At 26.8% G+C, this 115,343-nt stretch carries 101 protein-coding genes, 1 tRNA gene and 3 rRNA genes (2 of these 105 cut by a window edge); 16 read left to right on the plus strand and 89 right to left on the minus strand.

The features are described 5' to 3' along the window. The 4 genes in view from oppF to oppB are tightly spaced (at most 14 nt apart) and all read right to left on the minus strand, a layout consistent with a single transcriptional unit that may run on beyond the window. Positions 1-162, minus strand: the 5' portion of a protein-coding gene (oppF, locus tag AACL15_RS04220) for an oligopeptide ABC transporter ATP-binding protein OppF (RefSeq protein ID WP_339033754.1). The gene continues 2,001 nt to the left of window position 1, outside the view; only the first 162 of its 2,163 coding nucleotides appear in the window; it begins with the start codon at positions 160-162; its stop codon lies off the left edge, out of view. Between the two features lie 4 nt (positions 163-166). Further along, positions 167-2,056: an oligopeptide ABC transporter ATP-binding protein OppD gene (oppD, locus tag AACL15_RS04225; RefSeq protein ID WP_339033756.1), complete on the minus strand. Its 1,890-nt coding sequence runs from the start codon at positions 2,054-2,056 to the stop codon at positions 167-169. 10 nt (positions 2,057-2,066) lie between these two features. Continuing rightward, positions 2,067-3,029, minus strand: coding sequence for an oligopeptide ABC transporter permease OppC (gene oppC, locus AACL15_RS04230; protein ID WP_339030398.1), 963 nt, complete (start codon positions 3,027-3,029; stop codon positions 2,067-2,069). Positions 3,030-3,043: 14 nt separating this feature from the next. Continuing rightward, entirely contained in the window at positions 3,044-4,276 is a 1,233-nt protein-coding gene (gene oppB, locus AACL15_RS04235) for an oligopeptide ABC transporter permease OppB (protein WP_339033758.1), read from the minus strand. 68 nt (positions 4,277-4,344) lie between these two features. On the opposite strand from oppB, the gene AACL15_RS04240 reads away from it, so the two are divergent. Then, entirely contained in the window at positions 4,345-4,827 is a 483-nt protein-coding gene (locus AACL15_RS04240; RefSeq protein WP_339033760.1) for a hypothetical protein, read from the plus strand. 173 nt (positions 4,828-5,000) lie between these two features. On the opposite strand, the gene AACL15_RS04245 is transcribed toward AACL15_RS04240, so the two are convergent. From AACL15_RS04245 to AACL15_RS04345, 21 genes are all read right to left on the minus strand, one after another. Further along, positions 5,001-5,162, minus strand: a complete 162-nt coding sequence (locus AACL15_RS04245) for a hypothetical protein (protein WP_339030392.1) — start codon at positions 5,160-5,162, stop codon at positions 5,001-5,003. A 201-nt stretch (positions 5,163-5,363) separates the two neighbouring features. Continuing rightward, on the minus strand, positions 5,364-6,644 hold the full coding sequence (gene ftsZ, locus AACL15_RS04250) for a cell division protein FtsZ (RefSeq protein WP_339033762.1): 1,281 nt from the start codon (positions 6,642-6,644) through the stop codon (positions 5,364-5,366). 16 nt (positions 6,645-6,660) lie between these two features. Continuing rightward, on the minus strand, positions 6,661-8,160 hold the full coding sequence (locus AACL15_RS04255) for a hypothetical protein (RefSeq protein WP_339033763.1): 1,500 nt from the start codon (positions 8,158-8,160) through the stop codon (positions 6,661-6,663). Continuing rightward, entirely contained in the window at positions 8,161-9,105 is a 945-nt protein-coding gene (gene rsmH / locus AACL15_RS04260) for a 16S rRNA (cytosine(1402)-N(4))-methyltransferase RsmH (RefSeq protein ID WP_339033765.1), read from the minus strand. A gap of 1 nt (position 9,106) precedes the next feature. Then, the gene (gene mraZ / locus AACL15_RS04265) at positions 9,107-9,550 is read right to left on the minus strand and encodes a division/cell wall cluster transcriptional repressor MraZ (RefSeq protein WP_339030384.1); all 444 of its coding nucleotides are present in this window, start codon (positions 9,548-9,550) and stop codon (positions 9,107-9,109) included. A gap of 107 nt (positions 9,551-9,657) precedes the next feature. After that, positions 9,658-9,984, minus strand: coding sequence for a hypothetical protein (locus AACL15_RS04270; protein WP_339033767.1), 327 nt, complete (start codon positions 9,982-9,984; stop codon positions 9,658-9,660). Positions 9,985-10,073: 89 nt separating this feature from the next. Then, positions 10,074-10,250 (minus strand): 50S ribosomal protein L32, encoded by a 177-nt coding sequence (rpmF, locus tag AACL15_RS04275; protein WP_053946439.1) that lies wholly within the window; start codon positions 10,248-10,250, stop codon positions 10,074-10,076. An 18-nt stretch (positions 10,251-10,268) separates the two neighbouring features. Further along, positions 10,269-10,769 (minus strand): YceD family protein, encoded by a 501-nt coding sequence (locus AACL15_RS04280; protein WP_339033769.1) that lies wholly within the window; start codon positions 10,767-10,769, stop codon positions 10,269-10,271. Then, positions 10,769-13,177 (minus strand): phenylalanine--tRNA ligase subunit beta, encoded by a 2,409-nt coding sequence (gene pheT, locus AACL15_RS04285; RefSeq protein WP_339033771.1) that lies wholly within the window; start codon positions 13,175-13,177, stop codon positions 10,769-10,771. The genes AACL15_RS04280 and pheT overlap by 1 nt, the downstream gene beginning before the upstream one ends. Positions 13,178-13,191: 14 nt before the next feature. Then, positions 13,192-14,238 (minus strand): phenylalanine--tRNA ligase subunit alpha, encoded by a 1,047-nt coding sequence (pheS, locus tag AACL15_RS04290; RefSeq protein ID WP_339033773.1) that lies wholly within the window; start codon positions 14,236-14,238, stop codon positions 13,192-13,194. Between the two features lie 125 nt (positions 14,239-14,363). Continuing rightward, the gene (locus tag AACL15_RS04295; RefSeq protein WP_339033774.1) at positions 14,364-14,873 is read right to left on the minus strand and encodes a hypothetical protein; all 510 of its coding nucleotides are present in this window, start codon (positions 14,871-14,873) and stop codon (positions 14,364-14,366) included. A 64-nt stretch (positions 14,874-14,937) separates the two neighbouring features. After that, positions 14,938-15,043 (minus strand): 5S ribosomal RNA (gene rrf / locus AACL15_RS04300). 115 nt (positions 15,044-15,158) lie between these two features. Further along, a 23S ribosomal RNA gene (locus tag AACL15_RS04305) occupies positions 15,159-18,070 on the minus strand. A gap of 300 nt (positions 18,071-18,370) precedes the next feature. Continuing rightward, positions 18,371-19,891: ribosomal RNA gene (locus AACL15_RS04310) — 16S ribosomal RNA — on the minus strand. The 16S, 23S and 5S rRNA genes sit together here, the layout of an rRNA operon. Before the next feature lie 360 nt (positions 19,892-20,251). Then, positions 20,252-21,556, minus strand: a complete 1,305-nt coding sequence (locus AACL15_RS04315) for a hypothetical protein (RefSeq protein WP_339033775.1) — start codon at positions 21,554-21,556, stop codon at positions 20,252-20,254. Between the two features lie 249 nt (positions 21,557-21,805). Continuing rightward, entirely contained in the window at positions 21,806-23,221 is a 1,416-nt protein-coding gene (locus AACL15_RS04320) for an NADP-dependent glyceraldehyde-3-phosphate dehydrogenase (RefSeq protein ID WP_339033776.1), read from the minus strand. Positions 23,222-23,239: 18 nt separating this feature from the next. Continuing rightward, complete coding sequence (locus AACL15_RS04325; protein ID WP_339033778.1) at positions 23,240-23,974, minus strand: RNA methyltransferase; 735 nt, start codon at positions 23,972-23,974, stop codon at positions 23,240-23,242. Between the two features lie 3 nt (positions 23,975-23,977). Further along, positions 23,978-25,102, minus strand: a complete 1,125-nt coding sequence (locus AACL15_RS04330) for a hypothetical protein (protein ID WP_339033780.1) — start codon at positions 25,100-25,102, stop codon at positions 23,978-23,980. Between the two features lie 31 nt (positions 25,103-25,133). Beyond that, a complete protein-coding gene (locus tag AACL15_RS04335; protein WP_339033783.1) occupies positions 25,134-25,637 on the minus strand; it encodes a dUTP diphosphatase in 504 nt (167 codons plus the stop codon). A 68-nt stretch (positions 25,638-25,705) separates the two neighbouring features. Beyond that, on the minus strand, positions 25,706-26,986 hold the full coding sequence (locus AACL15_RS04340) for a glucose-6-phosphate isomerase (protein ID WP_339033785.1): 1,281 nt from the start codon (positions 26,984-26,986) through the stop codon (positions 25,706-25,708). A gap of 22 nt (positions 26,987-27,008) precedes the next feature. Then, positions 27,009-27,335 (minus strand): S1 RNA-binding domain-containing protein, encoded by a 327-nt coding sequence (locus AACL15_RS04345; protein WP_339033787.1) that lies wholly within the window; start codon positions 27,333-27,335, stop codon positions 27,009-27,011. Between the two features lie 88 nt (positions 27,336-27,423). On the opposite strand from AACL15_RS04345, the gene AACL15_RS04350 reads away from it, so the two are divergent. Further along, positions 27,424-27,663 (plus strand): NifU family protein, encoded by a 240-nt coding sequence (locus AACL15_RS04350; protein WP_053946452.1) that lies wholly within the window; start codon positions 27,424-27,426, stop codon positions 27,661-27,663. 23 nt (positions 27,664-27,686) lie between these two features. Beyond that, entirely contained in the window at positions 27,687-28,142 is a 456-nt protein-coding gene (locus AACL15_RS04355) for a hypothetical protein (RefSeq protein ID WP_339033789.1), read from the plus strand. A gap of 60 nt (positions 28,143-28,202) precedes the next feature. Here AACL15_RS04355 and AACL15_RS04360 read toward each other — a convergent pair whose 3' ends face one another. From AACL15_RS04360 to sufC, 6 genes are read right to left on the minus strand one after another with little or no spacing between them, the layout of a single operon-like run. Further along, positions 28,203-28,961: a hypothetical protein gene (locus AACL15_RS04360; RefSeq protein WP_339033791.1), complete on the minus strand. Its 759-nt coding sequence runs from the start codon at positions 28,959-28,961 to the stop codon at positions 28,203-28,205. Positions 28,962-28,985: 24 nt separating this feature from the next. Beyond that, positions 28,986-30,398 carry a Fe-S cluster assembly protein SufB gene (sufB, locus tag AACL15_RS04365; protein ID WP_339033793.1) on the minus strand — a complete coding sequence of 471 codons (1,413 nt, stop codon included), beginning with the start codon at positions 30,396-30,398 and terminating at the stop codon, positions 28,986-28,988. Positions 30,399-30,401: 3 nt separating this feature from the next. Continuing rightward, on the minus strand, positions 30,402-30,836 hold the full coding sequence (gene sufU, locus AACL15_RS04370; RefSeq protein ID WP_339033795.1) for a Fe-S cluster assembly sulfur transfer protein SufU: 435 nt from the start codon (positions 30,834-30,836) through the stop codon (positions 30,402-30,404). 15 nt (positions 30,837-30,851) lie between these two features. Further along, positions 30,852-32,066: a cysteine desulfurase gene (locus tag AACL15_RS04375; protein ID WP_339033797.1), complete on the minus strand. Its 1,215-nt coding sequence runs from the start codon at positions 32,064-32,066 to the stop codon at positions 30,852-30,854. Continuing rightward, positions 32,066-32,836 (minus strand): SufD family Fe-S cluster assembly protein, encoded by a 771-nt coding sequence (locus AACL15_RS04380; protein WP_339033799.1) that lies wholly within the window; start codon positions 32,834-32,836, stop codon positions 32,066-32,068. The genes AACL15_RS04375 and AACL15_RS04380 overlap by 1 nt, the downstream gene beginning before the upstream one ends. Then, positions 32,836-33,579 carry a Fe-S cluster assembly ATPase SufC gene (sufC, locus tag AACL15_RS04385; protein WP_339033801.1) on the minus strand — a complete coding sequence of 248 codons (744 nt, stop codon included), beginning with the start codon at positions 33,577-33,579 and terminating at the stop codon, positions 32,836-32,838. Before sufC ends, AACL15_RS04380 begins: the two co-directional genes overlap by 1 nt. 163 nt (positions 33,580-33,742) lie before the next feature. On the opposite strand from sufC, the gene AACL15_RS04390 reads away from it, so the two are divergent. The 3 genes from AACL15_RS04390 (at position 33,743) to AACL15_RS04400 (ending at position 38,243) form a co-directional block, all read left to right on the plus strand. Beyond that, a complete protein-coding gene (locus AACL15_RS04390; RefSeq protein WP_339033803.1) occupies positions 33,743-36,034 on the plus strand; it encodes a lipoprotein in 2,292 nt (763 codons plus the stop codon). Beyond that, positions 36,034-37,770: a lipoprotein gene (locus tag AACL15_RS04395; RefSeq protein WP_339033805.1), complete on the plus strand. Its 1,737-nt coding sequence runs from the start codon at positions 36,034-36,036 to the stop codon at positions 37,768-37,770. The genes AACL15_RS04390 and AACL15_RS04395 overlap by 1 nt, the downstream gene beginning before the upstream one ends. Positions 37,771-37,838: 68 nt before the next feature. Further along, positions 37,839-38,243, plus strand: a complete 405-nt coding sequence (locus AACL15_RS04400) for an HIT family protein (RefSeq protein WP_339033807.1) — start codon at positions 37,839-37,841, stop codon at positions 38,241-38,243. 52 nt (positions 38,244-38,295) lie between these two features. Here the strand turns inward: AACL15_RS04400 and AACL15_RS04405 are convergent, their stop codons facing one another. From AACL15_RS04405 to ftsY, 16 genes are all read right to left on the minus strand, one after another. Beyond that, complete coding sequence (locus AACL15_RS04405) at positions 38,296-39,750, minus strand: glycoside hydrolase family 1 protein (protein ID WP_339033809.1); 1,455 nt, start codon at positions 39,748-39,750, stop codon at positions 38,296-38,298. Next, positions 39,750-41,144: a glycoside hydrolase family 1 protein gene (locus AACL15_RS04410; RefSeq protein WP_339033810.1), complete on the minus strand. Its 1,395-nt coding sequence runs from the start codon at positions 41,142-41,144 to the stop codon at positions 39,750-39,752. Before AACL15_RS04410 ends, AACL15_RS04405 begins: the two co-directional genes overlap by 1 nt. Then, positions 41,137-42,078: an ROK family protein gene (locus AACL15_RS04415; protein ID WP_339033812.1), complete on the minus strand. Its 942-nt coding sequence runs from the start codon at positions 42,076-42,078 to the stop codon at positions 41,137-41,139. Before AACL15_RS04415 ends, AACL15_RS04410 begins: the two co-directional genes overlap by 8 nt. 3 nt (positions 42,079-42,081) lie before the next feature. Further along, on the minus strand, positions 42,082-44,676 hold the full coding sequence (locus AACL15_RS04420; RefSeq protein WP_339033814.1) for a glucose PTS transporter subunit IIA: 2,595 nt from the start codon (positions 44,674-44,676) through the stop codon (positions 42,082-42,084). A 75-nt stretch (positions 44,677-44,751) separates the two neighbouring features. Beyond that, the gene (locus AACL15_RS04425) at positions 44,752-45,483 is read right to left on the minus strand and encodes a hypothetical protein (RefSeq protein ID WP_339033816.1); all 732 of its coding nucleotides are present in this window, start codon (positions 45,481-45,483) and stop codon (positions 44,752-44,754) included. A gap of 64 nt (positions 45,484-45,547) precedes the next feature. Then, on the minus strand, positions 45,548-46,507 hold the full coding sequence (locus AACL15_RS04430; RefSeq protein ID WP_339033818.1) for a 3'-5' exoribonuclease YhaM family protein: 960 nt from the start codon (positions 46,505-46,507) through the stop codon (positions 45,548-45,550). 130 nt (positions 46,508-46,637) lie between these two features. Further along, the gene (locus AACL15_RS04435) at positions 46,638-48,263 is read right to left on the minus strand and encodes a biotin/lipoyl-binding protein (RefSeq protein ID WP_339033820.1); all 1,626 of its coding nucleotides are present in this window, start codon (positions 48,261-48,263) and stop codon (positions 46,638-46,640) included. Between the two features lie 77 nt (positions 48,264-48,340). Further along, the gene (locus tag AACL15_RS04440; protein ID WP_339033821.1) at positions 48,341-49,048 is read right to left on the minus strand and encodes a hypothetical protein; all 708 of its coding nucleotides are present in this window, start codon (positions 49,046-49,048) and stop codon (positions 48,341-48,343) included. Between the two features lie 35 nt (positions 49,049-49,083). Beyond that, positions 49,084-50,373: a methylenetetrahydrofolate--tRNA-(uracil(54)-C(5))-methyltransferase (FADH(2)-oxidizing) TrmFO gene (trmFO, locus tag AACL15_RS04445; RefSeq protein ID WP_339033822.1), complete on the minus strand. Its 1,290-nt coding sequence runs from the start codon at positions 50,371-50,373 to the stop codon at positions 49,084-49,086. Beyond that, positions 50,373-51,035: a copper homeostasis protein CutC gene (locus AACL15_RS04450; RefSeq protein WP_339033825.1), complete on the minus strand. Its 663-nt coding sequence runs from the start codon at positions 51,033-51,035 to the stop codon at positions 50,373-50,375. The genes trmFO and AACL15_RS04450 overlap by 1 nt, the downstream gene beginning before the upstream one ends. Before the next feature lies 1 nt (position 51,036). Further along, positions 51,037-52,170, minus strand: a complete 1,134-nt coding sequence (gene metK, locus AACL15_RS04455) for a methionine adenosyltransferase (RefSeq protein ID WP_339033827.1) — start codon at positions 52,168-52,170, stop codon at positions 51,037-51,039. Positions 52,171-52,363: 193 nt separating this feature from the next. Continuing rightward, a complete protein-coding gene (locus tag AACL15_RS04460; protein WP_339033829.1) occupies positions 52,364-53,329 on the minus strand; it encodes a serine aminopeptidase domain-containing protein in 966 nt (321 codons plus the stop codon). 60 nt (positions 53,330-53,389) lie between these two features. Continuing rightward, the gene (locus AACL15_RS04465; protein WP_339033830.1) at positions 53,390-53,755 is read right to left on the minus strand and encodes a hypothetical protein; all 366 of its coding nucleotides are present in this window, start codon (positions 53,753-53,755) and stop codon (positions 53,390-53,392) included. A gap of 103 nt (positions 53,756-53,858) precedes the next feature. After that, positions 53,859-54,623 (minus strand): TIGR00282 family metallophosphoesterase, encoded by a 765-nt coding sequence (locus AACL15_RS04470; protein WP_339033831.1) that lies wholly within the window; start codon positions 54,621-54,623, stop codon positions 53,859-53,861. Then, positions 54,623-54,946 carry a YlxM family DNA-binding protein gene (ylxM, locus tag AACL15_RS04475; protein ID WP_339033833.1) on the minus strand — a complete coding sequence of 108 codons (324 nt, stop codon included), beginning with the start codon at positions 54,944-54,946 and terminating at the stop codon, positions 54,623-54,625. The genes AACL15_RS04470 and ylxM overlap by 1 nt, the downstream gene beginning before the upstream one ends. After that, positions 54,939-55,925, minus strand: a complete 987-nt coding sequence (gene ftsY, locus AACL15_RS04480) for a signal recognition particle-docking protein FtsY (RefSeq protein ID WP_339033835.1) — start codon at positions 55,923-55,925, stop codon at positions 54,939-54,941. The genes ylxM and ftsY overlap by 8 nt, the downstream gene beginning before the upstream one ends. A gap of 78 nt (positions 55,926-56,003) precedes the next feature. On the opposite strand from ftsY, the gene AACL15_RS04485 reads away from it, so the two are divergent. Further along, positions 56,004-56,891, plus strand: coding sequence for a hypothetical protein (locus AACL15_RS04485; protein WP_339033837.1), 888 nt, complete (start codon positions 56,004-56,006; stop codon positions 56,889-56,891). A 12-nt stretch (positions 56,892-56,903) separates the two neighbouring features. On the opposite strand, the gene phoU is transcribed toward AACL15_RS04485, so the two are convergent. The 12 genes from phoU to AACL15_RS04545 form a co-directional block, all read right to left on the minus strand. Beyond that, the gene (gene phoU / locus AACL15_RS04490) at positions 56,904-57,593 is read right to left on the minus strand and encodes a phosphate signaling complex protein PhoU (protein ID WP_339033839.1); all 690 of its coding nucleotides are present in this window, start codon (positions 57,591-57,593) and stop codon (positions 56,904-56,906) included. A 12-nt stretch (positions 57,594-57,605) separates the two neighbouring features. Continuing rightward, on the minus strand, positions 57,606-58,475 hold the full coding sequence (gene pstB, locus AACL15_RS04495; protein WP_339033841.1) for a phosphate ABC transporter ATP-binding protein PstB: 870 nt from the start codon (positions 58,473-58,475) through the stop codon (positions 57,606-57,608). Positions 58,476-58,478: 3 nt separating this feature from the next. Further along, positions 58,479-60,605: a phosphate ABC transporter permease PstA gene (gene pstA, locus AACL15_RS04500; RefSeq protein WP_339033843.1), complete on the minus strand. Its 2,127-nt coding sequence runs from the start codon at positions 60,603-60,605 to the stop codon at positions 58,479-58,481. Continuing rightward, positions 60,598-61,788: a phosphate ABC transporter substrate-binding protein gene (ptsS, locus tag AACL15_RS04505; RefSeq protein ID WP_339033845.1), complete on the minus strand. Its 1,191-nt coding sequence runs from the start codon at positions 61,786-61,788 to the stop codon at positions 60,598-60,600. Before ptsS ends, pstA begins: the two co-directional genes overlap by 8 nt. A 24-nt stretch (positions 61,789-61,812) precedes the next feature. Next, the gene (locus tag AACL15_RS04510; protein ID WP_339033847.1) at positions 61,813-64,764 is read right to left on the minus strand and encodes a chromosome segregation protein SMC; all 2,952 of its coding nucleotides are present in this window, start codon (positions 64,762-64,764) and stop codon (positions 61,813-61,815) included. 132 nt (positions 64,765-64,896) lie between these two features. Continuing rightward, entirely contained in the window at positions 64,897-65,589 is a 693-nt protein-coding gene (gene rnc, locus AACL15_RS04515; protein ID WP_339033849.1) for a ribonuclease III, read from the minus strand. Further along, positions 65,589-66,593: a phosphate acyltransferase PlsX gene (gene plsX, locus AACL15_RS04520; RefSeq protein WP_339033851.1), complete on the minus strand. Its 1,005-nt coding sequence runs from the start codon at positions 66,591-66,593 to the stop codon at positions 65,589-65,591. The genes rnc and plsX overlap by 1 nt, the downstream gene beginning before the upstream one ends. A gap of 74 nt (positions 66,594-66,667) precedes the next feature. Next, complete coding sequence (locus tag AACL15_RS04525; RefSeq protein WP_339030298.1) at positions 66,668-66,886, minus strand: hypothetical protein; 219 nt, start codon at positions 66,884-66,886, stop codon at positions 66,668-66,670. Positions 66,887-66,930: 44 nt separating this feature from the next. Then, a complete protein-coding gene (locus tag AACL15_RS04530) occupies positions 66,931-70,662 on the minus strand; it encodes an FtsX-like permease family protein (RefSeq protein ID WP_339033853.1) in 3,732 nt (1,243 codons plus the stop codon). A gap of 28 nt (positions 70,663-70,690) precedes the next feature. Continuing rightward, the gene (locus AACL15_RS04535; RefSeq protein ID WP_339033855.1) at positions 70,691-71,440 is read right to left on the minus strand and encodes a hypothetical protein; all 750 of its coding nucleotides are present in this window, start codon (positions 71,438-71,440) and stop codon (positions 70,691-70,693) included. Positions 71,441-71,512: 72 nt separating this feature from the next. After that, positions 71,513-73,153: a DAK2 domain-containing protein gene (locus AACL15_RS04540; RefSeq protein WP_339033857.1), complete on the minus strand. Its 1,641-nt coding sequence runs from the start codon at positions 73,151-73,153 to the stop codon at positions 71,513-71,515. Between the two features lie 128 nt (positions 73,154-73,281). After that, positions 73,282-73,593, minus strand: a complete 312-nt coding sequence (locus AACL15_RS04545; RefSeq protein ID WP_339033858.1) for an Asp23/Gls24 family envelope stress response protein — start codon at positions 73,591-73,593, stop codon at positions 73,282-73,284. A 219-nt stretch (positions 73,594-73,812) separates the two neighbouring features. Here AACL15_RS04545 and rpmB point away from each other — a divergent pair, with 219 nt between their 5' ends. Both rpmB and AACL15_RS04555 read left to right on the plus strand, forming a co-directional pair. Further along, positions 73,813-74,013, plus strand: coding sequence for a 50S ribosomal protein L28 (gene rpmB, locus AACL15_RS04550; protein ID WP_339030291.1), 201 nt, complete (start codon positions 73,813-73,815; stop codon positions 74,011-74,013). Between the two features lie 66 nt (positions 74,014-74,079). Then, positions 74,080-74,162: transfer RNA gene (locus tag AACL15_RS04555), tRNA-Leu, on the plus strand. Between the two features lie 36 nt (positions 74,163-74,198). On the opposite strand, the gene AACL15_RS04560 is transcribed toward AACL15_RS04555, so the two are convergent. From AACL15_RS04560 to rsmD, 10 genes are read right to left on the minus strand one after another with little or no spacing between them, the layout of a single operon-like run. Beyond that, positions 74,199-74,816, minus strand: coding sequence for a thiamine diphosphokinase (locus AACL15_RS04560; RefSeq protein ID WP_339033860.1), 618 nt, complete (start codon positions 74,814-74,816; stop codon positions 74,199-74,201). Next, the gene (locus AACL15_RS04565) at positions 74,806-75,480 is read right to left on the minus strand and encodes a ribulose-phosphate 3-epimerase (RefSeq protein ID WP_339033862.1); all 675 of its coding nucleotides are present in this window, start codon (positions 75,478-75,480) and stop codon (positions 74,806-74,808) included. The genes AACL15_RS04560 and AACL15_RS04565 overlap by 11 nt, the downstream gene beginning before the upstream one ends. After that, positions 75,480-76,364: a ribosome small subunit-dependent GTPase A gene (gene rsgA, locus AACL15_RS04570; protein ID WP_339033864.1), complete on the minus strand. Its 885-nt coding sequence runs from the start codon at positions 76,362-76,364 to the stop codon at positions 75,480-75,482. Before rsgA ends, AACL15_RS04565 begins: the two co-directional genes overlap by 1 nt. Before the next feature lies 1 nt (position 76,365). Then, positions 76,366-77,376: a serine/threonine-protein kinase gene (locus tag AACL15_RS04575; RefSeq protein WP_339033865.1), complete on the minus strand. Its 1,011-nt coding sequence runs from the start codon at positions 77,374-77,376 to the stop codon at positions 76,366-76,368. A gap of 50 nt (positions 77,377-77,426) precedes the next feature. Then, complete coding sequence (locus AACL15_RS04580) at positions 77,427-78,185, minus strand: PP2C family protein-serine/threonine phosphatase (protein ID WP_339033866.1); 759 nt, start codon at positions 78,183-78,185, stop codon at positions 77,427-77,429. Further along, positions 78,175-79,248, minus strand: a complete 1,074-nt coding sequence (rlmN, locus tag AACL15_RS04585; RefSeq protein ID WP_339033868.1) for a 23S rRNA (adenine(2503)-C(2))-methyltransferase RlmN — start codon at positions 79,246-79,248, stop codon at positions 78,175-78,177. The genes AACL15_RS04580 and rlmN overlap by 11 nt, the downstream gene beginning before the upstream one ends. A 48-nt stretch (positions 79,249-79,296) precedes the next feature. Then, positions 79,297-81,729 carry a hypothetical protein gene (locus AACL15_RS04590; RefSeq protein ID WP_339033870.1) on the minus strand — a complete coding sequence of 811 codons (2,433 nt, stop codon included), beginning with the start codon at positions 81,727-81,729 and terminating at the stop codon, positions 79,297-79,299. A 57-nt stretch (positions 81,730-81,786) separates the two neighbouring features. After that, the gene (gene rsmB / locus AACL15_RS04595) at positions 81,787-83,040 is read right to left on the minus strand and encodes a 16S rRNA (cytosine(967)-C(5))-methyltransferase RsmB (RefSeq protein WP_339033872.1); all 1,254 of its coding nucleotides are present in this window, start codon (positions 83,038-83,040) and stop codon (positions 81,787-81,789) included. A 5-nt stretch (positions 83,041-83,045) separates the two neighbouring features. Further along, positions 83,046-83,927, minus strand: coding sequence for a guanylate kinase (gmk, locus tag AACL15_RS04600; RefSeq protein WP_339033874.1), 882 nt, complete (start codon positions 83,925-83,927; stop codon positions 83,046-83,048). After that, complete coding sequence (gene rsmD, locus AACL15_RS04605; protein WP_339033876.1) at positions 83,927-84,526, minus strand: 16S rRNA (guanine(966)-N(2))-methyltransferase RsmD; 600 nt, start codon at positions 84,524-84,526, stop codon at positions 83,927-83,929. The genes gmk and rsmD overlap by 1 nt, the downstream gene beginning before the upstream one ends. Positions 84,527-84,567: 41 nt before the next feature. Here rsmD and def point away from each other — a divergent pair, with 41 nt between their 5' ends. The 5 genes from def to AACL15_RS04630 all read left to right on the plus strand — a co-directional run bounded on the left by def (position 84,568) and on the right by AACL15_RS04630 (position 90,830). Continuing rightward, entirely contained in the window at positions 84,568-85,176 is a 609-nt protein-coding gene (def, locus tag AACL15_RS04610; RefSeq protein WP_339033877.1) for a peptide deformylase, read from the plus strand. A gap of 259 nt (positions 85,177-85,435) precedes the next feature. Continuing rightward, positions 85,436-87,157, plus strand: a complete 1,722-nt coding sequence (locus AACL15_RS04615; RefSeq protein WP_422398409.1) for a ribonuclease J — start codon at positions 85,436-85,438, stop codon at positions 87,155-87,157. Further along, positions 87,157-88,842 carry an APC family permease gene (locus tag AACL15_RS04620; RefSeq protein WP_339033881.1) on the plus strand — a complete coding sequence of 562 codons (1,686 nt, stop codon included), beginning with the start codon at positions 87,157-87,159 and terminating at the stop codon, positions 88,840-88,842. The genes AACL15_RS04615 and AACL15_RS04620 overlap by 1 nt, the downstream gene beginning before the upstream one ends. Positions 88,843-88,895: 53 nt before the next feature. Continuing rightward, the gene (locus AACL15_RS04625) at positions 88,896-89,852 is read left to right on the plus strand and encodes a hypothetical protein (protein WP_339033883.1); all 957 of its coding nucleotides are present in this window, start codon (positions 88,896-88,898) and stop codon (positions 89,850-89,852) included. A 54-nt stretch (positions 89,853-89,906) separates the two neighbouring features. After that, positions 89,907-90,830 (plus strand): hypothetical protein, encoded by a 924-nt coding sequence (locus AACL15_RS04630; RefSeq protein WP_339033885.1) that lies wholly within the window; start codon positions 89,907-89,909, stop codon positions 90,828-90,830. Between the two features lie 122 nt (positions 90,831-90,952). On the opposite strand, the gene AACL15_RS04635 is transcribed toward AACL15_RS04630, so the two are convergent. From AACL15_RS04635 to AACL15_RS04695, 13 genes are all read right to left on the minus strand, one after another. Next, positions 90,953-91,747, minus strand: a complete 795-nt coding sequence (locus AACL15_RS04635; RefSeq protein WP_339033887.1) for a hypothetical protein — start codon at positions 91,745-91,747, stop codon at positions 90,953-90,955. Positions 91,748-91,806: 59 nt separating this feature from the next. Continuing rightward, the gene (locus tag AACL15_RS04640) at positions 91,807-93,003 is read right to left on the minus strand and encodes a phosphoglycerate kinase (protein ID WP_339033889.1); all 1,197 of its coding nucleotides are present in this window, start codon (positions 93,001-93,003) and stop codon (positions 91,807-91,809) included. A 22-nt stretch (positions 93,004-93,025) separates the two neighbouring features. Then, the gene (locus AACL15_RS04645; RefSeq protein ID WP_339033891.1) at positions 93,026-93,538 is read right to left on the minus strand and encodes a type II toxin-antitoxin system antitoxin SocA domain-containing protein; all 513 of its coding nucleotides are present in this window, start codon (positions 93,536-93,538) and stop codon (positions 93,026-93,028) included. Positions 93,539-93,595: 57 nt separating this feature from the next. Next, positions 93,596-94,609, minus strand: a complete 1,014-nt coding sequence (gap, locus tag AACL15_RS04650; protein ID WP_339030260.1) for a type I glyceraldehyde-3-phosphate dehydrogenase — start codon at positions 94,607-94,609, stop codon at positions 93,596-93,598. Positions 94,610-94,728: 119 nt separating this feature from the next. Then, the gene (locus tag AACL15_RS04655) at positions 94,729-95,628 is read right to left on the minus strand and encodes a DnaA ATPase domain-containing protein (RefSeq protein ID WP_339033893.1); all 900 of its coding nucleotides are present in this window, start codon (positions 95,626-95,628) and stop codon (positions 94,729-94,731) included. Beyond that, positions 95,629-96,897, minus strand: coding sequence for a DnaD domain protein (locus AACL15_RS04660; RefSeq protein WP_339033895.1), 1,269 nt, complete (start codon positions 96,895-96,897; stop codon positions 95,629-95,631). Between the two features lie 152 nt (positions 96,898-97,049). After that, positions 97,050-97,883: a DNA-formamidopyrimidine glycosylase gene (gene mutM, locus AACL15_RS04665; RefSeq protein ID WP_339033897.1), complete on the minus strand. Its 834-nt coding sequence runs from the start codon at positions 97,881-97,883 to the stop codon at positions 97,050-97,052. Positions 97,884-97,897: 14 nt separating this feature from the next. After that, the gene (gene polA / locus AACL15_RS04670) at positions 97,898-100,594 is read right to left on the minus strand and encodes a DNA polymerase I (RefSeq protein WP_339033899.1); all 2,697 of its coding nucleotides are present in this window, start codon (positions 100,592-100,594) and stop codon (positions 97,898-97,900) included. A 51-nt stretch (positions 100,595-100,645) separates the two neighbouring features. Next, on the minus strand, positions 100,646-103,642 hold the full coding sequence (gene dnaE, locus AACL15_RS04675; RefSeq protein ID WP_339033901.1) for a DNA polymerase III subunit alpha: 2,997 nt from the start codon (positions 103,640-103,642) through the stop codon (positions 100,646-100,648). Positions 103,643-103,709: 67 nt separating this feature from the next. Next, a complete protein-coding gene (locus tag AACL15_RS04680; RefSeq protein ID WP_339033903.1) occupies positions 103,710-104,117 on the minus strand; it encodes a J domain-containing protein in 408 nt (135 codons plus the stop codon). Between the two features lie 15 nt (positions 104,118-104,132). After that, the gene (locus tag AACL15_RS04685; protein ID WP_339033905.1) at positions 104,133-104,426 is read right to left on the minus strand and encodes a hypothetical protein; all 294 of its coding nucleotides are present in this window, start codon (positions 104,424-104,426) and stop codon (positions 104,133-104,135) included. After that, the gene (gene thiI / locus AACL15_RS04690; RefSeq protein ID WP_339033907.1) at positions 104,407-105,600 is read right to left on the minus strand and encodes a tRNA uracil 4-sulfurtransferase ThiI; all 1,194 of its coding nucleotides are present in this window, start codon (positions 105,598-105,600) and stop codon (positions 104,407-104,409) included. The genes AACL15_RS04685 and thiI overlap by 20 nt, the downstream gene beginning before the upstream one ends. 16 nt (positions 105,601-105,616) lie before the next feature. Continuing rightward, positions 105,617-107,371, minus strand: a complete 1,755-nt coding sequence (locus AACL15_RS04695; protein ID WP_339033909.1) for a septation ring formation regulator EzrA — start codon at positions 107,369-107,371, stop codon at positions 105,617-105,619. Between the two features lie 278 nt (positions 107,372-107,649). Between AACL15_RS04695 and rpsD the strand changes: the two genes are divergently transcribed. Continuing rightward, entirely contained in the window at positions 107,650-108,267 is a 618-nt protein-coding gene (gene rpsD / locus AACL15_RS04700; RefSeq protein WP_339033911.1) for a 30S ribosomal protein S4, read from the plus strand. Between the two features lie 108 nt (positions 108,268-108,375). Here the strand turns inward: rpsD and AACL15_RS04705 are convergent, their stop codons facing one another. The 4 genes from AACL15_RS04705 to pgsA form a co-directional block, all read right to left on the minus strand. Further along, positions 108,376-109,542, minus strand: a complete 1,167-nt coding sequence (locus AACL15_RS04705; protein ID WP_339033913.1) for a hypothetical protein — start codon at positions 109,540-109,542, stop codon at positions 108,376-108,378. 141 nt (positions 109,543-109,683) lie between these two features. After that, positions 109,684-110,190 carry a Sua5/YciO/YrdC/YwlC family protein gene (locus AACL15_RS04710; protein ID WP_339033915.1) on the minus strand — a complete coding sequence of 169 codons (507 nt, stop codon included), beginning with the start codon at positions 110,188-110,190 and terminating at the stop codon, positions 109,684-109,686. Then, on the minus strand, positions 110,190-110,990 hold the full coding sequence (locus AACL15_RS04715) for an SDR family NAD(P)-dependent oxidoreductase (RefSeq protein ID WP_339033917.1): 801 nt from the start codon (positions 110,988-110,990) through the stop codon (positions 110,190-110,192). Before AACL15_RS04715 ends, AACL15_RS04710 begins: the two co-directional genes overlap by 1 nt. Next, on the minus strand, positions 110,971-111,630 hold the full coding sequence (pgsA, locus tag AACL15_RS04720) for a CDP-diacylglycerol--glycerol-3-phosphate 3-phosphatidyltransferase (RefSeq protein ID WP_339033918.1): 660 nt from the start codon (positions 111,628-111,630) through the stop codon (positions 110,971-110,973). Before pgsA ends, AACL15_RS04715 begins: the two co-directional genes overlap by 20 nt. Before the next feature lie 112 nt (positions 111,631-111,742). Between pgsA and AACL15_RS04725 the strand changes: the two genes are divergently transcribed. Next, entirely contained in the window at positions 111,743-112,486 is a 744-nt protein-coding gene (locus tag AACL15_RS04725; protein ID WP_339033920.1) for a DUF3800 domain-containing protein, read from the plus strand. Positions 112,487-112,929: 443 nt separating this feature from the next. Here the strand turns inward: AACL15_RS04725 and AACL15_RS04730 are convergent, their stop codons facing one another. The 3 genes in view from AACL15_RS04730 to AACL15_RS04740 are tightly spaced (at most 12 nt apart) and all read right to left on the minus strand, a layout consistent with a single transcriptional unit that may run on beyond the window. Continuing rightward, positions 112,930-113,661 (minus strand): hypothetical protein, encoded by a 732-nt coding sequence (locus AACL15_RS04730; RefSeq protein ID WP_339033921.1) that lies wholly within the window; start codon positions 113,659-113,661, stop codon positions 112,930-112,932. A 12-nt stretch (positions 113,662-113,673) separates the two neighbouring features. Further along, positions 113,674-114,918, minus strand: a complete 1,245-nt coding sequence (gene tyrS, locus AACL15_RS04735) for a tyrosine--tRNA ligase (protein ID WP_339033923.1) — start codon at positions 114,916-114,918, stop codon at positions 113,674-113,676. Position 114,919: 1 nt separating this feature from the next. After that, positions 114,920-115,343, minus strand: partial view of a hypothetical protein gene (locus tag AACL15_RS04740; protein WP_339033925.1) — the 3' portion only. It continues 83 nt past the right edge of the window; 424 of the gene's 507 nt are visible here — the last part of the coding sequence; its start codon lies beyond the right edge, outside the window; the stop codon is at positions 114,920-114,922.

A 115,343-nucleotide genomic window follows, 5' to 3' on the forward strand; every position in this document is an offset into this window, starting at 1 on the left:
AATTGTGGTTTTTCCACTTCCTGATTCTCCTACTAAACCAAATATTTCACCTTTATAGATATCAAAACTAGTTTCTTTAACAGCTCTAAATTTTTTACCTTTAACACGGAATTCAATTACTAAATCCCTAATATTTAAGAGTACTTCTTTATTTGTTGACATAGTTTTAGCCTACCTTTTCTGATTCTTTTATTGTTTTGCGTAAGTTGTTTAAGACATTTGGTTTTTTAACTTTTGGAGAACGTGGATCTAATAATCAAGTTTTTGCAAAATGAGTTTCACTAACCTTAAACATTGGAGGTTGCTTAATATAATCAAGTTCTAATGCAAATTTATTTCTTGGAGCAAATGCATCTCCAATAATTTCATTGAATAATGATGGTGGAGTTCCTTCAATTGAGAATAAGTCATCTCCCTTTTTACCTAATTGAGGTAATGAAGATAATAATGCTCAAGTATATGGATGTTTTGAATCTTCAAAAATTTCTTTTGTTGTTCCCACTTCCACAATTTGTCCAGCATACATAACAGCAACTCTATCGGCTATTTTAGCAACTACTCCTAAGTCATGAGTAATGAATACAACTGAGAATTTATATTCTTGTTGCAATTCTTTAATTAAATCTAATATTTGAGCTTGAATTGTTACATCAAGCGCAGTTGTTGGTTCATCACAAATTAATATTTTTGGTCTTGATGCAAGAGCAATTGCTATAACAACTCTTTGACGCATTCCACCAGAATATCTACCTGGAATATCTTTAAAACGTTTTTCTGGATTTGGAATTCCTACTTTTCGTAAAAGTTCTATCGCCTCAACTTTTGCTTCACTTCTACTCAAACCAACTTGCTTTCTTAAAACCTCAGTAATTTGAAAACCTACTGGTAATAATGGGTTTAATGAAGTCATTGGATCTTGAAAAATTGTAGAAATTGTTTTTCCTCTTAATTGTCTAATTTCTTTCAATGCTTTTAATTTATTCACTAAATCTGAGTTTTTAATTCTTTTTCAGTCAACTAAAATATTATGAAAATGATCTTTATCCAAAGTTTTTGTTTCAATAATTGATAAACAAATATCTCTTAATTCATTTTCAAATCTTTTTAAATGCTCTTTTGAGTGGAAGTAATTTAAAATAAATTGTTTTTCTACTTCATCTCATTCAGTATTATTTTCAATAAAGTTTTCTATCATTGAAGCTATTTTTGAGACTTGATGTCTACTTTTCATATTAAGTGGTTTTACCTTATTAATATCAATTTCTAATTTTAAAATAGATTCAAGTTTTGAGTTTATTAACTCATCTCTTACTAAATTATCATTAATAATTTTTAATGTTTCTTCTGCAGCTTTGATTTTTAGCTCTAATTTTATTATTTTATTAGCTGTTCTATTATTTCCACTAAAACCAATATTTTCTTGAACTGCATTTAAATGAGTTTTTAAAGTTTCTAACAGTTCATTTTGTTTAGTAATATTATTTTGCTTAATTAGTGAAATTTCATTATCTTCTAACAAGCGAGAATTTAAATCCTCTGTTAAATCTTGTAATTCTTGCTTAGTTCTTAATAAGACTAATTCATTTTCTTCTGATTCAATTTTATTTTCTAATCTTAGTTTTTTTAATTCTTGTTTTTCTAAATTTTCTCTATATTTAGGGTTTAATTTGTATAAATGTTTAATTTCTTTAAACAATTCTTTTATTTTTTCATTATTTATTTTTGTAACATTTTTAATTACATCTTTTGATATTAAAGGACTTTGTAAGTTAACAATATCAATTGGTTCTTTAAAATATGCTCCTTGATCATCAATTGATCCTTGAGTTGGTCGATAAACAATTGAACCTTTACTTACTCATCCATTAGCTTCTAACATTCCTGTAAAAGTTTTTGTAATAACTGATTTACCACTTCCAGATTCACCAACAATTGCTAAAATTTCTTGATCATAAACATCTAAATCAACAGTTCTAATAGCAGTTAAAAAATTACCTCTAACTTGAAATTTAACTTCCATGTCACGAACAGATATAATTCTATTTTCTTTATTCATAATTTTTTTCCTATCTATGTGTTTTAGGATCTAATGAATCGGCAAATACTTTTCCTGCTAAGAAGAATAATAATGATATTCCCCCAACAAAAGCTACTGGAATAATTAATAAGTGAGGAAACACTTCTCAATCTGATCCAGATAATAATTCATTTAGAATTGAACCTAAAGATGCTTGATCTAATGTATTTGTTACAAATCCAAAGTTATAATATGCCAACAATGAATCGATGGCAATTGCTGATGGAATTGCAAATGTTGATGTTTGAATAACTATTGGTAAAATTTTTGGCATTACATTTTTTCTAATAATTTTTGAGCTAGGTGTTCCTAAAACTCTTGAAGCTATATTATATTCTGCATTTCTTACAAGCATTATTTGTACTCTAATAACTGAAGCCAAAGCAATTCAACTAGTTATTGAAATACCAAATATTAAAACTGGAATTGTTGTAGTTCCTCCAAATAAGAAGATAACAATTAGTCATAAAATTAATGATGGTATTAGTGTTAAAAATCTAGTAACTTCAATAAATACTAAATCCAATTTTGAAAAAAATCCTCAAATTGATCCTAATAAAATTCCTAATAAAATTTGAATTGATGCAACAAAGAATGTAAATATTAATGTTGTACGTGTACCAATTCACATTTTAGTTCATAAATCTTCACCAAATTTTCCTAATCCAAATACATGTTGTCAGCTTGGTGCTTCAATATCAATTCCTGGTCTTTCAGTTGGAACCGGGTCTTTTCCTATTCCAATTGAGAAAGCCAATAAAATAATTGCTACTAATAAAAATAATGATATGATAAAAGTTTTTGATTTAAAAACTCTTGCAAATACTGATTTTCAGTAACTGTAAGGTTTATTTGTGATTCTTTCTGATTCTTCGTGCTTAGCACCGATTACTTTGAAGAGAGAATTATCTATAGATTTCATTTCTTCAATAGTATATTGTTTTTGTTCCATAAAAAAATTCCTCTCTATTTTGTTAATTTAATTCTTGGATCTAATGTCGCAAGTAATAAATCTCCAATTAAACTTGAAAATACTCCAGCTGATGCTGATACGAAAATATATCCTAAAACAACGAATGTATCTTTATTAGCTACACCATTTAAAATAAATTTACTCATACCATCAATTGACCAGTGTCTTTCAACCAAAATACTTGAACCAAACAATGTTAATACAAATACTTCTGGTAATGTTTTGATTAATCTAATTCCTGCATTTCTAAAGATGTGAACATAAAATACATATTTTTCACTTAATCCTTTTGAAAGTGCAAATTTTGCATAATCTGCTGTCATTTCATCTAAAACGAATCGCCTTGTGTTTACAATAATCATTGGCATAATCAGTAACATTATTCCAATTATTGGTCATATTTTTGTTCCAAACGATGAACCTTCATAAGTTCCATTCGCTCCAAAGACATAAATCGACATTTTATATAAAAGTGAAATTACTACTAATGCTGGAATAGCACTAATTAATAAGCTCGAACCATTAATTGCATTATCTGCTGCCTTTTCTTTATTTTTAGCAGCAAGAATACCTAATGGTACTCCAATTAAATAAGATAATATAACTGCTATACTTCCTATTTTAAAAGAAGTTGGAATTGATCTTTTAAATGCATCTTGAACTAGTGATAAAACTTGTCCCCCACTAGCTTTATTCATAAATACACCTAAATAAAATCACATTACTGTTGGAGTTCCTGCAATATCTCCATTATCTTGAACAATTGGATTAATTATGATTGTTTTTGGAATAAATGGAGTTATGTTTCTCAAATAAATAAACATTTGATTTAACATTGGTCCAGCAACTCCAAATAATTTCATTCTATTATTTAATAATTTTTCATAACCTGGTGTTCCATATTGAAAATCTGGTCCCAGTTTATCAAGGTTTACATCTGATAAATAAACACCATCAGTTGTAACAAGTCTTAACATTACAAATACAACAGCTACTGCTACATATAATGTAATGAAAGCATATAAAATTCTTTTAAGAGAATATGTGAATAATGGATTTCTTTGCATGAATTCACTAAATGTAGAATTTGAACGTCTAAATCCATTTATAATTTTCTCTTTATGGCTTGTTTTTGTTAACTTTACTTCCTCAGTTAAACTAATTTCCTCAAGTAATTCAAGAATCGAGGAGTTAACTTTTTCAGAGCCATTTGCTTTTTTTTCCATAAATTTATATTATCCTTTCTAAATTTTTACTATTTAAAACCTATATAATCTTTATAAAGGTGTTAAATATGAGAGATAAAAATAAAACAAGTAATTTTAAAAAACTAAAAGATTTACGTGAGCAAGAAAAAATTGCTCACAAACAACAAGTAAAAGATAAAATTAATGAAATTTCTAAGGAACCAATTGGTACTCAAACCAGATACATTGATTCTAAGAAACTTAGATGATATGACTATCTTATAGTATTAATTATAAGTTTTGCTTTAATAGGGTTAAGTTTCATTCTTGGTATTTTTGCACTAAAAAGTACAGAGAAATCAGAATGAGTAGTAACCGCTTTTGCATTAATTACTCTTTTAGCTTTTTTAATTACTAATTGAATAAAAAATAGAAAAGTTGCAAAATACTATAATGATATTACAAGAAGATATCAAAGTACTTTATCAGAAGAAGAAGGATTTTTAAGAAGACTTTCTAAAATAATCCTTTTAATCTGCTTGGTATTGTCTATAACTTCAATAATATTGGCTATTACACTTTGAGTGTAATTTTTTTTATATTTCATAAAAAAAAGAGTGTTTTATTAAATAAATAGTTTAGATTTAATCTTCATCCTAACTGTTTATAAAATAAAATCACTCTTTTAAATATTAAATGCTCTTAATAAAATTGAATTTTTATCTAACAATATCATTTAAAATCTGTTTAATTCTATAAACCTTTACGATCACTCTGCCATGTTTTGTTTTGTAATATTATACATAGCCATTTTAATAATTAGATTCGCATTGTCTTTAAAAAACATATTTTTAAATGACAATGTAGAAAACGCAAAAAAGGCAGTTGGTTTATTGAATTTTTTATAAGTCAATAATTGATGCATTTTTTGATCTCCTTCATCGCCTATTTACATAGTAGCAAAGTGTTATTAAAAATGCAACTGTATGGGCTATTAAATTAAAAAAAATAGATATGTAAATATCTATTAGTAAGTAACTATTTATATTTCTTAAAAAATTAATTGAAAGTGAGTTTATTAAAATTAATTAATTTTAAATTTATTTATTAGAAAATTTTAATTAAATTATCATTTTTTTCTCAAAAATGTTGGAAAATCTCCATCCTCTTCATCGCCAGTTTCTTCAATTTTTTGAGCAACTCTTTCATCACGATTTTCGTAATTATTATTTTGATTTCACTGCCCAACTCCTTCTTGTACCATTCTTCTTTCTTCTTCAGTTTGTTTTACAAAATCAGGTCTTTTATCATGATTTGTCATAAATGAAGTTCTTTGATCATAAGCAGTCTCTAAAGGTTGAGGTTCTGGATCATAATTTGAATATAATTCTTGTTGCATAGAAGAATATTGTTCATTTGATAATGAAGGTTTCTTATTAGAAATATTTGGAGCTTTATAATCGTCATCAAATCCAGTAGCAATAACTGTAACTATTAGGTCATCATCTAAATGTTCATTAATTGCTATACCAAAAATAATATTTACATCTTCTCCACTTGCTTGTTGAACAATATCAACAGCATCATATGCATCATTTAAAGAAACAGTTTTTCCACCAGTAACGTTAATAATAGCATCCTTTGCACCACGAATTGAAGTTTCTAATAATGAAGAAGTTATAGCTTTATTTGCAGCTTCAATTGCTTTATCTTCTCCAGAACCAATTCCAATTCCAAATAAAGCATTACCTTTACCTTTCATTACAGTTCTAACATCAGCAAAATCTAGGTTAATTACTGCAGGAACTGCAATTAAATCAGTAATTGTTTGTACTCCTTGTTTTAAAATGTTGTCAGCTTCTCTAAATGAATCTTTTACTGGGATTCCACCAATAATTTCTAACAATCTATCATTTGAAATTATAATAATTGAATCAACAAATTTTCTTAATTCATTTAAGCCTTGAACAGCATAAGAATTTCTTAATCTTCCTTCAAATCTGAATGGTTTAGTAACAATTGCAATTACTAATGCTCCAGTTTCCATAGCAATTCTAGCTATTTCTGGAGCAGCTCCTGTTCCTGTTCCTCCACCCATTCCAGCAGCAACAAAAATTAAATCTGATCCTTTTAATGATTTTCTAATTTCTTCTTCTGATTCTATAGCTGCTTGTTTACCTATTTCTGGATTTGCTCCAGCTCCCAGCCCTTTTGATACTTCTTGCCCTAAAACAATTTTTGTTGTAGCAGAACTTGCAGCTAAAACTTGTGCATCAGTATTTGCTACAATAAATTCAACTCCTTGAACATTATCGTCAACCATTCTGTTAACAGCGTTACAGCCACCTCCACCAACTCCAATTACCTTAATTTTGGCATTTTGATTTAAATCTAATTTTGTAGACATATTATTTCCCTCACTTTTAATATTTATTTCTTTGCGTATTTATAATACCATTTTTTAAATAGTTTTCATTATTTTGTTGTCCCACAAAACTTTGTGGAATTTGATTATTTTGTTGAACTAATTGTGTATTCATCAAAGGTGGAATAAAATCTCCATGTTGCGAACGCAATTGTTCTGTACGTAACTGTTGAGCACGTAACTGTTGAGCAAGTGCCAACTGAGCTTGTTGTGCTTGTATTTGAGCTTTTTGAGCACGTAACTGTTGGTCGAATGCTTTTTGACCCAAAACTTGTTGTGCATGTTGCATTTGAGCTAAAGCTAACATATTTGGATTCTCATAAGTTTCTGTACTTGTTTTTACTTCTCTTAGGTTTTTATTTATTAGATGAGATTGTCTCATCATTCCGCATAATGAATTAGTTCAAATTTCACTTGCTCCAGTAATTAATGAATAATATATTTCTGAAATATTTTTGTAAGTACTTCTTAGCAATAGTTTTTCAAAGCCTGCAATCTCAGTACTTTTTCCAGTGTGATAAATTTTAAAGTTTTTTATGCTTCCCATTTCTCTTGAAATTAAGAGATCTGCCTTATCAATTACACCGTTTATTTCTTCCAATAACATATATTTAATATCAATTGCTTTTAGTTGGTAAGATCTTTTTTCAGATGCTATATATTTTCTATACATCACAGTGTTATCTAATGTATTAGATGAAAAATCTAATAATTTAAATATATATTTATTAGCTATATCAAATTTAGCACTCATTTTTTTAGCTAAATTTTCAATAATATCTTTTAAACCAAATTTAATTACATCCTTTTTTACAAGTGTCTCACGTGAAAAATAACCAATATCAATACTTTCTCAATCTCAGTTAATTAGAGCAAATGTTTCTCTAAAATTCAATCCTTCACTGCATTGCTTTGCCAATGAGAATAATTGACTTGTTGCTGATAATCTCTCAATTTTTAGTATTTTTAATACACCTTCAAAAGAATCAACAACATGTTTCTCGGCAGTATATACCTTAGCACTCATTGCTAACATATTTGCCTTAGAGTTTATTGGTGGTTTTGCAAAACTTTGCATACCGTTTAATTTAAAAGCATACGGTTTTATATTTGTAACAATTAAGTTATCTTCATAAACAACTCTTTTTGCATCTTTATATAAATTTTTTATATGTTCTTCTCTAACAATTTTGTCAGCACTGTCGATAAAAATACTTGGATTAGCATCTTTTATTTGTAGTGTTGCTGTTGGATAGACAATTGATGCTCTTCTAATTTTTTCTTTAAAAATTGATTCATATCGATTAATCATTTTTATTAATCGATGAGCAACAATATTTGTATCAACAATATCATTTTTATCAGTTAATCAATTACTTTTAGATTTTTCTCTTTCTTTAAAGACAACTTTTAAACCAGTACTTTTCTTATATTTTCCAACAGCAAATTTTATATACTTTTTAGTTATTTCAATAACTGCATATGTTTCATTTTGCATTTAACCACCAACCTTTCTAATTGCTCATAATTTTGCACTATGAGCTCTTCTATTTTTTTCAAGTTCATCTTCACCTGCTACTACAGGTCTTTTAACTACCAATTCATAATCCTTTTTATTTTCAACTAAGATTGGTAATTTACTCAAAAATTTATCTTCTTTTGATGTAGTTTTAGATTTAAAAATATCTTTAATTATCTTTTCTTCTAATGAATGAAAAGATATAACTACAATAACTCCCCCAATATTTAATAGGTCAAGTGAGTTACTTAAAGACCTTTTTAAAACTTCAAGCTCATTGTTTACATATATTCTTAAAGCCTGAAACACTTTCTTTGCTGGATGTTTTTTTTGCTTCAAAATTTTTTGTGGTAAACATTCTTTGATAATATCTACTAACTCAAAAGTCATAGAAATACTTTTAATCTGTCTTTTTGCAATTATTTTTTTAGCAATTTCTCATGAAAATTTTTCATCTCCATATTGATAAAAAATGTCTGCCAATTGTTTTTCATTAAATGTATTTATAATTTCTTTTGCAGTGATTTTATTATTTTTTTGATCCATTCTCATATCTAATTCAGAATCAAAACGATAACTAAATCCCCTATCTGCTTTATCAAATTGTGGACTTGAAACTCCCAAATCATATAAGATACCATCCACTTTTTTAACATTATTTAATGAAAGTAGGACTTTTATATTTGCAAAATTGCCTTCTAAAATAGTAAAATTACTTGAGATATCTTCAAGTTTTTTTCTACTTATAGTAATTGCTTCTTGATCTTGGTCAATTGCATATAAATGTCCGCTATCAATTTTTTTTAAAATTTCAACACTATGTCCTGCTCGCCCAAGAGTACAGTCAACATATATTCCGTTGCCTTTTATATTTAATAAATCTATTGATTCATTAAGCAAAACAGATGTATGTTCATGTGCCATTTTAATTTACTCCGCCCAATTTCTCTGCAGCTTCTACAAGCTTATTTTTTGCATCTTTATCATATACTTGATGTTTATTTTTATCTCAAATTTCAACTCATTCACCAGCCCCGGTGATTTGCACAGTTTTAGAAATTCCTACTTCCTCTAATAAATTTGAAGGTAGTTTAATTCTTCCTGATCCATCAATTGAAATTTCATCTGTATTTGAAAAAATGGTTCTAACAACAGTACGTGTAGATGATGAAAGTGCACTTTGTGACTTTAACTCGTTATATCATTCTTTAAAGTTCTCTGGAGTTCTTATTTCTAAACATAAACCATCAATACTTCTTGTTACATAAACTAATTCACCCAATTTGTTTCGTAATTTTGAAGGGATTGTTAATCTAAATTTATCATCCAAATTATGTTCAAATGTCCCAAATAACACAAAGTCACCCACTTTCTCCCACACATAAACAATTATATACCACTTTCTTACATAATCAACTATTTTTTAAGTTTTTTACCCACTTTTTTATAACAAAAAAAGTACTTATAAAAGCACTTTTAATGAGTTATTTTTCTTTCCAAAGACTTAATGATTCGATCAAGTTTTTGTTTTAAGTTCATTTCATTTGTTAAAACTTCATCTAAAGACGGACTATTGCTTATTTTTAAAGGTCTTATAAAGTATTTATTTAAGTATATTCTATAATACATATAAAAGCTTCTTAATAAATTCACTGAAGTTAAAGGGTCTGATTTTTCTACAATCTCATAAAAAGTCTTTTCATCAACTTCATTGATAAAAAAGTAATAACCATTTTCATTTAAGGAATTTAAAGCCGATAAGGGTATTATTTTCTTAGAAATTTCATTAATATTATTTAACATAAAAGTTCCTCCATACATACATTAATCGATACTTTTTTTATTTTTTTTTACAAAATACAAAAAAAAGTGCTTATAAAGCACTCTATTTATTAATCAACTTTTTTAACTTCTTTATTTTTGTAAAAACCACATTCACGACAAACTCTATGTGGTTTAATCATACTTCCACAGTTTGGACATGAAATAATTGCTGAGCTAACTAAAGCCAAGTGACTTCTTCTTTTGTTTTTAGCAGCTTTACTGGTCTTTCTAAATGGTACAGCCATGTTGACACCTCCGTTGTTTTATTTTTCAAAGTTAAATTCTTTTAATTTATCTCATCTTGAATCTACTTGATTTTCTTGTTCTTGTTGGTATTCATCTTCAGACATAAGTATGTAATCTTTACCGACAAATGAAATTTTATCATAATTATTACTTAAATTCATAGGAATATTTAAAACAATTTGCTCAATTGCATATTCTAATATATTAAATTTATCACCAAAAACAATGTTATGTTGATCATCATTTATATCTTCAAAGTAATACTCGTCACTTCAATCGTAAAATTGATTCTCCAACTTAATTATTGTTCCATCCCTTGCATCAATTGCTGTCAATGACGCTGTGATTTTGGCATAAACTATTACAGATTTCATTGCATCTTGATAGTTTAAAATCCCCTTAATATGAACTTTATCAATTGATTTGATTAAGTCATGACTTATTTTTAATTCATTATTGATTTCAAATTCATTATCTAAATTTACAATTCCCTTTAGTTCAATATCCTTTTTAAGCATTATCTTACCTCTATTTTAAGTTTTGCAAGATTATTTAGCACCTTATTCCATTCATTTTGAACTTCTTGATCTGTTAATTGATTTGAGGCACTATTAAATTCAAACGAAATTGAAACTGATTTAGAGTTATTTTCTTTCATTTTACTATCTTGATAGATATCAATCAGTTCAATTTTTACTAAATAATTAACTTTTTTAATAATTTTATTAATAACTTCTGAGTATTTATCTGATGCTTTTAATATAATTGAAACAGCTCTTGTAGTTTTTTGAAATTTTGATATTTCTTGAGCTCTAATTATAGAGTTTTTAGTATTTTGGATTTCACTAATATTCATTTCCAAAATGAAAGTCGCATCTAGTTTTTGAGATTGTTCAAATCTAGGGTTTAGTTTATAAATAAATCCTAATGTTTTACCTTTTAAACTAATTTTGGCATTAATGTAAGGATGAATCTCATTAATAATATCTTCATTTAAGTCAAATGATACATCATTTAAATCAATATTATAAGCTTCTATAATTGAGTCACAAATCCCTTTAATATACGCATAACTTGCTTTTATTGAAATGTCATAACCTTTTTGATTTAAAATATCTCCACTAATAAGAATAGATAAGTGTCTTTGTCTTAAATTATTCATATTATAAATATCACCAAATTCATATAGTTTGACATTTTTATTACCTTTTGAATAATTAAAGGCAGCAGTTTCTACAATTGATCTTGATAAACTTAATCTAAATGTCTCTCTAAACTTACTTAAAGGGCTCATTAGGTTTATTGGATTTTCGATATTAAATAAATTTCATTTTAGTACTTCTTCATTAGATAATAATGAATAAGTCTTAATATTTGTAAATCCTAAACCCAGTAAATAGTTTTCACTTTGCTTTTGTAAACGTAGATCTAATTTTTTAGATTTATTATCTGAAAGAATTTTAGGAGCAATTGAAGTTACATTATTATAACCATAAATTCTTGTGATTTCTTCAACAATATCTGCCTTATGAACAATATCTGTTCTAAACTGATCAATTATAAATAATATTTCATCTTTATTATCAATTACTTCAAAATCCAAAACCCTAAATAAGGCTTTAATTTCTTTTATAGATAATTTAATACCCATTAACTTATGAATATATTCTAATTTAACACTAACCTGAGTTTGTTTTTCATTTGATTCTTTTATAATTTCAAATTGGCTATTTGATTCATAAATATTATATTGGTCTAATCAATACATTACTCTATTTTGAGCCAAAGTATATAACTTAGAACTTACAGGTTTCATATATCTTTGTAAATCAACAGTTGAAGTATTAAATTCCTTTTGTTGTTTTCTCATAAAAATTGGGTCTAAAGATAAATACACTACTAAAATTTCTTTTGAATCAACATTTGGTAAAAAATCTAAATTAGTTTCTACTCCAAGAGTTGAAATAACTTTTTTATCACATGATAACTGTAAATTAACTTCATGTTCGCTATTCTTATTATTTTTAATTTCTAATTGTGAATTCAATTTTTTTGGATCTAAGAACATCACTGGTTGACCTGTTTCAATAGCAATGGCATTTGCTAAATCTAATCAAAAATTATGAGTTGTTTTTGAATCATTAAATTTAAGTCACAAGTCTTGACTAGAATAAATTTTATATTCTTTATCTCCAATACTAATAACATCTTTTACTTTTACTGTTTGTACTACAGCACTTCTCACCAATTTATCTACTTCTTTATGAATTTTTATTGATACAGGTGCTTTTAAACTATTTACTTTTAGCTTATACTCCTTTGATATATCTTCTAATTTCCTATTAAAATAATTAGCTATTTCCTTAGCTAATTGCATTGCACCAAGTGCATCACTTCGATTAAGAGTTAAATCAACTTCTCATACAGCATCTAAAAAACCTATTTCATCTAATGCATTTTCACTACCTATCATTGAATAAGTGTCTTCTTTTGTAACAATTGAATAAATTCAATCTTTTTCCTTATCTGAAATAACCTTTGGGTTTAAACCTATCTCTGGTAATGCACACAACATTCCTTCAGACATTTTGCCCTTAATTTCTTTATTTGTTAATGTAATTCCATTTGCAAGTTTTTTGCCAGCTTCAGCTAAAATAACATATTGGCCTTCTTTAACATTACTTGCTCCACAAACAATTGGAGATACTAAATCCTCTCCCTTGTCTACAAAACAAAAATTTAAATGGGTTCCCTCAATAGGTGCTACATTTCCTAAATGTGCTATTTTTAGTTTGTCATTTAAAGTTGAATAATCTTTAAATGAATCTACTTCAAATCCAAGTGAGTTTAATGCAACTGTTATTTGTTCATTTTTAACACCTTTTAAATCAATTAACTTTTCTAATCATTTCCTTGTTAAATACATATTAATCTCACTTTCTAATCTCCAAAAAATTTAAATTGATCTAAAAATCTAATATCATTTTCATATAAATCTCTTATGTTTTTTAAACCATATTTTAACATTGCCAATCTTTCAATCCCTACTCCAAAAGCTAACCCAGTAACTTTTTCTGGATCTAATCCATTTGATTCTAATACTTCTGGTGCTAACATACCTGATCCCAAAATTTCAATAAAGCCAGTATATTTACAAATTGTGCAACCTTTACCACTACAATTAATACATCTAACATCTACTTCGGCAGAAGGTTCGGTAAAAGGAAAAAAACTTGGTCGCATTCTAATTATTGTATCTTCAGAAAATAAGCGCTTACACATATATTCTAGAACTCATTTCAAATTTGCAAAACTAATTTTTTCTCCAATTGCAAATACATCCATTTGCATAAACTGATGTGAATGTGTAGCATCATCATCGTCTCGACGATAAACATTACCATAACTTACAGCTGCCATATTAATATTTCCTGTTTTAGATGCTTGTGTAAGCATTCTAGCTGTCATGTTAGTTGCATGTGTTCTTAAAACAGTATGTTTATCTATATAAAATGTATCTTGCATATCTCTTGCTGGATGACCAATAGGCATATTTAGTTTTTGAAAACAATATTCATCAGTTTCAAATTCAGTTCCATCAATCATTTCATAACCTAATTCAGTAAAAATGGAAGATACCTCATCTATAACTAAATTAAGTGGGTGTTTTGTTCCAATTTTTAAATTAACTCCTGCTAAAGATAAATCTATTTTTTCATTCTGTAATGTCTTTTTTAATATTTCATTTTCAAATTTTTCATTTAGATTATTTAATTTGTCAAAAATTAAAAGCTTAATTTCGTTAGCTTTCATTCCTGCTTCTTTTTTTTCTTCAGCTGAAGCTAATTTCAAATTCTTAAGAATATCTATTAATGGAGATTCTTTACCTGCAAATTCCTTCTTCAAAATTTCCAATTCTTCTTTTGTTTTAATTTTATTAAATTGTTTATTAAAACTATTTAATATTTCATCTATTTTTTTTAACATAAATACACCTTTTCTAAATTTAAAGCAATTTAATTATACTAAATAAATTAATTAAATTATTATTTGATAAAATTTTTGTTTAAGATATCACTATTTTTAATACCTCTTTGCAAAAAATAATATAATTAAAAAGAAAAATTATCCTTATTTACTCAATTTTTGAATGATTTAATAAAAATTTCAAAATGATTATCAATATTTTCCATAAACTCCAAAAATTTTAGTTTAAAGTAATCATCTGTATCATAAAATTTTTGATTATATTCAATAGAACAATGAATTTTTTCATAAAAGAGGTATTTAATTAAGCCATCATTAATAATATCTTTAATTTCCATATAAATCATATGCATAAGATTATCCAATATTGTTATTCGATTTAAGTTTATTTTATAATCTTTAATTTCTTCAACCATTTTTGCTAGTAACTCTCTAATACTCATTATTTTTTGTTTGATATCTTCTTCTTGTTGAAAATTATATTTAACTTTCAACTGATGTTGCATCATTGTTAGGAAATTATTAATATTTAAAATATGAAAAAAATCCTCAAATTCTCACTTAAAATTTATTTCTTCTAAATTTGTTTGCATAATTTTCTTTTTAAATCTTTTAGAAATTTGTTCAACTATCATAATTACCTCTTTTAACTATATTTTACAAAAAAAACCCACTCTTTTGAGTGGGTTTTAAACTTTAAACTGGCAGCGTCCTATTTTTGCATTATACTATCGTCGGCGTTGCTGATCTTAACTTCTGTGTTCGACATGGGAACAGGTGTGACCTCAGCGCTATGACCACCAGATCTTAAGTTTTATTGTGTCTGAGAGACAAAGTTTTTTTTCAAAAACTAAATCGTACTCTCAAAACTGAATACTAGATGATTTTATATATCTATACAAGCAATTTTGTTAGGTTTTTCTTTGAAAGTCCTCGATCTATTAGTATTGGTAAGCTAAACACGTCACCGTGCTTACACACCCAACCTATCAACCATGTGGTCTACATGGGATCTTACTTCCGAAGAATGGGAAAACTCATCTTGAAGGAGGCTTCTCGCTTAGATGCCTTCAGCGATTATCCTTTCCGCACATAGCTACCCTGCTGTGCCACTGGCGTGACAACAGGAGCACCAGGGGTGCGTCCATTCCGGTCCTCTCGTACTAGGAACAGCTCTTCTCAATTTTCCTACGCCCACAACAGATAGGGACCAAACTGTCTCACGACGTTCTGAACCCAGCTCGCGTACCGCTTTAATGGGCGAACAGCCCAACCCTTGGAACCGACTACAGCTCCAGGATGCGATGAGCCGACATCGAGGTGCCAAACCTCCCCGTCGATGTGAACTCTTGGGGGAGATCAGCCTGTTATCCCCGGGGTAACTTTTATCCGTTGAGCGACGGCCCTTCCACACGGGACCGCCGGATCACTAAGTCCTGCTTTCGCATCTGTTCGACTTGTAAGTCTCGCAGTTAAGCACCCTTATACCTTTGCGCTCTTCGTACGATTTCCAACCGTACTGAGGGTACCTTTGAGCGCCTCCGTTACATTTTAGGAGGCGACCGCCCCAGTCAAACTACCCACCAAACACTGTCCCTGGCCCGGATAACGGGTCTAGGTTAGAACCTCAATGTAACAAGGGTGGTATTCCAAGGATGACTCCACGATCACTAGCGTGACCGCTTCAAAGTCTCCCACCTATCCTCTACATGTTACACCAAGATTCAATATTAAGTTATAGTAAAGCTCCACGGGGTCTTTCCGTCTAGTTGCGGGTAACCAGCATCTTCACTGGTACTAAAATTTCACCGAGTCTATAGCCGAGACAGCGAAGGGATCATTACGCCTTTCGTGCGGGTCAGAACTTACCTGACAAGGAATTTCGCTACCTTAGGACCGTTATAGTTACGGCCGCCGTTCACCGGGGCTTCAATTCGATGCTTCACCGAAGCTAACATCTCCTCTTAACCTTCCGGCACTGGGCAGGCGTCACCCCCTATACTTCGTCTTACGACTTTGCAGAGAGCTGTGTTTTTGCTAAACAGTTGCCCCTTCCTCTTCACTGCGGCTCACGTAAAGTGAGCACCCCTTCTCGCTAACTTACGGGGTGATTTTGCAGAGTTCCTTAGCTATAGTTATCTCGCTTGCCTTAGGATTCTCTCCTTGACCACGTGTGTTCGTTCTAGGTACAGGCACCTAATAAATTAACGCTAGAAGCTTTTCTTGGAAGCGTGGAGTCATGGACTTCGCTACTTGCCGAAGCGTTCACTCCCCATAACACTTCAAGGTTATAGTACGCGGATTTGCCAACGTACACCTCTTTGTGCTTAGACCGGCATAACCAACAGCCGGCATCCACTATCCTTCTCCGTCACTCCATCACTTTATTAGGTGGTACAGGAATATCAACCTGTTGTCCATCGACTACGCCTTTCGGCCTCGCCTTAGGTCCTGACTAACCCTGGGTGGACGAACCTTGCCCAGGAAACCTTGGTCAAACGGCATGGGAGATTCTCACTCCCAAACGTTACTCATGCCGGCATAATCACTTCTAATCGCTCCACCCGTCCTCACGGTCGAACTTCATCGCAATTAGAACGCTCCCCTACCACTTGCATTGCTGCAAATCCAAAACTTCGGTACTACGCTTAAGCCCCGGTACATTTTCGGCGCAGAAGCACTCGACTAGTGAGCTGTTACGCACTCTTTAAATGATGGCTGCTTCTAAGCCAACATCCTAGCTGTCTGTGCACTTCCACATCCTTACACACTTAGCGTAAATTTAGGGACCTTAGTTGTTGATCTGGGCTGTTTCCCTCACGAGCATGGACCTTATCACCCATGTTCTGACTGCCGAGTATGAAATTATGGCATTCGAAGTTTAATTGTGATCAGTACCCCTAGGTGGGGCCATCACACATTCAGAGCTCTACCTCCATAATCCTTTACCTCGACGCTAGCCTTAAAGCTATATCGGGGAGAACTAGCTATCTCCAGGTTCGATTGGAATTTCACCCCTAGCCACAAGTCATCCACGGTCTTTTCAACGAACGTTGGTTCGGTCCTCCATTAGGTTTTACCCTAACTTCAACCTGCTCATGGCTAGATCACCTGGTTTCGTGTCTACGACATCGTACTAAACGCCCTATTAAGGCTCGCTTTCACTACGGCTCCGTGTATTCCACTTAACCTTGCACGATATCGTAACTCGCCGGCTCTTTCTACAAAAAGCACGCCATCACCCATTAACGGGCTCTGACTTCTTGTAAGCATATGGTTTCAGGTACTATTTCACTCCCCTCACGGGGTACTTTTCACCTTTCCCTCACGGTACTGGTTCACTATCGGTAAAATGGTAGTATTTAGGCTTACCCAGTGGTCTGGGTAGATTCCGACAGGGTTTCTCGTGCCCCGCCGTACTCAGGATACTCTCTCGAGATTAGTGCATTTCGCATACGGGACTATCACCCTCTGCGGTGCTGCTTCCCAACAGCTTCTGCTATACACTAACTTTGTAACTCTAACAAGAGTCCTACAACCCCGGCCCGAAGACCGGTTTGGCCTGTTCCGCTTTCGCTCGCCGCTACTGACAGAATCACATTCGTTTTCTTTTCCTCTTGGTACTAAGATGTTTCAGTTCCCAAGGTTCCCTTCACATAACCTATGTATTCAGTTATGGATAACACGAGATTAATCGTGCTGGGTTTCCCCATTCGGACATCGTCGGATCAAAGCTTACTTCCAGCTCCCCGGCGCTTTTCGCAGGTAGTCACGTCCTTCATCGGCTCCATTTTCCAAGGCATTCACCATACGCCCTTACTATACTTTCTAAAGAAAAACCTATTGCATATATAGATAATCTATAAAATTAATGAAATTTTAGTTTTCTTAGTATTAATCTAAATTAAGTTACTAAATACGTTTTATATTGTATATAAACGTAAGAAAAATAAAATGTCTATTTTCATCTAATATTCAGTTTTCAAAGAACGATTTTCTTTTCAGAAATTGCTTTCGGGCCTAAATGACCCTAAAAAACAATCTCTGAAAACTAGATAGAACGAGATATAATCAAAAGCTGTTTTATCGTTTCACTCAGCTTATTTTTTCTTAATCTACGAATACTCCATAGAAAGGAGGTGATCCATCCGCACGTTCCCGTACGGATACCTTGTTACGACTTCACCCTAATCGCTAATCCTACCTTGGTACGCTCCCTCCTTACGGTTAGGATACGTGCTTCTGGTATTACCAACTCTCATGGTGTGACGGGCGGTGTGTACAAGACCCGAGAACGTATTCACCGCGACATTGCTGATTCGCGATTACTAGTGATTCCGGCTTCATGAAGTCGAGTTGCAGACTTCAATCCGAACTGAGACTGACTTTTTGAGATTAGCTCCCCCTCGCAGGATTGCGACTCTTTGTATCAGCCATTGTAGCACGTGTGTAGCCCAGGACATAAGGGGCATGATGATTTGACGTCATCCCCACCTTCCTCTAGCTTACACTAGCAGTCTCATTAGAGTCCTCAACTTAATGTTAGTAACTAATAATAGGGGTTGCGCTCGTTGCGGGACTTAACCCAACACCTCACGGCACGAGCTGACGACAACCATGCACCACCTGTCTCAATGTTAGCCTCCACTACATCTCTGTAGCTTTGCACTGGATGTCAAGCCCTGGTAAGGTTCTTCGCGTTGCTTCGAATTAAACCACATGCTCCACCACTTGTGCGGGTCCCCGTCAATTCCTTTGAGTTTCACTCTTGCGAGCATACTACTCAGGCGGAGTACTTAATGCGTTAGCTGCAGCACCGACTTAAAGCCGACACTTAGTACTCAACGTTTACGGCGTGGACTACTAGGGTATCTAATCCTATTTGCTCCCCACGCTTTCGTGCCTCAGAGTCAATCACAGGCCAGTAGACCGCCTTCGCCACTGGTGTTCCTTCATATATCTACGCATTCCACCGCTACACATGAAATTCCATCTACCTCTCCTGCATTCTAGTTAGCCAGTTTTCAAGGCGAACCGGAGTTGAGCTCCGGGCTTTAACCTCAAACTTAACTAACCTCCTACGCACCCTATACGCCCAATAAATCCGGATAACGCTTGCCACCTATGTATTACCGCGGCTGCTGGCACATAGTTAGCCGTGGCTTTCTGGTAAGGTACCGTCAAACTAAAAGCATTTCCTCTTCTAGCTGTTCTTCCCTTACAACAGAGCTTTACAATCCGAAGACCGTCATCACTCACGCGGCATTGCTTCATCAGACTTTCGTCCATTGTGAAAAATTCCCTACTGCTGCCTCCCGTAGGAGTCTGGGCCGTATCTCAGTCCCAATGTGGCCGATCAACCTCTCAGTTCGGCTACGTATCATCGCCTAGGTGGGCCTTTACCCCACCTACTAGCTAATACGCCGCATCCTCATCTTCTAGCGACCCATACGGGCCTTTTAACATCTTCTCATGCGATAATGATGTCGTATGCGGTATTAGCAGTCGTTTCCAACTGTTATCCCCCACTAAAAGGTAGATTAGATACGTGTTACTCACCCGTTCGCCACTGGGTGCAAGCACCCCGTTCGACTTGCATGTATTAGGCATGCCGCCAGCGTTCATCCTGAGCCAGGATCAAACTCTCATTAAATTTAATTAATGTGAAAATTTTGATTCTTGACTATATCTTTATTCTCAAATAATTGAACTTGTATAAATTGTACAAATTAATTGGTTGTTGTTGTTCTATCTAGTTTTCAAAGATCGTTTCACGTCAGTTTTTCAAAACCAACGACATATAAGAATATATATGATTTGAAACCAATAAGCAATACTTTTTAAAAATTATTTTAAAATTAATTATTTTTATTTCAATAAAATATTTTTATGAATAAAATCTCAAAATTTCTTAATAACCCTTTAAAATAGGCATTCTTATTGACAAGAAATATAATAACATATTAAATTTTAAAAAGCATAAAAAAAATAAAAAAGTTTTAACTTTTTTATTTTACTCATCTCAATCAATTGTTGGTCTTAAATCAACACTTTTTTGTTCATTGACTGGATCTAAAATCTTATCAAGATCTACTTCCATACTCTTTGATTTACTCTTTTTTGGAGCGCTTGTTGTATTTCATTTAGTACTTAAAGGAGCTGTTTTAGATACCTTTTGAGGTAATCTACGTTCTTGATTTTTCATAGCCTCTCAGATTTTATCTGAGTCTCCTAAGAATACTTTTCCTCGATAATTTTCATCCAATTTTGGTGTTCTTCTAACATTTCTATCAACATATAATGGTTTTGCCACATTTCCAATAGGATTGTTAAATTCTTTTTCTCTTTTTGCAGATCTTCTAGGAACAATTGTTTGTTTATAAGGGTCCTTAGGTTCACCAATTGGTGGTAAATCCTCAACCTTAGGTAGATTATTAGCTGGTGCTATTTTTTGATTTGGTCGCTTTAATAGCTTATTAAATGAGTTGTTTGGGTCTTGAATTTGTTCTACAAATTGCTCATTTTCAACTAATTTAGGTTGACTATTTTCAAATTGAATTTCTTCTCTTTCAATTGGATAAATATTATCAACTGTTTCTTTTTTTTGAACATTTATTTGTTCTTCACTTTTAATAGGTTGATTATTTACTTCTTCTAAAGGAGTTTCAGTTAAAGTATGTCTAAAATTATTATTGCTAATATCTTCTTTCAAACGCGCCAATTTATCTGACATATTATAAGTTTTTTCATTTGGTGTAGAAGTAAATTCAGAATTAAATTCTTTAATTGCTGATGGACTTTCTTTTGAAATTATAGATTCTACTCTATTTGCAGGTGAAGAAACCTGCGAATAATTTGAATTTACAGTCTGGTTTGTTTTTGCTTTGTTAACTGTTTGTAATTTAAAAATAAACATAGTTATTATAGAACTCAGTGCACAAAATGCAGCTATTGTAAGCAAGATTGCATTCGAAACAACACTTGTAATTTGTATGTCACTATTTATTATAGTGATCGGTGTAATTATTTTTGACATTAAAACAGATAAATAAGCAACATTAACTACACTTAAAATAACTGCTGAAATTGCATATATAATTGGTGTTATTTTATTTGGTTTTGTAATAAAGTTAACTATTCCAATTAAAAGCAATGCTCCTATTGATAATAATCCCAAAATTTGTATTGTATTAAAAATTGCAAATTCTGCTTCAAATGTAAACGTTACAAAATTAGTTCATTGCATTAAAAAAATTCCCAAAAAACTTGTTATTAAAGCTGTTAATCAAATAAACAAGCTTAAAAATATACTTTTCATAATAGATACCCCTATCTTATATAGCCCTAAAATATACTTTTATTTTAGCACCATTAAATTGTAAAGACAAGTGTTAAAAAAAATAAAAATATTAAAAATTTTTTTATAAACATTTCTAAAAAACTTAATATAACTTATTAAAATATTTCATAATAATTCTAACAGGAATTTTTGAGGTCTTTTTTTATTTCAAATCATGGTAATACAAATAAAAAAAGAACAACAAATGTTCTTTTATTTAATTAAATATTAATAGTTAATGACTAATCCCATATATCTTGTCATACTCAATAATGACTCTCTAATTCCTTGAACTCCTTCACCAGAGTCTTTAATTCCTAAAAAAGGAAAACTATCTGGTCCTCTTTGAGGTCTTGAATTAATGTTAACTGTTCCTGTTTTTATTTTTTTTGCAGTACTAATAGCTTTTGAAATATCTTGACAAAAGATACTTGCTTGTAAACCAAATTGTGAGTTATTTGAAACCTCAATCATTTCTTCAATTGAATCAATTCTTATGATTGGTAAAACTGGTCCAAAAGGTTCTTCTCAAGCAACTTTCATATCTAATGAGACTTTATCTATTAATGTGGGTCACATAAGATTTTTAATTTTCTTATCTCCTGTAATTATTTTTGCCCCTTTTTGCTTTGCATCATCAATTAGTGTTTGAATAAAATCTGCTGATTTTTCATCAATTACAGGTGTAATAAATGCATTGTCTTTTGGCATACCAACACTTAGTGATTCTAATTTAACTTTTAATAGCGGAACTAGCTTATCTGCAATTTTATTGCTTACTAAAACTCTTTTTACTGCAGTACATCTTTGACCTGAGTAACCAAAGGCTCCATTAATTATTTCTTCACAATATTTATCAAGTTGTAAATCATCTAAAACTAAAGCGGGATCTTTCCCACCCAATTCTAAAACTAAATCAGTTGTACTACCATTTTTTCTAATTTGATTTCCTATACCAACACTTCCGGTAAAAGAAATCATATCAATTTCAGGATTTGAAGTTATGATATCTCCAATTTCTCTCCCTCGTCCTGTAACAATATTAAAAATACCTTTTGGTAAATTAGCTTCAATGACTAATTTAGATAAAAATGTTCCTACTAAACTTCCTGCTGTTGCTGGTTTAAAAACAACAGTATTTCCCATTACTAAAGCTGGAATTATTTTTGCAAGTGCTAAATTAAAAGGATAGTTAAAAGGTGAAATGGCTAAAACTACTCCCTTTGCAACCCTTGAAAATATTCCAAGTTTATTTTGAGCACCCATACCCTCACCTGTAAAAGCTGAAGGTTCTATTCTTTTTGCTTCCTCAAAAGTATAATCAATAATTTCAATTGTTCTAACAACTTCTGCTAATGATTCCTTTAAGTTTTTTGCAATTTCCTCAGATATTATTTTAGAAATTTCTTGTTTGTTTTGGTCAATTAAGTCTCTAAATTTCTTTAAAATACTTATTCTTTCTAATAATTTTGTCTCTTCTCAACTTTTTTGCGCTTTTCTTGCAACTAAAAATGCTTCATTTATATTTTCAACATTCAAAGCACTTACTTTGCCTGCGACTTTTAAAGTTGCAGGATTCATTATTTCTAGTCATTGTCCGTTATCAATTAACTTATTATTAATTAATGCATTATATTGTCTCATTTAAATATCTTTCCTTTTCTAAAGTGAATAAATAATATTCATTAATATTGAACCTGCAACACCTACATTTAAACTTTCAAGTTCTTTATTAGTCTTAATTATTATATTCTTATCAATCTTTTGAGAAATTTCCTTTGAAATTCCCTGACCCTCATTGCCAAGAACTAAAGCCACTCTTTTATTCTTCATATTTTCTAGTAAGTCACTTTTTTGCTTTAATAAAGTTCCTAAAACTATTATATTCTTTTGCTTTAAATTATCTATAAAATTATTTAAATCTTCATTTAAAAGATTTAAATCAAAGTGATTGGATTGAGTTGCTCTTAATACTTTGGGGTGATAAAAACTAACACAATCATTTGAACAGATAATGTTTCTAAAGTCAAAAGCAAAAGCACTTCTAATTAGAGTTCCTAAATTTCCTGGATCTTGTATACCATCAATAATAAGATAATTACCATCAAGCTCTTGCTTTTTTACAATACGACAAATTGCATAAATTCCTTGACTTGTTTTTAGATCACTTAATTTTTTTGAAACATTATCTGAAATTTCAACAACATTTTTAAAATTTTTATAATTATCAAACAGTTTGCTTTCAACCAACAGTAGTTCAACTACCTCCTTTTGAATAGCCAAATCAACCATTTTGATACCTTCAATGATGTATTTTTTTTGTTCTTTTTGAACTTTAGTTTCTTTATAAGATAGAACTTCTTCAATTAAAGAATTATTTACAGATGTTATCTTCATTTTTTATTCACTAAAAGCAAAACCAATTTGATATAATTTATTTTCTGGTTTTACATAGTCCTTTCCTTTATAACTTGGATTATCAACTGGATAACCATAAACTAATGAGGCTCTACGTGGTGGTTGTAATAATTTGGCTTGAATTGTTGCAATTGGAGCAATTGCTTCGCCCTTTCTTCTTTTATCTTTATTCTCTTCCATTAAATCTTCAATATCTTTAACTTTTTCTTGTTTTACTAAAATTCAAATTTTATTCTCTTTATATCACTTAACAATTTTTTTATATTCATCATAAGTAAATTGTTTTGGTTCACTACCAGAATAAAAACGATTAGTGTCTTTATTTCAATCAATTACATGATCTCTTCACATTATTCAACCAGTTTTTCCCTTTGTCATCATAGTTTCAGTTTGCTCCAAGGTTTCATTAAAGTCATGAAAACCATAACCAGTAAAAGCATTTCCACTTCAAACATTCATATAATTATTTGATTTCGGATCTCATATTTCTTCAAAATTTGTTGCAGCTACTCAATAACGTTTATCAGAAGAATTTCGATAAATTTCAAAACCATATTTACTGTTTTTTAAAACAACTTCCTTTGAAGTAACTTTAATAACTTTTGCTTTAAATTTATTTAATATTAACTGTATTTCATTTTCAGTTAATTTCATTCTAACTTCACCACGAGACATTTTTATTCTTGCTTTTGTTTCATTTAATTGGTTATAAGATGTCATTCTTTTATGTGCAAAAGAATTAAGAATATTTAAATCTGATTTGGGGTCAGGAAAGACAAAATCATGAGTAAGTAACTCTTCATCTAATTCACTTGTTTTAGTGATTTCATTTTCTCTTTTTAGTTTTGAAATAATGCTTGCAGCACTCTTCTTATTATCCTCTAACCCTTCAATGATAGTTTGACTTTCCACTTTTATTTTTTTTGGTCTTTCTGATTCAAAAATAAGTTCTTGTGTTGGATCTTTACTAGCTATTTCTTTCTCTTCAATATTAATAGTTTCATAATTATCATCAATTGATTTAGTTTTTGTTAAAGAAGGCATTTTTGGGTTATGTGGGTCTAAAGGCTGATAATTATATATATTTTTAAGATCTTTATTTGACATTATTAATCCCTCTTCTTTTTTTTGTTTAAAACTAATAACCAGTATCTTGTCTATTAAAATTTATTTCATTTTTTTTGTTATAAATATTAATAATTTCATCAGTTGTAATTTGTAAAATGTACATAACTGATAAGAACTCATCTAATAAGTCGCTATAAGATTCACTATTAAATTTTTCTTCAAATATTAAAGCTTTCCTATAAACATTAATACTTCATGAATCAACATCGCTAGCCTTTATAATTTTATTATTAAATTTTAAAAAGTCAAAATTTATATCAATTCCTAAACTTATAATAAAATGTACACAATCAATTAATTCTTCTAATATTATTGATCTTTCACTTGCTGGCTTATTTGATCAATATTTAAAGGCTCTATATTCATTAATAAATTCTGATACCTCTACTAAAAAAGCAATTATTTTCTTTTTAATTATTTTCTCATCTACAACTATTTTTTTTGTATCGATTATATATTTATCCAAGATTATTTGTTTCTCTTTTAAATAAATTAAATTTTCTTTTGTTAACATTTTTTTCACTCCTATATAAAGTAATTTTAGTTTAAAAAAATGATAGTAACCTATCATTTTTCATTTTTTTAAAATCCTGGTTTTTTTAGCAATTTAAACATATTTGCTTTATAGACTTCAACTCCTGGTTGATTAAAAGGATTAATACCCAATAAATATCCGCTCATCGCACATGCTTTCATAAATCAATAAGCTGCATAACCAAACATTTCAGCATCCATCTTATCAAATTCTAATACAATATTTGGAACTTCTCCAGTATTCGCATGGGCATCAATAACACCTTCAAGTGCTATCTTATTAATTTCATGAAATGATTTAGTTGTTAAATAGTTTAAACCATCTAAATCGTCACTATTTTTTGGAACCTTTAAGTCAAAATTAGGTTTCTTAACATCTATTATTGTTTCAAATAATATGTTTTTTGTACCCTCTTGAATAAATTGTCCTAATGAATGTAAATCTGTTGAAAAAATACAACTTGTAGGAAATAAACCTTTTCCTTCTTTACCCTCTGATTCTCCAAATAATTGCTTTCATCATTCTGTAAATGTTTGCATTTGAAGTTCATAACCTACTAAAGTTTCTGCTTTATAACCTTTTTCAATATGCAAAATATATCTTGCTATTGCATACTTATAAGCCTCATTATTAATGTTTTTTGTATCTTCCATAGCTTTTCTAGCTCCCTTAAAGATTTCATCAACATTAACTCCTGCTACTAATAAAGGAAAAATTCCTACTGGTGTAAATACTGAAAATCTTCCACCGATATCATCTGGAATAGTAAATGTTTCATAGCCTTCAGCTGTTGCAAGTTCTTTTAAAGCTCCCTTGGCATTATCAGTTACTGCTACAATTCTTTCTTTTGCAATTTGCTTTCCTTTTATATCAACTAAAAGTTTTTCCAATACTCTAAATGCTATTCCAGGTTCTGTTGTAGTTCCTGATTTTGATATATTTACAATACCAAATTCTTTATCCTTAATATAGTCAACTACCTGTTGAGTATATGTAGAAGATATAGTATTTCCTATATAGATTAATTCTACTTTATCTTTTGTGTATAAACCTCTGATCATTTCATCGGCTGCACGCGCTCCTAAATAACTTCCTCCAATTCCTACAACTAGAAGAATGTCAATTTTATTTCTAAGCTCTTGTGCTACTTTTTTCATTTTTTTTAATTCATCTTTGTTAAACTCCACTGGTCAGTTATTTCACCCTAAAAAATCACTACCTATACCAGTTTTATTTTCAATCATATCATGTACTTCTTTAATTTTTGCTTCCCTAAATTTATTAATTTCACCTTTAATTTTTGAGTCTCTAAAACTTACTTTTATCATATTGCTAATACTCTCCTTATGACTACTTTGATTCTACGCTATTTTTTAAATTATCAAAACCACTTTTTGTCTCTGGTATTTTGGCTTCTGATGACTTTAATAAATGCGGTCTATTTGCTTTGTAACTCAATTTAACTTGTTTTTTGTCTTCTAAATACTCAATAACTTCAACTTCATATGATTCATTTATCATTAAGAATTCATCAATATTTTTAACAAAAAAATCCGATATTTCAGAAATATGAATTAGTCCTTTAACTAATTCATTTTCATCGTGAATTTCACAAAAAGCACCGTAGTTAACAATTGCTGTAATCTTTGCTTCTACTTTTTGTCCTTTATTCAACATACTCTTGCTCTCCTTACAAAATAATTATAAACTTAAATTATAATAGAAATAATTATTTTGAAAAAAATTTTTAAAAGTAGGTGATTTTTTGGAAAAAAATAATTTAGAAGAGAAAGTAAAGGCTACACTTGAGCAATTAAGAATGTATATTACACAAGATGGTGGAGATATGGAATTTGTTGCTATAAAAGATAGACTTGTTTATATCCGCCTAAAGGGTAACTGTGTTGGGTGTGGACTTACTGAATTAACTTTTAAAGAAGGCGTTGAGGGAGTTTTAATTGAAGAATTCCCCTATGATATTGATGGTGTAGAACTTGTAATGTAAATTGAAACTAGGAGACTAATTTAATGATTTTTTTAACATATGAAACAGAGATAATAAATACTATTTTAACTGCAATTTCAACAATAACTGTATTTACAGCTTCTCTATTGATACCTTTTTTAGTAAAGAAATATAATGATAAGAAGCAAAAATTTGATGCAGCTGAGAGAGCATTATTAGATGCCTTTAATAAATACTTCTCAGATGAATATTCAAAAAATGATTTTGAATGATATCTAGCAGAAATAAGAGCTGTTTTAAAGCGTTATGAAGTAAATTCAGTTTTATGTACAAATTGCAAGAAAAAATGCAACTCAAAAAAATATATGGAATGGTTTGAAACAGTAGACAAAACAATTCCTGAAATAAATAATTTTTCTTTTAAAACTGGAAAAATGAGTTTCAAAATCGAATTAACTGCCCTATTTTGCTATAAATGTACTAACAAAAAAGTAACAAAAAAAGCACTAAATACATAAGGTTATTTGAATAAGTGATATATTTAAAGTTAAAAAAACGTTGGTTTAACCAACGTTTTTTTAACTAATCTTTTTCTTTGCTTCATTTGCCATCAAATTCTTTTGGATTGCTGAGTAATTAAGATTTGACATCTTATTAAAAAAGACTGATATAAAAACAGTTCCAAAAATACCACATAATGTCCCAGTTATAAATATAGGATAACCCACAATTGTTGGATCAATTTGCGGATATGGAATTAATGGTAATGTTTCAGTTGTTTCAATCTCTAATTTTAATAACATAATCATTCTTAAAATAATATAAAAAGAATAAATAGTTATAAAAATTAAATTAAATCAACAATATTTTTTGATAAATATTTTATCTTCTACTTTTTCATTTTGATAAATAAAATAAAAAGTTAATACCATAATTGGAGTCATAAAGTGTTCAATTATTGATTTAATTTTTCCATATCAAGTATCAAAACCAATTATGTCTCCTTTTTGAGCTATAAATGTAACATTAAATAATATAAAAATTAAGACATTTAATGTTGTAATTGAAGTATGAATATTTTTGCCAACCATTCATCTTGCCATGCTTTTATTATGTAAATGAATTCAATTTATCAAACCAAAAATCGAAGTTATAACCGCAACTCAAACTGAAAAATAAATTGATTGTTCTATAATAGCAACATTAAAATCACTTTTCTTTGGATCATATAATGTTCCACAAATAATATCTAATAAAAGTGCAAAAGCTAAAGCTAATGTACACCATACATAAAAAAAATAGTTAAACCATTTTTTAATCTTATCTTTTTTAAGCATAACTTATCTCCTTACTAAGTTTTTTTAACCTACAGAACCTTCCATATCCATTTTTATAAGTTGATTTAGTTCAACTGCATATTCTAGAGGTAATTCTTTTGTAAATGGTTCTAAGAACCCCATAACAATTATTTCCAAAGCTTCTTGCTCATCAAGTCCTCTACTCATTAAATAGAATAATTGCTCTTCACTAACTTTTGAAACAGTTGCTTCATGTTCAATTTGAGATTGATTATTATGAACTTTATTTTGAGGAATTGTATCTGAGTGTGATTGATTATCTAAAATTAATGTATCACATTCAACTCTTGCCTTTGAATTTATAGCTTCTGGACCAATATACGCAAGTCCTCTATAATTCGCAGTTCCTCCTTGGAAAGTAATTGATTTTGATATTATTTTTGATTTAGTTTCTTTACCTAAATGAATCATTTTACTTCCTGCGTCTTGATATACTCCTTTTTTAGCAACAGCAATTGAGATAGTATCTCCTTGTGCTCTGTCACCTTTTAAAATACATGATGGGTATTTCATATTGACTTTTGAGCCAATATTTCCATCAATTCATTCCATTCTTCCGTCTTCTTCAACAATACTTCTTTTTGTAACTAAATTTAAAACATTGTCACTTCAGTTTTGTACTGTTGTGTATCTTACACTTGATCTTTTTCCAACAAATATTTCAACAATAGCAGCATGTAAATTATTTTCTGAATAAACTGGTGCAGTGCATCCTTCAATGTAATGTAACTCTGCATCATCTTCTACAATAATCAAAGTTCTTTCAAATTGTCCTGAAGATTGATAATTAATTCTGAAATAAGCTTGTAAAGGCTTTTCTAATTTAACTCCTTTTGGGATGTAAATAAAAGTTCCCCCTGATCAAACAGCTGCGTTTAAAGAAGCATATTTATTATCATCATTTTTAACTAATTGACCAAAATACTTTTTAAAGATTTCAGGATATTTTCTTAAAGCTGTATCACAGTCAGTAAAAAGAACTCCTTGTTTTACTAATTCTTCATTCATTCTTTCATAAACTGGACGTGCATCTCATTGTGCATTAATTCCTGCTAAAAAGTTTTTCTCTGCTTCTGGAATTCCAAGACGATCAAAAGTTCTTTTAATATTATCTGGAATATCATCTCAAGACCTTACAGTTTTACCTGCTCCTTCAGTATAATAATAATAATCATTAAAATCGATTCAATTTAAATCAGGACCAAAACTTGGTTGAGTTTTTTTATCAAAAACCTTTAAACTTTCTAATCTGTAATCAAGCATTCATTGTGGTTCATTTTTATGTTTTGATATTTCTCTTACAACATTTTCATTTAAACCTTTTTGAACTTTATATGTTGAAACTTCACCTTCATTAAATCCATATTTATAATCAGATATTTGTTTAATTTCTTCTTCTTGTTTTAATTTTTTCATATCCTACACCTCCTTATTTAAAATTCACTTCAAACCATCTGCTCCTAAAAGAGCACAATTAATTCTATTCCCTTGCTTATTAATTTCTCAAAAAGCAATTAATTCATCTAATATTTCTTCATCATAATCATTGCCAGCTATCATATTAAAGTAATTAAAAAGCTGTTTTTGAGCTTCTTGATGAGTCAAATTTATTAATTTTGAACATAATATATCCGTTGAAGCAGTTGATATTGCACAAGCATTACCATCAAATCTTGCATCTACAATTTTTTCACCTTCTATTAGTAATTGAACATTAATTTCATCTGCACAAGTTGGTGAATCTTGAAATTTAATAATTGCTTTTTTATTTTCAATAAGACCTTTAAAATCTGGTTGCGTATAGTGCTCCATAATTATTTGCCTTAATTGAATCTTATCATTTTTATCAAACATTACATAATCACTCCTTTATAAAATCTCATTAATTCAGTTATCACAATCTTTTAAAGCTTCAATAAATTTATCAATATCTTCTTTAGTATTATAAATTGAAAAACTAGCTCTAATAGTTGAACTTACTTTAAAAAGTTCATTTGCCAATCTTGAGCAATGTTTCCCAACTCTTACAGAGATATTATATTTTTTATTTAAAAAGGACCCAAAGTCTTGTGAGTTTACATTTTTCATATTAAATAGCACAATTGGTTGATCATTTTCTAGATTATAGAATTCGAATTTCTTATGATCAATATCTTTAACTTTAGCTCTAAAATATTTTTTTAATTCTTCTTCGTAAGCAATCATTTTTTCAAGTGTTAACTCTTCTAATATATCTAAACATACATTAAAAGCATAAATAGCTGATAAGTTAAGAGTTCCTGCTTCAAATTTATCAGGAATTGATGCTAATTTATAAGTATTTGTACTAATACTTATATTATTACCCCCACCATAAAAAATTGGTTTTAAAAACTCTAAAACTTCTTTTCTCGCCCATAAGATACCTAATCCAAAAGGACCATAAATCTTATGTGTTGAAAAAGCAATGCAATCAACTTCTAATTCTTTAATATTAATTTTATTATGTTTGATTGACTGTGCTAAATCTAAAATGATTATAATTTTCTTATTAAGTTTTCTAATTTCTTTAACTATTGCTACAACATCATTTAAACCTGCAGTTGTATTGGAATTCATTGCAAAAGAAATAATTTTAGTTTTAGTAGTTATTTTATTTTTAAGTTTTGAGATATCAATTAAAAAATTTTCATCCAAATCTAAATAATCAATTTTCAAACTTTCTTCTTGTGCTAATACCATTCAAGGCAATAAATTTGATGAGTGCTCCAACTTAGTTAATAAAATCTCATCATTTTTTTTAAGATAATTTCTCATACCAAAAGCTAATTGATTTAATGAGTGAGTAGTTCCACTTGTGAAAATAATTTCATTTTTATCATCAATACCAATAAACTTTGCTATTTTAGACCTAGTCTCACTAACCATTTGATTTGCTTTATAAGCATTATCAAATAGATTATTGTGTGTATTAGCTCCAATCTTTAAATCATAGTAGCTTTGAGCTTTTATAACTTTATCAAATTTAATTGCGGTTGCAGCTGAATCAAAATAAATTTCCTTACTATTGTTTTTAAAATATGAAAAATTATCTTTAAAATTCATTAAATCATTCCCTTTAGTTCTTCTTTTAAGTATTTTAGTAGCTGTTCATCATCAATATCTTGAAATATTGGTTCAAAATAACCATTTATGATTAATTCTTGTGCCTGAGTTTTATTTAAACCTCTTGAAAGCAAGTAAAATACTTGATCAGGGTCAAGCATACCAATTGCATTAGCATGACTTGCTACAATATCATTTTCATCAATTAATAAAACTGGGTCAGAATCTGCTTTTGCCATTTTATCTAGAACCAATAATCTTAATTCTTGATGTGCTTCTGCTTGATTTGAACCCTTTTTAATATCACTAATACATCTAATAAAACCTTTTGATGTATCTTTTAGCACTTCATAGGTTCTAATATTTGAATATGAGTTTCTAGCTTTATGTACTGAGTTTATAATTGAGTTTTTCTTAAAACTTTTATTTATTATTGTGGCATTATAAAATTCCACTGCTGTATTTTCTCCATTTAAGTTAATAGTAAAATTATCATTACAATCATAATTTGCAATATTTGATATTTTTAAATTTAATGAAGAGTTTTTACTTAAATTAAAATTTATATTAAAGTCCTTTTGACTAACTTCAGTTGAAGGTAAAAATAAGATAATAATATTTATTTCAACATTTTCTTCAATATTTAAATCTATTGTTCCAAATTTATTCTCTAATAATATAATTTTGTTTTCATTATCTTCAAAGTTAAAACTTTTAGGTAGTTTGTTTCTAAAATCTATATATGATTCATTTAATTTTAAATTAGTCATTATTTAGATAATTCCTTTACTCATGTATAACCTTCTGTATTAATTCTTTCAACAATTTCTTTACCCCCACTTGTTATTATTTTTCCCTCAATAATAACGTGAGCATGAGTTGGCTTTACCTTTTTAAAGAATCTATCATAGTGAGAAATAATTACCATTGCATTTCTTGATAAATCAACTTTATTTAAGTTTTTTGAAACAACTTCCAAAGCATCGACATCTAATCCTGAATCAATTTCATCAATTAGACTAAAAATAGGATTCAACATTTTTAATTGCAAAATTTCATTTTTCTTTTTCTCTCCACCACTAAAACCATCATTAACAAATCTTTTTAACATATTTAAATCAAAGTCTAATTCTTTTGCGCCTTGTTTAATATCTTTAAATATTTCTTGCAATTTTTTCTTTTCATCACTGTGAGCGTTTACTATATATTTTAAAAACTCTAAGTTTGAAACTCCTGGAATTGTTTGTGGGTTTTGCATTGCCAAAAATAAACCAGCTTTACTGCGTTGATTAACATTCAACTCTAATATTGACTCACCATCAACTAAGATATCTCCTGATATGATTTCATACTTTGGATGACCCATAATTGCCATTAATAAAGTTGATTTACCATTACCATTTGGCCCCATTAAAGCATGAATTTCTCCTGATTTAACTGTTAAATTAATTCCCTTTAATATTTCTTTGCCCTCTATATTTACATATAGATCTTTAATTTCTAATTTATGCATTTCTAAGCTCCTTGCTCTATTATTATAGTTATTATTATAGTAAATGTTAAACTAAGTTTAAAAGAGCAAAAAAGACAAATATTTTATTTTTAATTGTAATTTAATGTTATTTTATGTTATTTTTCATTATAATTATTTTGATACAAACCAAGGAGTGAATGGTGTGAAAAAATTATTAACACTGTTAGGAAGTGTTAGTTTAACAGCAAGTACAGCAACAATGGCTGTTGCTTGTGGTACTGACTATGACATTAAAGAAGACGGAAACTCAATTCTTATTCAATTTTTACAATCAATAGATGGAAAAGCAAAAATTACATCTACTGATATTCTATGAAAATTAATCAATTCATCAAATGGTCCAAAGAATAGAGAAAAACTAACTTTAGACTTATTGAAAATGATTAATTTATCTATTCTAGCTAATATAGATTCAGAAGAAAATGAATTTACAATAGATGAAGATAACTTATATACAAACTATGATTTAAAAAACACTTTAAAAGAAAGATGAACAAATCTTATTTCAATTGTTGATAGACAAATAGTTAATGAAAAAGATGTATATAAAAAAGAACACGGTAAAAAATGAGAAAAAGAATGAAATAAAATGCTTGTAGATAAGTACAGCGTTTATCAAGATGATGTCAAATCAATGGATAAAAACTTCCTAGAAAACAAATATAAAGCAGATCTTCTGTTAACAGATGCAAATAATAACGCTTCAAAAACGCTATTAGATGTTTTAATTAACACTGATCAAACAGGAGTTACTTGAATAAGTTCAAATGATATTATTAAAAAACATAATGCACTTACAAAAGTAATTAATGACAATAAAGATAACGATGCAGCAATTGCAAGTTATTTAAGAGCTGATTTAGATCAAATAGCTCAAATTGATAATTCAACAAAGAGTGAGACAAGCAAATGAGAAGAAACTAAATTGACTACTGAATCAAGTGATGCTGCTATTGTAGCTGAAGCTAAAAGAGTAAGTGAAATTGAAAAAGAGAAAATTTTATATGATACTCCAGTTAATTTAAACAACTTCACAATAAGTGATACAAATAACTCAAGAGCAGGTTTCCTAAGTAATTCACAGAAATTTTTCTTAGATCGTTTCTATAATACTCAAGCCCCTCTTGCTATAAGTGAAGTTGTGGTTCCTTTTTCTGAAAATGGAACATTCGATGATGGAGTTACAGTATCAGATTTCCAATCATTAGATGGAAATGATCAAAAAAATACTAACGAATTATTAGAACAAATAGCAAAAGATGACTCAACTGATACTTGAAGAAGATGAATGGTTGAAGCAAAAACAGATAAACATCCAAAAGCAACTGTAAAAAACTACGATAAACTTATGACTTTAAGCAATTCAACAGATTTTACTCAAGATATGAGAGCAGTTGTTTATGACTTTACTCTAAGTGGTGATGTTAAAGCAAATGGAAAAGAATTTGTTCCAACAGAAGGCGAAAAAAGATTAGAAAATTTAATTAACGACATTTCAAGAGAAAAAAAAGACGGTAAAAAATTCTATGTATATAATGAAGATCAAGGAAGAGTTTATTATGTAGATTCAACTGGATTACATATAGTTCAAATTGATGGATATAGTTATTTAAAAGAATCAAAGACAACTGAAAAAATAGGTAAACGTCAAGAAGGAATTATAGAAAATAAGATTAATGAAGAGACACTAGCAGAATTAAATGAGTTCAAAAAATATAATGCTTTACAAGATACTGAAAAAGTAGCTGCTTTACAAACAAATAGAAGTAAAGATGGTACATATGGGAAATTAAATAAAACAGTAGTTAACCCCTACTTACATTATTTAACAAACTCTTCAATGTTAAAAGGAATTGCAGGTTCTGCATATAGTTTTGATATCATGTCAGAAGTTAAAACTTGAGCACAAGTATCTTCTTCAACAGATGGTTCTGCATCATATTGAATGACATCAGTATTTGATTATTTTAAAACTATTTCAAAAGTAAAAGAAAAAGAAAATGACTCATCATTTAGTCAAGAAGAATTTATAAATAATTATATTACTTTCAATATAAGTGAAGAAAAAAGTCAAGAAGAAGAAGTTATTCAAAAAACTCAATCTTGATTCTATGCAGCAGTTAATTCAAAACAAAGTTTAACAGCAATTGATCCAGCTATCTTATTTATTGAAGCTAGTGAAAAATGAACTGATGAAATAAAAACAAAAACTGATGCAAGTGGTTATCCAAAATTAATTTTAGATAACATTACATATAAAGAAGAAATTGTTTCAGAAACCATTAAAACATTTTGAAAACCAACAATAAAGGAAGAAAATACAGGTGATATGATTTTAGATAATAATTTAAAATCAGTAGTCTTTGATTATAATTCAATTATTAAAAATGTTGAAACATCATATCTTTCTTTCAAAAAAGGAGGGAGTAAATAATGAAAAAATTATTAGGAATACTTAGTGCAGTTTCATTAACTGTATCTACCCCTTCTCTTGTTGTAGCTTGTACAAGTGCAAGAATAACTAAACCAAAATTAAATAAAGAATTAGCTAAAAAATTATTAGTACAAATATCTGGTAATAAAGACCTTGCAAACATTGATTTTGGTTCATTATTTACAGATGCTGAAATTGAAGCTGTAATTGTTAACATGATAAATGAATTATTATCATTACAATATAGTTTTGATTCAACAAACAGTATGTTTAAAAGTTTAGATTTTAAAGATCTTTACACTTCTGATAAAGATAAAGGAATTGAAGAGTCATTTAAAACTAAATACAGTCTTGAATCTAGAACAATTGCTGAAAATAAACTTTTTGAAGATTATACAAAATCAGTTGGGACAACAAGACTTGACTATTGAGCAATAAGAAATAACTATAATTTAAACATTCAAAATGATAAAACAAAAGTAAATTCTATGAGTGGTGAACAAGTAGAAGTTAATAGTACTAATCCATATATTTATATTTCTGATGCTTCACCTACTGGTGAAGCACAAGATAGCATTTGAAAATTTTCAAACGAACAAGGAAATAATGGTACAATTGCAGGTAAAAGTAAACTGCCTACAATTGAAGAATTAACAAAAGAATATCAAGAAAATGGTTCATCAATGTTTTGAGTTAAAAATATAGAGGGTGAATTTGAAAATATTAGTGCAAAATCTGCATTATATTTAAGATTTCAAGATTACTTTGAATCTAAATTATTAGAAGATATGAATGATAATCTTCTAACAAATGCCTACTTAAAATCAACAATGTTTAATATTAAAACAATTGAAGAAGAAAAAGCACCATTCATTAACCCTTCTTCAGCAATGTTTTCAAAAACACAAACATTAAATGAAACTTCAATTAATGAATATTGAAAATCAAATGTTAAAATGGTTTGAACTTTAAAATTTGATGTTACTCAAGCACAAACAATTGATAACATAAATAAAGAAATTAATAAACAAGCTGAACTTTTAAATACTAGCAGTGGTGCATTAAAAGAAGGAAAAAAAATTAGTGAAATTGTAGAGATATTTGAATCAGGTGCAATTAAGCCTATTAATGATAATAAAACTGCTTATGACTCATACTTTGGATTACAAGGTTATCAAGGTTTAACTATTTATGATGGAGATAATGCAATTGGAGAAAGTCCAATTGCAGGTAAAGCTTACGAAGCAAAAGTAAAATCATGAAATAATGGTCCTGGTATTATAAAATCAAGTTCAGAAAACTTCTTAACTATGGACGCTGAAAATAATAACTATGCAGATTTAGTAATTGTTCTTCCAATCTATATGATTGAATTATTAGGAGCATCTAATAGTGAAGAGTCAACTTACAATATTGTTGGTAAAGATAATGAAGAAACAAGCGCTATAAAATTTAGTAATACTATTGGAAATGACACTATTTATAAAGATAGATGAAATAATAAAAATAACTCAACATTACATTCAGCAGATGTTGCTGAATTAGCAAAAAATGAAAAAAAACAAGAGGCTTTATTAAATCAAATTATGTTTGGAATCTCAAAAGATCCTAATTCAAGTGATTTAGCTAAAACAATCATATATTCAAAATACTTGGATAAAGATGATGTTTACTATGCTGGTCTATGAGACAAAATTGGAACATATATTAAAAGTGAAGACGATAAAGACGAATAAAATTAAAAATAAACCTCCATTAGGTTTATTTTTTTTTATAAAATATTTAAGAAATGAGGAGTTAAAATATGGATTGTATTTTTTGTAAAATTGTTAACAAGGAAATGGCCTCTAAGGTTTTTTATGAAAATGAATATACCCTAGCCTTTCTTGATATTTTTCCAAATAGTGATGGTCATTCTTTAGTTATTCCAAAAAAACATTTTGAAAACTATGAAGAAACAGATGATTTTTATTTGCAAGAAGTTGCTAAAACCAAAAAAATTGTAGCTAAAATGTTAAGAGAAAAGTTAAAATCAAAAGGTATTAATTATGTCTCTAATCAAGGCTCAGAGGCCTTTCAAATGGTATTTCACTATCACGAGCATATTATACCTAAATATGTAAAAGAGCAAGGATATGGCTTTAAAATCAATAATAAACCCGAAGATCTGACTAGTATTGATGAAATTTTCAATAAAATAGTAGATTAAAATATATTAATTAAAAAAAGAGAATTACATTAATTTGTAATTCTCTTTTCTTTTATTTTAATTCCTTAGTTTCCATAAATTTTTTAAACCAATGATATGATTTTTTTAAATACCTATCACCAGTTCCATTATGTTTGTCATCATAGTCCACATAAACTATTCCATAACGCTTATTAAACTCACTTGTAGCTCCACTAACTAAGTCAATTGATGTTCACATCGTATAACCAAAAACATTAACACCATCTTTAATTGCTTCATTAATTTGAATGAAATGTTCTCTAAAGTAATCAATTCTATAGTCATCATCTACTGTTTTGTTTTTATTTAAAGTCTCAGTTACCCCAATTCCATTTTCTGAAATAAATAAAGGTAATTGATATCGATCTCATAATTGATTTAATTCATATCTTAAACCAATGGGGTCTATTTGTCATCCTCACTGAGTTTGTTTTAAATAAGGATTAACTCCCCCTACAGTTAAATTACCTCCAGTTTGACTAACCTTATCAGTTACTGATACAGTGTTTGTTTGATAATAACTAAATGAAATAAAATCAATTGGATTACTTTTTAACAATTCCATATCACCATCAAAAATTTCAAACTCTATTTTATTTTCTTTAAAGAAACGCTTTGCATATCCTGGGTACTCACCACGAGTCATTACATCAAAGAAAAATCATTTTCTAATTTGTTCTTGTTGTAAATTATGAAATACATTGATAGGATTGCAATCATATGAGTATGTTGTCATATCAGATACCATGCAACCAACTTTAATATCAGGGAATTTTTTAGCAAACTTAATCATCTCTGCTTGGGCAATAAATAAATTATGCAGTCCTTGAAAAGATTTTCTTAAAATATTCATATAGTTGCTATCTCTTTCTGTAAAGAAACCTAAACCAGTGTGAGTATAAATTAACGAAATATTTAACTCATTAAATGGTAATCAATACTTAACATATTTTGAAAAACGCTCAATTAAAGTTTTAGCATATTTAACAAATAACTTAATAACCTCACGATTTAAAAATCCATTATACTTTTCTAAAATAGGATATGGAAAGTCAAAGTGACTAAGAGTTACCATAATCTCCATTCCTTGAGCACGACATTCTTTAAAGACACGCTCATAAAATGCTAATCCTGCTTCATTTGGAACTGACTCATCTCCATTTGGATAAATACGTGCTCATGAGATTGATAAACGATATATCTTCATACCAGCATCTTTCATTAACTTAATATCTTCTTTATAGCGATTATAAAAATCATTTCCTAAACGCTTTGGGTATGTATCTGGGCTATTTGGATCTAAACCTCTTAAAAAGTCTTCCTTTGTTAAAGAGTGAACTTTTGATAAGTCCTTTTTATCTTTTAACTCAATATATGGTGTTAAATCAGCAATAGTTAACGATTTACCATCTACTTGATAAGCCCCTTCAATTTGTGCAGCTGAACTTGCACTTCCTCATAAAAAATCTTCTTTTTCGAATTTCATTATATTGAACCTCCATTTGTTTTAATTAATTCTTTGTATCAGTAAAAACTATCTTTTTTATAACGTTTCATATCTTTTAGATCAAATTCATCACGATTTACATAAATAAAGCCATAACGTTTTGAAACTCCCTCATGAGTTGAAATTAAATCAATGGCACTTCAAGGCATATAACCAATTATATCTACACCTTCTTCAATTGCTTCCAACATTTTTGAGATATGTTTTTGGTAATATTCTATACGATAAGTGTCATGAACCTCACCTTGCTTAGTTAAAATATCTTTGGCACCTAAACCATTTTCAGTAATCATAATAGGAAGATTATATCTATCATATACTTCACGTAAAGTGTTTTTAAAACCTTGAGGGTCAATTTCTCAACCAAACTGAGTTTTTTCAAGGTTTTTATTTTTAACAGAAGAAGTGAAACCAGGTATTGTAAAACCCTTTTGCTGATCTTTGGCTTCTTGACTTATCTCATTAGATTTAGGCATCTCTACAGTCATAGTGGCATAATAATTAAAGGCAATAAAATCAGGTTTAGCTTGCTTAATTATTTCCATATCCTTTGGATCAATTACAAAATCCTCTTTAATTTTTTTAATAAACTCTAAAAATACTGGACTGTAATATCCTTTGCAAACAATATCTAAATACACTCAATTACGAACAATATCCATATTTAATTTTGCTGTATAATCAATTGGTTTTGAACTATTTGAATAAACTGAAGAGATATTTGGTGCGGGACCTATTTTTGCTTTAGGCAGCATCTTGTGACATAAATTTATAGCACGAGCTTGGGCTAAATTTAAAATATGAATAACCTCTCATCGATTAAGTTTTTTGCCATTTGGCATTAAACCAATTGCAGATGCAGCCATTGCAAACATATTTAATTCATTAATTGTTAATCAATATTTAATTTTGCTACCATAAGCTTTAAATAAAACCTTACAGTAATCTTCAAATAAATCTGCAAATCTCTTGCTAGTTAATCCTCCTGCTTCATCAATAAAGTTAGGAAAATCAAAGTGAAATATTGTTACAATTGGCTCAATATTATATTTAATTAACTCATTAATTAATTCATCATAAAAGTTAATACCCTCTTCATTTATTTCACCTTTAATATTTTTCATAATCCTAGGTCATGAAATTGAGAAGCGATATGACTTCATTCCCATTTCTGCAAAGAGTTTTATATCTTCTTTTCAATTTTTATAGTGACCAGTTGCATCATGAAAGTTAGTAATCTCTTTTGAATATCCTGGTGACTTATGAATATCATCCATCACAGAAGCTACTTTACCACCTTCAGAAATTGAACCTTCTACTTGATAAGCACTTGTTGATGCTCCCCATAAGAAATCTTTTTTAATTTTATTCATAAATTTTATCTCCGTTTTCTAATATATATAATCCACCATAGCAAGCGGCTTCATTTTTTAACTTTGCAACTTCTACTTTATTTTTCACCATTAAATCAGGATACAATATTCTTCCCTCATAATTAAAACTTTCTGCTTCTAATAATTTAGCAAATATTAGCTCAATGAACTTTTTGTTATTGCTAATTCCTCCCCCTAAAGTAATTAGGTCGTAATCAAGAATGTAATCAAGATTAATTATTAGTTTAGCTAGAGCTGTAATTAAATTATCGAACAAAGTAATCATGATTGGGTCTTTTTTTTCATACATTGCAAAAGCTGTTTCACCATCAATAAACTCTTTTGACTTAATTGCCATCTTATATCTAAATAATACTGATCCAAGACCGCCATATGCTGCAATTGGAAGGTCTTGGCCCACTTCTAAACTGGCAAAACCTTTACCAAATTCTCCAGCTCTAAGAAGATTTCCTTTATGAACTCTATTATTTATAATTAAAGCTCCTCCAAGCCCAGTTCCAATTGTGAGATGAACTTGAGTCTTTATTTTTGAGTTGCTTCTATGATAATACTCTCCAATTAAAGCCGCACGTGCATCATTTTCAAGAACAAATTTTTTACAGTTTTTATATTTAGAAAAAATTTTAACCAAATTTAAATCGACATCACAAATAGCTGAATTACTTAAAACTTGTTTTTTGACTGAATCTACGACTCCAGGGATTAGAATGGCTAATTCAAATTCATCTTTTTCCAAATCTAATATTTTTGTGATTTCTTTGATTACTGTAATTAATTTTGTTTGAAATATAATCTCATTATCTGGTTGTTTTTCTTCTTTATATTTAATGATTTGAGAGCTTATTTTATTTTTATTTTCAAATAAAATAAACTTTGTTCCCATTCCTCCAATGTCAAATGTATATCTTTTCATAGTCTATCCTCTTAAATTTCTAAACTCTTTTTTAAAATCTAAAATGTTATCTCTTTCAATATCTAACTCATAGTTAATACGCAGTGCATTTAAAGCATTGTAGTAATTATTTTTGATGTGACTTATTTTGTCTGCACCAATTTGTTTTTCAAATTTTCTTAGTATTGCTAATAGAGTTGATAAATTATTTGAAATTAATTTATCCAAAGCCTCAAAATTAATTTCTTTTTGAGCTACTTCTAATTTTTCTTTTCATTCTGATACATCATACTTTTTATTAGAGATTTTATATTTTGAAATTAATTTATTGGCTTGTTCAACTTTATTATCTGCCATTAATTTTTTACCTAATAATAAGGTTTTCTCTTTTACTTTTTCCTGCTGACTTATTAATTTAGCAATTTTTGTTCTAATAAAAATTAAGTTTTGAATCTTTATCTCATAATTTTTTATATTTTTATTATTAAATTTATTTAATAATTTATTTATTTTTTTAAGTTCTACTTTAATTTCCTTAGTAGCTTTACCTTCTTGTAAAGCAATTAATTTAACTAAATCTTTAGTAGTCTCCTTTATTAAGACTTTTTCTGTTTTTCTTTCTCTAAATCAGAAGTAGCAAATTATTGCTGCTAAGAAAAAGGAACCTAAACAGCATCCAGTATACATCAAACCATTTGCTAAAGGTGAAATTTCAGAATACCCACCTAGCATTGGTTCAGAGAAATAACCAATTAATTCAAAGATTCCTAATCCAGAACCACCCCGACGAGCTACTCCTAGCATGCCCGATATTGTTCCAAAGACAAAGGCAGCTATTAATCCAGAATATAAGGGTCGTCGTTTTGGTAAGTTAATTTGATATAAAATTGGCTCAGTAATTCCAATAATACCAGCAGATATCAATCCTAAACCTTGATTTCTTAGTTTAATATTTTTTGTTACTAATATAACAGCTATTAAAGCTCCAAACTGTGCAAATAATGATATTCCCCCAGCTACTCCAATTTCTGACTGTCCACCATTAACTAAATGATCAATGAACTGTACAATGGATAATACATTATGTAGTCCAAAAATAATGGCGACCTGCCAGGATGCAACATATAAACCAATTCCTAAACCAAAAGGTAATGCTTTAATATAGAAAACTGATATTGCTAAAATGGATTCAAATATATTTCAAAGAGGACTAAAAATTAGAAAGGTTACAGGTAATGTTATTAAAAATATTAAAAATGGTCGCCCCATCAATTCTAAAGAAGGAGGCATTCACTCCAAAATGCTATCATCTAATTTTTTAGCTAAAATAATTGCTGGCAAGATTACAAAAGGTTTAGTATTCATACCATTTAAGCGAACCTCTGATAGTTGATTTAAAAATAAAGTAATAGGTCTCGTTTTGTCTATTGGCTGATCTCAAAATCTAAACATTACAATATATTCACCCATCCCATTTGGACCACCAGTCACAAATAAATATGGTGAACATAAAATAACAGCAATACCTAACCCAATGATTGGCCTGAGTTTAAAATAATCTGATGCGGCTCAAGCAAATAATATTGCTAACATTACAATTGATGTTCTAGCAATAACAAATAACATAGCTCAAATCACTGGAGCATTTAATAAGTAAATAGTTTCTTCATTTGCACTTGAAGGATCAAATGTAATACTTGGCATTCACCCAGTTTGCTGCAAGATTGAGACCATAGCTTGTAATAATCCTACTCCAATTAAAAATGGTAGAACTCTAATAGTAATTGCAATAATAGCACTTAACATTTGCAAAAATCAAGATTTTTTTGATTTTAATTTTTTCTTCAATTCAAAATTAACATCAACTGACTGATTAATTTCAGTAAAAGCATTTTTCAGTTTATATACATCTTGACCAATAATAACTTGAAGTTCATCATTATTTCAAACAACGCCTTTAACATTATTATTATGTTTTAGCTTTTCTATATCAACTTTACTTTTGTCCTTAATTTTAAAACGTAAACGCGTCATACAATTATAAACACTTGTATAATTCTCCATAGTTCCCACAAATTCGTTAATTGTACGAGCTGCTGAAATATATTTACTGTCTGTTGCAAAAAATACATAAGGGTCTAGATTCTCTTCTTCTTTAATTTCTATTCTTTCTGTATTTATTTCACAAATAAGTTCTCCCTTTTTATAAATTTTTTCTTCAAATACTGGAATAATTATATTTGGATCTTCGAAAACTATTGGCGTTTCTTTTGAGATATTTAGTTTTCTTAATTTATTAATTTCTACGGAGAATATTTTTGTGTCTAGATTAACTTCTTGATTAACTTCTAAATTAGTTTCAAAGTACTTACCATTTAGTTTTATACTATCTAAGCCACAATGAATTAAAACGTTATATCCATCAACCTCAAATCCATAAGCATGTTTGGTATCAAATATCATTTTTACAGTGGCTTGAGAAAATGGTGAGAAAAATAAATTATCCTTTGGAATTATTAATATTCCATCTCCCAGTAGTTTGTTTGCAAATGCATTATCAGAGCATTTTTTAATTTGTCTAACTTCACAATCAACGGGAGCATAAATTTTTATACTCATATTTACCCCTCAAATAAATGATAGTCCAGGAATAAATATAAAATAAAAACTTTCCAAAATGGAAAGTTAATCTTATTAAATTTGTTTTGCTATTTCTAAAATTAGAATATTCAAAGCTAAATTGCGATACACATTTGAAGCATTATTTTTTAAGTAATCCAATTTTAATTTATTATCAGATTCTAAAAAAACTTTCTCATACTGTTTTTCTGAAGTAATTACAAAATTATTAGCTTTTATTGTTTTAGTATTAATTAATCTTAAATATGAATTAAGAGTAAAATTATCACGCCCATAAAAAAGAATAATGTTAATATCCTCATTATTAACTAAAGGCTCATTAAAAATGTCAAAATTCTTAGAAAGAATAAGTGGTCGTTTATTATAACCAATCAAAAAATCTCCAATTCCTTGAGCTATTCAAGAGGTTTGCGCTGATGCATAAATATTAATATTAATATTATTTTTAATTGCTGTTGCCAAATTTTTAATAAAAACAGAATTTTTATCACACCACATTTTAATTAAAACAATTATATCACTTTTAAAATTAATTTTATTAATTGAATCATATAAAAAATGTTCTTTTTTTAAAGAAGACGCAAAAGTTTTAAAATTTGATTCACCCAAACTTTGTATAAATTTTGTAATTTTTGATTCGGAAACAAAACAAATATCTGCAAGTTGCTTTTGAGTTAAAATTTTTTTTTGACGCATCGTATTTATAATATTTAATGCGATAATCTTATCGGTTGTATTTTTATATTCTCTTGTTAAGTTTTCCAATTTTTCATATATAGATTTCATAAATATCCTTTTTACCTCTTAATTGTAAAATACTAAAAAACATTAACTATTTACTAAAGCCTATTTATTTTTTCTTATTATGATTTAAATAACTTCTTCCATCCTCAGAAAGAATTCTTGATGATCAAGCATCCCTTTCCACTTTTGATAATTCATCATTAATTTTATAAATTCTTGCGTCTAATGAGTCTAATGAAGAAATAATAACTGCTTCAATAAGTAAGGGTTCTACAGGAGAGCCATATTCATTTTTACCATGACTTGCTAAAATTACATGTTGTAATTTTAAAACATCCTCATTATCTTTTAATCCTAATTCTATAGCCTTATTTGAAACAAAAGTATTACCTATAGATATATGACCCAATAATTTACCAATATCAGTATATTCAGATGCATTTTTTCCTGCCATTTCAAGTACTTTGCCTATATCATGAAGGATTGTTCCACAATATACTAATTCTCAATCAATATTTGCATATTTATATACTTCTCTTATTGCTTTTGCTCCCATTAATAATGAGTAACTGTGTCAAAATAAACCACCTACCACATTATGATGAATACTTACAGCAGCTGGAAAAGTTTTAAATTCAACTTCATACTGCTTTAAAATTTCTAAAGTTATCTTTTTGTAAGTTTCATTATCAATAGTTGTTATAAAATCTATTAATTTTGCATAATGTGATTCAACATTTATTGGAGCACTAATACTAAACATTTCTTCATTTATCTTATGTTTTTTATAATCTTTTTCTTCAATAATTTCATAAGAATTGACTTTTAATTGTAATTGTTGTCTATAAACATTGGTTGCAGCTTCTATTTTTACAATTAAACCACTTTTTAATTCTTCTACATCTTTTTCAATAGAATTTCAAAGTCTCGCTTCAATTCTTCCAGACATATCAATTAAATTTAAAATTAAATAATTTGCTCCATTATTTCCTGTTGATAAAATTGCTTTTTCTATTCTAGCTATTAAAGTTACTATTTTACTTTCTGCATTAATTTCATTAATCATTTTTATACTCCTCAAAGATAAATTAATTTTAACAAAAAAACACTATTTAAATTGGAAAAAATAAATTCTACACTTTTATTAATTGTGTATAATATATTTTTTAGTTTAATTTTTTAGTGTTTATCTATTATTAAATTAAAAAACCGGGATTCTTTAGAATACTTATAAATTCTTTACCAAACATAATTGCATCCTCCGGCTCTAAACTATTTTGATTGAATGCAAAATTTATTTTTACATAATTTGTTAAATTTCCATCGTCTTTAAATGAACTTGATATTGAAGAAATGTAAATTGATAAGATTGAATTTTTAGTTAATCCAAAATTTGCATTATCTAATCCAAAATTTGAAATATCATAAATAGCCACTTTAACTTCTTTATCTTTTACTAATTGATTTTTATGTATTTCTTTTGAAATATCCAAAATAGTTAAATCCTCAGTTACTTTTACAACTGTATCATTTACTGAATATCCATCAGTTTTTACTAATCTAATAAGCGAATGATTTGAATCTAATTCTTCAAATTTAGTTAAAGCTCTTTTTAAAGCTTTTACATAAAATGCATTAAGTTCAAGATCAACATTTTCCTCTTTTGAAGGTTCAATCATTAAAGTTTGTAAACTTATTAAAGCAGTTATGTCCAACTTAAATGAAAAACTACCTATATTTGTTTTATCTACAATAACTTTCTTTTCAAATGAATTTGATACAAGCTTACTATTTTCTATTGCTTTCAATTCAACTTCTGCAAACTTAGAATTAATACTTTTCGATTTTTCATCTATTCTTTTCACTATTGAATTAATGTTTTTTTCATTATCTTTATTAGTTTCTTTAGTTTCTTCAATAAATGAAGAAAGTTTTTTTTCAATTTCTTTAAAATTATTATTTAATTTTTCACTATTTTTTAAAACTTTCTCTAATCTTTCATAATCTAGTTCCTTTAAAAATACAGAGTTAGATTCTTGAACAATAGTTTCTTGCTTCTTAGTATTTTTTGGTTTTTGTTTTATTTCAACTACTTCCAAGTTATCTTCAGTATTATTTTTTGATAGTTCCTCTAAAATTTCAGATTGAGAAACAGTTGAAATTTCATCTGAAAATAAATTACTATCTTTAAAATTTTCAGAATTTTCATAAACTACTTTTTTAGTAATAGTTTCTGTTACAATTGTTGGATTTTCTTTTATCTCAAAAGTTGAAGTTTCAGTTTTAATTGTTTGAACATTAGTAGACTCAATTTTTGCTTCTGCAATTGGATCTTCAGTAAATTCTTCTTCTATTTGAAATTCACTTTCTATAATTTCATCTTTTAAATACTTTTCAGTTTCAAAATTATCAAGAATATCTAAATCCTTTTCAACTAAAACTTCTGGCATTTTTTCTTTTTTTGGTTTTAGTTCTTCAGATTCTTCTTCCTCTGATTCATTTATTAATTTTTCTAAGTATCCAAATTCACTTAAACCATCTTTTAATGTGTCATTCATATTTGATGGTTTTTTTAATAAATTTTTCATTTCTTTATAAGAGAATATATCAAATATAGTATCTCCATGTGAAACAATTAATGATTCAATTACATAAATGTTTCTAATTACTCCATCTGTTGTAGAACGTATATCGAATTTTTCAAGTTGTGTTGATATTATTGCTAATATTTGATCTTTTTTGACTGGTTGGCCTTCTTTAACTAATACTTGTTCTACAATACCTTTATATTTTTTGACATTCTTAAATTTTATTTTTTCCATAAAGAACCCCTTTAGTTAAAGTGCTAATAAACACTATATTAATATTTTACACTACTTTGACCAACTATTGTAGCTTTTTATATAGACTCAAAGAATATTTTATTATTCTCAGATAAATCAATAATTCTTGAAAGACATACACTAAAAAGAGGAGCTGTTATATAACTTTTAATTGGTAAATTTTGGCATTGAACTATTAGTCTAGATACTAAATCAAAAATATTGCTTACTTCACCTCTATATGTCGCTAATAAAGGTCCAAAGTCTTTATATAAAAGCATTGCATTTATTATTAAATACATAAAAATTGAAGCCTTTATACTTAATGTACTTTGAACTGCAAAATAAATATATGTAATTAAAATATCTTCTAAAATAGATTCCAAACCATTTTCTTCAATTAGACCATTTTCAAAAAAAATGGTCATTTCATCACTTCTTTTTTTAATAAACTCTTTACTTTGAAAAATATCTTTAAAGTTTTCATTTTCATCAAGTAATACATAAATTTCTTTGTAATCTTCTCAAGTAAAAGCTCATTTATGTTTTGCAGTATTTATAAAATTCTCTCTTGTTTCAACTATTTTAGTTCTAATAATCTCTCAAATTTTTAATAGGTTAATTAAGTTTCTTCCATAGATTTCTTCTGAATCGTCAAATAGATATTCTCCATTTGCAATTAATTCAAATATTTCTTCTTCTGATATTTTAAAATCATTGTAATATGAAAGACTTGATACTAATTTTGAGCCTATTTCAGCTCATACTCTTTTATCTCTATACAAACAAAACCTCCGTTTTATTTATTTTATAATTTTAACTAAATAAAAGACTTTATTTTATTTAAAGCATTTTTATAGATATAAGAATTTTTTTCTTCCTTAGAATTAAAACTCATTATAGGTTCAATCTTTACTAAACCCATATTTGACTTCATTGGTTTTAATTTTTTATGCTTTGGATTTGTGATATAGCTTATCAAACTACCCAAAATTGTATCTTCTGGAAATGCTATAAATTCACTTTGATTAATATAACTAAGAATTCCTCTACTTGCAACTAAGCCTGATGCAAATGATTCTATATATCCCTCTACACCTGTAATTTGACCTGCAAAGAATATATTCTTTTTTCGCATCATTTGTAGTTTGTTATTAAGAATTTTGGGAGAATTTATAAAGTTGTTTTTATGCATAACTCCAAATCTTCTAAAAACTGCTTTTTCCAGTCCTGGAAGAGATGAAAAAATTTGCTTTTGCTCTTTTCAAATAATATTTGTTTGAAAACCAACCATATTATACAAATTATCCATTGCATCATCTCTTCTTAATTGTACAGCTGAATAAGGCATCACTCCATCAACATTTTCTAGTCCATTTGGTGACATAGCCGATTTTAATAGTATCTTTTTAGAGTTTTTAGCTAACTGTTCTATTGGTTGACAACCTCTAAAAAAAATTTCTTGTTCAAAATCTTTTAAATCAACAGTATTTGCAGTTACTAGTTTATTATGAAAAATACTAAATTCCTCTTCATTTAATGGTATACAAATATAACTATTATCATTTTTATATCTTGATTTATAATAGACTTTTGAGAAGTCTATTGATTGTTTTTCAATTATAGGAGCAGATGCATCTAGATAAAATAACTTTTGTTTTCCAAGTAATTTTTCTAACTGCATTTTAAATTCTTGTGAACATAAAGGACCACTTGCAATTAAAACTATTTCTTGTGTATTTAAATCTAAAAATTCTTCTTCAAATACCTTTATATTTTTATGACTTCTTATTCTTTGATCAACTAAATCTGAAAATGCTTTTCTATCTACTGCAAGAGCATCATCAGAAGGAATCTGAGTTTTAAAGGCACAATCCAATATAAAGGAGCTTAAAAGTTCAAGTTCTTTTTTTAAAATACCAACAGCATTTTGAGTTGATAAACTTCTAAAAGTATTTGAACAAACTAATTCTCCAAATGTTTCTAATGTTTGAATTTCATTTTTTTGAATTTTTTTCTTTTCATATAAATAAACTTCAATACCCTTTTCGGCTAATTGCCAAGCTGCTTCACAACCTGCTAAACCAGCACCAATTATATTTACTTTCATTACTTTATCTCCAATAACTCATTAATTTTTTTTTCATTAACGCTTTCATCTCAACTTTTATTATTTCTTACACAAGAACCAACATGAATATTTTTAGATAATTTTTTAAAACTAGAAAAGTTTTTTTGATCAATTCCACCACCAACTAATACTTTTGTATTTAAGTTAAGAGTCACAAGTTTTTTTATAATTTTTCTACCTTTTTTTATATCATGACCACCACTTGTTAAAACATTATCTATTCCAAGTTCATTTAACAATCGATAAGATTCAATAAAATCCTTTACCTCATCAAATGCTTTATGAAATGTTATTTCTAAATTTCCCTTTTGTTTAATGACTTGTTTCATAAATTGAACATCTATTGTTAAGTCCTTATTAAGAGCACCGATAACTATTCCATTTGCCTTTGTTGTTCTAATAAATTTAATTTGTTCTATCATATCTTTTTTTTCTTTTTCAGTATAAAAAAAATCTCTTGCTGTATTTCTAACAATAATATTTATTGGTAATTTTGATAAATCACAGGCATATTTAATATCTTCTAAAGCAGGAGTTAAACCCCCAACTTTTAAATCATTACAAAATTCAATTCTGCTTGCATTAGAATTACTTATTAATCTAATATCTTTAAAATCTTTTCCAATAACTTCTAATAGCATCTTACAAATATTCCTCCAAAACTCTTACTTTATCTAACTTTTCTCAACTAAATTCTTTTTTTCCAAAATGACCATATTTACTTGTTCTAAAATATACTGGTGATTTTAAATCTAATGTATTGATAATTGAGTTAACTTTAAAATTAAAATTATCATTTAGAGCTCTATAAATAACATCCATAGATACTTTATTTGTTCCAAAAGTTTCTATAAAAATAGAAACTGGGTCTGGTTTACCAATTGCATAACTTACTTGAATTTCAACTTTATCAGCCAATTTTGCAGCAACAATATTTTTTGCGGCATAGCGACACATATAAGCAGCACTTCTATCAACTTTACTTGGATCTTTTCCAGAGAAAGCTCCTCCTCCATGACGAGAATATCCTCCGTAAGTATCTACAATAATTTTTCTTCCAGTAAGTCCTGTATCACCCTTTGGTCCACCAATAACAAATCTTCCTGTTGGATTAATTAGAACATTAAAATCTGTATTTAATCTATATCGTTTTGCAATGATATCCATAATATTATTTTTTATAAACTTTTCAAAAGTCTCTTGATTATAATCATTGTCATGTTGAATTGACATTAAAACTGTATCAATTCTCGGGTTTTTTTCATTAGTATAATCAATTGTTACTTGTGATTTCATATCTGGTTGAGCCCATTTAAAAATTCCATTTTTTCTTAATTTTGAAGCCAAATGAACTAAATCATGAGCTATTTGTATTGAATATGGCATATAGGTTTGTGTTTCACTATTTGCATAACCAAACATAATTCCTTGATCTCCTGCTCCCATATCTTTTTTTTCAACACCCATTGCAATATCAGGAGATTGTGTATTAATTTTAACTACTATCTCACATTTTTCTGGGTCAATACCTGTATAAGCATCATTATAGCCAACTCTTTTTAAAACTCACTTAGCAATCCCAGCATAATCAACAATTGCCTTTGTAGTTATTTCTCCACCAATTAATAAATAATTTTCTGTAATAAAAGTTTCACAAGCTACTTTTGAATTAGAATCCTGCTTTAAGCATTGATCCAATATCGCATCACTTATTTGATCACAAATTTTATCTGGATGTCCCTCTGAAACCGATTCACTAGTAAATAATTTTTTCATATTTTATTTCTCTTCTCCTTCAAAAAAATGAAAACTTCTCCAACAAAAGAGAAGTTAAATAGATCTCATCGTTGGTTTCCCCTTAATTTCAGCACCTAATTTAATAGGTTGCTACTACCTCATCGAGTTGTTTTCTCTCAGTAGTTCCAAATAAGAATAATTTTAAGTTTTACAAAGTAATAATAACAAATTTTTATATATTTTTAACAATTAATTCAAATACATCTTCTGATTTTTTAGTATTTAATAAATAATGCTTTTTTTCTTTAATTGTTTCTAAAACATATTTATCCTTATCTAACTTTGATAGATAGTTCGCTATTTTTTTTGAATCACAATAAAAATCATTATTTGAAAGAAATATACTAATACTCATTTTTGAACTATTAATATTTTTAATTGACTTCTTATTAATTTTTTTTCATAGATAATATTCAGTTACAGTTAATAAATTTTTTGTTATATTTTCATCTTCCAATTTTTTTGCATACTCTTTTTCATCAGTAAAATCTAATCCATTAATTGGTTCTACAAGTTTAGTATTTGCTCTAAAAAGTGTTCCCCATCATAGTTTTAAATAAAAGTTAAATCTTTTTTTATAAGGATTATTTAATCTTAGTGAAGAGGAGATAATTTTATATACTCTCTTATCTTTTGAAAAAAAGGAACAAATACTACCTCCAAATCCTTCCCCCAAAAGTACTATTTTAGCATTGGGATTTGCCACACTAATAACTTCAATAATTTCTGCTAAGTCAGAAATTGATGCGCCAAAACTAAAATGATTATTAATTTCATTTTCTCCACAGTTTCTTTGATCATAAGATACTAAAGAATACTTATTTTTTTGAGTTTTTCTTAATCAAGATTCTAATTTATCAAAATCTTTTCTATTTCTATAAATATCATGAACACCAATAATAATAAATTCACTCTTTGGATCAATTTCTCCAAATCATCTAAGTTCATAACCTGAGGTAGTTTTAAACATTTTTTTCTTTACAAGTTCACTTTTTATAATTGGAGCTGAGTTAAATTTAATTTTATTAAATTTAACAATTCTTGCAATTAAAGTCAAAATAAAAATAAAAATAAAAGTCCCAATCATAACATAAACAATTATGCTAAGAAGTTCTCAAACAGCTAATCATATTTCCATAAAATCACCTTTTTAATTATAAATAAAAAGTACTCAAAAAAGTACTTTTTATAAGTTTTCTTAATCTTCATGAGCTAATTCTAATGCATAGACATCAAATTGTCCCATAAATCAAAATGCATAAATAACATTCTGCTTTCTAGTTATAAATTCATTATTCCCTATAACATTAATTGCCTCATAAACAACATTACCTGCATCTTGCTCTAAATTAACTCTCATTTTTTCAAAATCATAAATTGATTGGCGTCCATACATTTCGTTTTTTCTTTCATATTCAATTTCTTTCAAAACACTATCATAAGTATCTCTGTATTTTAAAAATGATTTTAAGTTTTGTTCAATACCCCCACAAACATTCATAACCTCTTTATCTAAAGCCAATAAACATTCATGTAAATTTCTAAGTCTGTCTTGTCTTTTCATAATTATTTTCTCTCCTAGTAATAGGTATTTATATTTTTATTATACACAATTTAAAATAGAAAATATTTTCTTATAAAAAGCCCTTACTATAAAAAATAAAGTTTTATAGCAATTGTATTCTTTCAATTGATTTTGCCTTATTTTCTGAATCTAATTTTATAATAACAGCACAAAGAAGTCCTGGATTTTCAGATGGTGTAAACTTACTTGGTAGTCCAGTTTTTTCTTTAAAAATAACTTCTTCTGGATTAGCTCCAATAATTGAGTTAATAGGTCCTGTCATTCCAACATCTGTAATAAAAGCAGTACCTTTTGGTAATAACCTCTCATCTGCTGTTTGAACGTGTGTATGGGTTCCTACAACAGCTGTTAAAATTCCATCATAGTTTCAAGCAAATGCTAATTTTTCAGCACTTGCCTCAGCATGAAAATCAACAATATGAATATCAGCTGTATTTTTTTGAATTATTTTGTCCATTACCTCATATGGATTATTTACATGTTCCATAAAACTCTTACCCATCATATTAGTAACTCTAATTTTTAAATTTCCAAAGTTATATTCATTTGTCCCGACTCCCAAATTAAAAGAGTTCATATTTGCAGGTCTTAAAAGGTCATCAACATTATTAATAAAATCAAAAGTCTCTTTAACTTTAAAAATGTGATTTCCACTAGTTATTACATTTACTTTTAATTTTTTAAGAAAATCATAGTGATTTTTATTTATACCTTTACCATGACTAATATTTTCACCATTAACAATAATAAAATCAATTTTGTTTTTTTGAACAATAAAACTAAGATGTTTTTCTAATACATCTCTTCCAGATTTTGAATATACATCTCCTACCACTAAAAAATTCATTATAAATTTTTCTCCAATTCTATAATCAATTCTTCTATTGAAATTTTCTTTACTTTTGCATTATCCAAAACTTCTTTGATTTTATTATTTTTTAATTTTAGTTTTAATTTATTTTCTAAATCAGTTAATAATAAAGAAGTTTTACTAATGCTATCATAAATAGCATTTCTTGATACTTTAAATTCTTTAGCGATCTCTTGCAAAGTTAAATCCTCAAAAAAATATAATTCAAAATATTGACACTGTTTTTCAGTTAATAACCTTTTATAATAATCATATAGTTGTGCTAAATCAGCAGTTTTTTGTATATCTTGATTAATCATTTATATTATCTTCCATAAAATCTGATGTTAGTTCTCAAATATAATTGTCTATATCAAATTCTTCTATATCATTTACAGTTTCACCCGTACCAACTAATTTAACTGGAATATTTAAAATATCTTTAATAGCTAAAGCAATTCCACCTTTACTTGTACCATCCATTTTTGTAAGAACTATCCCTGAAATATTAGTTGTTTCTGAAAAAGCTTTTGCTTGACTTATTCCATTTTGTCCAGTTTGAGCATCAATAACCAACAATCTCTCATGAGGACCATCAGAAATACTCTTTTGAATAATTTTAGTCATTTTTTCTAATTCTTTCATTAAGTGCTCTTTATTTTGAAGTCTTCCAGCTGTATCAATTAATAATAAATCATATTTTTCAGCAATTGCTTTTTTAATTCCATCAAAAACAACACTTGCAGGGTCTTTAGAATTATTTTCAGATTTTATTAGATCTACATTTTTAAGCCTTTTATCACATCATTCTTGAAGTTGTTCCACAGCTCCTGCTCTAAATGTATCTGCTGCTGCTATTAAAACTTTTTTATCCATACCTGAGTAATAATTTGCTATTTTTGCAATACTTGTTGTTTTTCCAACTCCATTAACACCTACCATTATAAAAATGTTTAATCTATCATCTTTATAGTTTAATTTATCATTATATTTACGACCACTATTATAAGTTTCATATATCTCTTCAACAAGAATTTCTTTTATTTGATCAAAAGAATGCTTTGCTTTTGCTTTTTTTCTCACTCTATTTGATATGTCTAAAACCATTTTCATTCCCATATCAGTTCTAATTAAAATATTTTCTAAGTCCTCAAAAAATTCATTATTTGGTTCCTTATAATGTTTACTCAATTTTTTTATATCAGTTGAAAATGTTAAAGTCTTTTTGTGCTCTTTTTTATGTTTTTTTTGTTGTTTTTTGATTTCATGTCTCTCTTTTAAATTACTTCAAAATCCCATAAAAATTCCTCATTTCTCAATATTAATTGTATAATAATTTTAATATATTATATATATATTAATGTGTGAGGCGATATTATGAAAAAAATGTTATCAGTTTGACTATCTTTAGGTTTAACTGTTTCTACTGGTGTAAGCATGACACTAGCAGATAAAAATGTAAATAAATATTCAAAATTTTTAATTGGCTTAGATGATTTTCTTTATTTAAAAGTTGAAAAGCAAGAAAATGTGGATAAATTAACAAATAGGGAAATACAAAAATTATTAAAGGAAGCATTTTCTAATAGTGAATTTGGGTTGGCTTTATACAAAAAAATTGATTTTGAAGTACTAAATCAAGAAAATGGAGAAATAGATATCTTATTTAAAGATAAGAAAAACTCAAATATTCTTAATGAAAAAATTTTAATTAAATTTAATGTTGTTTTATTTAACTACGACAAAATTGATGATGTAGTTAATATTTTAAATAGATACTTATTTATTAATCCTTTAGTTTTAAATAAGGGTAGCTATCTTCAAATTGAACTAGAAGATATTTTAAAGAGTAAATTTAAAAATATATTTGACAAATATGTTTCATCAAGTATATTTTTAAATAATGTAGATGAATTTTGAGAATTCTTAGACTTTCAAGAATTGAATAAACAACAAAATGATATTATAAAAGCTAATTTTTTAAATAATACCAATTTGGATTTTAGAATAATAAGAGATTCATCAAACATTGGAATTAAAAAAAGTGATAAATTTATTACCTACTATGAAGATGAAGAAATGATGAATAAGGAAATATTTGATTGAATTAAAAAATACTCATTTTTTAATAAAAATAGAGCTAATTATAATAACTTATTTAAAATTGAAGCAAAAAATGAAAAACAAATTACTTTCTCACTTTCAAGTAAATACTTTAGTTGTGCTAAGTTGATTACATTGGAAATAATAAAAGGAACTTTTTAAAAGTTCCTTTTATTATTTCTTAGTGCTCAAATTATTAATCATTGATTCTTGAAGTTCTTCAAATTTACCTGTTCTAATAAATTGTAATGTTTCTTCAATATTTATAAGACATTCTCCAGCTCTCTCTAGATTTTTCAATTGTCTTACAATTGTAATTATTTTTTTAGATTCAGTTGCATTTTTAGAATCTGATATTCTAGTTGCTAAAATATTTGATAAATTTGAGAATTCCATACTTAGTTGTTCCTCAGCCTTTAAAACTTTTTGATGTTGGTCATTATCATAATTATCAATTAAAAGTGAGATTATATTTAGCATCTTATTAACTAAATCAAACATTTTTGATATATATTCAATTTCAATTGGTTGGGGATTGTACTTGATAGTAAAAGCACAAATATGTTTAGCCACATCAGCAATTCTTTCAATTTCACGGCTGATTAAAACTCCCCCAACTGCTAATCTTAAATCTCCAGCTACCATTTGTTGTTTTGCAATTTTTCATAAAGCCATTTTTGTGAAACTATTTTGTAAATCATTTATTTTGATATCGCCATTAACTACTTCTTGTGCTAATTCAAGATTTTGTGATTTTAAAGATTCGAAAGTATTTGCATATTGAGATTTTGTAGCTTCTACTAATCTTATTAATTCACGTTTAATAGTTTTGATATCACTATCTAATATTTTGTTATATGACATCCATTTCCCCTCCTATCCAAATCTTCCTGAAATATAATCTTCTGTTTTTTGATCTTTTGGATTTGTAAATATTTTTTTTGTTCTATCATACTCGATTAATTCACCATGTAAGAAGAAAGCTGTATAATCACTCACTCTTGTAGCTTGTGCCATTGAATGGGTTACTATTACTATTGTATATTCATTTTTCAATTTTAGTATAAGTTCTTCAACTTTTAACGTTGCTATTGGATCTAATGCACTAGTTGGTTCATCCATTAATAAGATTTTTGGTCTCATTGCTATTGCTCTTGCAATACATAATCTTTGTTGTTGACCACCGCTTAATCCCAATGCTGAGTCTTTTAAGTAATCTTTTACATCATCTCAAAGTGCTGCTTTTTTTAATGAATCCTCAACGATTTGATTTAAAATATTTTTATCTGAAATTCCCTGATTTCTTGGACCAAAAGCTACATTATCATAAATTGACATAGGAAATGGATTTGCTTTTTGAAATACCATACCAACTTCAGTTCTCAATTTAACAACATCAGTACCTTTTTCATAAACATCTTTTGAATGGACAATAATTTTACCATCAATTGCAATATTATCTACAAGATCATTCATTCTATTTATTGATCTTAATAGTGTTGATTTCCCACACCCAGATGGTCCAATAAAAGCTGTAACTGTATTTTCCTTTACTGCCATATTTATATCAAATAATGCTTGTTTTGAACCAGAGTTATAATAGAAATTAAAACCTTCAATTTCTATTACATTTTGTCTTTGTTTCAAAGCTACTTTTTTAGGTTTTTGAAATATTTTCTCTTCTGATAATATCTCTAAATCATCAGTTTCAACAATTTCATTTTCTACATTCTTATTTGAAACCATCTTTTAATTCTCACTCTCTTTTATTTTTCTAATTTTTTTAGGTTTAGACTTTAATTTCGATTCACTCTTAATTGTTCTTATAACATTATTTCGAGTTTTAGCATTTTTGGCATATATTTTTATTCTTTTAAAATTAAAGACATTTACTCATTTCTTATACAAGGATATTGTATCTTTTTTTGTTTTTAATGAAACCTTTTTAATACTTGTTCATGTAAACATTCCAATGAATAGTTTGAATCGCATTTTGATTGAAACTTTTTTATGAATTGGATTTAATTTGAAACCAATATACTTACTTAAAATATTTAAACCTAAAACTAAAAATATTGTAACTAGGGCAATTTGATATGCTACTCCTAAAGTATGAGGATCATTTCCCTCTGAAGCCATCATATAAATTTGAGTAGTTAATGTAGCTCCTGATGAGAAGAATCCTTCTGATGGCATTCTTACAGCTGTTCCCAAAGTTAAGTAAACAGGTGCTGATTCTCCAATAATTCTAGCAACAGCTAGAATAGTTGCGGTGACAAGTCCCTTAGTTGAATTAGGAATGATAACTTTAAACAGCACTCCCGTTTTTGTCATACCCATTCCATAAGCTGCTTCTTTATAAAGTAAAGGTACTCCTGTAATTGAATCTTCAAAGTTTGTTATCATTGATGGTAATATTACAATTGTCATTGTTAAACTTGCTGCAAATATGGACATTGGAATTCCCATACCTACTACAAATAAACTTAATCCAAAAACTCCAAATACAATACTTGGTGTGGATGCAAGCACGTTTATTGAAAATCTTATAATTTTTGCAAACTTACTATCTTTGTGAGCATACTCTGCCAAATAAATAGCCACTATTAAAGCTAATGGTATAGCAAATATTATTGTTGCTAAAACTAACAATATTGTTGTAAATAATAGAGCAAAAATTCCACTTCTTTGTCCTTCAATTTCAACAAAAGCTGTTGCATCAAATCCACCAATTCCCTTAATTGTAACTGTCAATAAAATTCAACTAGTAAATCCAATAATTATTGCAGTTGAAGAAATCATAAAGAAATTAAGAATAAAACTATTTACCTTTTTGGCAAATCTTTTTTCAGTATAAGTGTGAACAAGAATATTTAAATTATGACTGTCATATCGATAATCATTTTTAATTGCTTTCACTTTTTTATGCTTCATATTTTTAATAGACTTTGTTTTTTTATTGTTAATATTTCCCACAGCAATAATTAATAAGTTTATAAAAATAACTATTACAAATAAAACCATCCCAATAGCATAAAGTGCAGACTCATGAGTTGTCCCATGGTTTTCTAACATTTCTAAACCTATTGTTCCTGCTAAAGTTCTAATTGAAGAAAATATAAATCCAAAAAAGCCATCATTTGTATTTAACCCTTTTGTTGAATTTCCTGCTATTAATATAACAGCCATTGTTTCACCAATAATTCTAGCAACTCCTGTAATAATTGCTGTAATAATTTTTGGCATTGCAGCTACTAAAACTACACCAAAAGTAGTTTTTTCTTTTGTCATTCCTAATCCAAGAGAAGCAAATCTATGCCCCTCTGGAACTGATTCAATAGCATTGACAGATAAACTAATCATTGTTGGTAAAGCCATAAAAGCCAATGTAAAACTTGCTGTCATCATATTTCCACTAGTTGGTGCACCCATGGCAACAAAAATTGGTCCAATTTGATCTAGTGCAAATAATCCAAAAACAACAGATGGAATCCCAGCTAATAGTTGAATCATAGTAACTACAAATTTTTTAGTTCTATTTTTTAAGTACTCAGTAATAAAAAGCGAACTAAATATTGTTAAAGGTATTGCAAATAATAAAGTTAAAAATAACATCATTAGAGTAGATAATATTATCTTACCTAATCCATAAGAGCCATCTTCACCATCTCTTGCTGGTGCTCACATTCCAGAAAATAAGAACTTAAAAAAAGAAAATTCTTTAAATACTGGAATAGATTTATATAATATATATCCAACTAAAACAGCTAATATAATAAGAACAATTGTTGTTACAAAAAAAACAGATATTTTAGTTGATAAATCCATTTTAGAGGTTTTTGCCTTTGGCAAACTTTTTACAGAGTTTTTAACCATTAGAAGTACCTCCTAAAGATTTATATCTCATATTTTTAACAAGTCCTTCACTTTTGAATACTTCATTTGAACCATCTCTATTCATAAAATTAAAAAGATCCATTAATTGATTTAATTTTTTATTATATATACTAAATATAGCAATGAATGGTCTTTTAAATTCATACTCAGTTTTAATAAATTTATCTGTGATTGATTCATTAATATTAAATTCTACAGATTCTTTTTCTGGCTTTCAATCTTGTCATTTTTTTTCTTCTTCTGATCATTCTAATGGAACATTATCTTTTCCTATTGGTAATTTGAAATTGTTAAATCCAGCTAATTTTACAACACCATCTTCAGACAATTGACCTAAAAATCCATTAGAGACGTAACCTAAGCTTGGACTTTTAGTCATATTTTCAATCATTGAACCATTTGAATTAACAACATTTGAAGAAGACATATCTTTTATTTTAGTTAAATCTGAAAAAGCTGATCTTGTTCCAGACCCATCTTCTCTAGTAAAAGTAATTAATTTAGTTTTTGGTTGAGCATTTATTAAGTTAAACATTTCTTCATAAAAATCTTGATTATTATTTCAGTCTTCTTTTAAACCTAATAACTCTATTGCCAACTCTTCTCAAGTGTAATTTCCACTATAAGCTTTTTTCAATAATTCATCTTCATCTTCTTTTTTAAAATTCATAAGATCATTTAAACTAATTTCATTATTATTTATTAATTTAATTTTTTTATTTCAATATTCAGGAGGATTATATATTACTCCAATTGCATCAATTGCAAACTCTAATGCAATATATGAATTATTTTTTTCAACAGTTTGAATTTCTTCAATTGCTTTTGGATCAAATTCACATTCATTTGAATTTTGACATATTTCTAAAAAATTATTTCCTTTAGTTAAAGTCTTATTACTTATATCCTTAGAAATAAAACCAGCTGTATACATATCTTTTTCAACTCCACCAACACCTGCTTGGCTTCCTGTTGAATTATAAATAAAATCTACTTTCTCTGGTTTATTATAATATTCTTTTGTAAGTTTTTGCATAAATGGGTTAACACTAGTGCTTCCACCTAAAATAATTGCCTTTTTAGGTGCAACAGCACTTCATATTCATAGACATAATATTACTGATAAGAATGTCAGTAATATTATGCTTATTTTTCTTGTCATATTTCGTCTCCTAGCATTTCTATGCTAATTTGTATTTGATAATTTTTTTGCTTCAATTAACTTAATTTGAACAAGTTTTGTAATACCCTTTTGTTCCATTGTTGCTCCAAATAAAGTGTCACAATTTTCCATTGTACCCATTCTATGAGTAACAATCATGAATTGTGTACTCTTAGTAAATGTCTTAATATATTTTGCAAATCGTTCTACGTTTGCAATATCTAGAGGAGCTTCTACCTCATCTAGAATAACCAATGGAATTGGTTTAACTTTTAGAATTGAGAATAAAACAGATAATGCTACCATTGATTTTTCTCCACCACTTAATAGATTTAGATTTGCAATTTTTTTACCTGGTGGAGCTATTTTTAAATCAATACCTGTATTTAAAATATCATCTGGATTTGTATAAATAATTGATGCAGTTCCCCCCCCAAATAATGTTGCAAATGTATCTGGTAATACTCCATTAACATCTTTAATTATTTTTTTGAACTGAATTATCATTTGTTGATCCATATCGCCAATTGCATCTTTTAGATTTTTAATAGATTCAAGCACATCTTGAGTTTGCTCAACATATGTTTGATATCTTTCATTTTCTTCTTGATATTCATCAATTGAATCTAAGTTAACATTCCCCAATGAATGAATTTCTTTTCTTAAATAATTAATTCTATCTCTAACTTCACTTTCTGTTTCAATAAGACTAGTATTTAGTTCCAATGCTGCTTCAAAAGTTAAGCTATAATTTTGAGCTAATCTCGTTGTTGCATTAACTTGTTTTTCTTGCATTAAAGTTCCATCAGAGTTTAAATTTGAATACTTATCTTTTAATGAAGATAATAAACCTCTATCTTGGTTAATAATTGAGTTTAAACTATTTTGTCTTTCATTTGATTTATCTTTTAAAGTTCTAATAACATTAATTTGCTGTTGAATTTCATCCTTTAATGTTTCTTGTGCAGATATCTCAGAAATAATTTTAATAATTTGTTCATCAATTGATTGGAATTCTTGTTGACCTCCATCAAGTTCTTTACCAGTAATTATTCTAAATTCTTCTTTTACTTCAGTTGCCTCTTTTTCAATTAATTGAGAAGAGTTTCTAGAAGCTCCTATTGCAGTTTGAATTTCAGCAATTTCTTCACGTAAAACTTCTATCATACCACTTAGAACTTCTACTTCTTTGGAAGTTTCAAGTTCTTTTTGATCAAGTTCTTTTTTCTGATTTTCGTATTCTTGAATTTGAGCAGAGTCATTTAAAACTACATTTTTACTTCTTCTACTTCCACCAATAATTGCTCCATGTGGTAATATTCTTTGCCCATCTAAAGTAACTATGTGAAATTTCTGATTTGTAATTTTTGAAAGCTCTATTGCATTTTCATAATCATCAACAACTAAATAATTTGATAAAAGATAATCTAATACTACTTGATATTTTTTATCTATATTTACAAGTTCATTTCCAAATCCAATAAATCCCTTTGATTTTTGAATAATAAATCTTGTTTCATTATTAATAAAACTAGGTTTTAAATTATCAAGTGGTAAAAATGTTGCATAACCTGCCTTATTGTTTTTTAAGAAATCAATTGAAATTTTTACATCTTTAGTTGATTTAACAACTATATTTTGTAATCCATTTTGAATTACAGTTAAAAGTGCAACCTCATAATTTTTATTTATACTAATTAATTCCTGAACGGTTCCCATAATTCCTGATAGTGTTGATCTATTTTCAAGAATATTTTTTACTCCTTCAAATAAGTTATCAAAAGAATTTTTTCTTGCTAATAGAGTTTCTAAACTTGATTCAGTTTTAGCAAGTTGCTTTCTGATTGCATCTAATTCTTGATTTAATCTAAAACGTTTTTCACTAGCATCATCTAAACTTTCTCTTTTTTCAACTTTATCTTTTAATAATTTTGAAAGTTTTTGCTCTTCAGCTTCTAATCTAATTTCTAATTCCTTTGCCCTATTTTTTAAATCAGAAATTTTAAATTCTTTATCATCGATATCAACTTTATTTTTTTTAGACTCAAAAGTAATTCTTGAGACTTTTAATTCACTAATTTTCTCTACTATATTAGTAAACCCTTTGTTAAGCTTTGATAATTCTTTTTCCTTATTATAATTTGAATCTGCAATAGTGTTAAACTCTTCACTTCTTTTACTAATTTGTTTATCTAACGAATTAATTTCTAATTTTATTTCACTTTTTTGTTCATTAATTTCAATTATTTTTTGCTTATAAAGTTTTATGTCATTTACAAGAACTGCAACTTCAATATTTTTTAGTTCATCAAAAAATTCTTTATAAGATTCAGCTTTTTTTGATTGTTTTTTTAAAGTTGGTAATTTTCTTTCAATTTCATTTATTATGTCATTTAGTCTATCTAAATTTTCTTGTGATCTTACAAGTTTTCTAATAGCTTCATCTTTTCTTTTCTTATAACGAGCAACCCCTGCTGCTTCATCAAAAAGCCTTCTTCTATCTTCAGGTTTTGATTCAACAAAGTTACTAATTGATCCCTGAGATATAATTGCTAAACTTGATTTAGTTAAACCTGTTTCTAAAGCAACATCTTGAATATCTTTTAAACGAACTCTACTTCCATTTATATAATATTCAGATTCTTTTGTTAATTTGAAAAACTTTCTTGTAATTGAAACTTCATTATATTCTAATGAACTAAAGGCTTTATTGCTATTGTCGAATACAAGGGTAATTTCTGCCATGTTTAATGGTTTCTTTTCACTACTTCCTGAGAATACAATATCATCAATTGAATCTCCACGAAGTGATTTATATGATTGTTCTCCAAGAGCTCACATAATAGCATCATTTATATTAGATTTACCGCTACCATTGGGACCTACTATCCCTGTCATTGAAAAGTCAAAATTTAAAGTAGTAGGTTCAGCAAAAGACTTGAACCCAAACGCTTCAATTTTTTTTAAGAATATCATTTTTTTACCTCTTGTAATCGTATATAGCCGTCCTATATAACAAACTCATTATATATATTTTAATGCATTTGTACAATTTTTTTTAAAATTTAAAATTTAAAAAACCCTTTATTTAAGGGCCTTTTTAAGCCTTTATTTATTTTTTTTAATTTTTGATAAAGCATTCTTAGCAGCTTCTTGTTCAGCTTGCTTTTTATTGCTTCCTTTTCCAGTTCCAAACACCATTCCTTCAAGAACAGCATTAACTATAAACAAAGTTGTGTTATTTTCAAGTTTTTCTTGACTAATAACAACATAAGATAATTCACTTCTTATTTCTAATTGAATAAGTTCTTGCAATTCAGATTTAAAGTCATGTGATTTATCTAAAAATTGATTTATTACATAATCACTAAAAATAGTTTTTTTTAGTCATTTATCAAGTATTTTTTCCCCTTGATCTAAATATATAGCAGCTGTCATTGATTCATAAACATCAGAAAGAATTGAATCCTTTTCAAAACCTTTTGAATCTAATTCACCGATCCCTAATCTAATTAATTGTCCAATTTTTATTTTTCTTGATATTTCAGCTAAAGTATCTTTTTTTACAATTGAACTTCTATATTTTGTTAATAAACCCTCATTTGATTTTGGAAATAGTTTATAAAGATATTCACTTACTTTCATTTGTAAGATTGCATCCCCAAGAAATTCAAGTCTTTGATAGTTTTTAGCAAGTCTATTCTCGTTTGAAAATGAGTTATGTGTTAAAGCCTCACTATAGTAAGACTCATCTTTAATTACAATTGCAAATTCATTTAAAAGAAATTTTTTAATTGTCATTATTTATATAACGCCTTTTCCACTTTTTTAACAACGTCATTTTTAATTGCATTGTAAGTCATTTTCAAAGTTGCATAGAAAGCTATTTTATCACTTGAGCCATGAGATTTAAAAGCAATATTTTTTGCTCCTAAAATTATTGCTCCAGCATGATTTTTATAATCAAACTTTGCTGAAACTTCTTTAAATGCTTTACGCAATCTTAATGCAGCTAATTTTCTAAATATATTTTTTGTAAGTGCAGATTTAATTTCTGTTAAAAGAGATTTTCCCATTCCCTCTGCTGCTTTTAAAGCAATATTTCCTGTGTAACCATCAGTAACAATAATATCTACTTTACCACTTGCTAAATATCTTGATTCAATATTTCCAACAAAATTTAAAGACTTATTTTCTTGTAATAATTTATAAGCCTTTTGATGTAATTCTAAGCCCTTTGATTTTTCCTCACCTATGTTTAATAATGCTACTTCAGGATTTTCCACACCATTAACAGCCTTTGAATATGCTGTTGCCATAATAGCAAAATTTACTAAATCCTCAGGATCACATTCTAAATTTGCCCCTACATCTAATAAAAGAGTAATTTTTCCTTTAACTAATGTTGGTATAACTGGCATAAATCCAGGTCTTTCAATACCATCAAGTTTTTTCAAAATAAAATGACAACCTGCTACAAAAGGAGCTGTTGCACCCCCAGTTGTAATTGCATGCGCTTTTCCATCTTTTACTAATTCAAGTGCTTTAACCATACTTGAATCTTTTTTTCTTCTAATATCCATTATTCCATCTGTCATTTCAATTACTTCCAAAGTATTTAAAATTTCAACTTGATCATGGTTATATTTTTTTGAAGACAACTCTTTTTTTAAATTCTCTTCATTTCCAACAAAAATAATTTTTAAATCTTTTTGCTCACCTAATAGTTTAATAGCAGCATCAACTGCTGGAATTAAACCATTATCCGAACCCATAACGTCAAAAGCTATTACTTTATAATCCATATTTTAACTCCTGTACATTAGTGATTATATATACAATTAGACTTTAAAGCAAAAAAAATAAAACATTTTATGTTTTATTTATTATATTTAGCATTATTTTGTTGTTGTTTTATAGTACCTTTAACGCAACAAGGACATTCTTTTGATAAACAAACTTGACATCCTATACATTTTAAACAACTTTGACATCCATGAAATGAACCGCTACAAACTCTACATGTGAAACAATTGTGTGCTCCGCCAGGGCAACAAACATCACTTGAATTTTCAACTTTTTGTTTTGGTAATGGCATTTTATTTGCTCCCTTATTTTTAATATAAAAATTATACCTAATTTTTAACTAACTAGCAATGTCAGTGGGCGTTTTTTAATTTGTAACATAGCTGCAGTTCAGCCAATGTAAAGAATTGCTCCTAAAATTATTGCCGAAACAAATGGTATTCAAGGTAATGAAGGCAAAGCAATTAATACTTTAAATCTACCTCAAACAAATGCTTGAATTCCAGATCACACTACAAGTGAAGCTAAGAATGCAAATAAGTAACTAATTGCTGAACCTGAAATATATTTCCCCATAACCATTCAATTAATTTCACCATTTTTATATCCTAGGGATCTCATTATTGTAATAACATTTATTGAGTCAGTAATAATAATATTCATAATTACTATCAATAAAATAATAAGAAGAACTATATCAATTAAAATATACATCAACATTGCTTTTGTCATTTTACCAAGCACCTGATTTATTACAGACTTTAATATAGGTAATGTAATAACAGATGAGTCCATAAAGAAATTTACAGCTGTTGGTTTATCCAATGAATTTCCATCAATTGATGGTGCTAAAATACTACCTAGTCACGGTTTATTTTGTGAAGATGCAATTGTATAAGTATCTCTTGAGTATTTAAAATTTCTTTGAGAACCAGCAATATCTTTTAAATCGATTTTACCTTCACTTGCAACTTTTGTACTTATTATTGAGTTGAATAATAACTCATTTTTATCTATTGATTGAACTTCATTTACATTTTTTATAAATGTTGAATAATCAACGTAGATATCTTGAAGTAACGTATCATTTTCATTTATTGAAGCAATTCTTATATTAACAGTTTTATCTTTTCCTAAAGTTATTTCAAATACATCTCCAACATTTTTATTTAAAATTTTTGAAAGTCTAAAAGATATTACAGCATTGATATAATCTTTATTACTCTCTTGTAATTCTTTCATTGCTTTTTCACTTACTGAGTCAAGATTCACAACAGCTCTTGTATTTCCACCAATTTTATTTGTGGTATCAATTAATCTTAAAACAGAGTTTTCAATATCTACATCATTATTATTTTTAATATGATATGGCAATATTGTTTGAAGGGCTTCGTCATTTCCATTAAATATTATTTTGTTAACACTTAATAGAGAGTTAATTCCCTCTTTCATTTTTACAAAGGTTGTTAGTAGATTAATTAAAGTATTACTTAACTTAATTTCAGCTCTTGTTTGATTTCTAGGAAGAATATTATTTAAATCATCTATAAAATATTTTTTAACAGATTCAATATCTTCACAACTACCTTTATAGTTCATACCTAAAGGAGATACACAAGCTAATTTTCCAATATCATCCAAAAAAATACCACTCATTTGTTCTGGAGTTACTTTTAGAATTGAATACTTTGGAATTTCTTCAGGAACTTCTATTCTATTTAAAAGATTTTGATTTGTAGATATTTTTTGATTTAGTGGTGTAATTAAAGCAGTTAATGTAGCCACACCAGAAATTATTTCTTTATTACTTTCTCAATATTCTGTATTTATAATTTCATCTCTTACCTTTGAAATACTAGACATTAATAAAGAAAAATTATTTGTAGTTTTGTATTTATCTTCTTGTGAATTTCTAATAAACTCTTCAACTTTTTGAGTTTCAATATTTTCATACTTAAGACCATAATTTTCTTTTGTAATATCTTGATATATTCCATTTGGAGATACTTTAATTGGCACAACATTTTTAAAAGAATAATAATGGTTAACATCTTTTGTATAAATATTGTAAGCTCCTTCAATCATATTTTTAATTACAGGCATTGCCCTTAATTGCAAAGTAAACAAGAATGAACTAAATAAGAATAATCCCATAATAAGAGTAAACTTACCTTTCCCCGCAGAGACAAAGGCATGTTGCATTCTAAATGTAAATCCCTTATTTCTTTTTCTCAATATTTTTAAAATAATTCAGTTAAATAAAGAATAAATTAAAGCAGGGAAAAATATAATTTTTAATATTAAAACAATTACATCTGATTTACTTTTTTTAGGTCCCGATGTTAATAAAGATAAAGCTCCTTCATTAAGGAATTTAAAAATGATCAAATAACTTAGTCCAGCAAATAAAATAGGCACAATTATCATTAAGACCATTAAAAATATTGGAGAAGCATATATTGTTTGAAAGTCAAAAATAACAAACGTACTAAACTGTTTGGTTGCACTATCAATTTGGAATGGGAAAGAAAGTAAATACCCTATTCCTATTCCTATAATCATAGTTAAGAAAGTTTTTAGTGAGAACACTCATGTAAGCTCACTAGTTCTATATCCAAGTGATTTAAAAACTCCCAATTGCTTTCTTGTATTATTAATTTCTTTTTTAAGAACAAATAGTATAAACATAAATCCTAATAAAAATAGAATTGCTCCAATCATGACATAAATTCATGTAATTATATATAAATTTGTCAATGTGGCTATAACACTATGCTCACTTGGTTCTTTAAATATAGTTGTACCAGGAGATAAAATTGATAGATTTGTCAATGATGAATCTTTTTTATTACTGTTTACTATATTGCTTGAGAAAAGTTCATTAAGATTATAGTTATTACTATTCTTAGTTATAAAAGTTTCTTCACGATAAAATAAGTAAAATCCGAGTGCAGAATTTGATGTCATATTATCTGTTGTAAATAGTTCACTAAATGTATAGCCATTTTCATCTTTTTCTTCTGTAAAAAAACTATTTTTTAAGAATACTTGACCATAGTTTTGAATAGAATCTGAAAATGATGAGAAGTTAATTGGCGTTAATGAACTGTATTTTAGACCAATACCAACAATTTTAAATGGTAATGGTTTTGGAAAATTTGTTGAGCCTTGATAAGGTTGATCAACACCTAATAATATTTCATCTCCAATTTTTTTATTTTGATTTTTAGCGTAAGCATCACTAATAACTATTTCATTATTTTTTTCTGGTAATCTTCCACTTTGCAAAATAATATTATTTATATCATATGGATCATTTTCACTTAGTGCACTAACATTTGACATATTATAAATAAAATGATCTTCTGCACCTTTTTGCATTTTAATATTTACATTAATAAAATTTTCATACAAAAATGAATCATTTGATTGATTTTTTAATTGCTCTAAAATTGAAAGAATTACATAATTATTAATATTTCTGTTTTGATAATCCCCAAAACTAGCAATTTCTTCTTGAGCTTCTTGAGTAAAAATATCTCCCACTTTTAGTGGTCTCTCTTTACCTTTTGTAGTAAATTCATTAATTGTATTATCGTTTCCATAATATGTATAATACCAAATGATTGATCTTAGACCTAAAAGAATTTGTTGCTTTTCAAGTTCTTCTTTTTCTTCATCAGAGATTTTAGTTTTAGAACCAGCAATTTCTTCTACAACATCCTTTGCATATTCTTGAATTATATCTTTTGTTCCTTCTTGTAATCATCCTTCTTCTGAAGGTTGATTTAGTTCAAAAGTCATATCCTTATATTCAATTATGAATTCTTGATTTTCTCAAATATATGGATAAATAAAGTCATCATCCATCTTAGTTATCCCTTGTCATTGTTCTTGTCAAAGGTTTGTATTTTTTTTAACTGATGATGCTTTTAATGATAATTGTAAAGGTGTAGCTAACATCCCAAAAATAAGCATTGTAAAAATCATTAGAAACATAATTGTTCCTAGTGTCTCTACTCAAGCCTTTAAAAAAGCCTTCATATAAGATTTAAATATATTTTTCATTTTTTTCTCCTAACTAATTTAAAATACTTTAAATAATAGAATTAGGTGGACATTCTCCCTTTAATTTTTCTGCTAAAAAAGATCTTTTTTTTATAGCTATAATATTTCTTTGACCAATATCATAAAAATTTAATTCTTTTATAAGATTTGTATAAAACTTTAATAGCTTATTTTTTAATTGATAAAACTTAATTGATAAAAAAATTGCTAAATTTAAAAATTTTAAATATAAACTATTACTTATTTTTTTAATATATGTTCATTTGAACTTCTTATTTCTAATTGAGTTCAATATAACAAATATAAATATAATACTTAAAAACTCAAAAGTTGAGAAAATTATTAATAAAAAAGTTATTTTATTAATATAAACAGATTTACTTAGTTCAAAATATTTAACTAGATTATCTTCTGATATCATACTTACAAATAGGATTCAAATAGAAATTGCTAAAACCAAGTAAACTACAGGGCTAAGTTTAATTTTTACTTTTTTGATTAAATTATTAAAAAGATTCTTATTTATTTGCTCCAATTTAATTTTTTTTAAGAAGTTAATTATTCTAATATAATTAACTAACTTATAAATATATATTGCAGATAAAAGAAATGTAATTCCAAATAAACCAAAGTATAATAAATAATTTGAGATATAAAGATTATTAGTTATTAGAAATTTAATTAAAGTTATTGAGCAAAATAAAGAAAGTAATAAAATTATTATGCTTATTATTGTGCAACTAATATTTTTATTTTTCTTATTTTTAATAGAAAGCATAATTTTTTCTCCCTTTATAAAACATATTTATTATAACTTATTAAATAAAAAAATGATTCTTATGAATCATTTTTATTCTATACCAATAATGAATGAATATACTTCTTGTTGTCCATCAATAACTTCATATTCTACATCATAATTTTCATCAAGATATTTACGAAGATCATTAATATCTTTAAATGATGCATCTTGGCCTGTAAATATTGTTAAAATTTCTGTTTTTGCAGTAATAAATTTTGACAATGATTTATAGAAAACATCTTTTAAAGTTTTTGCAGATATTGTAATTTTTTTATCTGCCATCATCATATATTCACCAGTTTTAATATTTATACCATCCATTGTTACATCTCTTGCTGCTTTATTAATTGAAACTGAAACAATATTTTTAATAGCCTTATTAATATTTGATTCATTCTTTTTAGGAGTATCTTCAATATCAAGATTTAGATATGCAGTAATTCCTTGTGGAATTGTTTTAGTTTCAATAACAACTATTTTTGACATTTTTTCTAATTCTTTTGCTTGTTTTGCTGCTAACAATACATTTGAGTCATTAGGGAAAATGTATACTGTTTTTGCATCAACAGCTTGAATTGCTTTCATAAAATCATTTGTTGAAGGATTCATCTTTGGACCACCATCAATAACATAATCTAAACTTAAATCATTTTTAAAGTAATCTTGAATTCCTTTTGATCTTACAACTGCTATTGTAGCAACATCATTTTTCAATTTACGTTGTTGTTGAGCAGTAACTCTTGCTGAAGTCTCTATAGTATTTGCTACGTGTTTATCTGCTTGTAAAGTCATATTTTCAACTTTAATATTTTTAAATTCTCCAAATTGTTGTAAATAAGATAATACTTGTCCTGGCATTAATGCATGTGTATGCACCTTTAAAATATCTCTATCCATAACTGCAACAATTGATGAATTTCCATATTGCTCAAAAGTATCTCTTACTGTATCAATTTTTAACTTATCAATAAATTCCTCATTTAGCATAACAATTGCTTCTGTACAATAACCAAATTCCTCTTCAATTGACATCTCAATATTTGAACCTGTATTTTCTTCTAATTTTTTTAATTTTGATATTGGTTTTAATTTTTTAACAAAATATTGCATTCCTTCAAAAAACTTAACTAAACCATATCCACCACTATCAACAACCCCTACTTCTTTTAAAGCAGGTAATAGCTCTGGAGTATTATCTAAAGATTTATTAGCAGCTTTAACAAGCCCTTCTCAAAAGTCATTTGGTGCTTGTTCTTCAACAAGAGAATTTACATATTCACTAGTTTCACGAATTACAGTTAAAATAGTACCTTCAACTGGTTTCATAACTGCTGCATATGCAACATCTTTTGCTTTTGCAAAAGATTCTTTTCAAGTATCTAAATCAAGTTTTTCCTTATCTTTCATTCCATTAGAAAAACCCTTAATGATTTGAGAGAAGATAACACCAGAATTTCCTCTAGCACCCATTATTAGGCCTCTAGAAAATTTGCTCATTAATGAGCCCACATTAGTAAACTCTTCTTTTTCAATTTCAACAAATCCATTGGTACAAGTTAAATTCATATTTGTTCCTGTATCACCATCAGGTACAGGAAAAACATTTAGTTTATCTATATGAGGATAATTATTATATAAATTATTAACCCCACTAGTTATCATACCTTTTAAAATTTGTGTATCTTTCATAGTATTGTCACCTTCTAAACTATATTGTTTTTTTATTATTTAAAATTAAAAATATTAAAAAATTGCAAATTTATATTTGCCAGTTTATATATTAATATTTGCACTTGATAAAAGAAATAAAATATTGTCTAAACGACAATAAGATCATCTACTGCAATATCAACTATATAATTTCGCACGAACTGAGAAAGCTTTTCTAATTCATACTTTACACGTATTTGAACTTCACTAACAACGTCTCGTATGTTAACTCCATTGATTAAAATAATATGTACTTTCACTCTGTCCATTGTATCAGTTGAAACCATCTCTACTGCCTTTGCAATATCTTCAGTTTTTAATTCAAATTCTGATTTAGCTGCATAATTTGCAAATGATGCCACTCCAGGTACTGTAACAACAGCATTTGATATAGAATCTAAAATAGCTTTATTTATCATTTTGGCCTCCGTAAAAAGTGTACAATTTTATTCTCTAATTCAGGATAACAAAAAAATCATGTTGTTACGTTTCAAATTAGTACAAAATAATTTTACACTATTAAAGCAAAATAATAAAATAATAAGTCTAAAAAGTAAAAATTTACTTTAGAATAATTTAAATATTTTCTTGTATTTTTAACCTAATTATTATATTATTTATAAGTCCGAGGTGAAAATATGGCAAGAAAAGACGGTTTAACAGGTAAAGGTCCTTTGTCAGGTAATTCAAGATCACATGCTATGAATGCCAGCAAAAGAAAATGAAACCTTAATTTACAGAAAGTTCAAGTAATGGATGAAAATGGTAAAGTTATGACTTTAAAAGTTTCAGCAAGAACACTTAGAACTTTAAAAAGAAATAATCAATTAGCAAAATAAAAGTACAATAAATTAAGAAACTCATCGAAGTTTCTTTTTTTTCATTATATAATAATTAATGGTATTGCCCTCTTGGCGGAATTGGTAGACGCAGCAGACTCAAAATCTGCCGAGAAATCGTATCGGTTCGACTCCGATAGAGGGCACCAACTAAAAAAATAAAAAGCAGATTACAATCTGCTTTTTTATTTTGTCATAATAATCATAACCTCCTCTTTAATTAAAATTTTAGGATCTACATACGGTAAAAATTGATTTGAATAAGCCAAAGAATTAAAAGACTTTAACTTAATGTTTTTTACTTCATATTTCATACCTTTAATAGTGATTTCATTATCTTTCAAACTAAATAAGGAGATATATGTAAAATCTTGATATTTATTAAAATCAATAATATTTTCACCAGAATTCAATTTAAAAATAACTGATTTTTCATTAAATATTTTTACATTATGATTAAATACGTAATCAATAATAGTTAAGTTCATATCATATCTTTTTGATGGATTAACTATCATTGTAATATCTTTTATCTCTTTATCAACTAAATAATGAATTGCTGCTATTCCATCTAAATAATCTTTTTCAGGGTTAAAAGTTATAAATTTTTTTGCTTTTAACTTTATAATCTCCAATTCTTCTTGAGTTACTTGATCAAAATCAGACATTGCAATATCTATATTAATGCCCTTTTTTATTAAATCTAGACATCCTCTTTCAATTCCAATAATTAAATGAGTTTTTTCAAAAATTTTTAAGTTAATGTTAGTTTCTGAAATAACAATTAATGCTTTATCCTTCAAGTTTAGTTACCCTTTCTTTTAAATTTTTTACAGAAGAACCAACTAAATAACTTCCTGCTACAATTACATCAACTCCAGCTTTTTGAACAAGTTGATAAGTTTCTTCATTTATTCCTCCATCAACTTGAATTAAATAAGAGTAATTATTTTCATCTTTTAATGCCTTTAATTTTTGGATTTTGTCCAAAGAATTAGAAATAAATGATTGCCCACCAAATCCAGGATTAACACTCATGACTAAAACATTTTTTATTTTAGGTAAGTATTTTTTAATTTTGAAAACATCAGTATTTGGATTTATTGAAATAGAAGCAATTATATTGTTACTATTACAGAAAACTAAAAATTCTAACATTTGCTTTTTAGTTAGAGCTTCAAAATGTACTGTGATTTGCTTTACATTTTTTACAAGAAATGGTTTAAGGTATTCCTTAACAGAAATATTTTGAATTTTAACCATTAAATGTAAGTCAATATTAAAATTATAACTATTAACTATATCTGTTAGTATTTTCGGTCCGAAAGATAAATTCGGGACAAAATTATAATCCATAACATCATAATGAATTCATTTAATTTTTGCTTCCTTTAACTTATCTAAATCTGATTTTAGATCTAAAAAGTTAGCAGTTAAAATGCTTGGAGCTACAATAAATTTTGCCATTAATATTTTCTCCTTTGATTTTCAATTTCCAACTGAATTTTTACATAATCATTATATATAAATTCTGGAAATTTATGATTTTTAACTGCTTCAAGAATTTTACAACCTGGTGTATTGTTCAAATGTAAGCAATTATTAAATTTACAGCTTTGATCTTTAAAAAAATTAATGCTTAAAGCAATGTTTTCTTTATTAACTTCCTTATACTCAAAAGAAGAAAATCCTGGTGTATCACCAATTAATGAGTTTTTATAAATAAATAACTCATTTTTTGTTGTTGTATGTTTACCTCTATTTAATGCTTTTGAAATTCCTTGTGTTTTTTCAAAAGCATTTGGAATGATATGATTTAAAGTTGTTGATTTTCCAGCTCCAGTTTGACCTGTAAAAACAGAGGTTTTATTCTCCAAACACTTTAAAAAATTATTTCAATTTTTATCAGTATCAATCATATTATTTATTAAATAGACCTCATAACCAATAGTTCCATACAGTTTAGCCTTTTTAACTTCCTCATCTTCATTATTTGTTAAATCCGCTTTTGTAAAAGCTAAAACTGGTTTTAAATTAAGTGTTTCAAGAAAAAACAAATATTTATTAAGGGTATAAGTGTTTAAAATTGGCTCTCTTAAAGAAGTTATAATGACTACTTGATCTATATTTGCTATTCTAGGTCTATAAAGTTCATTTTTTCTCTTCAAAATTTCAGTTAATGATCCTTTAAAGTTTTGTTTGTCAGTAAATTCAAAATTTACATAATCTCCTGTTGTTGGTTTTTGATTGCTATGTCTTATTTTTCCTGTTGCTTTACATTCGTATAATTCATTTTCAAAAAATACATATGCATATTCACTTAATATTTTTAAAATGATTCCTTTATTCATTTTATAGTACCATTAGCAAAACAAATAAAGCAATAAGTGAGATTATAACTATTAAAAAGATTGCTGTGAATTTTGTCTTGACAATACTTGGTAATTTATCCAAAGTATTTCCTACTTGAAGCTTTCTTTTACCATCATTCATAACTAAAGTTACTTTTTTATGATAAATATATGGTTTAGGATTATCTGCTTTTTTTATTTTTAATAATTCATTTTTTACTTCATCAATATTATTAAATCTATTTTCGGGTTCTTTTTCTATCATTTTTAAAATTAGATTTTCAAGACTTTGTGGAATTGAAGGATTAATTAATTTTGGACTCGTTGGAGTTTCTTTTAAGTGTTTTGCTGCAATTTTGGGAGCTTCTTTTGCAGTAAAGGGTGCTACTCCTGTAGCTATCTCATATAACATAATACCAAGTGAATAAATATCACTTTTTGGAGATGGTCCTTGTGCTGCAATTATTTCTGGGGGCATATACTTAGGAGTTCCAATAGCTTTATTAATTTCTGATGATTTACCTTCCATAACAGAAATTCCAAAGTCACCTAATTTTACATCTCCTGCTTGAGTTAATAAAACATTATCTGGCTTAATATCCCTATGTATTATACCTAATTTATGAGCTTCTGATAGAGCATCACAAATTCTTGAAAAATAATACTTTATCTCTTTGAGTGTCATTGAACCAAAATCTTGAAACTTATCTTTTAGAGTTCCCCCTTCAACACATTCCAAAATAATAAATCACTCATCACCATTTTGTATAATATCAAAAAGCTTAACAACATATGCATTAGATCCCAACTTTGCAAAAGCTTCCTTTTCAATATCAAATCTTTCTTGTCCTACAGGTTTAACAACAATTTCTGGAGCTACAACTTTAACTGCAACTATATTTCTTGTAATAATATCATATGCTTTAAATACAGAAGCCATTCCCCCTTTTCCTAATTTACTAATAACTTCATATCTTTCGTTTATTAACGATCCTGGTTCATATTTACTCATAAAAGCTGCTCCCTTTTCAATATAATAATAACAAAAAAAGCAGAGTTAGATTACTCTGCTTCAATAATAAGGATTGATAAGTTATCTGTTGAGACGTTGTCTTTTGCATCTTCAATTATTAAGCTTGCCTTATCCTTTAATTTTACTTTTTTATTTGCTAAAGTGGAAGCAGTTATTTCTTCATCAATATAATCATGAACACCATCTGTTGTTAACATGTATATACCTTCTTGATTCTCTACAAAATATGTATCAATTCTTAAGGTTTTTTGTGGACCCAATGCACTTGTTAAAACCTTTCAGAAAGTAACATCGTTAGCCTTCTCATAAATTCCTGACATTTGAATATCTTTTCTTTCCGCTTCTGGAGTTGAATTCCATAAATTTTGGTCTTCAGTTATTTGAAATAAATTATCATTAACTAATTTATAAGTTCTTGAGTCTCCTACATTAATAACAAATCCACCATTTTTTGTAAATAAAATAGCTGTTAATGTTGTACCCATATCCTTTGTTTCAAATCTTTCATTTGAATATTCGACCATTTCAGTCAAAATATTATTTACACAACTTCTTAATCATCTATTTATTTCTTTTTGATTAAGTTGTGAAAAATCATTTTGATTAAAATACTCAATAAATTTTTGAACAGCTAGTTTTGATGCAACCTCACCATAAGCGTGTCCACCCATTCCATCACAAACAACTCCTAGAGCTTCTCCAGTTTTTTTTGTTGCAAAATCAAGATAATCTTGATTAGTTTTTCTATAATTACCTATATCAGTAAGCATTGCACTTTTAAATTTCATTTTTTATGACACCTTCCCTTTTGGCTCTTAACTGGCCACAAGCCGCGTCAATATCTGCACCAAATTCTTTTCTTACAATTGCAGTAATATTTTGTTTTTTTAATATTTTGAAAAATTCCTCTACTCTTGTTGATTTTCTATAAGGATTTTCTTCAACTTCATTATAAGGAATCAAATTAACATATGCATTAATACCTCTAATTATTTTAGCCAATTCTAATGCATGTTCTGGTTTATCATTTAAACCATCAATTAAAATATATTCAAAGGTAACCCTTCTATTTGTTTGATCAACATAATATCTTACAGAATCTAATAAAACTTTAATTGGAAATGCTTTATTAATTGGCATTAATTGATTCCTAACATCATCATTAGAGGCATGCAATGAAATTGCAAGATTTATCTGCGTTTTTAAATCCGCAAATAGTTTAATTTTTGGAACAATTCCACAAGTAGAAATTGTAATATGTCTAGCACCAATTTCAAATCCATTTTTATCATTAATTATTTTTATAAATTTCAATACATTTTCATAGTTATCAAATGGTTCACCAATTCCCATAACTACAATATGACTAACTCTAGATCTTTTATTTTCAGGATCATTTTTATATTTCTCTTTTAAATATAAATTCATTGTATATATTTGTCTCACTATTTCATCAACAGATAGATTTCTTTCAGTTTTTATTAATCCAGAAGCACAGAATTTGCAAGACATTTTACATCCAACTTGTGTTGTAACACAAACAGATTGTCCATACTTTTGAGGCATAAGAACAGTTTCAATTGATTTTTTATCATCTAACATAAATAAAATTTTGATTGTTCCGTCCTTAGACTCTTCAGTAACTAAATCTTTAAGTAAATTAGTTAAAAATCTAGAATTAAGAAACTCTCTTAATTCTTTACTTAAATTAGTCATATTATCAAATTTTGTTTCCATTTTAAGGTAAATTCAATCATAAACCTGTTTAGCAGAAAATTTTTTAAATCCGTTTTCCACAAGAATTTCTTCTAGTTCTTGAATTGTGTACCTAAATATACTTATTTGTTCCATAAAAATTTAACTCCAATATATATTTTATCATAGTAATAAATGTTTAATTTAAAGACTTGCTTTTTTAAGTTTTTTTCTTAAAAGTAAAAAAATGATTAAAGATATTCCAAATGTAATAGGAATTAAACAATATGCCATAACAATAGTTCATTTATTTTTTGATTTACTATTATTTGCATTCTCAATATCTTTATTAGACTCACTTTCTTTTTTGGAACTTATATTAATATTAAAATACTCTCCATTTTTATTTACAATTTCTATATTTCCAATATTATTACTATCCTTCAAAGAGAAATTATAATCACCATTTAAATCTATTAAATTAATATTATTATCATAATTTTTTAACTCATAATCATTTTTATTGAATGATAGTTTTTTACTATCAGTATTAATTTCTCTGGTTACGAATTCATTAAAGGAATATATTTTGAAAGTAAAATTTTGCTTTTTATATTTAAATTCTATTTCAAAAAGCCCTTTGCTTTTTGGTATAAATGCAATTTTATTTTTTTCTCTTGTTATCAATAATTCTTTTGATAAATTTTTAATACTCAGTTCGTTTTCATTTATTTCATCAAAATTTATTATGTTTAGATTATTTAAAGTATTTACTTCTGAAACTACAATATTTTTATCCAGTTCAATCACACTATCATTTTCTATTATCTCAATGCTTATTTTCTCACTCACTTTTGTTATATTTGAAATTATTTCAATTTCAAATAAGCCAAGCTTCTTTGATTTAATTCAAAGTCTATTGTCCTCAAATATGGTAATTAAAGATACATTTTTGTTTATTATAAATAATTGTTCAAAAGAGTTAGAATATAAATCAATATAATCAAATTCACCTTTCTTAATTGCTATTTCATTAGTCTCTAATTCAAAGTAACCATCTTCATTAATTATTTCAATTTCAATTACTTTTTTATTTTTGGCATCAATTGAATCAATTTCTAAAAGAGATTTTCCAACTTTTAAAGCAGAGATTTTTATAGTGTTTTCATTTTCATTTTTAACTTTGATATTATCATTATATTTATAATTGACTTTTCTAAACTTCTCTCCATTTATAATAAATAATTCTTTTGTCTCATTTTTCTTAAGAGTTATTTTTTCAAAGGAAGTCATAATATCTTTAAAGTCAAAATCATCTTCAGCAATATTACTTTGACTAATTACAGAATAATTATCTAATTCATAATTCTTGCTTGTAGTTTCAAATTTAGTTTGATTTCAACTTAGCATAAAAATATTATTTTCTGATTTAATATTTGTATGACTTATTAATATATTGAAAGTTAAAATTTTACCTCTTGGTTTTTTATATTCATACTTAAAAATTACTGGCTTATTAATTTCAAAACTCTTAATGGCTTTTGAATTATTTATATCATTTAAATTAAATACTATTTCATTTTCATTAATACTATACTTCTTAGATAAAAAATATTTTATTTTTTTATGATTCTCATCCAAATTTTTTAGTGAACTTTTATAATTTAAATTTAGTTCATGAAAGTCTGTATTTATTTCAGCTCCTTTAAATACTACTTTGATATTTTTCTGAATTATTTGAGAATTATTTTTCAATTCTACAACAGTATTAATTAAATTTGATTGAAATAAGTTAGCAAAAAAAATAGTTTTTATTTCAGCTCTATATACATTGGACTTTTTAATATTTAAAAATTTAAAAAAATTATCATCTGAATTCAATAATTCCTCCAATTTCTTACGAGAGTAATTGTACTCACTATTTTTTTCTGTCTTTAATGTATAAAAGTTCTCTTCTATATCTTGAAAATAATTTCTTCTAGATATAAAATTTGTTTTTAAATTTGTTAATAATAAGCCTCCTCTTTCAATTCTTCCAAGTCTCTCTCCTCATGCTTTATTTTTTAAGGCTACTTTATCTTTAAGAATTTCTTCACTAATAGTTCCTTGAACTATTAATCCCGAATTAACTCCATATATTTTTTTAAACTCTAAATCTAATTTTGTATATATAAAAGTATCAGTTCATTTATCATGATAATTATATTCCCTTTCAATTACTTTTGACTCTTGTCTTTTAGCTAAATTTATATTTAATTGAAAACTTTCAAAATTTAGATTTTCAAAATTTATATCTTCAATATCACTTTTTCCGGTAGAGTTTCTTTCTACAACATTTTTAAAATTTAACTCTAAATCTGAGTCATATCAAAAATCCTTCATATGTTCTAACTTTAGTTCTTCAAGGGAAATAAAATTATTTACTTTACTTCTATAGATTGTGCTACTATTTTTTCTTATAATTTCACTAAGTTTTTCCTTTTGATCGTCTAAAAGATAATAAGGTTCCTTTTCTAAGTGATGTTCTTCTATATAAATATTTTTTATGGACAGATTTATATTTTTTATTTCTGCAACTGATGTTGATAGATTACCTAAAGGTAATATTGTAAATAATAATTTTAATATTTTTATCATATAGCATTCTCCTCCTTTCTCTTTAATCGACTAATGAAAAATAAAAAATGAAAAGAATTAAATTCTTTTCATTTTACAAATATAAAATCCATCATTATTATATTCATTTCCAAAAAATACTTTTTCATATATTTTTTTAATATCTTTATGTCTTAATAAGAAATTACTAATTTGCTCTTCATTTTCTTTCTTATTTATTGTGCAAGTTGAATACACTATTTCAGTATCTACTTTTGCGCAATTGTATGCCTTTTCTAGAAGTTGAGATTGTAATAAAATAAGTTCTGAGTTTTCTAGATCACTATATTTTTTTAATTTAATTTCAGGCTTTTGTCTGATAACTCCATAACCTGAGCAAGGCGCATCCAATAAAATAAAATCATATTTTTCTTCTGAAATATCCAGAGCATTTTTACATTCTAAAATTACATTTTTAATTCCCAATCTAGAAAGATTTTGTTCTATTAAATGTATTTTATTCTCTTGCAATTCATATGCATTAATTTTACCCTTATTTTCCATTATTTGAGCAAGGTGACTTAATTTTCCTCCAGGTGCACTACACATATCTAAAACTTTTGAATATGGTTTCGGATTTAAAATATAAGAAGCATATCCACTTGTTTGGTCTTGAACTGTAACATAACCTTTTAAAAATATTTCCTGATTAATAATATTTTTATTAGTTAAATAAAAATACTCAATTAATTTTGATTTAACTAAATTATATTTCTCTATATATTTTTCTTCAAAATCTTTTATCGATATTTTTAAGGTGTTTAATCTCAAACTAATTTTACTTTCAATATTTGAATTTAAAATAAATTCCTTAGCTTGAGATTTTGAATAATCTCCAGAAATTTTTTTATATAGTCAAAATGGAAATCCATTTTCCAGTGGAAAAATATTTTGCTTATTTTTAATACTTACTTCTCAAAGTTCTTGATTTTCAAGTCTTTTTGAAACTTTATTCACTAATCCTGCATAATTTTTATTAATTAATTTTGCAATATTTACAGATTCATTAATTACATAATAAGCTTTAGACTTTAAAAATTTTAACTGATATAAATTCATTCAAAGAAGTATTTGAATTTTGAAATCTGTTTTATTTGGATTAATTATTTTATTAACTACATACTCTAAATAAATTTTGTATTGAATAGTTCCATATACCAATTTGAAAACAAAGGCTATGTCTTCTTTTGACATAGCCTTTGTTTCAATTAGATTACTAAGCAATTTATTTGAGAATTTATTATTCTTAAATACCTCAAACAAAATACTTAATGCTTCTTTTCTTGAGTTCATTATTTTTAAAATTCCTTTTGTTCAATACTAAAGAAATTAACATCAATCATAAATTGTTCTACAGTTGCTTCAACAAAACCTGAGTTTTCCAATACATTTAAATCCTGACTTGCTAGTACATGAGCATATGTTTTATTAGTTAATAATTCAACTAAATAATTTTTAAAATCAAAGTTTTCGCTGATTTCTTCTCCACCTACTTTTTCAACATTTTCTTTTCAATTATTTACAAAATATTGATATTGCCCAGTAACAATCTCACTTACCTTATTTTTTAATTTAAAATATTTACTTTCGCTTGGATCAATACTTAATGTATTTTCTTTTGTTAAAACTTCTTTAACTTTAGCAACAGCATTTTCAACACTATCAATTTCAATAACATATTGATATTTATGTTTTAATGGAATTTCTAATAAAGCCTTATCTAATCTTTGTTTGATGATCTCTTCCTTTTCAGTCCCACGTTTTCTTAATCTTTGTTCTAAAGCTTTTAAACTTGGAGGCATTAAAAAAATTGATACCAAATTTTCTGGTTTCTCTTTTTTTAGAACCTGTGTGGCACCAATAACTTCAATTTCTAAAACTACATTTTCTCCTTTTGCAATTTTGTCATAAACAACTTTTCTTGGAGTTCCATAATAATTATTAATAAATTCTGCATATTCAATTAACTCATTGTGTTGAATTGCATCTTCGAATGCTTCTTTATCAACAAAATAATAGTTAACTCCATCAATTTCTTCTGGTCTAGGAGCACGAGTTGTCATAGAGATTGATTGTACTAAATTCAATGATTTGTCTTGTGCTAACTCTTTATTAATTGTTCCTTTTCCTACTCCTGATGGCCCTGATAAAATTATTATTTTCCCTTGTTTTTTTTCCATTATAAACTCTCCTTTTCTAGCCTTAAAATATAGAGATGCTTATTTTTAAAATCCTTATATTTTAAAAGATTTAGAGTCGACATTTCCCTAACATCTAACTTTAATTCCGATTCCATAATTAATATACCATAATTATTTAGCAATTGATTCTCAGAAATATATTTGAAAAATTCTGTGTAGTATTCTACTTTAGCAAATGGAGGGTCAAAAAAAATTAAATCTACGCTCTTATTTATAGATGTTAAATAACTAAGCATTTTTTTATAATCAAAGTTAAATAACTCGTATTCTTCACTATTTAATCCTGTAAAATTTTTTTTAATGATTTCTAAAGCTGGTTTATAGTGGTCATTTACAAAGGCAAACTTTATTCCTCGTGACAAAGCTTCAAGTGACAAAGCTCCACTTCCACCAAACAAATCTAAACAAATTTTGTTATCAAAAATAAAATAATTATTTAAAACATTAAACATATCCTCTTTAACTCTTGTAATTGTTGGTCTTGTATTCATTCCATCCAATGTAACTAGTTTTCTACCTCTAAAACGCCCGCTAATAACTTTCATTTTTATTTTTCCTTTGCTTTTTATATTATACAAAAATAATTATTATTATATAATGATACTTGAGGTGTTGATTTATGAAATTAGATATAAAAAAGGACTTATTACAATCACAATTACCAACAAATAAATGATTGTGAAAAGATAATCAACCAGAAATTATTCGAAATATCTCTTTAGATGTTGAATTGCCCCTAAGCAAAGAAAATGACTTAGTAATGAGAAAATTAATTGATTTTGTAAGATACAGTCAAGATTCTGATTTAAATAAAAAGGAAAATGAAGATTACTTACGTCCAGCAGTTGGACTAGCAGCTCCTCAAATTGGAAGCAATACTAATATGTTTTTTGCAAGATTTGAATGAGATGTTGAAAATGGAGATGTTGAAGAATATGCAATCATAAATGGAAAAATAACTGCAAATAGTGACCAGATTACTTATTTAAGTGATGGTGAGGGTTGTTTGAGTGTAGATAATGACCATAAAGGTTTAGTACCAAGAAGTTATAAAATTCAAGTTGAAGGTTATGACTGATTCAAACAAGAATATATTGAATTAACTTTAAGAGGATATCACGCTATTGTTTTTCAACACGAATTGGAACACAATCAAGGAAAACTTTATTATGATCGAATTAATAAGGAAAATCCAAATTATAATGAGGAAAGTTGAATAGTAATTTAGAAGTTTTATAAAACTTCTTTTTTTTATTTATTTTTACTTAGTTTTTTGTATATTTAATTTATTTTTTGCTAAAATACTATTAACTATGACTTTTAAATTATTTGGAAACGATAATACATATAATACTTTTACGTATCATTTTACAAATTTTTACATTTTAATATAAGGAGTTGAAAATATGGAAGACAAAAAACAAGAGTCTCTACAACAGGTAAAAAGCGTAGTTGCAAATTTAGAGAAAAAAATTGAAATAAAAAAAATGGCAGATAATATAAATCCGCCAAAGAAAAAAATACAGCAAGCACCCTTTCCTACTAAAGTATTTGCTTTAGGTGGTTTGGAAGAAGTTGGTAAAAATACTTACTGTATCGAATATGATAATGAAATTATTATGATTGATGCTGGGGTTAAATTTCCTGATGCTACACAATTAGGTGTTAGTGCTGTAATTCCTGATTTTAGTTATTTAGTAGAAAATAACTCAAAATTAAAAGGATTATTTATTACTCATGGTCACGAAGATCATATTGGAGGAATCCCTTATCTACTTCAACAAGTTGAAGTACCAGTAATTTATGCACCAGCTTTAGCAGCTGCATTAATTAGAGATAGATTAAAAGAATACAAGTTACAAAATAAAACAGTTGTTAGAGAATATACTGAAAATGATGTTTATTCAACAGTAAATTTCACTATTCAATTTGCAGCAGTAAATCACTCAATACCCGATGCTTTTGGAGTTCATGTGCAAACACCTAACGGTGCTATTTTCTCAACGGGAGATTATAAGTTTGACTGAACACCTTTGGGCCATGATGCTAATGTGCAAAGATTGGCAACATGAGGAAATGATGGAATTGAGCTATTAATGGCCGATTCAACAAATGCTGAAGTTGAGGGTTATACAATTGGTGAAAGAAAAGTTATTCAAAATATTGATACACTTTTCTTAAAATCAAAAGGAAGAATTATCATTGCTTCATTTGCTTCAAATGTTCATAGATTACAACATATTATTGAACTTGCAAATAAGTATGGTAGAAGAATTGTGGTTATTGGTAGAAGTATTGAAAGAATTATTAAAATAATTAGACAAATGGGTCATTTAAACATTAATGATAAAATGTTTATTAAACCCCATGAAATTGAAAACTTCCCTAAAAACCAAATAATGATTTTATGTACAGGAAGTCAAGGAGAACCAATGGCTGCTCTATCTAGAATATCTAGAATGGAACATCAAACAATAAAAATAATTCCTGGTGATACTGTAATTATGTCTTCATCACCTATTCCTGGTAATAGAGCTGATGTAGAAAATGTAATTAACAAATTAACAAGAATCGGTGCTAATGTTATTGAAAATAGTGGAGATAACAAAATTCATACTTCTGGACATGCAAGTCAAGAAGAACAAAAATTATTATTTACTTTGCTAAAACCAAGATGTTTTATGCCAATGCATGGTGAATATAGAATGTTAAAAATCCATGGGGAAACAGCAATGAAAGTTAATGTTAAACCTCATAATGTATTTGTTGTTGCAAATGGAGATCAAATTGAATTGCATAATGGTGTTGGTCAACTTGGTAAAAGAGTACCAGCTGATGCAGTATTTATTGATGGAAAAGATATGACAGGAAAAGCAAGTAATGTTATTAGAGAAAGAAATATTTTAAGTAAAGATGGTTTAATGGCTGTAATTATTTCAATAGATTCACAAGTTAATAAATTATCAGCTCCTCCTAGAATTGTTTCTAGAGGAAGTTTCTATGTGAGAGATAGTGGAAATGTTATTTCTGAATCAATAAACATAGTTACAAATGCAGTACAAGAAGTTCTTAATTCGCCAAAACCTACGTTTGGTGCCATTAAGAATGCAATAAAGGAATCATTATCACCTTTCATCTTTAGATATAAAAGAAGAAATCCTTTAATAATTCCAGTTATTTTAAATAAAAAAATAGAGGTTAATAAATAATGAAAACAAGAAAAGAACAATTAGGCCTTTTTTCAATAATATGAATTGGCTTTACTTTTATTGCTGGAATTACTTTTACAGCAAGTTTTAGTCAAATAGTACTTGGAGGCAATGGAACGAATCCAAAAGATGGAATAGGTCTTCATATTATTTGATTATTTTTAATAGAGGGTTTAATAGCATTTATGTGTGCTTGAGCCTTTGCCAAATTAGTTAAATATCATCCCCAAGCAAATGGAGGAGGAAGCCAATATGTTAGAACAGCATTTGGCAAATTCTGAGGATTATTAATTGGTTTTATCAACTATTCAGTTATTCCAGTAATTGGGATGGCTTTAATAGTTACAATGGTTAGAGCTAACTTTGGACCACTGGAACAAGGACAAACTGGTGGTTTATGACTTGTTGGTCAAGATAAAAATGGAGAGTATGGAAAATTTGGAGAATGAGGAAATCTATACTTAGATTTAATTGCCTTTGCCCTTTATATCTTTGCAGCAACAATTATATTTTTTGGAATAAAAAAATATAAGTATGTTGGATTAATCATAGGATATATGACATGAGGAATTACACTATTATTAATGATTTTTGGTCTAGCTGCTGGATTTATGAATCTAAGTTTAGGAAATAATCCTTTTGATGCTTATAAAGATCAAAAACTAACTATGAATGGTTTCACTAAAGCATTTACAACTTGTTTCTTTGCTTTTGGTGGAATAGAAACATTTATATCAACAGGTAAGAATATTAAAAATAGAGCAAGAAATATGCCAATTGCAATTATAGTTATAATGATTGCAACAACTCTTTTCTACATAGTATTCTCTGTAATTACAATGTTTGCAATTGGTGGAACATTTACTGGAAATCCAAACACACAATTATTTCCAGACAATAATTTTTTAAGAAATTTTGGACCAATACTAATTATTATTTGTACAATACTAATGAGATTTAATTCTTCATTACAAATAACATTATTTGGAGGGTCAACTCTTGAACCTCTATCAAGTCAAGGATATATTTCACCAATCTTTAGAAAAGAGAATAAAGAAAATGTTCCAGTTGCTGGAGTTTTAGCAACAATGGGATTATTTGTAATTTGTGCAATTATGTTCTTATTTATTCCAGATATTATTGAAGGAGCTACAAAGTCACCTTCTCCACTAAATTATGGAACAATTGCAAGTTGTGCATCAATTCTTTTAATTGCAATCTATGGAATGATTATTCCAGTTGTGCTAGTTCAAGGATTTAAAAAGAAAATAAAAGTTGAAATATGAGAATACATAGCATGATTTATTACTCTACTATTCTTAGTATTTATACTAGGTTCATACTTCTTTGAATTGGCTAAGATATTTGCTAATCCAAAAGATGAAAATGGTAAAATTCTTATACAAGGATTAGTAAGCAGTATCTTCCAATTAGTATACTTTGTAGGTATTGTCATATGAGCAATATTGCAATACTTCTTATACTATAAAAATAAAATGAAAAAAATGGACCCAAATTCAGAAATGGGTAAAGTTATTTCAGAATATGAAAACTTCTTTAGACTTTTAAGTGATAAAGAAATGGCAGATATTAGAGCTGAAGAAATAAAAAATGATCAAGAGTATCTAGAATACAAATTAAATTTAAAAGAAGAAAAACTAAAAAATAAAACTGTTTCAAAATAGTCCATAAAGGACTATTTTTTTATAATATAATTAATTTATTATGGAGGAAAGCTATGAAAAAATTAATAATAATGTTAAGTGCATCTGCTGTATCAATTGCATCTGTTGCTCCAATTGTAAACTATGCTTTTTATTCTCCAATTGAAATAATTACAAAAAGAATAAGTTATAATTATAACTTTGCAAAATTTGATTGAAATAATCTACAATTCAAAGATGTTAATGGTATTTCACAAGCTGAATTAACTTCTAAGGATTTTACAAATTCACTAAAAAAATGTGTTGAAGAGATGTTTTTAGCTATTCCTGAAGAAATATCAAATGTTTATAGTATAAAAACCATTACAACAAGTTTTAATGGTTCTATGAACTATAAAAATAGCCAAGCTGAAGAATTTAGCAAAGAATTTGTTGATGCAAATAAAGATATAAATGCAATGAAAATTGAAGATCATACTCTTGTTATTGAAAGATTTAATGACCCTGCTTTAGGATATTTATATTATGCTAATGTTTATGCATCAATCAATAATAAACAAATTAGACTTTTTGGTTTAAACTCATCTAATCCATATAAAGGCTTAGACGATTTAAAAAAAGAATTTAAAAATACTTTTGAATTAGAGATTGAAAAACATATTTCAATAGATGGATTCGATGAACAACCTTGGGGAATAGAATTTCCTCAAAATTTACCATTTGCACCCGCAGAATACGTAATTGGATGGTTTATGAGTACAAACATTGAAAGCAAGGAAGTAAGAGAAAAAGTTATTGCACATATAAATAATGTAAAAAAAGTACAATTAGAAAAATTTGATAGACCTGAAAATCTTTATTATGCTAAATTTAATGAAGAAAGTAAAACTTACTCAGTTGGAGAAAAATACAATATGAATGATGTAATTAAAGATGAATACTTTTATATTGGTATAACAAATAAAGAAAATGCTTTTGGTGAATATAAAGTACTTATAAAAAATACACTAGGGGAAGAAGAAACTATTTAACTAATATTATTTTTAATTTTTTTAATGGTACAATTCTATTAAGGAGGTGGAAAAATGAGAGGAAATAGACAAACTTCAAGTATGAGAATGCTACTTTTAATAGGAAATTGATTTGGTTTAATTGTAGGTTTATTGTCCGCAATAGTGTTTGCTTATTATATAGCAGATCCTAATTTTGCAAATCAAATAAGCGGTGGAGATCAAACTATAATTAATTTTATTCCTATGATGGTTGCCATAGTTGGTTTTGCTATTATAACTAATATATTCTTTTGTTCATTCATCATAAACTTTTTAAGAAAAGCTGATGATATTACATTATTAAATAATAGATATATTATCGCATTATTTTCTATTTCAATTGGTGGTTTATTTACACCTTTTGTACTAGCACAAATGCAAAATATTCCTATTAAATCAACAGTTAGTCCTAAATTTACAATATCTAAAGGATACGGTGGAAACTGTTTAATAGCAGGAACAATAGCTTTATCTCTTTATTTTGGTTATTCATTAATTTCTACAAAAGAAATATTTACTGCTGGATTGGCAGATCAAATAGTTGTTGGGATTTTATCAGGAATAGTATTTTGAGGAGTTCTAAACTGCTTATTATTTGCAACACCAAATGCAAAAGCAGCATGAGATAAAAAAGGAATATCTTATGGGTTTATGAATTTTATAGCGATTATAAACTTAATCTTTGCTACAATTGTATTAATTTGACAATTAATATCAGCTGTTCTTACAATTTTCTCAATTCTTGGAGATTTATTCAACAAGAAAAGAGGATTCTTTGGAGCACTATTGAGCACAACATTTGCTGCATATAGAATTGCAATTCAATTATTTATTATTTATACAATAAATAGAATTATTAAAGGTATATGAGCTAAAGGCGATGCAATTGAGTATCAAGATTATTCAAGACTTGCTGAAAAACAAAGAGAGTATGAAGTTAATCAAGCAGAAGCATAAATAATAAAAGAAAAGACCACATATATTTATATGTGGTCTTTTCTTTTATTATTATTATTATTATTATTATTATTTATAAGCTTCTAGGGAACTAATTCGTTAATTAGTATTTATATAAAAAATTAATAAATTAAATTTAACAAACTATTTTTTACTCCCCCTTCAATCTTTTTGGAAAGTAATAAATTATCATCTAATAAGACCGCTCTATTTATAAAGCAATTATCAAAAGGTTCAGTTTTATCAGTAAAAATATTATGAATAACTGTAACGTTTAAATCTTTGTAAGATATTAAAATATTATTCTGATTTATATAATATATTTTTTTAAAGCCCTTTTCAGCTGAAATATTTTTTTCAATATTAAAGTCATAATCCAAAATTAATAATTCTTCCTTCTCATTTTGAATTACATACTTATCTTTTAATTTAACAATATCTACAATATTTCAATTAATTTTCCTAATAGGTTCCAAATACTTATCTGCTATTCATATTTTATCTTGCTTTTTTATTACTAATTTATCTTCAATTTTTTTAATGATTTGTAATTCCTTAGTTCCTTGATTAGAATCTAATATACTTGTTAATACCTTATTTTCTTTAATAAAGCTAACATATTTAATTCCCTCAATATTTATAAAATTTTGAATATAATCTTCAAAAGCATTTAAAATTTTTATATCAGTTTTACTAATATTTTCAAAAGAAGAAACTAATGGGCTTGGATGAGATAAAAAAAATCTTTCAATATCAGCTTTATTTTTTAAGTTTTCTTTAAAATTATCTTTTGAGATATAACATAAAAGGTTATTACTTTTATTCGGAAGACTATCTGTAAAATAAATATTTTCATTATCTAAAAATATATTTGTTATTCATTCACTATTATCAATTTTTCGAGTTTTTCTTTTCAATTAAATCACCATTCCTAATTATAAATCAAAAAAAACGGTAATAAACCGTATTTTCTTAATTATTTATTTTGAATTGCTTCTACCCCAGGTAAAACTTTTCCTTCCATATATTCTAAAGATGCTCCTCCACCTGTTGAAATATGTGTAAATTTTTCTTTAAATCCTAATTGAATGGCGGCTGCTGCTGAATCTCCTCCACCAATTAATGTAAAAGAGTTTTTTAAATTAGCAATTGCTTCACAAACAGCTAATGTTCCTTTATTATAATGTTCAAACTCAAATACTCCCATTGGACCATTTCAGGCCACTGTTTTAGCATCTTTTAAAATACCTTCAAATAATTTAATTGATTTTGGACCAATATCTAATCCCATTACATCATCAGGTAAATCAACTCCTGATATTGTTGGAGGTGTATCTTTGAAATCTTTATTATTTGCAGAGTCAATTGGCAAAATAATTTTTCCATTAGATTTATCTAAATATTGTTTTGCTAATGCTACTTTATCTTCTTCACATAATGATTTTCCAATATTATGCCCTTGTGCTTTGAAGAAGGTATATGCCATTCCACCACCAATAATAATTTTGTCCGCTTTTTCTAATAAATTATCAATAACTCCTATTTTATCAGAAACCTTAGCTCCACCAATTATTGCAATAAATGGATGCTCAGGTTTATCAATTCCTTTTGCTAGCATTTCTAATTCCTTTTGAACCAAAAATCCAACACAACTCTCTGATATGTTTGATGCTATTCCTACATTTGATGCATGAGCTCTATGAGCAGTACCAAAAGCATCATTTACAAATATATCTCCTAGGCTAGCTCAGTATTTTCCTAAGTCTTTGTTATTTTTTGATTCATATTTAACAAGTTCTCCATTTTGAACATCTTCAAAACGTGTATTCTCAAATAAGATTATTTCTCCAACTTTTAAATCTTTAATTGCTGATTCTAATTCTTTTCCTCTTGTTTGTGACACAAATTTTATTGTTTTTTTTGATAACTCTTCAAGTTTTTTTGCAACGGGTGCTAAAGTTTTTTTAACTTTATCGCTTTCTTCTTTTATTCTACTTAAGTGTGAAAATAAAACGATTTTAGCTCCCTTTTCTATTAAATAATTAATAGTTGGTAATGCTGCTCTAATACGGTTATCATCAGTTATAACTCCATCTTTTAATGGTACGTTAAAATCAACTCTAACAAGAACTGTTTTACCTGATACTTGAATATCATTTAGTGTTTTTTTCATTTTTATGCTCTCCTATACTTATTTATTTTAAAACATTTTTAACTATAAAATCTATATATTCAAAAAAATTATTATTGTTTTCATTATGAAATTTTAAAATATCTTGGTCAGTAATTAAATTATTCCTACTAGGTTTATATAATTTTTTTCATGGAGTTTGTTCATGACAAATCAAAACTATATCTCAATATTTTAAATTTAATAGAAATTTAATGATCTCATAAACGATTGTATTCTCACTACTAAAATTATTATCTATTTTAAGATCTTCTTTTTTATTAAAAATTAATGGTACATTTGACTTTGAATACTGGGTGTGATTTTTTCATAACTTATAAATTACAGGTCCTCATTTTCAAGTTTCAAATTTTATATTTGCAATTTTTGATTTAAAAATTAAAAAATATGAATAGACAATATAAATAATTTTTTGAATTTGAATCTGAGTCACTTTATTAATATTATTTTTCAACTTAACTTTTGCTATTACATTAAGAACATAATCAATATAATCCTCTTTTAAATAAAAAAACATATTTTCACCTCAATAATAATATCGTGTAAAAATATGCTGATTGTTTAATTTTAGAAATTATAAACTTAACATGTAGTTAATTGTACGGATAAATTGTGAAGTAAATGAATTTTCATTGTCATATCATGAAAATACTTTAACTAGTTGTTTCCCATCAACTTCCATAACTCTTGTTAAAGTTGCATCAAAGATTGAACCATATGTTGATCCAATTACGTCTTGTGAAACGATTTCTTTTGTACAATATTCTAAAGCTGCTCCAAGTTCAGCATCTTTTGATATTGCTGTTTTAATTGAGTTATTAATTTCATCAACTGTTGTATTTTTTGCTAATTCAACAGTTAAGTCAACAATTGATCCAGTAATTGTTGGAACACGTAGTGCTAACCCATCTAATTTTCCATTTAAGTTTGGTAAAACTTTTCCTACTGCTGCTGCCGCTCCAGTTTTTGATGGAACAATATTTCATGCTGCTGCACGTCCACGACGTAAGTCAACATGAGGTAAATCTAATAAGTTTTGGTCATTAGTAACCGCATGAATTGTATTCATTAATCCTTTAACAATTCCAAATTTTTCATCTAAAATTTTTGCTACTGGAGATAAACAGTTTGTTGTACATGATGCTGCTGAAACTATTTTATCTTCTGCTTTAATTGTTTTGTGGTTTACACCAAAAACAACAGTTTTTAGATCTCCAGTTGCTGGAGCTGAAATAATTACTTTTTTAGCTCCTGCATCGATATGGGCTTGTGACTTTTCTTTATCAGCATAGAATCCAGTACATTCTACTACTAAGTCAATTCCCATTTTTCCTCATGGTAAGTTTTTAGCTTCTCTTTCAGCTAAAATTTTAATTTCTTTCCCATTAACTATAATTGCACCTTCTTTAGCTTCAATCTTTCCACTCATAAATCTCCCGTGTGCTGAGTCAAATTCTAATAAGTATGCTAATGTTTTTGAGTTTGTTAAATCGTTAATTGCTACAATTTCAATATTTTTTGATAAGAATAGTTGTCTGAATGCTAGACGTCCAATTCTTCCAAATCCGTTAATTGCTATTTTTTTCATTTTTAGTCGTTTCCTTTCACGTCTTTATTTTATACCTTAAAGCCTTATTTATTAAATAAAAGCATAAAAATTTATTTCCATTTTTTCCGACTTTTTTTTATGTTATGGAAAAAAATCTATTAGTACCTTTTATTTGTGCCTGTCATTTCTATTTCAAATGTAAGACCCTTTAATCTTTCAGTAAATCTTAAAGTTTTTTGCTTTTCAAATTTCTTTTCTTCAATACCTGTAACTTTTTTATTTAAGTAATAGCTTTGTAATTCAGAAATTGAGAAATTGGAAGTAAAGTGAGTAATCATTTTATTTTCTAATCTATGATTTAAAATACCAAAAAGCAATTCATCTCTACTTCAGTCACTTACAATTTCTGCTCCAATATCATCTAAGATTAATACATCAACATTTAAGCAATCATCATAAAATTTTGAAAGATCATTTTTTTCCTGATTATTAAATGTATCTTTAACAATTTTTACTAATTTATTTACAGTAACAAAAATTAATTTCCTATCTTTTTTGGCATAGTAGTTTGCTAATCGTTTCATTAAAAAAGTCTTGCCAATTCCTGGTTTGCCATGAAGATAAAACCCCTTTCAAGAGTTGGTACTTAGATTTTCTCTAATTCTAGTAAATAAATTTTTTTGCTGAATATTAACTTTTGATAAATCTAGAGCTTCAATATACTCGCCAATAGTTTGACAATTTTCTTTTAAATCATAATCTGCATATAATATATTTTTGTCAATTTTATAATTCTTATTTTCAAATATTCAATGTTTGCAATTTTTACTTGTAATATAAAACACATTATTTTTATAAACAAGTTTTTGCTGTACTCCAGCTATTGGTTGTTTACAAAACCTTAATTCCTCTTCTTTATAACAATGAACGTAATCACTTAAGAATCTACTAATAACTAAAATATTACTTTGTAATATTTCATCTGTTATATTATGTTTTTTAATTAATTCTTTAAAATCTTTATTATTTTTAATTTCTTCTAATGTTAATTGCTTCATCTAAAAATCACCTCAACCTGTCTCTTCAAAAACTAAATCATCTTCAATTCTAATTTTATAAGTTTCTTTATTCAAAGCTTCATCTCATTTAGAATCTAATTCTATTTTATGACTTTTTTTAGATTTTCCTTTTGATTTTTGATGAGCAACTTTTAGATATTCAAAGGCTTCTAAAGCTACAATAAATCCATTTTCAGACATCGTTGAGCCAATTTTATAAATATAATTGGGAATTATTTTACCTTTGTTTTTTAGAAATACAAAATCTAATAAACAATTAATTACTCCATTTCTCAATTTATATTTATTTTGTAGAGTTTCAATTATTTCATTATGAATTTTATCTAACTCTTGTACACTTCCAGATTTTGAATTTAATAAAGCAAACAGATATTGCTCAGGTTCTATTGTTTCCATTTCAGCTAGTTTTTTATTTTTTTGATTTTGAATATTTAATTTAGCATCAAAATCTGGAACTGTTTCACTAAATTCATCCTTTCTAAAAATAACTTTTGAAGCTTCCTTATAAAATAGTTGACTATCAAATGAACATGTTTCTTTATCATAAATTTTTTTAATAATATTTTGTATTTCTTGTTGTGTTATATTGTACGATCCAAAAACATCTTCTACTGTTTTTTTTACAATTTTATTATTTTCACTAATTATAAAATCCTCTTTTTCTAATGATTTAATTAACTCATTATAGTTTAATCCTGTTAACAAAGCATTAGATCTTTTTGGTTTTGCTTTAATCATTTTTTGCACTTCATTTATGTCTTCTTTAACTTCTCCAAAAACTTCAGCAAATTTAGAAGATGTATCTTTATAACCACTTTCTAATGAAACCTCTCCCTCATCTCTAAATGAGAATCTCACGAGTTCATAGTCATCTTTACCAAGTTTAGAAACTAATACACTATTAAAAACCTGATTTTCAAAAAAGCTTGAAGGTTCTAATGGAGAATAAATATTAAATATTATAGTTTTTTTTTCCTTATTTTCTAATGTTCTTAAAAGACCTAAGGCTTCTAGTTTTTTAAAATATTTAGGTAAGTTTATTTGAGCAATATCAGTTATTTTTGAAAGTCTAGTATCTGAAAGGTTTATTTTTTTAAATTCATTAAAAATATATGACTCATTAATTAATGAATAGTATAAAGAAACTGCTCTAGAACCCATAATTGGTTGATATAAATAAGTTATAATTTTAAGATTTGAATTATCTATCATATTTTTTAAAATCACTTTGTAATTAAAATTATCCATTGCATACCTCTTACCCTTGTGCCTTATTAATAATAAGAAAAAAAGAAAAAAATGAAATAGATTTAATAATCTTTAAAAAATTGACTATTAAATGTTAATAAAAAGTATTTAAAAACACCTTAAATAAAGAAGTTCTGAAAGTTATACACAACTTAATATAAAAATTGACATTCTTTACAGAAATAAGTTCCTCTTCCATTTACTTTAATCTTCTCAATAACTCTTCCACAATCAAAGCAAGGTTTACCTTTTCTTGTATGTACTTTTAACTCATTTTGAAATTTTCCATCTATTCCTTGTTCTGGTTGATACGTATCAATTGTAGATCCCCCTAATTCAATAGACCTTTTAAGTATTTTTTTAGAAGATTCTAAGATTCTTTCATAGTCTTCTAATTTAAGAGAACTAGCTCTTTTTTCAGGATGAATTTTTGAATCAAACAATATTTCATCAGCATATATATTTCCAATTCCTGAGATTTTAGTTTGGTCTAATAAGACTGTCTTAATATGCTTATTTGAACGTGACATTATATCACGTAAATATTGCCCATTTAAATCGCTATTAAAGGGCTCTGGACCAACCTTATTTATTGGATTTTGACTTTTAAAGGTATCTTTTTCTTGTAAATGAAAAGTACCAAACTTTCTTGTATCACTATATATCATTATTTTATTTTCAGTTAACTCAAAAATAGCTTCAACATGTTTTAAATCATATACACTATTTGAATCAAATACGAATCATTTTCCTTCCATTCTTAAATGACTTATTAAAACTAGATCTTGTAGTTCAAAAATTATATGCTTTGCAATTCTAGATATATTATCTATTTTTCTACCCATAAGCTTATTTTCTAAATCTTCTATTGAGATATCTGTTTTAATTAAATTTGGATAAGTTATTTTAACTTTTTTAATAATAAGATTTTTAACTTTACTATTTAAAGTTCTTACTACGGTTTCAACTTCTGGTAATTCTGGCATTATTTTAAACCTCCTTATTTAAGATTGAATCAATCATTTGCTTGTGAATAATTTATTTCTAATTCAACAAGTGCAGTTCTATTCTTATTTGCTATCATTAATAAATCATTAAAGGCTTCTTTCATAGTTTTTAAAACCATTGTTTTAACTTTCTCTAATTCTTGCTCTTTAACTAATAAGATAATCTCATCATGTATTTGAGCTATCATTTTTGATTCTAAATTTTGTGCCTTTAAATTTTTAAATACATTAATCATAGCAACTTTTAAAATATCAGCTGCTGTCCCCTGTATTGGAGCATTAACAGCTGCTCTTTCACCAAATTGTTTAACCATATAATTAGAATTACTTAACTCATAAATATATCTTCTTCTATTCCCTAATGTTTCAACATAACCATTTTCATAACCAAATTTTATAACCTCTTCTTTAAATTTTAAAATTTGAGGAAATGCTTCGTAATATGCTTTAATATACTCCTTTGCTTGTGGAATAGAAATTTTTAGATCCTTTGCAAGTCCAAAATCACTAAGTCCATAAAGAATTCCAAAATTAAATACTTTAGCAACTCTTCTTTGTTCAGAGTTTATTTTTTCATCTTGAGATAATTTAAAGATACTTCTTGCTGCTTCTGAGTGAATATCTCTTTTCATTGAAAAAATTTCGATAAGTTTTTCTTCATTGACTATATCTGCCAAAACCCTTAATTCAATTTGTGAATAATCAAAACTTAAATATATATTATCTTCTTTAGTTACAAATATTTTTCTAACATTTTTTTGTTCTTCATCTCTTACAGAAATATTTTGAATATTTGGATAACTAGAACTTAGTCTTCCAGTATTTGTGAGTGTTTGATTAAAAATTGTATGAACTTTATTATCTGAGTGAATAAACTTTTCAAAACCTTTTAAATAAGTTGAATGTAATTTATTATATTTTCTAAAAGCAATAATTTTAGAAATTACAGGATGCTTATCTTCTAAGTAATCTAGAGTTTCTCTATCCGTACTTCCTTTATTGTAATCAGGTAATTTTAGTTTATAAAAGAATAATTCCTTTAATTGTTTGGGAGAAGCAATATTAAAATTATCATCAATATATTCTTTTAATTCTTCTTTTATTTCTAATTCTAAATCAACTAATAATTGTAAAATATTTTTTTCTTGCTTTGCCAATTCATCACGATCAACTTGAATTCCTTCAAGTTCCATATCAATTAAAACTTTTGCAAACTCAAATTCAATTTTTTCATACAAACTAGTTTGATTATTAGCGTTTAATAATTTTAAAATTTCTTCTTCATCTTTTTTAATTAATAAAACTTTATTTATAATGTAATCCATTTTAATTTTTTCATCAATTACTTGAGTTTTTTTAACACCCTTACCAAAAACTTCTTCAAAGGTCTTTGTTTCAATTGAAGGGTCAATCATAATTGTGTGTTGATCAAAAGTAGACTTAACATTTGAATTAATAACATAACAAGCAATCATCATATCATAAATAAATAAATCAGGGTTTATTTGATAACCCATTTTCATTAATGCAATAATAGTTTTTTTAACATCATAAGTTTTAAACTTTGCATTTTTTAAAAATGCTTGAAACTGTTCATCAATTACAGAATTACTTCAGTTAAAGATATTTATTGTTTCACTTGTGTTAAAAGAATAATAAAAATTACCCTTTGAATTAACTATTGCCATTCCAATGATATCACTTGTATGGTAATTATCATTTAATGTCTCTAAATAAATATAATTAACAGAGTCATTATATTTCAAATCTCATTTATTTAAAACAATATATTCTAGTTTGCTCTCCTTAGGTTCTTCACTATTTTTTGAACTATATTTTTTTAAAAGAGAGTTCATTTCGTATTTCACAAAAAAATCTCTAAGAGCTACAAAATTTATTTCTGTTTTATTAAAATCAACGTCATTAAAATCCATATCTTTATAAATTGTTGCAATTTCTTTTGAAAGAAAAGCATCTTCTTTTCCTGAAATTAATTTTAATTGTTTTGCCCCTTTTATCTTTTCAAGATTATTATAAATATTTTCCAAAGTATTAAATTCTTGCAATAGATCCTTTGCAGTTTTTTCTCCTATACCTGCAACACCTTTAATATTATCTGATGAATCTCCTCTAAGACCTTTATAGTCTATTACTTGTTCTGGAGTTACTCCCCATTTTTCAAAAAGTTTTTCACTATTATAAACTACAAGCTCACTAGTTCCAATTTGAGGTGATAAAACAAAAGTCTTATCTGATATCAATTGATACATATCTTGGTCACTTGTTAAAATATGAGTTTCTGCATCATTATTACTTTCTAGAATTTTTGAAATTGATCCAATAATATCATCTGCTTCAAAATTATCTGCTTCAAATCATTCAATATTAGCACTTGTTAAAAATTCTCTTACTATAGGAAACTGTAAAACTAATTCAGAGGGAGTCTTAGCTCTTCCTGCTTTATAATCTTTTAGCTTATCATGTCTAAAAGTTTTTTTTCCTTTGTCAAATGCAACCTTAACACAAAAATAATCATTTTTTTCAATAATATTTATAAGCATATTAATAAATGAATACACTGCATTTGTTGGTATACCACTTTTTGTTGTTAATGTTGCTCTTCCATAAGAACTATAAAATGCTCTAAAAATTAAAGCATTACCATCAACAAGTAAAAATTTATTTCTCATATTTTTCACCATTAATTCTATATAAAACAAGGAAACTTATCACTCTTTTTATTATAACTCTTTAACTACCTCAAGTAGTACTGCATTTATTTTATTATTAAAACTTTGTGTTTTAATTTTAACAATTAAATTTTTTCCTAAATTTAATTTAGTTTTTAAACTTTCAAAAACTGAAGCAAAAACTGTAACAATCATTGAATCTGTTTCATCTGTAATATCAATAAAACCCATTTCATTACCATTTTTATCATTTTTTGTGACAATGTTTTCAATATTTATGAGAACATCACAAACAATACCACCATCTTTTAAACTATTTAAAGTTCTTAATTTATTGCTATTAATAATTTTTTGTCGAATTAATGATAAAGGATGTGAAGATACAAAGAAGCCAAGATATTCCTTTTCAAAGCTTACTATTTCTTCTGGCCTATCTTTTATTTTTTTCAAATCTAATGAAATATTTGGATCATTTAATAAGGTTGCTGTATCACTTAAATTAAAAATTTGCTCTCTTCTTAAGATTAAGTCTTTTCTAGCGAAACCAAAACAGTCAAAGGCTCCAGAATAAACAAGGGCTATATATCTTTGCTCAGTTAGACCATTATCTTTCATATTACCAATAAATAAAAGAATATTTTCAAAGACTTCCTTTTTAGTTTTAAATAGCTTTTTTATATTTTTTAAAAACTCAGGTCCAATATATTTAATTATATTCATAGGAATATTAATCATATTATTATGAAATACATAAATACTATTAGGGTTTTTTATTGTTGGGGGATTTACATTAAACCCTGCTTTTTTTACTTCATTTAGATACTGAGAAGTTTTTATCTCATTTCTAATAGACCCATTTAATAATGAGCAGTAGAAAGATTCTTTATAATTTGCTTTTAAATATGCCATTCAATAACTTATTAAAGAATAAGCAATTGCATGAGACTTATTGAAACCATATAAAGCAAATTTTTCAATATAATTTCAAATCTCATCTGCCTTATTTTTTGCATAACCATTTTTTATGGACTCATTAATGAACTCCTCTTGGAAATCCTTCATTAAATTTTTATCTTTTTTACCAATTGCTCTTCTTACAATATCAGCTTTACTCAAACTCATTTTTGCAACTCTCTGTAGTATTTGCATAATTTGCTCTTGATATACTATTATTCCAAAAGTTGATTGTAAAATATCTTCAATATTTTTATCCATTAGTGAGTTTGTAAATCCATTATTTTTTCTTTCAATAAATAATGGAATATTATCTTGGGGTCCTGGTCTATATAAGGCACTTGTTAATGCAATGTCCTCTATTGAATCAACTTTCATTTTCATTAACACATCAGTCATTCCAGCAGATTCCAACTGAAATATTCCACTTGTATCACCTGCTCTTAGCAAGTTAAAAGTATTTTTATCATCAAGAGGAATATCTTCTAATTTAATATTTACTTTATCAATCATTTTAATATTTTTAATTATTTCTTGTATAATTGATAAATTTCTTAACCCTAAAATATCAGTTTTGATTAAACCAATCTCTTCCAAATAATTCATAGAGAATTGTGTTTGAGAAATACCATTAATACCTATCTTTGTTGGAACAACTTTATATAACTCTGTATCAGAAAAAACTACTCCAGCAGCATGTGTACCTGTTTGTCTTGGTAAACCAATAATTTTCTCGCTAATTTCAAAAATTTGAGGATACTTATCTTTGTACTTCTTTAAAATCTCACTGTCCTTTAAAGCTAAACTTAAATCCTTAACATTTTTTTCATTTATTTGCTTACTCATGTGGTTTATATCAGTAATAGGTATATCAAAAACTCTTCCACAATCTCTTAAAGCATTTTTAATACCTATAGTTTGAAACGTAGTTATTGTTGCAAAATTATCTTTTCCATATTTATTAAATAAATACTCTAGAATTTCTTCTCTTCTATCATCTTGGAAATCTAAATCTATATCAGGAAGTGTAACTCTTTCAATATTTAAAAATCTTTCAAAAAGCAATCCTCATTCTATAGGGTCTAACTTTGTAATCTTTAAAAGAAATGAAACTAAGCTTCCAGAAGCAGAACCCCTTCCTGGACCGTATAATATTTCCAATCTTATTGCTTCACAAATCATATCATGAACAATTAAAAAGTAATCTTCAAATCCCATCTTATTTATAATATCCAATTCATATTTTAATCTTTCCTTATATAAATTTTTATTTAAATATTTTTTGGAGTCAAAATACTCTTCTAGATACTCTTCACAAATAATTTGTAAATAGTTTTTTGATGGCATTTTTTTACTATTTGGATACTTCAAAAAATGCTTTTCAAAAATAAAAATATTATCAAAATCAATCTCTGAATAAATTTTTAGTAAATTATTTTGATGAGTTTCTATGTTTATATAATTTGCTACTAAATCTTTTGAAAAATAAAATCTCCTATCTAGATTTTCCAATTCTGAAATTAATTTTCCTTCAGAGATTGCTTGTAATGTCTTATACACTAAAAATTCATTTTCATTTAAAAAGTTAATTGGGTTTGCAAAAACTGTATTATTATTTTTTGAAAAATAAGTATAATTTTGTTTGTCTATTCCAATAAAAAAATTATTGCTATTTAATATTTTATTAAATTTATCAAGATAATTATCAATATTTTCAATTGAGAAAATTGCTATAACAATTACATCATTAGAAATTTTATTTCAAAAGAATTTCTCTAATTTTTCTAAGTCAAGTTTTTCATTTTCATTAATATACGAACTTATATGGCTTATTTCTTGATAACCCTTATTATTTTTTGCATAAATTAGTGTTGTTCCAAAAGACAAATCAATACTTAATCCCAAAATTGGATTAATTCCTACATGTTTTGCCTTTTCGAAGAATTCAGCTGCCCCATACATATTTTTTTTATCAGCATAGAAACCATAATTTAGATTATTTGCTTTTAAAAAGCCTAAATAATCTTCAATTTTTATTGTTGAATTCAAAAAATTATAACAACTATGAATATTAAGCAAATTTAAGTATTCCATATGAACTGAACCTCACTTTCTTTTATTTTACATTATTAACAAAAAAACACCATTTATTAAAATAGTGTTATGCTTTTTTCTTATTAAAATCTTCCACGATGATATCATATGCATTATTAATTTTTGTCATTTCAGCTTGTGCTTCTAAATTGCCTAGATTTTTATCCGGATGATACTTTTTGGCTAATTCAATATATCTTTTTTTAACTTCTTTTAATGGAGTACCTTTTTGTAGACCCAATGCTTGATAAGCCTGATTAATTAAAGATTCACCTTGATAAAAATCAGTATGGGATTGTGATTGATCAAAACCTTGTTCCCTTGTTTCATCATCAAAATAACGACTTTGCTTATTATTTCTATTATTTTGATTTGGTCCGCCTCTTCGTCTTTTTTTACTAAACAACATATCAATAAGCAAAACAATAAAAATAAAATTAATTATTCTTCAAAGTAATCTAAATAAATCATCCATATAACTCACTCTTCTCTAAGTAATAACAAATCAAACAATTAATAATATTATTAATAATAATATTATTATATACGCTGTAATTTTATAAATTAAATAATTTGTTTTTCTTTTTTTATTCTTAACATTATTGTCATTTTTTTTATTAATAGATTTAGTACTTTTAATTTCTGAAATTGTTAATGATGAATCTTTATAATCTTCAATTGCAAATTCTTGATTAATTCCTATAGTTTCACTATTTATAACACTGCCATTAAAAACTCCAAATTTATTATTTTCTGACTTCTTTTTAACTTTTTTCTTTTTCATATAATTCACCATCTTTTCATATATATGTTTTTATTAAATTCTTTAATGTATAGTCAATTAACTCATCTAAAAATAAATTTTCTTCTTGTTTTTGAGCTATAAAAGATTTAGGTTTTGTTACCGGATTTTTTGGAACATACATTGAACAAACATCATCAAAAGGTAAGATAGATATATTATATGTATCAATTTTTTTTGATATTTCAATTATTTCCTCTTTATCACAAGTTAATACTGGTCTTAAAATTGGTATCTTTGAAACCTCATTAATAACATTAATTGATTCAATCGTTTGACTTGCTACTTGCCCCAAAGACTCTCCTGTAATAATTGCATTTGCTTTAATTAAATCACATAACTTATTTGCTATTCTAATAAAAATTCTTCTCATAATTGTAATTCTGTAAGACTCTTCTTTTATATGCATTAATTCTTTTAAAATAATTGAAAAATCACAAATATAAAGCGAGAAATTACTTTGATTATACTTCTCTATCCTACTTGTTAATTGAAAAACTTTATCCAATGCTTCTTTTGAAGTATGTGGTGGAGTCATAAAATGTAAGAAATCAACTTGCATACCTCTTTTTAAAGTTAAATAACTAGCTACTGGTGAATCAATTCCACCACTTAGAAGAGATAATCCTTTACCACTAACCCCAACAGGTAAACCCTTTGATGCATTTATTCTTGAAGTAAATATAAAAGCACCATTATGTTTTATAATAACTGTTATTTTCAATTGTGGATTATGGACATTGACACTAATATTTTGATTATTTTTAAGTATATTAACTGCTATTTTTGTTTTTAAATCTTGTGAACTTATCTGAAAGCTTTTATCTTTTCTTTCAACTTCAACTTTAAATGTTCCTTTATGTTGACTTGCCACGTCTAAACATCTTTGTAAAATTAAATCCAAATCTTTTTCTACAATCTCTACAATCGATAAAGAATATATACCAAAAATATTTTGTAATATACTACAAATTTCTTCTAACTTATTTTCATCTTTAATTTCTAATACTAAACTATTATGATCTTTTTTATAAAAAATAATATCTTTGTACTTTTTTAACTTATATTTTATATTTTGAATTAATTTATTAATAAACGCATTTCTATTATTTCCTTTTAGTGTTAGTTCTCCATATCTGATTAAAATATTTTTCATTTATTACCTCTATAATTTATCTTCTGTAGTTTTCCTTAATTTTTAATAATGTTTTTAAAGAATAACCAATTAATTGATCAAGTTGTCTTGTTTTAAATAACCCTTCACAATCAAAAATAATTTTTTCAATTCCTTCAATTTTTCCTACATATCTTTCCAGATATATAATAATTTCTTGGGAAATATAGTCTAAGAAAATTGTATCATTTAAATCTCTTGCAATAAAAAGTGTTTCTTGATTACACATTTCAACTTCATTTGATACTGCTGAACGATCTTCTAAAGTTGATATTTTCTTTAATTTATCTGTAGAAATTTTTTGTAATTTTGTATGAATTTCTTGAATTGGCAAAATAAATTTCTCTAATTCTTTAATTGATTTATATTGATTAATTTTAATATCTAATTGATTCAAAATTGATTGAACAAAAATTATTTGATTCTCTAATGAGTCAATATTTGTACTTTTACTTTCAACTATTTTTGCAGATCTTTCCAAAGCCGTCATATCTTTTAATGATTGATCCATAAGTTCTAACATTTGAGTTTTAATATCAGTTAAGATTATTTCATTACCACTATTTGTTCCTAAATCAATTTGAGAAAATAATAAATCCGCTCTTGTTTTTGTTTTCCTAAAAGACGACTTCGCATTCTCAAAATCATTTCTTTCTTTTGAAATTTGCTTTGATATGCCCTCGACTTTTACAAAATCTCTTTCAATATATCTTGATGATTGCTCAATTCTATCAAACTTGTTTCTAATTTCTGGAGTTCTAACTTCAAAAAATGATTTTAAATTATCTTCGTTTTCAACTGAACTTTTAAAAACTGAAATTTGATTAAAAACTTCTTTTAAAGTTCTATTTGCCTTTTTGAACTGTAATTTTTTTAATTCATTATTTATTTTAATTCTTAACTTATCAACTTGATTTTCAAGTTCAGCATACTTAATTGCATTTCTAGGCAATTTTTTCTCCACTGGTCCAAATGTAATATGTTTATTTTTTAAACTTATCATTAGTTCAGGAATTACAGTAGTAATTGTTGAAATCACATAAGGAATTGAGTCTAAAAGCTCAATTAGAAAAACCAGTGCTTGATCAATTTTTAATAAATAATCTCAACTTTCCTTATATTTACCTTCATCTAATTTTAAATAGAAATCTTCAAAAAGTTCATCAATTTGTTCAATTGTATTTTTTAGTTTTTCTTCATCAATTGCAACATCTTTAAATGTTGTCATTATAACCTCATCTTTTAATATTCTGAATAACTCTTTTTGGAATGTTATAGAATCTCTTTGAATAAATTCAATTTCAAGGTAGTTCATAATATCAATAAAAATATCATGAACATTCTTATTAATGTTTGTTACTCTTGAGTATATTGCTTCAAATTTTTTAACATTTTTTAAGTTAGGTAAAGTATTCTTTTTTTCTTCTAATAATGAAATAAAATCAACAAGTATTTTTTGTAACTCTTTTTCAAATAAAATTTCATACTTCGTTCTTCAAATCATTAGTTCCTTTTCAAAACTACCTGTTTCGTCAAATATTATTGATATTCTATTTAAACGATATTTTAAAGGTGATTTTTTCAAATCATCAATTAAATCAATTGTTTTAGCTGCGATTTGAATTATTTTTTTATAAATACTTAGCAAAATAAGGATAATCATTGTTGCAATAAGGCAAGCAAAAAAAATACATAAAGCAGATATGTATATTGGATTCTTAAAAATTTGATCAATATCCCATAATATTTTCATATAATACTTCCTTAGAATTAATTTCATTATATCATATACATAAATCTTGTTCTTTTTTTTAAAATATCTTATTTTTTACTCCTTATTTGAGATATAATTATTTTTGGTTAATCTGCAATTAAACACTGCAAAATAATTAGTCTATAAGTTATTAAAAGTAACCCCTGCAGATGAAGGGCGAAATATAGACTTCCTTTGCTGGAGTTTAACTTTAGTTAGGATTTTCCAAAATAGTATAATAAATAATAAAAAAATAGAAAATTAAGAGGATTTAAAGTATGTCAAGATATACAGGCTCTACATTTAAAAAAGCTAGAAGATATGGATTTTCTATCTTAGAAACAGGAAAAGAGTTCTCAAAAGGTAAAAAAAGAACCACAGCACCTGGTCAACATGGAGCAAGAAGAACTAAACTATCAGGTTATGGTCAACAAATGCAAGAAAAGCAAAAAGTGAAATTTATGTATGGATTAACTGAAAGACAATTTAGAAACACTTATGCAAGAGCTAAAAAAATTAAGGGAATTACAGGTACAATTTTCTTACAACAATTAGAATCAAGATTAGATAATGTAATTTACAGAATGGGATTATCATTAACAAGACAGGGAGCAAGACAATTAGTTTCTCACGGACATATCTTAGTTAATGGAAAAAAATTGGATATTCCTTCTTACTCAGTTAAAATTGGAGATGTTATTTCTGTTAAAGAAAAAATGCAAAAAAATGACAAAATTGTTGAAGCATTAGCATCAAATGTATCAACTGTTGAATTTGTAAAATTTGATAAAACAAAACTAACTGGATCACTATTAAGATTGCCAGAAAGAAAAGAATTAAACCAGGAAATTAATGAAGCATTAATTGTTGAATGATACAACCGTTTAATTAAATAATATAAAAACCCCTTAATTTTGATTAAGGGGTTTTTATATAGATAATAATTTAATATTAAAATTGACTTTTTTAAGTTATCAAATAAATCTATTTTTTTGATGTCTAATCTAATATTTAATATTAAAAGTTGCCTCACCTGATCATCTTTGCGTAAAACTTGCATCTTTAATATTAGACGATTGAGCTTCCATAATATTTACAAATTGAATAATAGTTTCACCTTTTTCATTTTTATATTGAGATATCCCAGAAAATGTTCTTGCTATTAAAAAAGTTGGAGCAATGCCCCCTCCACCAGCTTTTTTATTTATTCTATTATCTGTAGCAACACTTCTAGCTTCTGTAATTCCAGTAACCTTTTTCTGAGTAACTGAATATTGGTAATTTTTATCATAAATTGTATTTGATGCTCTATAAATTTCAAACTCTACACTTGAATCAGCAGTTCCATTAGTTCAAGATAGACTTTTAACTGGTGTTGTTGTAAATCCAATATTTTTTTCAATTACAAAATAGTTATCTGAATAACTAGTTGTTACAATTCTCAATTCTTTATTCATATCAACAGATATTGAAGAAGCATTTGGAACTGTAAAAGTAATCACTACACTACTTGTTGGATCATAAACTGAACTATCGTCTTTAGGTAAAATAATAGCATCTTTTGTTGTAATTTGAGTTACATTTATTTCATCTAAAATAACATTTGGATTTTTTTCCTTTAAAACTTTAAGTATTGTAGAAGTTTTATTATCATTTAACATCCCCAAATTTCTTTTAGTTATGTGATTTGTAAGTGGTATTAAATGTTGATTTTCCTGATTTATTAACTTAACATTAAATCTCATTGCACCAATAAAATCAGTATTATTTGGTTTTGCTAAAATTGTAGCATTTTCATATTCAACAACCATTCCTAAATTTGGTTTTGTTAAATTGATATTCTTAAATTCTCACATATTAGGGTTTGATGAATAAGAAAAATATACATCAATTAATTCTGGTATTTCAGGATTTTCAATCATTAATGTCAATAGTATTTCTTCACCAATAGATTTTGAGTCTGAGGATACCAAATTTAAATTAACTGTAATATCCGTTGGTTTAAAAACAGTAATGTTTGTTTTAGCATAAGACTCATTATTTAAAATTAAATTATTATCTAGATTGTTCATAGATTTTAAATAATTTTCACTATTTTTAGAAATCGGAGTTTGCAAAATTGTTGCAGCTCCAAAAAATGAAATTCCCATTAAACTTAATAAATATTTCATACTTATCTCCTTTTTTCATAACCCACCCATAAAACCCACTTCTATTGATATTTTATATTAATATAAATAAAATGCTAATTTTAATTAAAGATAGGTTAATAAAAAAACTAATTTAAAAATTATCTATAAGGAGATAATTTTTTATTCTCTAATCACTTTATTAGTAGCAAGATTTATAATTTTTGATGGTTTGGAATTTAGTTCACCATCTCAAAATATATCACTAATTTGTATATTAAATAATTCAAATTCTTCTCTTTTTGTTAAAAATTTATTTCCCGAGTAGTTAACACTCGTTGAAAAAATTGGACCTACTCTATTTATTATTTTCTTTAAATCTTTTCTTTTGACTTTTCTAAAAGCCATTGGACCAAATTTAGAATTAATAATTTGAGTTATTGGTAATTTCTCCTTAGTATTTTTTTTAAAAGTTTTATCCACTTTTACAATTTTTTTTAACTGGCTGAATCTTGAGAATAGAATAATTAATTTTTTTGAAGACGATGATTTTTTAATTAAATTAATCTTTTTTTCATTTTCTTCGCTATAAAGAGCACTAATTCCATATATGGTGTCTGTTGGTAAAATAACTATTTCATTTTTATTTAAAAGATTTATAGCTAATTCAATATTTTTATTACTTAACATTATTTTCTCTTTCTTTGATAATTATAAACAGAGTTCAACACTATTGATTGAGGTACTCATTTTGTAAGGGATTTAGCGAACTTATTACTTTTACCTGTTATGATATAATTTTTTCTTTTAGTTTTTAGTCCTGCATATAAACTCTTTTTTGCATACACACTTGTCTTCATAACTTTAATTGTTGACTTATAATTTGCCTCTTTTTGGTTACTACTTCTATTTCAAAACTCAGTTTTTAAAGGTCCTGGACATAAAGTGATAACTCTAACTTTGGACTTGGCTTTTTTCAGTTCTGTATTAATTGCTACTCCCAAACTTCAAACATAAGCCTTTGAAGCATAATAACTTGAAAAAACTGGAGCTGGAGTAAATGCTGCCATAGAACCTATATTAAATATTCTACCCTTATTATTTTTTTGAAATTCTTGAACATATAGTTTAGTAATTATATGCAGAGTTTTAATATTTAAGTCTATCATATTTAGTTCCTGCTCTAAATCAGTTTCTTCAAAAAAGCCTCAAACACCATAACCAGCATTGTTAACTACAATTTCAATATCAAAATTTTTAGTTTTTTCAAAAAGTTTATAAGAGTTCTTAATATTACTTAGATCTATATCTCAAGCTTCCACTTTTAATTCAAAATACTTATCTTGTAGTTTCTTAAGAGAACTTGTATCTCTTGCCACACCAATAATGTTATAACCCAACTTAAGTAGTTCTTCACAATATGCATAACCAAGTCCCTTACTTGCTCCCGTTACTATAGCATATGAATTTTTATTCTGGTTTTTCTTCATTTTTTTTCTCCATTGAACTATCAAATAAAACCTTTTTATTTGCTTTTATATATATAAAAGCAGAAATAATTGAAAGAAGTGTAGTTAAGTACATTGGTATGATAACAACTTGGTTTACTCAACCAAACTCTCCCATTCCATCTCAACATTGAATACCCAAGAAAAATAAAATTGATAAACCTAACATTTCAGCTGTTGCTCTAATTCTTCCCATTTGATTCGCAGCCATTACTACTGCAGAATTTGCTAATACTTGCCTTACAACATCAATTATAAAATCCCTACATATTAAAATAACGCACATCCAAATTGGAATTATTTTAAAACAAGCAAATATAATTAAAATTGCATTAGTTAAAAGTTTATCTGCAATTGAGTCGAAAAACTTACCAAAATTTGTAACCATATTATATTTTCTAGCTACATACCCATCCAACATATCTGTTAAACTAGCAATAATAAATAATATTCCTGCAATTAGATATGTTAATGTCAGGTTATAATTTCCAATACTAATAACAGTTAATTTTAGTGCAGGCACTCCACTATAAATAGACTCTACTGGAGTTAACAGTAGCAAGATAACTATTAATGGAATTAATAGTATTCTAACTAATGTAATTTTATTTGCTAAATTCATAAAGAACCTCTTTTCATTCTTTCTTATTATAATACAACACTAATAACTAACCTATGATTATTTAAATATTTGAATAATCATATATGATAAAATAATATAAATGGGGAATTTTATGGCAAATTTCATAGATGAAAAATTATACATTGCTTTGGACGAAAGCGGAAAATTAAATAAAAATGACATAGCCAACTACTTTATTGTTGGTGGTTTTTTATATTCTGATAAAGACCTTGTTAAGACAAAAATCCGTCTAATTGAAAATGAGATTAAAAATAAATATAATATTCCAAAAAACTTTGAGTTAAAGGGAAACAAATCTGATGAGCTAGCAATGGTAGATTTTATAAATAGAATATTCGAAGAAATTGGTGATTTTATCTATCCCATTTTTTCCGTTGTTTCTAGAAAAGAACTTAGTGAACATTTTACTGTTAATGAGATGTTAGCATATGATTTTTTTGTTAACAATTTAGTACATTTTAATTCAAAATTATTCTCTTTTGAAGAAAAATGTAAAAGAATTTTTATTTTAATGGACGAAAGAAATTTAAAAAAGACTGAATATAATCAATTAGAAAATCTCTTGAAAACTAATTATATTGAAAAACCATATACTATAAATACCTACTACCTTTCAAGTAAATTAACTGATGTTATTAGACTAGCTGATATTCTAGATCATGTTGTTTATACTTTTTACAACAATCCTAACTCTGAAAAGAATGAGTTATTTCAAACAAAAATAAAGAAAGAGTATCTTGAAAGAATCAAAAATGGAACCATTTATTATCCATTTAAAAAATCTTATTTCAAAAAAATACATGAAATGAATAAAAATAAAAAAACTGATATATAGGAAAATGAACCCTAATTAGTAAGTACAATAATAAAAATATTGTACATTCTTAATAAGATGAGGTTCATTTTTTATGGTAAAAAAATGACAAAAATTTATTAAGTATACAAACGAATCTAGAGAGAATTGTTTAATATAGTGATAAATATTCAAAATTTATTACAGTTGAACATTTTAAGGTTCTTTTTGAGACAATGAAGTTGAATATATAAAAGAAATATAGTGACTCTTTAGAACAATCAAAGCATGGAAAATAAAGATTAAAAATTGTAAGGAGAAATATCAAATTACAAAATTATAGGAAATTAAGCAAATTGATTCAACTATAATATTATTAAGTAAAAATAAAAAGCTAGCTCATGCTAGCCTAATATGAAATAATTTAAGTATATTTTTTTATTGTACTTACTATTTGGGTTTCACTCTTAGAAATATAAGTTTTTTTAAATATTAACTTTTAAATTGCTAAAATTACTTTGAGATATTACATTTGAAAATATTTCAACGTTTACTATTAAACCCATATGTTCAGCATTTGCTGAAGATAATTTAACAATATCATGCACTCATCCGTATTCATCAACAAGAGCATTGTAATCAATGAAGTAATCTAATCTTTTTATTTCATCTTGCTTTATTAAAACCTCTCTTGCTAAAACAACAATATCATTAATATTTTCACAAGGAATTATTCTTTTAAAGCAATTTAAAAGTTCTTCTACTTTTAAATTATCTAAAAATCTTGAAGGTAAATTTTCATACTTATTTAAAACTCTTTGACAATTTGAAGTTAATTTTCTTACAACAAATTTTTCATTTAAATCAATTAAATCTACATCAGATTGTGAGTGTTTCAAAAAATTTAGATCTGTAAATGATTCTTTAACTTTTTTAAAAGCTTCAAAAGCAGATGATAATAAAATTTCTGTAGTTGCATAAAGTTTATGATCAACATTTGGTGTTGTTAATATTTCCTGATTTTCTTGTCTTAGAGCATTTACTTCAAAAATAATTGAATCAATTAATTCTAAACTTTCAGTAGTAATTTTATCTACTAATTCCTTTGATCCTAGTTTTATACTTTTATTATTTACTTTTATACTTTTAAAACATTCTTCATTAAAGTAATTTAAAATTTCCCCTAAAGTTTTTTTCAAGATTAAATTAAAATTCATAATTAAGCACTCCTATAAAATTTCTATAATTATATATTTTTTCTTACCTTTTTTAACAATAATAAAATTATTTATTGTTGCCATTTTTTCATTAACAATAGTATTCTCATCAAATTTATTATTGTTATTAATTCAAATAGCTCCTTCATTAAGTAGTTCTCTTGCCTCTCTCTTTGAAGTTGCTATTTTAGATTCTACTAAAAACTCAACCATGGTTTTATTATTATTTACTTGTACTTTTTCCATTGAATTAATTATTGATAGTAATTCTTGTTTTTCTAAATCAAATATATTACCACTAAATAGTGCTTGAGTTATTTTTTCAGCCTTCTTTAGACCATCTATTCCATGAACAAAAGTTGTTATTTCCTGAGCTAACCTTTTTTGCATTAATCTTTTAAAAGGTTCTTTTGAGTGTTCCTTCTTAATTTTTTCAATTTCTTGTAATGAAACAGTAGTTAGAAATTTAAATAACTTTTCACAGTCTTCATCATCTTGATTAATAAAAAACTGATAAAACTCATATTCACTAGTTTTTGTTTTATCTAATCAGATTGCTCCAGATTCTGTCTTTCCAAACTTTACTCCATCTTTTTTTGTTAAAAGATTCATTGTTATTCCACAAGCCTTAGAATGTTCTCTACCAATTTTACTTGCAATATAATCTATTCCACTTGTAATATTACCTCATTGATCTGAACCACCAATTTGCATTCAACAATTATGGTCTTGATATAATTTATAGAAGTCATATCCCTGAAGCATTGTATATGAAAATTCTGTAATACTTAATCCTTTTTCAATTCTAGAAGAGATATTTTCTTTTGCAAGTAAATAAGCTAAATTAAAATCTTTACCAATTTCTCTTAAAAATTCTATAAGAGACATTTTTCCAAGTCAATCATTATTATTGACAATTTTAATATCTGGTATTAAAAAATTTAATTGTTTTTTAATACCATTAACATTTTTTTCAACTTGTTTTAAAGTTAATAAATTCCTTTCTTCACTTTTAAAACTTGGATCTCCAATCATACCAGTTCCTCCACCAAGGATTGCAATTGGACTAAAGCCAAACTCTTTAAATCTTTTTAAATTAATAATTTGAATTAAATGACCTACATGAAGTGAATCAGCTGTAGGGTCAAAACCACAGTATAAGCCAGCCCCTTGTTTTTGAGCTTTAATTATTTTTTCCTCATTTGTGTATTGTTTCAATAAGTCCCTTGCTTCTAATTCTTTTAAAATACTTTGCATTTTATTTCTCCTTTTTAATTTTTGGTTTTACTTTTACTTTTTTTGAATCCCCAGTTTCATAAACATCATCACTCATACTAATAGATACATCTTTTACTTTTGAATAAACTTCGTCTGCTTTATCAATAATATCAACAGTTATTAGAGCTAAGTCCTTAGCAATTATTTTTACATTGTTGGATTTAGAAATTTCTTGTCCAATTTTAACAGTAGTTTGTCCAATCTTTTGAAGAGCTTTAAAAGCCAATTCCTTTGATTTAGCAGCATCAAGTTCATTACTAGCTTCTCTAATATTTGAAAGTTTCATTTCAACATTTGCCACAATTTCATCACTTTCATTTCCTTGAGATTTTTCTCAAGTTTCTTCAATTGTATTAATTAATTTTTTTATTTGTGGTCTATACTTTTTTAAATAATCAACAAAG

This window comes from Spiroplasma endosymbiont of Cantharis rufa (genome assembly GCF_964019665.1).
Taxonomy (GTDB): domain Bacteria; phylum Bacillota_I; class Bacilli_A; order Mycoplasmatales; family Mycoplasmataceae; genus Spiroplasma_A.